Source organism: Vreelandella piezotolerans (assembly GCF_012427705.1).
GTDB lineage: Bacteria > Pseudomonadota > Gammaproteobacteria > Pseudomonadales > Halomonadaceae > Vreelandella > Vreelandella piezotolerans.
In genome coordinates, this window is the sequence record NZ_CP048602.1 from 3,786,146 (window position 1) to 3,897,670 (window position 111,525).

At 56.0% G+C, this 111,525-nt stretch carries 117 protein-coding genes and 5 pseudogenes (2 of these 122 only partly in view); 45 read left to right on the forward strand and 77 right to left on the reverse strand.

What is annotated here, in order from left to right; genetic code table 11:
- Positions 1 to 102, forward strand: the 3' portion of a protein-coding gene (locus tag GYM47_RS17410; RefSeq protein WP_139526104.1) for a TRAP transporter substrate-binding protein. The gene continues 987 nt to the left of window position 1, outside the view; only the last 102 of its 1,089 coding nucleotides appear in the window; its start codon lies off the left edge, out of view; the stop codon is at positions 100 to 102.
- 71 nt (positions 103 to 173) lie between these two features.
- Here GYM47_RS17410 and GYM47_RS17415 read toward each other — a convergent pair whose 3' ends face one another.
- On the reverse strand, positions 174 to 587 hold the full coding sequence (locus GYM47_RS17415) for an acyl-CoA thioesterase (RefSeq protein ID WP_153843569.1): 414 nt from the start codon (positions 585 to 587) through the stop codon (positions 174 to 176).
- A gap of 137 nt (positions 588 to 724) precedes the next feature.
- Here GYM47_RS17415 and GYM47_RS17420 point away from each other — a divergent pair, with 137 nt between their 5' ends.
- The 6 genes from GYM47_RS17420 (at position 725) to cysZ (ending at position 6,674) form a co-directional block, all read left to right on the forward strand.
- Entirely contained in the window at positions 725 to 1,687 is a 963-nt protein-coding gene (locus GYM47_RS17420) for a PstS family phosphate ABC transporter substrate-binding protein (protein ID WP_399466611.1), read from the forward strand.
- 96 nt (positions 1,688 to 1,783) lie between these two features.
- A complete protein-coding gene (locus GYM47_RS17425; protein WP_139526106.1) occupies positions 1,784 to 2,902 on the forward strand; it encodes an ABC transporter permease subunit in 1,119 nt (372 codons plus the stop codon).
- Complete coding sequence (gene pstA / locus GYM47_RS17430; protein ID WP_153843571.1) at positions 2,902 to 4,314, forward strand: phosphate ABC transporter permease PstA; 1,413 nt, start codon at positions 2,902 to 2,904, stop codon at positions 4,312 to 4,314. Before GYM47_RS17425 ends, pstA begins: the two co-directional genes overlap by 1 nt.
- Complete coding sequence (gene pstB / locus GYM47_RS17435) at positions 4,308 to 5,120, forward strand: phosphate ABC transporter ATP-binding protein PstB (RefSeq protein WP_153843572.1); 813 nt, start codon at positions 4,308 to 4,310, stop codon at positions 5,118 to 5,120. The genes pstA and pstB overlap by 7 nt, the downstream gene beginning before the upstream one ends.
- A gap of 30 nt (positions 5,121 to 5,150) precedes the next feature.
- A complete protein-coding gene (gene phoU, locus GYM47_RS17440; protein WP_139526109.1) occupies positions 5,151 to 5,876 on the forward strand; it encodes a phosphate signaling complex protein PhoU in 726 nt (241 codons plus the stop codon).
- 66 nt (positions 5,877 to 5,942) lie between these two features.
- Positions 5,943 to 6,674, forward strand: a complete 732-nt coding sequence (cysZ, locus tag GYM47_RS17445; protein ID WP_139526110.1) for a sulfate transporter CysZ — start codon at positions 5,943 to 5,945, stop codon at positions 6,672 to 6,674.
- Positions 6,675 to 6,745: 71 nt separating this feature from the next.
- Here the strand turns inward: cysZ and GYM47_RS17450 are convergent, their stop codons facing one another.
- The 6 genes from GYM47_RS17450 to GYM47_RS17475 all read right to left on the reverse strand — a co-directional run bounded on the left by GYM47_RS17450 (position 6,746) and on the right by GYM47_RS17475 (position 11,885).
- The gene (locus GYM47_RS17450; protein WP_139526111.1) at positions 6,746 to 7,066 is read right to left on the reverse strand and encodes a hypothetical protein; all 321 of its coding nucleotides are present in this window, start codon (positions 7,064 to 7,066) and stop codon (positions 6,746 to 6,748) included.
- Positions 7,067 to 7,645: 579 nt separating this feature from the next.
- A complete protein-coding gene (locus GYM47_RS17455) occupies positions 7,646 to 7,945 on the reverse strand; it encodes a hypothetical protein (RefSeq protein WP_331250800.1) in 300 nt (99 codons plus the stop codon).
- 357 nt (positions 7,946 to 8,302) lie between these two features.
- Complete coding sequence (phoR, locus tag GYM47_RS17460) at positions 8,303 to 9,595, reverse strand: phosphate regulon sensor histidine kinase PhoR (protein WP_139526112.1); 1,293 nt, start codon at positions 9,593 to 9,595, stop codon at positions 8,303 to 8,305.
- A 2-nt stretch (positions 9,596 to 9,597) separates the two neighbouring features.
- Positions 9,598 to 10,287 carry a phosphate regulon transcriptional regulator PhoB gene (gene phoB / locus GYM47_RS17465; RefSeq protein ID WP_054640735.1) on the reverse strand — a complete coding sequence of 230 codons (690 nt, stop codon included), beginning with the start codon at positions 10,285 to 10,287 and terminating at the stop codon, positions 9,598 to 9,600.
- Between the two features lie 111 nt (positions 10,288 to 10,398).
- Positions 10,399 to 11,289 (reverse strand): 4-hydroxybenzoate octaprenyltransferase, encoded by an 891-nt coding sequence (gene ubiA, locus GYM47_RS17470; RefSeq protein WP_153843599.1) that lies wholly within the window; start codon positions 11,287 to 11,289, stop codon positions 10,399 to 10,401.
- A 38-nt stretch (positions 11,290 to 11,327) separates the two neighbouring features.
- Positions 11,328 to 11,885 carry a chorismate--pyruvate lyase family protein gene (locus tag GYM47_RS17475; RefSeq protein ID WP_231125625.1) on the reverse strand — a complete coding sequence of 186 codons (558 nt, stop codon included), beginning with the start codon at positions 11,883 to 11,885 and terminating at the stop codon, positions 11,328 to 11,330.
- Positions 11,886 to 11,971: 86 nt separating this feature from the next.
- Here GYM47_RS17475 and GYM47_RS17480 point away from each other — a divergent pair, with 86 nt between their 5' ends.
- The 4 genes from GYM47_RS17480 to GYM47_RS17495 all read left to right on the forward strand — a co-directional run bounded on the left by GYM47_RS17480 (position 11,972) and on the right by GYM47_RS17495 (position 14,900).
- Entirely contained in the window at positions 11,972 to 13,168 is a 1,197-nt protein-coding gene (locus GYM47_RS17480) for an NAD(P)/FAD-dependent oxidoreductase (RefSeq protein WP_153843573.1), read from the forward strand.
- A gap of 102 nt (positions 13,169 to 13,270) precedes the next feature.
- Positions 13,271 to 13,543, forward strand: a complete 273-nt coding sequence (locus tag GYM47_RS17485) for an HU family DNA-binding protein (RefSeq protein ID WP_018918476.1) — start codon at positions 13,271 to 13,273, stop codon at positions 13,541 to 13,543.
- On the forward strand, positions 13,543 to 13,899 hold the full coding sequence (locus GYM47_RS17490) for a hypothetical protein (protein WP_044629301.1): 357 nt from the start codon (positions 13,543 to 13,545) through the stop codon (positions 13,897 to 13,899). The genes GYM47_RS17485 and GYM47_RS17490 overlap by 1 nt, the downstream gene beginning before the upstream one ends.
- Positions 13,900 to 13,961: 62 nt before the next feature.
- Positions 13,962 to 14,900, forward strand: a complete 939-nt coding sequence (locus GYM47_RS17495; RefSeq protein WP_153843574.1) for a LysR family transcriptional regulator — start codon at positions 13,962 to 13,964, stop codon at positions 14,898 to 14,900.
- On the opposite strand, the gene GYM47_RS17500 is transcribed toward GYM47_RS17495, so the two are convergent.
- The 5 genes from GYM47_RS17500 to GYM47_RS17520 all read right to left on the reverse strand — a co-directional run bounded on the left by GYM47_RS17500 (position 14,879) and on the right by GYM47_RS17520 (position 19,904).
- Positions 14,879 to 16,429 carry an aldehyde dehydrogenase family protein gene (locus GYM47_RS17500; RefSeq protein WP_153843575.1) on the reverse strand — a complete coding sequence of 517 codons (1,551 nt, stop codon included), beginning with the start codon at positions 16,427 to 16,429 and terminating at the stop codon, positions 14,879 to 14,881. The two genes, GYM47_RS17495 and GYM47_RS17500, sit on opposite strands and share 22 nt — an antisense overlap.
- Positions 16,426 to 17,331 (reverse strand): NAD(P)-dependent oxidoreductase, encoded by a 906-nt coding sequence (locus GYM47_RS17505; RefSeq protein ID WP_139526116.1) that lies wholly within the window; start codon positions 17,329 to 17,331, stop codon positions 16,426 to 16,428. Before GYM47_RS17505 ends, GYM47_RS17500 begins: the two co-directional genes overlap by 4 nt.
- 103 nt (positions 17,332 to 17,434) lie before the next feature.
- Positions 17,435 to 18,592, reverse strand: a complete 1,158-nt coding sequence (locus GYM47_RS17510; protein WP_139526117.1) for a M20 aminoacylase family protein — start codon at positions 18,590 to 18,592, stop codon at positions 17,435 to 17,437.
- Between the two features lie 12 nt (positions 18,593 to 18,604).
- Complete coding sequence (locus GYM47_RS17515; RefSeq protein WP_139526118.1) at positions 18,605 to 19,099, reverse strand: hypothetical protein; 495 nt, start codon at positions 19,097 to 19,099, stop codon at positions 18,605 to 18,607.
- A complete protein-coding gene (locus tag GYM47_RS17520) occupies positions 19,086 to 19,904 on the reverse strand; it encodes a DUF3100 domain-containing protein (RefSeq protein ID WP_139526119.1) in 819 nt (272 codons plus the stop codon). The genes GYM47_RS17515 and GYM47_RS17520 overlap by 14 nt, the downstream gene beginning before the upstream one ends.
- 198 nt (positions 19,905 to 20,102) lie before the next feature.
- Here GYM47_RS17520 and yccS point away from each other — a divergent pair, with 198 nt between their 5' ends.
- Positions 20,103 to 22,310 (forward strand): YccS family putative transporter, encoded by a 2,208-nt coding sequence (gene yccS / locus GYM47_RS17525; RefSeq protein WP_153843576.1) that lies wholly within the window; start codon positions 20,103 to 20,105, stop codon positions 22,308 to 22,310.
- Between the two features lie 39 nt (positions 22,311 to 22,349).
- Here the strand turns inward: yccS and recG are convergent, their stop codons facing one another.
- Positions 22,350 to 24,428, reverse strand: a complete 2,079-nt coding sequence (gene recG, locus GYM47_RS17530; protein WP_153843577.1) for an ATP-dependent DNA helicase RecG — start codon at positions 24,426 to 24,428, stop codon at positions 22,350 to 22,352.
- Positions 24,425 to 25,354 (reverse strand): hydrogen peroxide-inducible genes activator, encoded by a 930-nt coding sequence (locus GYM47_RS17535; RefSeq protein WP_139526122.1) that lies wholly within the window; start codon positions 25,352 to 25,354, stop codon positions 24,425 to 24,427. The genes recG and GYM47_RS17535 overlap by 4 nt, the downstream gene beginning before the upstream one ends.
- A 144-nt stretch (positions 25,355 to 25,498) precedes the next feature.
- On the opposite strand from GYM47_RS17535, the gene GYM47_RS17540 reads away from it, so the two are divergent.
- On the forward strand, positions 25,499 to 26,380 hold the full coding sequence (locus tag GYM47_RS17540; protein WP_139526123.1) for an SDR family oxidoreductase: 882 nt from the start codon (positions 25,499 to 25,501) through the stop codon (positions 26,378 to 26,380).
- 91 nt (positions 26,381 to 26,471) lie between these two features.
- Here the strand turns inward: GYM47_RS17540 and GYM47_RS17545 are convergent, their stop codons facing one another.
- The 4 genes from GYM47_RS17545 to gmk form a co-directional block, all read right to left on the reverse strand.
- Positions 26,472 to 26,861 carry a RidA family protein gene (locus GYM47_RS17545; protein WP_139526124.1) on the reverse strand — a complete coding sequence of 130 codons (390 nt, stop codon included), beginning with the start codon at positions 26,859 to 26,861 and terminating at the stop codon, positions 26,472 to 26,474.
- A 93-nt stretch (positions 26,862 to 26,954) separates the two neighbouring features.
- A complete protein-coding gene (locus GYM47_RS17550) occupies positions 26,955 to 29,087 on the reverse strand; it encodes a RelA/SpoT family protein (protein ID WP_139526125.1) in 2,133 nt (710 codons plus the stop codon).
- A gap of 26 nt (positions 29,088 to 29,113) precedes the next feature.
- Positions 29,114 to 29,374, reverse strand: coding sequence for a DNA-directed RNA polymerase subunit omega (gene rpoZ, locus GYM47_RS17555; RefSeq protein WP_139526126.1), 261 nt, complete (start codon positions 29,372 to 29,374; stop codon positions 29,114 to 29,116).
- An 88-nt stretch (positions 29,375 to 29,462) separates the two neighbouring features.
- A complete protein-coding gene (gene gmk / locus GYM47_RS17560; protein WP_153843578.1) occupies positions 29,463 to 30,095 on the reverse strand; it encodes a guanylate kinase in 633 nt (210 codons plus the stop codon).
- 135 nt (positions 30,096 to 30,230) lie between these two features.
- Between gmk and GYM47_RS17565 the strand changes: the two genes are divergently transcribed.
- On the forward strand, positions 30,231 to 30,926 hold the full coding sequence (locus GYM47_RS17565; protein ID WP_139526128.1) for an extensin-like domain-containing protein: 696 nt from the start codon (positions 30,231 to 30,233) through the stop codon (positions 30,924 to 30,926).
- A 9-nt stretch (positions 30,927 to 30,935) separates the two neighbouring features.
- On the opposite strand, the gene GYM47_RS17570 is transcribed toward GYM47_RS17565, so the two are convergent.
- Positions 30,936 to 31,184: a hypothetical protein gene (locus GYM47_RS17570; protein ID WP_139526129.1), complete on the reverse strand. Its 249-nt coding sequence runs from the start codon at positions 31,182 to 31,184 to the stop codon at positions 30,936 to 30,938.
- A 93-nt stretch (positions 31,185 to 31,277) separates the two neighbouring features.
- Positions 31,278 to 32,489 (reverse strand): MFS transporter, encoded by a 1,212-nt coding sequence (locus tag GYM47_RS17575; protein ID WP_153843579.1) that lies wholly within the window; start codon positions 32,487 to 32,489, stop codon positions 31,278 to 31,280.
- A gap of 207 nt (positions 32,490 to 32,696) precedes the next feature.
- Between GYM47_RS17575 and GYM47_RS17580 the strand changes: the two genes are divergently transcribed.
- Positions 32,697 to 33,308 carry a DNA-3-methyladenine glycosylase family protein gene (locus GYM47_RS17580; RefSeq protein ID WP_153843580.1) on the forward strand — a complete coding sequence of 204 codons (612 nt, stop codon included), beginning with the start codon at positions 32,697 to 32,699 and terminating at the stop codon, positions 33,306 to 33,308.
- 9 nt (positions 33,309 to 33,317) lie between these two features.
- On the opposite strand, the gene GYM47_RS17585 is transcribed toward GYM47_RS17580, so the two are convergent.
- The 6 genes from GYM47_RS17585 to GYM47_RS17610 all read right to left on the reverse strand — a co-directional run bounded on the left by GYM47_RS17585 (position 33,318) and on the right by GYM47_RS17610 (position 40,002).
- The gene (locus GYM47_RS17585) at positions 33,318 to 34,361 is read right to left on the reverse strand and encodes an XdhC family protein (protein WP_153843601.1); all 1,044 of its coding nucleotides are present in this window, start codon (positions 34,359 to 34,361) and stop codon (positions 33,318 to 33,320) included.
- Between the two features lie 2 nt (positions 34,362 to 34,363).
- The gene (locus GYM47_RS17590) at positions 34,364 to 36,697 is read right to left on the reverse strand and encodes a xanthine dehydrogenase family protein molybdopterin-binding subunit (RefSeq protein ID WP_153843581.1); all 2,334 of its coding nucleotides are present in this window, start codon (positions 36,695 to 36,697) and stop codon (positions 34,364 to 34,366) included.
- Positions 36,694 to 37,155, reverse strand: coding sequence for a (2Fe-2S)-binding protein (locus GYM47_RS17595; RefSeq protein WP_139526134.1), 462 nt, complete (start codon positions 37,153 to 37,155; stop codon positions 36,694 to 36,696). Before GYM47_RS17595 ends, GYM47_RS17590 begins: the two co-directional genes overlap by 4 nt.
- A 218-nt stretch (positions 37,156 to 37,373) precedes the next feature.
- Positions 37,374 to 38,249, reverse strand: coding sequence for a pirin family protein (locus GYM47_RS17600; RefSeq protein ID WP_153843582.1), 876 nt, complete (start codon positions 38,247 to 38,249; stop codon positions 37,374 to 37,376).
- A gap of 98 nt (positions 38,250 to 38,347) precedes the next feature.
- Positions 38,348 to 38,923, reverse strand: a complete 576-nt coding sequence (locus GYM47_RS17605; RefSeq protein WP_153843583.1) for a histidine phosphatase family protein — start codon at positions 38,921 to 38,923, stop codon at positions 38,348 to 38,350.
- A 38-nt stretch (positions 38,924 to 38,961) separates the two neighbouring features.
- The gene (locus GYM47_RS17610) at positions 38,962 to 40,002 is read right to left on the reverse strand and encodes a zinc-dependent alcohol dehydrogenase family protein (protein WP_153843584.1); all 1,041 of its coding nucleotides are present in this window, start codon (positions 40,000 to 40,002) and stop codon (positions 38,962 to 38,964) included.
- Positions 40,003 to 40,149: 147 nt separating this feature from the next.
- Here GYM47_RS17610 and GYM47_RS17615 point away from each other — a divergent pair, with 147 nt between their 5' ends.
- Positions 40,150 to 40,629, forward strand: coding sequence for an Lrp/AsnC family transcriptional regulator (locus GYM47_RS17615; protein ID WP_153843585.1), 480 nt, complete (start codon positions 40,150 to 40,152; stop codon positions 40,627 to 40,629).
- A gap of 129 nt (positions 40,630 to 40,758) precedes the next feature.
- A complete protein-coding gene (locus GYM47_RS17620) occupies positions 40,759 to 41,058 on the forward strand; it encodes a helix-turn-helix domain-containing protein (protein ID WP_139526139.1) in 300 nt (99 codons plus the stop codon).
- A 53-nt stretch (positions 41,059 to 41,111) separates the two neighbouring features.
- Here the strand turns inward: GYM47_RS17620 and GYM47_RS17625 are convergent, their stop codons facing one another.
- The 3 genes from GYM47_RS17625 to GYM47_RS17635 form a co-directional block, all read right to left on the reverse strand.
- Positions 41,112 to 41,969 carry a protein NO VEIN domain-containing protein gene (locus tag GYM47_RS17625; RefSeq protein WP_196781570.1) on the reverse strand — a complete coding sequence of 286 codons (858 nt, stop codon included), beginning with the start codon at positions 41,967 to 41,969 and terminating at the stop codon, positions 41,112 to 41,114.
- 527 nt (positions 41,970 to 42,496) lie between these two features.
- Positions 42,497 to 43,801, reverse strand: coding sequence for a Y-family DNA polymerase (locus GYM47_RS17630; protein ID WP_153843586.1), 1,305 nt, complete (start codon positions 43,799 to 43,801; stop codon positions 42,497 to 42,499).
- Positions 43,798 to 44,247: a LexA family protein gene (locus GYM47_RS17635; RefSeq protein ID WP_153843587.1), complete on the reverse strand. Its 450-nt coding sequence runs from the start codon at positions 44,245 to 44,247 to the stop codon at positions 43,798 to 43,800. Before GYM47_RS17635 ends, GYM47_RS17630 begins: the two co-directional genes overlap by 4 nt.
- Positions 44,248 to 44,402: 155 nt before the next feature.
- On the opposite strand from GYM47_RS17635, the gene GYM47_RS17640 reads away from it, so the two are divergent.
- The 6 genes from GYM47_RS17640 (at position 44,403) to radC (ending at position 48,102) form a co-directional block, all read left to right on the forward strand.
- Entirely contained in the window at positions 44,403 to 44,741 is a 339-nt protein-coding gene (locus tag GYM47_RS17640) for a hypothetical protein (RefSeq protein ID WP_153843588.1), read from the forward strand.
- Between the two features lie 98 nt (positions 44,742 to 44,839).
- Positions 44,840 to 45,808: a DUF932 domain-containing protein gene (locus GYM47_RS17645; protein WP_153843589.1), complete on the forward strand. Its 969-nt coding sequence runs from the start codon at positions 44,840 to 44,842 to the stop codon at positions 45,806 to 45,808.
- Between the two features lie 106 nt (positions 45,809 to 45,914).
- On the forward strand, positions 45,915 to 46,085 hold the full coding sequence (locus tag GYM47_RS17650) for a hypothetical protein (protein ID WP_153843590.1): 171 nt from the start codon (positions 45,915 to 45,917) through the stop codon (positions 46,083 to 46,085).
- 29 nt (positions 46,086 to 46,114) lie between these two features.
- Entirely contained in the window at positions 46,115 to 46,864 is a 750-nt protein-coding gene (locus tag GYM47_RS17655; RefSeq protein ID WP_153843591.1) for an ERF family protein, read from the forward strand.
- 38 nt (positions 46,865 to 46,902) lie between these two features.
- The gene (locus tag GYM47_RS17660) at positions 46,903 to 47,514 is read left to right on the forward strand and encodes a lambda exonuclease family protein (protein WP_153843592.1); all 612 of its coding nucleotides are present in this window, start codon (positions 46,903 to 46,905) and stop codon (positions 47,512 to 47,514) included.
- A 90-nt stretch (positions 47,515 to 47,604) separates the two neighbouring features.
- Positions 47,605 to 48,102, forward strand: a complete 498-nt coding sequence (gene radC, locus GYM47_RS17665; RefSeq protein ID WP_153843593.1) for a RadC family protein — start codon at positions 47,605 to 47,607, stop codon at positions 48,100 to 48,102.
- 611 nt (positions 48,103 to 48,713) lie between these two features.
- Here the strand turns inward: radC and GYM47_RS17670 are convergent.
- The 4 genes from GYM47_RS17670 to GYM47_RS17685 form a co-directional block, all read right to left on the reverse strand.
- A complete protein-coding gene (locus tag GYM47_RS17670) occupies positions 48,714 to 48,908 on the reverse strand; it encodes a DUF2933 domain-containing protein (protein WP_016915536.1) in 195 nt (64 codons plus the stop codon).
- The gene (locus tag GYM47_RS17675) at positions 48,905 to 51,412 is read right to left on the reverse strand and encodes a heavy metal translocating P-type ATPase (protein ID WP_153843594.1); all 2,508 of its coding nucleotides are present in this window, start codon (positions 51,410 to 51,412) and stop codon (positions 48,905 to 48,907) included. Before GYM47_RS17675 ends, GYM47_RS17670 begins: the two co-directional genes overlap by 4 nt.
- Positions 51,413 to 51,489: 77 nt before the next feature.
- On the reverse strand, positions 51,490 to 52,137 hold the full coding sequence (locus tag GYM47_RS17680) for a Spy/CpxP family protein refolding chaperone (RefSeq protein WP_023004785.1): 648 nt from the start codon (positions 52,135 to 52,137) through the stop codon (positions 51,490 to 51,492).
- Positions 52,138 to 52,258: 121 nt separating this feature from the next.
- Positions 52,259 to 52,672, reverse strand: coding sequence for an ATPase (locus GYM47_RS17685; RefSeq protein WP_231128595.1), 414 nt, complete (start codon positions 52,670 to 52,672; stop codon positions 52,259 to 52,261).
- On the opposite strand from GYM47_RS17685, the gene GYM47_RS17690 reads away from it, so the two are divergent.
- Positions 52,664 to 53,608 (forward strand): IS5 family transposase, encoded by a 945-nt coding sequence (locus tag GYM47_RS17690; RefSeq protein WP_153844212.1) that lies wholly within the window; start codon positions 52,664 to 52,666, stop codon positions 53,606 to 53,608. The two genes, GYM47_RS17685 and GYM47_RS17690, sit on opposite strands and share 9 nt — an antisense overlap.
- 296 nt (positions 53,609 to 53,904) lie before the next feature.
- Here the strand turns inward: GYM47_RS17690 and GYM47_RS17700 are convergent, their stop codons facing one another.
- From GYM47_RS17700 to cadR, 4 genes are all read right to left on the reverse strand, one after another.
- A complete protein-coding gene (locus GYM47_RS17700) occupies positions 53,905 to 55,242 on the reverse strand; it encodes an APC family permease (RefSeq protein ID WP_008958468.1) in 1,338 nt (445 codons plus the stop codon).
- 220 nt (positions 55,243 to 55,462) lie between these two features.
- A complete protein-coding gene (locus GYM47_RS17705; RefSeq protein ID WP_022522184.1) occupies positions 55,463 to 55,807 on the reverse strand; it encodes a hypothetical protein in 345 nt (114 codons plus the stop codon).
- Positions 55,808 to 55,847: 40 nt separating this feature from the next.
- Positions 55,848 to 56,054, reverse strand: a complete 207-nt coding sequence (locus GYM47_RS17710; protein WP_153844206.1) for a DUF2933 domain-containing protein — start codon at positions 56,052 to 56,054, stop codon at positions 55,848 to 55,850.
- Positions 56,055 to 56,702: 648 nt separating this feature from the next.
- Positions 56,703 to 57,110: a Cd(II)/Pb(II)-responsive transcriptional regulator gene (gene cadR, locus GYM47_RS17715; protein WP_004364961.1), complete on the reverse strand. Its 408-nt coding sequence runs from the start codon at positions 57,108 to 57,110 to the stop codon at positions 56,703 to 56,705.
- A 95-nt stretch (positions 57,111 to 57,205) separates the two neighbouring features.
- Between cadR and GYM47_RS17720 the strand changes: the two genes are divergently transcribed.
- From GYM47_RS17720 to lnt, 3 genes are read left to right on the forward strand one after another with little or no spacing between them, the layout of a single operon-like run.
- The gene (locus GYM47_RS17720; RefSeq protein WP_004574643.1) at positions 57,206 to 58,102 is read left to right on the forward strand and encodes a cation efflux transmembrane domain-containing protein; all 897 of its coding nucleotides are present in this window, start codon (positions 57,206 to 57,208) and stop codon (positions 58,100 to 58,102) included.
- Positions 58,103 to 58,105: 3 nt separating this feature from the next.
- Positions 58,106 to 58,603: a signal peptidase II gene (gene lspA / locus GYM47_RS17725; RefSeq protein WP_008958331.1), complete on the forward strand. Its 498-nt coding sequence runs from the start codon at positions 58,106 to 58,108 to the stop codon at positions 58,601 to 58,603.
- Between the two features lie 4 nt (positions 58,604 to 58,607).
- Positions 58,608 to 60,140, forward strand: a complete 1,533-nt coding sequence (gene lnt, locus GYM47_RS17730; RefSeq protein WP_008958330.1) for an apolipoprotein N-acyltransferase — start codon at positions 58,608 to 58,610, stop codon at positions 60,138 to 60,140.
- A gap of 911 nt (positions 60,141 to 61,051) precedes the next feature.
- Here the strand turns inward: lnt and GYM47_RS17735 are convergent.
- The 7 genes from GYM47_RS17735 to GYM47_RS17765 all read right to left on the reverse strand — a co-directional run bounded on the left by GYM47_RS17735 (position 61,052) and on the right by GYM47_RS17765 (position 64,909).
- A complete protein-coding gene (locus GYM47_RS17735; RefSeq protein WP_231125686.1) occupies positions 61,052 to 61,462 on the reverse strand; it encodes a c-type cytochrome in 411 nt (136 codons plus the stop codon).
- 52 nt (positions 61,463 to 61,514) lie between these two features.
- Positions 61,515 to 62,381, reverse strand: coding sequence for a WD40/YVTN/BNR-like repeat-containing protein (locus tag GYM47_RS17740; RefSeq protein ID WP_008958473.1), 867 nt, complete (start codon positions 62,379 to 62,381; stop codon positions 61,515 to 61,517).
- A gap of 23 nt (positions 62,382 to 62,404) precedes the next feature.
- On the reverse strand, positions 62,405 to 63,148 hold the full coding sequence (locus tag GYM47_RS17745; protein ID WP_044630813.1) for a cytochrome c biogenesis CcdA family protein: 744 nt from the start codon (positions 63,146 to 63,148) through the stop codon (positions 62,405 to 62,407).
- 16 nt (positions 63,149 to 63,164) lie between these two features.
- Positions 63,165 to 63,548 (reverse strand): hypothetical protein, encoded by a 384-nt coding sequence (locus GYM47_RS17750; RefSeq protein ID WP_044630814.1) that lies wholly within the window; start codon positions 63,546 to 63,548, stop codon positions 63,165 to 63,167.
- Between the two features lie 12 nt (positions 63,549 to 63,560).
- Positions 63,561 to 64,109 (reverse strand): TlpA family protein disulfide reductase, encoded by a 549-nt coding sequence (locus GYM47_RS17755; protein ID WP_044630815.1) that lies wholly within the window; start codon positions 64,107 to 64,109, stop codon positions 63,561 to 63,563.
- Between the two features lie 14 nt (positions 64,110 to 64,123).
- The gene (locus GYM47_RS17760; protein ID WP_082051507.1) at positions 64,124 to 64,564 is read right to left on the reverse strand and encodes a DUF411 domain-containing protein; all 441 of its coding nucleotides are present in this window, start codon (positions 64,562 to 64,564) and stop codon (positions 64,124 to 64,126) included.
- Between the two features lie 108 nt (positions 64,565 to 64,672).
- Entirely contained in the window at positions 64,673 to 64,909 is a 237-nt protein-coding gene (locus tag GYM47_RS17765) for a hypothetical protein (RefSeq protein WP_044630872.1), read from the reverse strand.
- Positions 64,910 to 65,153: 244 nt separating this feature from the next.
- Between GYM47_RS17765 and GYM47_RS17770 the strand changes: the two genes are divergently transcribed.
- Positions 65,154 to 65,579, forward strand: a complete 426-nt coding sequence (locus GYM47_RS17770) for a MerR family transcriptional regulator (RefSeq protein ID WP_153844197.1) — start codon at positions 65,154 to 65,156, stop codon at positions 65,577 to 65,579.
- Between the two features lie 68 nt (positions 65,580 to 65,647).
- Here GYM47_RS17770 and GYM47_RS17775 read toward each other — a convergent pair.
- The 4 genes and pseudogenes from GYM47_RS17775 to GYM47_RS17790 all read right to left on the reverse strand — a co-directional run.
- Positions 65,648 to 66,310: pseudogene (locus GYM47_RS17775) on the reverse strand (sulfite exporter TauE/SafE family protein); the annotation flags it as partial.
- Positions 66,311 to 66,853: a protein-disulfide reductase DsbD domain-containing protein gene (locus GYM47_RS17780; protein WP_022522186.1), complete on the reverse strand. Its 543-nt coding sequence runs from the start codon at positions 66,851 to 66,853 to the stop codon at positions 66,311 to 66,313.
- Positions 66,850 to 67,662, reverse strand: coding sequence for a prolipoprotein diacylglyceryl transferase (gene lgt / locus GYM47_RS17785; protein ID WP_022522187.1), 813 nt, complete (start codon positions 67,660 to 67,662; stop codon positions 66,850 to 66,852). The genes GYM47_RS17780 and lgt overlap by 4 nt, the downstream gene beginning before the upstream one ends.
- A gap of 68 nt (positions 67,663 to 67,730) precedes the next feature.
- Positions 67,731 to 68,252: a DsbE family thiol:disulfide interchange protein gene (locus GYM47_RS17790; RefSeq protein WP_168444478.1), complete on the reverse strand. Its 522-nt coding sequence runs from the start codon at positions 68,250 to 68,252 to the stop codon at positions 67,731 to 67,733.
- Here GYM47_RS17790 and GYM47_RS17795 point away from each other — a divergent pair.
- A protein-coding gene (locus tag GYM47_RS17795; protein ID WP_168444466.1) for an IS3 family transposase occupies positions 68,251 to 69,416 on the forward strand; the annotation gives its coding sequence in 2 pieces (ribosomal slippage) (positions 68,251 to 68,512 and positions 68,512 to 69,416; 1,167 coding nt in all). The genes GYM47_RS17790 and GYM47_RS17795 overlap by 2 nt on opposite strands.
- Before the next feature lie 191 nt (positions 69,417 to 69,607).
- On the opposite strand, the gene GYM47_RS17800 is transcribed toward GYM47_RS17795, so the two are convergent.
- The 8 genes and pseudogenes from GYM47_RS17800 to GYM47_RS17830 all read right to left on the reverse strand — a co-directional run.
- Positions 69,608 to 70,285 (reverse strand): TVP38/TMEM64 family protein, encoded by a 678-nt coding sequence (locus GYM47_RS17800; protein ID WP_053856992.1) that lies wholly within the window; start codon positions 70,283 to 70,285, stop codon positions 69,608 to 69,610.
- Between the two features lie 61 nt (positions 70,286 to 70,346).
- Positions 70,347 to 71,243, reverse strand: a complete 897-nt coding sequence (gene dsbG, locus GYM47_RS17805) for a thiol:disulfide interchange protein DsbG (RefSeq protein ID WP_082116859.1) — start codon at positions 71,241 to 71,243, stop codon at positions 70,347 to 70,349.
- The gene (locus GYM47_RS18495) at positions 71,243 to 71,368 is read right to left on the reverse strand and encodes a hypothetical protein (protein WP_258955997.1); all 126 of its coding nucleotides are present in this window, start codon (positions 71,366 to 71,368) and stop codon (positions 71,243 to 71,245) included. The genes dsbG and GYM47_RS18495 overlap by 1 nt, the downstream gene beginning before the upstream one ends.
- Positions 71,369 to 71,401: 33 nt before the next feature.
- Positions 71,402 to 73,876 (reverse strand): heavy metal translocating P-type ATPase, encoded by a 2,475-nt coding sequence (locus GYM47_RS17810; RefSeq protein WP_153844205.1) that lies wholly within the window; start codon positions 73,874 to 73,876, stop codon positions 71,402 to 71,404.
- A gap of 78 nt (positions 73,877 to 73,954) precedes the next feature.
- On the reverse strand, positions 73,955 to 74,362 hold the full coding sequence (locus GYM47_RS17815) for a heavy metal-responsive transcriptional regulator (protein WP_153844204.1): 408 nt from the start codon (positions 74,360 to 74,362) through the stop codon (positions 73,955 to 73,957).
- Between the two features lie 71 nt (positions 74,363 to 74,433).
- Positions 74,434 to 74,697, reverse strand: a pseudogene (locus tag GYM47_RS17820) (thioredoxin domain-containing protein); the annotation flags it as partial.
- A 31-nt stretch (positions 74,698 to 74,728) separates the two neighbouring features.
- Positions 74,729 to 75,894, reverse strand: a protein-coding gene (locus GYM47_RS17825) for an IS3 family transposase (RefSeq protein ID WP_168444466.1) whose coding sequence is annotated in 2 segments (ribosomal slippage) — positions 74,729 to 75,633 and positions 75,633 to 75,894 — 1,167 coding nt in all. Because the reading frame shifts where the segments join, the coding sequence is not laid out codon by codon here.
- Positions 75,895 to 75,953: 59 nt separating this feature from the next.
- Positions 75,954 to 76,328 (reverse strand): annotated as a pseudogene (locus tag GYM47_RS17830) (redoxin domain-containing protein); the annotation flags it as partial.
- A 247-nt stretch (positions 76,329 to 76,575) separates the two neighbouring features.
- Between GYM47_RS17830 and GYM47_RS17835 the strand changes: the two are divergent.
- The 3 genes and pseudogenes from GYM47_RS17835 to GYM47_RS17845 all read left to right on the forward strand — a co-directional run.
- Positions 76,576 to 77,298, forward strand: coding sequence for a cytochrome c biogenesis CcdA family protein (locus GYM47_RS17835; RefSeq protein ID WP_022522193.1), 723 nt, complete (start codon positions 76,576 to 76,578; stop codon positions 77,296 to 77,298).
- 421 nt (positions 77,299 to 77,719) lie between these two features.
- Positions 77,720 to 78,049: a four-helix bundle copper-binding protein gene (locus GYM47_RS18630; protein ID WP_153844207.1), complete on the forward strand. Its 330-nt coding sequence runs from the start codon at positions 77,720 to 77,722 to the stop codon at positions 78,047 to 78,049.
- 233 nt (positions 78,050 to 78,282) lie between these two features.
- A pseudogene (locus GYM47_RS17845) lies at positions 78,283 to 78,501 on the forward strand (transposase); the annotation flags it as partial.
- A gap of 143 nt (positions 78,502 to 78,644) precedes the next feature.
- Here the strand turns inward: GYM47_RS17845 and GYM47_RS17850 are convergent.
- Positions 78,645 to 79,241: a DcaP family trimeric outer membrane transporter gene (locus GYM47_RS17850; protein ID WP_231128596.1), complete on the reverse strand. Its 597-nt coding sequence runs from the start codon at positions 79,239 to 79,241 to the stop codon at positions 78,645 to 78,647.
- 162 nt (positions 79,242 to 79,403) lie between these two features.
- Here GYM47_RS17850 and GYM47_RS17855 point away from each other — a divergent pair.
- Positions 79,404 to 80,569 (forward strand): IS3 family transposase gene (locus GYM47_RS17855; RefSeq protein WP_168444466.1). Its coding sequence is split into 2 segments (ribosomal slippage): positions 79,404 to 79,665 and positions 79,665 to 80,569, totalling 1,167 coding nucleotides; the frame shifts between segments, so codons are not numbered across the junction.
- A gap of 27 nt (positions 80,570 to 80,596) precedes the next feature.
- On the opposite strand, the gene GYM47_RS17860 is transcribed toward GYM47_RS17855, so the two are convergent.
- The 9 genes from GYM47_RS17860 to GYM47_RS17900 form a co-directional block, all read right to left on the reverse strand.
- The gene (locus tag GYM47_RS17860) at positions 80,597 to 81,076 is read right to left on the reverse strand and encodes a DcaP family trimeric outer membrane transporter (protein WP_153843661.1); all 480 of its coding nucleotides are present in this window, start codon (positions 81,074 to 81,076) and stop codon (positions 80,597 to 80,599) included.
- A 166-nt stretch (positions 81,077 to 81,242) separates the two neighbouring features.
- Entirely contained in the window at positions 81,243 to 81,653 is a 411-nt protein-coding gene (locus tag GYM47_RS17865) for a hypothetical protein (RefSeq protein ID WP_153843660.1), read from the reverse strand.
- Between the two features lie 130 nt (positions 81,654 to 81,783).
- Complete coding sequence (locus GYM47_RS17870; protein ID WP_153843659.1) at positions 81,784 to 82,554, reverse strand: copper resistance protein B; 771 nt, start codon at positions 82,552 to 82,554, stop codon at positions 81,784 to 81,786.
- Between the two features lie 9 nt (positions 82,555 to 82,563).
- On the reverse strand, positions 82,564 to 84,420 hold the full coding sequence (locus GYM47_RS17875) for a copper resistance system multicopper oxidase (protein ID WP_168444480.1): 1,857 nt from the start codon (positions 84,418 to 84,420) through the stop codon (positions 82,564 to 82,566).
- Between the two features lie 68 nt (positions 84,421 to 84,488).
- Positions 84,489 to 85,733, reverse strand: coding sequence for a sensor histidine kinase (locus GYM47_RS17880; protein WP_231125634.1), 1,245 nt, complete (start codon positions 85,731 to 85,733; stop codon positions 84,489 to 84,491).
- Positions 85,734 to 85,809: 76 nt separating this feature from the next.
- Positions 85,810 to 86,475 (reverse strand): response regulator transcription factor, encoded by a 666-nt coding sequence (locus tag GYM47_RS17885; protein ID WP_153843656.1) that lies wholly within the window; start codon positions 86,473 to 86,475, stop codon positions 85,810 to 85,812.
- Between the two features lie 14 nt (positions 86,476 to 86,489).
- Positions 86,490 to 87,023 carry a cupredoxin domain-containing protein gene (locus GYM47_RS17890; protein WP_054641625.1) on the reverse strand — a complete coding sequence of 178 codons (534 nt, stop codon included), beginning with the start codon at positions 87,021 to 87,023 and terminating at the stop codon, positions 86,490 to 86,492.
- Positions 87,024 to 87,306: 283 nt separating this feature from the next.
- The gene (locus tag GYM47_RS17895; protein ID WP_231125633.1) at positions 87,307 to 88,050 is read right to left on the reverse strand and encodes a copper resistance D family protein; all 744 of its coding nucleotides are present in this window, start codon (positions 88,048 to 88,050) and stop codon (positions 87,307 to 87,309) included.
- Between the two features lie 165 nt (positions 88,051 to 88,215).
- Positions 88,216 to 88,587, reverse strand: a complete 372-nt coding sequence (locus GYM47_RS17900; protein WP_153843654.1) for a copper resistance CopC family protein — start codon at positions 88,585 to 88,587, stop codon at positions 88,216 to 88,218.
- Between the two features lie 357 nt (positions 88,588 to 88,944).
- Here GYM47_RS17900 and GYM47_RS17905 point away from each other — a divergent pair, with 357 nt between their 5' ends.
- Genes GYM47_RS17905 through GYM47_RS17910 form a run of 3 tightly spaced genes read left to right on the forward strand, consistent with a single transcriptional unit; the run spans position 88,945 to position 90,121 of the window.
- Positions 88,945 to 89,496: a Spy/CpxP family protein refolding chaperone gene (locus GYM47_RS17905; protein WP_153843653.1), complete on the forward strand. Its 552-nt coding sequence runs from the start codon at positions 88,945 to 88,947 to the stop codon at positions 89,494 to 89,496.
- 36 nt (positions 89,497 to 89,532) lie between these two features.
- On the forward strand, positions 89,533 to 89,667 hold the full coding sequence (locus tag GYM47_RS18500; RefSeq protein ID WP_008957443.1) for a hypothetical protein: 135 nt from the start codon (positions 89,533 to 89,535) through the stop codon (positions 89,665 to 89,667).
- A gap of 13 nt (positions 89,668 to 89,680) precedes the next feature.
- Positions 89,681 to 90,121, forward strand: a complete 441-nt coding sequence (locus GYM47_RS17910; protein WP_008957442.1) for a DUF411 domain-containing protein — start codon at positions 89,681 to 89,683, stop codon at positions 90,119 to 90,121.
- A 351-nt stretch (positions 90,122 to 90,472) separates the two neighbouring features.
- On the opposite strand, the gene GYM47_RS17915 is transcribed toward GYM47_RS17910, so the two are convergent.
- Positions 90,473 to 91,291 (reverse strand): MFS transporter, encoded by an 819-nt coding sequence (locus GYM47_RS17915; RefSeq protein ID WP_269202179.1) that lies wholly within the window; start codon positions 91,289 to 91,291, stop codon positions 90,473 to 90,475.
- A gap of 159 nt (positions 91,292 to 91,450) precedes the next feature.
- Between GYM47_RS17915 and cls the strand changes: the two genes are divergently transcribed.
- Positions 91,451 to 92,929, forward strand: a complete 1,479-nt coding sequence (gene cls, locus GYM47_RS17920; RefSeq protein ID WP_050980320.1) for a cardiolipin synthase — start codon at positions 91,451 to 91,453, stop codon at positions 92,927 to 92,929.
- A 550-nt stretch (positions 92,930 to 93,479) separates the two neighbouring features.
- On the opposite strand, the gene nadS is transcribed toward cls, so the two are convergent.
- From nadS to GYM47_RS17945, 4 genes are all read right to left on the reverse strand, one after another.
- Positions 93,480 to 93,764, reverse strand: coding sequence for a NadS family protein (gene nadS / locus GYM47_RS17925; RefSeq protein ID WP_039181156.1), 285 nt, complete (start codon positions 93,762 to 93,764; stop codon positions 93,480 to 93,482).
- 456 nt (positions 93,765 to 94,220) lie between these two features.
- A complete protein-coding gene (locus GYM47_RS18610; RefSeq protein WP_153843652.1) occupies positions 94,221 to 94,931 on the reverse strand; it encodes an inovirus Gp2 family protein in 711 nt (236 codons plus the stop codon).
- 263 nt (positions 94,932 to 95,194) lie between these two features.
- Positions 95,195 to 95,395 (reverse strand): helix-turn-helix transcriptional regulator, encoded by a 201-nt coding sequence (locus GYM47_RS17940; protein WP_153843651.1) that lies wholly within the window; start codon positions 95,393 to 95,395, stop codon positions 95,195 to 95,197.
- Between the two features lie 78 nt (positions 95,396 to 95,473).
- Complete coding sequence (locus GYM47_RS17945) at positions 95,474 to 97,024, reverse strand: helix-turn-helix domain-containing protein (RefSeq protein ID WP_153843650.1); 1,551 nt, start codon at positions 97,022 to 97,024, stop codon at positions 95,474 to 95,476.
- Between the two features lie 320 nt (positions 97,025 to 97,344).
- Here GYM47_RS17945 and GYM47_RS17950 point away from each other — a divergent pair, with 320 nt between their 5' ends.
- Positions 97,345 to 98,040, forward strand: a complete 696-nt coding sequence (locus tag GYM47_RS17950; RefSeq protein ID WP_153843649.1) for a hypothetical protein — start codon at positions 97,345 to 97,347, stop codon at positions 98,038 to 98,040.
- Positions 98,041 to 98,921: 881 nt separating this feature from the next.
- Positions 98,922 to 99,375: pseudogene (locus GYM47_RS18615) on the forward strand (transposase); the annotation flags it as partial.
- Here the strand turns inward: GYM47_RS18615 and GYM47_RS17960 are convergent.
- A complete protein-coding gene (locus tag GYM47_RS17960; RefSeq protein ID WP_153843648.1) occupies positions 99,336 to 100,604 on the reverse strand; it encodes a tyrosine-type recombinase/integrase in 1,269 nt (422 codons plus the stop codon). The pseudogene GYM47_RS18615 and the gene GYM47_RS17960 sit on opposite strands and share 40 nt — an antisense overlap.
- A 249-nt stretch (positions 100,605 to 100,853) precedes the next feature.
- The gene (locus GYM47_RS17965; RefSeq protein WP_153843647.1) at positions 100,854 to 101,732 is read right to left on the reverse strand and encodes a YicC/YloC family endoribonuclease; all 879 of its coding nucleotides are present in this window, start codon (positions 101,730 to 101,732) and stop codon (positions 100,854 to 100,856) included.
- A 116-nt stretch (positions 101,733 to 101,848) separates the two neighbouring features.
- Here GYM47_RS17965 and rph point away from each other — a divergent pair, with 116 nt between their 5' ends.
- A complete protein-coding gene (gene rph, locus GYM47_RS17970) occupies positions 101,849 to 102,586 on the forward strand; it encodes a ribonuclease PH (protein WP_139526141.1) in 738 nt (245 codons plus the stop codon).
- Between the two features lie 69 nt (positions 102,587 to 102,655).
- Here rph and GYM47_RS17975 read toward each other — a convergent pair whose 3' ends face one another.
- Entirely contained in the window at positions 102,656 to 103,423 is a 768-nt protein-coding gene (locus GYM47_RS17975) for an exodeoxyribonuclease III (RefSeq protein ID WP_139526142.1), read from the reverse strand.
- Between the two features lie 151 nt (positions 103,424 to 103,574).
- Here GYM47_RS17975 and pyrE point away from each other — a divergent pair, with 151 nt between their 5' ends.
- Positions 103,575 to 104,240, forward strand: a complete 666-nt coding sequence (gene pyrE / locus GYM47_RS17980) for an orotate phosphoribosyltransferase (RefSeq protein ID WP_153843666.1) — start codon at positions 103,575 to 103,577, stop codon at positions 104,238 to 104,240.
- A 2-nt stretch (positions 104,241 to 104,242) separates the two neighbouring features.
- Here the strand turns inward: pyrE and GYM47_RS17985 are convergent, their stop codons facing one another.
- The gene (locus GYM47_RS17985; protein WP_153843646.1) at positions 104,243 to 104,713 is read right to left on the reverse strand and encodes a tRNA (cytidine(34)-2'-O)-methyltransferase; all 471 of its coding nucleotides are present in this window, start codon (positions 104,711 to 104,713) and stop codon (positions 104,243 to 104,245) included.
- A 108-nt stretch (positions 104,714 to 104,821) separates the two neighbouring features.
- Between GYM47_RS17985 and rep the strand changes: the two genes are divergently transcribed.
- A complete protein-coding gene (gene rep / locus GYM47_RS17990; RefSeq protein ID WP_153843645.1) occupies positions 104,822 to 106,891 on the forward strand; it encodes a DNA helicase Rep in 2,070 nt (689 codons plus the stop codon).
- A 114-nt stretch (positions 106,892 to 107,005) separates the two neighbouring features.
- Here the strand turns inward: rep and GYM47_RS17995 are convergent, their stop codons facing one another.
- Positions 107,006 to 107,833, reverse strand: coding sequence for a c-type cytochrome (locus tag GYM47_RS17995; protein ID WP_058577352.1), 828 nt, complete (start codon positions 107,831 to 107,833; stop codon positions 107,006 to 107,008).
- Between the two features lie 277 nt (positions 107,834 to 108,110).
- Entirely contained in the window at positions 108,111 to 109,007 is an 897-nt protein-coding gene (locus GYM47_RS18000) for a GNAT family N-acetyltransferase (protein ID WP_153843644.1), read from the reverse strand.
- 132 nt (positions 109,008 to 109,139) lie between these two features.
- Between GYM47_RS18000 and GYM47_RS18005 the strand changes: the two genes are divergently transcribed.
- The 3 genes in view from GYM47_RS18005 to GYM47_RS18015 are tightly spaced (each overlapping or abutting the next) and all read left to right on the forward strand, a layout consistent with a single transcriptional unit that may run on beyond the window.
- Positions 109,140 to 109,775 (forward strand): thermostable hemolysin, encoded by a 636-nt coding sequence (locus GYM47_RS18005; protein WP_058577350.1) that lies wholly within the window; start codon positions 109,140 to 109,142, stop codon positions 109,773 to 109,775.
- Positions 109,759 to 111,219 (forward strand): AMP-binding protein, encoded by a 1,461-nt coding sequence (locus tag GYM47_RS18010; RefSeq protein ID WP_153843643.1) that lies wholly within the window; start codon positions 109,759 to 109,761, stop codon positions 111,217 to 111,219. The genes GYM47_RS18005 and GYM47_RS18010 overlap by 17 nt, the downstream gene beginning before the upstream one ends.
- Positions 111,216 to 111,525: the 5' end (the start) of an iron-containing redox enzyme family protein gene (locus GYM47_RS18015; protein ID WP_058577348.1), read on the forward strand. Its footprint extends 383 nt past the window's final position; 310 of the gene's 693 nt are visible here — the first part of the coding sequence; it begins with the start codon at positions 111,216 to 111,218; its stop codon lies beyond the right edge, outside the window. The genes GYM47_RS18010 and GYM47_RS18015 overlap by 4 nt, the downstream gene beginning before the upstream one ends.

A 111,525-nucleotide genomic window follows, 5' to 3' on the forward strand; every position in this document is an offset into this window, starting at 1 on the left:
CGCGTTTACGAGTCCTATTCGGCCTTCCAGGAAGTGGTGCGCCCGTTTAGTGACGTAGGGGAGTACGCCTACCTGAAAAGCCGCGACAATGTCGGTGCTTAACGTATTAGCCAATGTGAAAGGGCGCTTCGGCGCCCTTTTTTGCTATAAGGTCACGCTTACGATGTGACGGACTAGCCATGGACGGCACGGATACGACCGTTATCGTCCAACGCCACCATGACGAAACGCGCTTCGGTGACTTTCTGGCGCTCTTCAATGTGGCGGCCTTGGGGTGGGCGCACCCACACCTCGACATCGATTTTGATCGAGCTATGGCCAATATCCTGCACTTGGGTATAGACACTCACCATGGACCCGACCCGCACCGGGCTCAAAAAATCCATGGCTTCGATGGCGACCGTCGCGGTGCGGCCACCGGCTTCACGCCCGGCAGCCAGCTCCGCCGCTTGGTCCATATGATTCACTAACCAGCCGCCAGGAATATCGCCATAGAGATTGGTATCTTGCCGAGAAGCCAGTAACTTTAAGGTGAGCTGCCCTTTGGGGGCCGGTACGTCGTCCAAGTCGGTATCCAGCGGTGTCATAAGGTGGTCGCTTTGTAAGGTTATTGTTGTAGTGAAACGCTGTAGTAAAACCGGTACTCAAAACCGGCACTACGCAAGTGCATCACGTTGCTGCATCGCAACAGGGTAGCGATAGTTAATCATAAGAGGGGTGATGTTTGAAGGGCAATCGTTGGGCGTGCCATTGCGAGCGGATTCATCGCTGTTGTCGCCGTTGGGTGGCCATGGGCGTGCTGCTCTGCTCCACGGTTGCCTGGGGGCAACCTGCACCGGTGAGCGGCACCTTGGGTGCCGTAGGCTCCGACACCATGGCGGGGCTGATGCTCCGCTGGGGGGAAGCACTCAACCACCGCTACCCGGATATTACGCTGCAGTTTCAAGCAGGTGGCTCTGCCAGTGCACCGACCGCGCTAGTGGCAGGAACGACGCGCTTTGGCCCGATGTCGCGCCCCATGACCGATACCGAGCGTCAACAGTTCATCGAGCGCTACGGCTACCCGCCCCGTGAATTGAGCGTTGCCCGAGATGCCCTACTGCTGGTGGTTCACCGCCACAACCCTCTGGCATCGCTCACCCGCGAGCAAGCCGATGCGATTTTTTCCACCACCTTGGCGTGTGGGGGGCAGCAGCCAATCCGTCGCTGGGAAGAGTTACTGCCTGTGGCGCAGTGGCCCTACGGCAAGATTGCGCTACATGGCCGTAACTTGGCCTCTGGCACCCACGGGCTGTTTCTGGACCGGGCTCTATGCAACGGCCAATTCCGTCGCGATATCAGCGAACACCCTGGCTCGTCGGCGGTGATCGCCGCCGTAGGCGAGTCACCCAATGCCATGGGCTACGCAGGCTATAACCACGTGAATGCGATGGTTCGTGCCCTGCCGCTGATCGACGAGGCCGGCCGCGCTATCCGGCCAACTGTCTCGACGATCCAGGACGGCACTTATCCGTTATCGCGAAACCTCTACCTCTACGTGAATCTGCCGCCAGGGGAGACGCTACCGCCTGCCGAACAGGCGTTCATCGAACTGATCTTCTCCGACGAAGGTCAGCAAATCGTTCGAGCAGCGGGCTTCGTACCGCTGCCCCAAGCGCTGCGACAGCCGCCGCTGCTGGCGCCTTAGATTGTCATTTAAATGTCATAAACATGCCGTAGGGTGAAGAACTTATGCCATGTACGTACTTTTTTGCGACGCTACTCGTTTCTTTATGATGTCGACATGACTCCCCCACGGCTACCTCTTTCGCGTCAGCCGCTGCGCCTCATTCATGACCGTATTGCCACTGGCCTGATTACCGCCGGTGGTATCGGTGTTCTATTGGCCATTCTTGCCATTGGCGTGTTTCTAATATGGGAAACGCTACCGCTGCTGTCGTTTGGCGACACCTTATCTCTCAGCACGTTATCGCCACTGGCATGGGGTACGCTCAAAGCGGCCCTCGCTGCCATGCTGTTCGCGACCCCCATCGCGCTGGGCGCGGCCATGTACTCGGCGCTGTTCATGTCGGCACGGCTACGCAGCCGTATCAAGCCGCTATTGGAACTTATGGAAGCCATTCCCGGCGTGGTCGTGGGCTTCATTGCCGGTTTGCTGCTGGCACCTTGGGTAGAGCGTCATCTCGCCAGTACGCTACTGGTGTTTATATGGCTGCCGCTAAGCGCTGGAGTGGCAGGCTCGCTCTGGTATTTCGCCGGTTCGCGTGTGCGTCGGTGGCTGCCGCTCTCTTGGGCGGGCCTCTGGCTGATGCCTTGGCTCGCCATCATGATCACCTTGGCGCTGTGGTTGGCACCGCTCTTGGAACAGCTCTGGTTCGGCGGCGACCTACGGCTCATGCTCGATCAGCAGTACGGCCTCGATTACGCCACCCGTAACGCGCTGATCGTGGGGATCGCCATGGGGTTTGCGGTGATTCCTAGCATCTACTCGCTGGCCGAGGACGCGCTCGCCGATGTGCCTGCCAGCTTGATGGAGGGCGCTCAAGCACTGGGTGCCAGTCGCTGGCAGGCGCTGTGGAAAGTCGCGCTGCCTACCGCAGGCCCAGGAGTCTTCTCGGCCGTCATCATAGGTGCCGGGCGCGCGGTGGGCGAAACCATGATCGTCTTGATGGCCAGCGGCAATACCGCGCTGCTCAGCGCAAGTCCCTTCGAAGGGTTGCGCTCGCTATCGGCATCGATTGCTATCGAGCTTCCAGAAGCCGCTCCCGGTGGGATGACCTATCACCTACTGATTTTTGCAGCTCTGACGCTGTTTCTCTTTACTTTTTTGGTTAACACCCTTGCTGAGATGGTGCGCCAACGCCTACGTCAGCGCTATCAGCGCATCGGTGGGAGTCGCTAATGCGCTGGCACCGGAAGCCCCCCCGCCTTACGTCCGTGGGCAGCCTGTTGTGGCCTTGGCTATGCGCCGCTAGCGTTGCGCTGTCGCTGCTGATGCTGGCAACACTTCTGACGTTGCTGGCCGCCCGTGGCCTGGGCCACTTTTGGCCTGCCACGCTGGAACAAGTCACTCTGCGCTCTGGGGAGACGGTGATCGGTCAGCCGGTGCGGGAAGCCCCGCTGCCCAACGCAGCAGGGACAGAACGCCTCTACTTTACCGGCAACCGGGATCTTGACGGCGACAGCTGGCGCTGGGTCGCCCTCGGCGATATCGCCGCCGTTGCGGAGCCCAACGACCTCATCCGCTTGGAGCGTGCTCCATGGGGAGACTTCATCGGGCGCCTAGACGTCGTCGAGAGCGCAGGTCAGCGTTTTGAGGGTGAGGCTGCCTGGGCATTCGTTGCACAAGCGCTTAGATTGCCTGACGGACAACGGCCGATCGCACGGCTGCAGCTCACTTCCGCCCAGGGCGACACCGTGAGCCAACCGTTAGCGGGCGTCACTCGATTTCAAGCACCAAACGCCATGTCCTGGAGCCAAAAAGTCGCCGTTTGGTGCAAGCGTATATGGCAATTTCTTAGCGAAGGTCCCCGCTCGGCCAATACCGGCGGCGGCGTGTGGCCCGCCATCTTCGGTACGGTCATGATGGTGATGCTGATGTCGGTCATCGTGACGCCGTTTGGCGTACTGGCCGCCATTTATCTCAATGAAATCGCGCATCAAAACCGCCTGACTCGCTTGGTGCGTATCGGCGTACGCAACCTTGCCGGTGTGCCGTCGATCGTTTACGGAGTGTTTGGCTTGGGCGTTTTCGTTTACGGGATCGGGGGCTCCATCGACAGCTGGTTTTTCGAGGATACGCTGCCTTCCCCCACGTTTGGCACAGGCGGTCTGCTCTGGGCATCGCTGACCCTGGCGCTGCTCACCCTGCCGGTCGTCATCGTGGCCACCGAAGAGGGCCTGGCACGCATTCCCGATGCGCAGCGAGAAGGTGCGGTCGCACTGGGCGCCACCCGCCTGGAAATGCTGGTCCGCGTGGTGCTGCCCATGGCGACCCCGGCCATGCTCACCGGCGTGATTTTGGCCGTGGCCCGAGCCGCTGGCGAAGTCGCCCCGCTGATGCTGGTGGGCGTCGCCAAGCTGGCTCCCCAAATGCCTGTGGATGGCGAGTTTCCCTACTTGCACCTAGAGCGCAAATTCATGCACCTTGGCTATCATTTATTTGATACCGCTTTTCACGGCGAAGATGTCCAGGCCGCCATTCCCCTGGTGTTTGCTACTGCGCTGCTGCTCGTATTGATCGTGCTCGTGCTTAATCTAACTGCCATATTTCTGCGTCATTATTTAAGGCGTCAACGAGGAAACGAATGCTAGCGTTATCGTCCGCCAACCCGCCTCATGCATCGGTGACTCGCTTTACTGCCGAGACCTGCTGTTTGAGCATCAACCAGTTTCACCTCGCCTATGCGGGGAAAACGGCGTTGCGTGACCTAACGCTCGAGGTGCCTCGCCACCGAGTCACCGCTTTCATCGGCCCGTCGGGCTGCGGAAAATCGACGTTACTGCGTGCTATCAATCGGCTGCACGATCTTAACGAGTCGGTGACGCATCGAGGTCAGATTCAGCTGGAGGGTCAGGACATTCACGCCCCACAGATGAACGTCACCGAACTGCGTCGCCGTGTGGGCATGGTGTTTCAGACGCCCAACCCATTCCCAATGTCCATTTATGAAAACGTCGCCTTTGGGCTGCGTTTGCAAGGGCGCATGCCCAAGCGCAAACGCGACGACATCATCGAGTGGGCATTGACGTCCGCGGCTTTGTGGGACGAGGTGAAAGATCGCCTGCATCGCTCGGCGTGGCAGCTATCCGGGGGTCAGCAGCAGCGTTTAGTGATTGCCCGGACGCTCGCCGTACAGCCCGACGTGCTGCTGCTCGACGAGCCCGCCTCGGCGCTGGATCCGATCTCGACGCTGAAAATCGAAGAGCTGATTCGTAACCTGAAATCCCAGCTCACGCTGGTATTAGTGACGCACAATATGCAGCAAGCCGCACGGGTATCCGACTACACGGCTTTTTTGCAGCAAGGTGAACTCGTTGAATACGGGCCAACGGATCAAGTGTTCACCAACCCGCGTTTACAGCGCACCGAAAATTACATCACCGGCCGCATGACCTAGGCCCAACCGACGTTACGTCAGGAGTGCTCAATGGATATTACGAGCGATACCCACAGCCAGCATATCTCTCGCCAGTTCAACCAGGAGCTGGAAGAGCTGAAAACCCACCTGATGGCCATGGGCGGTCTGGTGGAAAAACAGGTGCAAGATGCCGTTCACGCGCTGCTGGAAGGCGACAGCCGTCTCGCCGAAAAAGTGCGTGACAACGACCGCCAGGTCAACGACCTGCAGCTACAGATCGATGACGAATGTACCCGCGTCCTAGCGCGTCGTCAGCCAGCCGCCTCTGACCTGCGCTTGGTACTAGCGGTCATTCGCGCCACGTCGGATCTCGAGCGGATAGGCGACGAAGCCAGCAAAATCGCCCGTAACGCACTTTTGCTGAGTGAGAACAGCAGCAGTATTCGTGGTTTGGTAGAAGTGCGACATATCAGTGAACACGTGCGTAAGATGCTACGCGATGCGCTGACGGCCTTTGCCCGCTTCGATACCGAGCTTGCCATGCAGGTCGTGCGGGAAGACGAGTCCGTGGATGACGAATACGGCAGCGCCATGCGCTCGCTGATGACGTTCATGATGGAAGACTCGCGCTCGATCAGTTCCGTGTTGAGCATCATGTGGGTTCTCCGAGCATTGGAGCGCGTGGGCGACCACGCCAATAATCTGGCGGAGTACGTGGTCTACCTGGTGAAAGGCTTGGATATTCGCCACAGCGACCCCGACACCCTAGATCAGAAGATGCTGAAAAAGCCTTGACCTGACAGGTCATTGCTCCTGCAATACGCCCAGATGACTCATCTGGGCGTTTTTAAAGGAGACAACATGGTGGATGCCATCACGGCGTTGAGCCAAGGCACGCGTTTGGTGTATCAAAAAGGGCTGCGGCGCTACATTTTCCTCCCCATCCTGGTCAACCTCATCGTCTACGCCAGTATGCTCAGCGTCGTATTCCAGGGCTTTTCAGGCTGGTTGGATAGCGCCATGACCATGGTGCCCGGTTGGCTGGAGTGGCTCTCCTGGCTGATTTGGCCGCTCTTTTTCGTTAGCCTGCTGGTGGTGATCTTTTTCACCTTCACCCTCGTGACTCACCTCATTGCCGCACCGTTTTACGGCTTTCTTGCCGCAAAAGTCGAGCGACAAGCCACCGGGCGGGAACCGCTGGACGATCGCGGACTGGCTAAAACGGCCATCGACGCACTGGGGCGCGAGCTGGTCAAGCTGGGCTATATTCTGCCGCGCATGGCGGCGCTGTTCATGCTCAGCTGGATTCCCGGCCTCAACCTACTTGCGCCGCTTTTGTGGGCGCTGTTTTCCGCCTGGGTGATGGCGATCACCTATCTGGATTATCCAATGGATAATAACAAAGTCACGTTTCGTGATATGCGCAGCCGCCTCTCGCGACGCTGGTGGCCCAGCCTTACCTACGGCGGGTTGATCATGCTGGTTACCTGGATTCCCCTTGCCAACCTGTTTTTGATACCCGGCGCCGTCGCAGGAGCAGTGCTCATGTGGGACGGGCATTATCGCGGCACACAGGATGTAGTGAATCCTTGACGTCGCGTCAGTGGGAGGCATAGACACAAAAAACCCCGCCTAGGCGGGGTTTTAGGGATATAGCGCTGAGCTTACCAACGGATACCGTCACCTTCGTCGCGGTTCAGCTCATTGGCGTCATAGCCCGTTTTGCGGGTGGCTGTATCGGTTGAGTCGTTGGCGCTGCTAGACGTAGAGTAATCCAGCGTGTCACCTTCGTCATGGATCAGGTCACTAGTAGAGTACTGGGCCGGACCTGACGTATTGTGCGAACTTGGCTCGATAATATCGTGACCTGCAGAACGGTCTTTATTCAATTCAATGGACGTGTGGGCAAAGGCCATTGGACTTGCAACCAAACCGAATGCAACGCTTAGAACAGCCGTCTTTTTCGCTAACTCGTTAAATAACATCGCTACGTACTCCTTTAACGTGGAGCCAGTCGGCGTAGGCCAGAACCAGAACACATGAGCGCCTACGACTAATGGCTAACTTAACACCTAGTTAGTGCACACAAGATGCCAAATTACATAGAAAATAAAAAATTATTTTATAAACATGTATTTATACAAATTAAATTGCGCGCAATATAATGCAGCAACGTCAAAAATACCTCAAATATATTGTGCAATAATGACACATGCGCCGTGTACGTGGCGCAGAATGACTCACCTTAAGAAAGATTCCGCAGACTTTCATGCAGGCTCGTTCTAAAGAAAACCTTACATACCCTCTGCATATGCCGCAGGCACAAAAAATTAGACCCCGCAGGGCGGGGTCTTAGTCACTCTTACTTGTCAACGATACTGACGTCTGGCTTCCTATCCTTTTGCGGGGTGCCAACCTTGGTATATCCCCTGACCAGCGTATTGATCGTTATCTGATTCTTTCCATGAATCTTTGAGCATCCTTGCTATAGGACATCCTTGCCCCTTAAATGCTCACTCCTAAGCGTAAGAGTTTTTAACAGCTTTGCAAATAAATGTTACAACTTACATGCCGCTATTTTCTTCCGGAAGCTCTTCGGTGCTGTCGTATGTCGCATCCGAGTCATCGCTCATGGAATTCGGCTCCATATCGCTGGCGTTATCGCCTTCGTCATGGGTTAAATCTTGGTTGCCATGATCAGATGTCATTCCAGTATTGCTGGATTGAGATTCTACCGGCTGCTCATCTGGAGAAATATTGTCGGCCGGGTCAGCAGGCTCTTGGGCAAAAGCCAATGGGCTTGCTACCAAACCAAACGTTACACCTAAAATACCAGCTTTCTTGAGTAGTTCCTTGGACATCATATTCCGCCTCCTCGATCGCTGTGAAATACCGCTTTAGTAAGGAAGAGCGACTTCATGTCTTACCAGTTCCTGCGGTAATCTTCCTTACCAGAATTTTTGCATCCGACATGCCAAAATTTCAAAAAAATAGAAAAATACATATAAATACAATAGTTTATAAAAAAATAAAGCCATGCCAAAATAGCTTCAGCCGCGATTTCATAGCGAGTTAATTGGCTACATATGGCACATGCGCGGTGTTTGACCATGCTTACATGCCAATATGACACACTTGTACATAGATTATGCAAATCGACGAATGAGGAAGGATTGAGTGTACGAGGTGAGGCCGGTGAAACAAGTGGCCGAGCGGCGTTTTTAATCGTTGACCACCCGAGTGGCCGGGAATACGCAACGGAACAGTGCCCCTTCACCGGGCAACGACTCCACTTGGAGCTGCGCATCGTGGCGCAGGAGAACGTGTTTTACAATGGCCAGGCCCAGCCCAGTGCCACCGGTGGCGGTGCTGCGGCCCTTATCGACGCGGTAGAAGCGTTCGGTGAGACGCGGGATATGGACCGGATCGATCCCTTCACCGTCGTCGTCCACTTCGATGCAGGCACTGCCATTGGGCAGAGCCGCCCAGCGGAGCGTGATTTGACTTCCCTCCGGCGTATAGCGCACTGCGTTGAATGCCAAGTTGGAGATCGCACTGCGCAGCTCCTGCTCACTGCCGATTAGGCGCGCTTCGCAATCGAGTACGATCTGCACGCTGTGTTGCTGGTGAGACAGCGCCAGCGCATCGCGGCGAATACTCTCCAGCATCGGCCCGACGGCAAGCGGCTGGTGATCTTCTCCCCCTCGATCGATTTCGAGCCTAGAGAGCAGTAGCAGGTCGTTGACCAAGTTCTGCATGCGCTTGGTCTGCTCCTCCATTTGACCGATGCCTTTGCCCAAACGGGGCGGCAGCAGCTCTTTCAAATCGCCATAGGTTTCCAAGTAACCCGACAGCACGGTCAGCGGTGTGCGCAGCTCGTGAGACACGTTGGCTACGAAGTCACGGCGCATCTGTTCGAGGCGATGCAAGCGCGTAATGTCCCGGGCCATGACCAAGCGCTCGTCATCACCATAGAGCGTGATTTGATACTGCAGAATACGCCGCTCATCGATGGGTGAGGTGAGTGTTAGCGGCTCGCCATACTCCCGGGCATTGAAGTAGCTAATGAAGCGTGGGTCGCGCAGCAAGTTGGTAATATGCTGCCCGCGGTCATGGGCGGTTTGCAGGCCCAACATCTCGGTAGCCGCGCTGTTCCACCACTCTAAATCACCATGCCGATCCAGCATCACGACGCTATCACGCATCGCCTCCGAGGATTCCTGAATACGCGCAAGGGTCGCCCGCAGGCGGCTTTGCGTGATGCGTTGGCTCTTTTGATAGCGGTAGAGACGATCGAAAAGCTCACCCCAAAGCCCCGTTGCCGCGGGCGGCTCATCGTGAGGGTGAAGCGTCAGCCATTGGAACAGCGCCTTTAATTGGCGCAAGTGATAAATCAAACAGAATAAGAGGCCAGCGGCGAGCCCCACACCGGGATACCCCACCAGCCACCCCAGGCACATGCCCAATAGCGCCAGCCAGGTAATGCGCCACCATTCACGGCTCCACAGGCGCACGACTACACCCGAGCAGAGAAACGATACCCAGTGCCCCGCACTGTTTGAATCAAATTCTGGTGCGCCTCCCCTAGCGCCTTACGCAACCGGCGAATGTGCACGTCCACCGTGCGCTCCTCTACGTACACGTTGCCGCCCCACACCTGATCGAGAAGCTGGCTACGGGTATAGGCACGCTCTTGGTGGGTCATGAAAAACTGCAGTAATCGATACTCGGTAGGGCCCATCTCTAGCGCCTTGCCATGCGCGCTAACACGATGGCTCACCGGGTCTAACAGCAGCCCATTGATTTCGATGGGATCTTCCACGCCGCGCGGGGTCGCCCGACGCAGAACGGCTTTCAGGCGCGCTACCAGCTCACGGGGCGAAAACGGCTTGGTGATGTAATCGTCGGCGCCCGCTTCCAGACCTTGGATCTTATTATCCTCTTCGCCCTTGGCGGTCAGCATGATGATCGGCAGTTCCGCAGTAGCCTCTTCGCGCTTGAGACGGCGTGCCAATTCGATGCCGCTGGTGCCAGGCATCATCCAGTCCAGCAGCAGCAGGTCGGGCTGATGATCTACGACCATCGCGTGGGCATCCTGGGCGTTATCCGCTTCAAGCACGCGATAGTCAGCCATTTCCAGCGCCACAGCGATCATCTCGCGAATGGGCGCCTCATCATCGACGATCAGTACGGTCTTGGCGGTCATTCCAGGGCCTCACGGTGTGCTAAGAAAGCTCATGTATGCGAAAACGGTTCAATGACATGTCTGTGACGATAACACCATGACTTAATGACAATTCTATGACACCCAGCAATATTAGCCAGCCACGGGCCACTCGCTTAGAGCAATGCCGGTAAAGACCAAGAGCCCCGACCAGTGATTATTCAAAAACGCTTGGAAACAGCGATCACGCTCCCGGTGAACGATCAAACGCTGTTGATGGGCAAAGGTTACCGCCATTCCGACCACACCGAGCCAGAAGAAACCGCCCAGGCTCGCCATCAGCCCCACCCAAATCAACAACGCTAGGGTGGCAAGCTGCAGCAAGCCAATGATGAGACGGTCGGCACTGCCAAACAGCACCGCCGTGGATTTGATGCCGATCTTCAGGTCGTCATCGCGATCGACCATGGCGTACTGGGTATCGTAGGCCACTGTCCATAGCACGTTAGCGCTGAACAGTAGCCACGCCACGAGTGGCACCTCGCCGAGCACGGCGCCAAACGCCATCGGAATCGCCCAGGAGAACGCCGCCCCCAGGACCACTTGGGGAAAGTGGGTATAGCGCTTCATGAAAGGATAAATGAACGCTAGCAGCACACCGCCGAAGGAGAGCAGCACGGTAAACCAATTGGTCAACAGGACCAACACGAAGGCCGCCGCCACCAGCGCCACGAACAGCAGCTGCGCCTCGGTTTCACTAATACGGCCGGTGGCCAGCGGCCGCTGCCGGGTGCGCTTTACATGGCCATCGAAGTGGCGGTCGGCGTAGTCGTTCACCACGCAGCCTGCCGCGCGCATTACGTACACCCCGGCAATGAAGATCAGCAGTACATCGCGGCCCGGCACCCCGTCCGAGGCGATCCACAGCGCCCATAGCGTTGGCCACATCAACAGCCAAGTACCTATCGGCCGGTCCAAGCGCATTAGCTGTAGGAAATCGGTCAGGCGGGCCCACCCGGTTGGGCGCAACAGAGAACGGTCCATGCTCATGCTTACCTCGTCGAAAAAGTCGCTGCGTTAGCCTAGCGCGACGGCAGGCTCAGTGCATCTGTCATGGTGGATAAAAAGTACTCCTGCACCAGCAACGACAGCCCGCCGTGCTCAAAGACGGAGCGCCGCCCCCAAAGGCTACTGGCCGACGATCCCAGCGTCAGCCGGTTGAATGGCGGCGCGGCCGACGTTACTTCCAGCGGCCCGCGCACCAAATCAGGCTTCTGGAATAGCCAGCTGCCTAGCGAACGCTCACCTAAGTTGCCCAACCCTTTGCCCTGCAGGTGGTGAAGCGATGCCACCGAACGCGCCACGACCCACGGCGTTTCATCGATACACAGCGCCACCTCACGCAGCCACGCATAGCGGCGGTGTGCAATGCCCAGGGCAAGGGCTTCATCGCGCTGGGGCAGGCCGATGGTCTGGCGCAACACGCGCACCCGAAATGCGCCCGGCTTACCGGCGGCCATCAGGCGGGCGGTCAACGAATCCGTGGAGGCGACCCACTGCCACCAAGGCGCGCTCATGGCTGGCCGAGCAGCGGCCACCGGCAGCCACTGAGGAAAGAGTGAAAACTCGGGGGCGGTCACCTAGGCCTCCAGGGCAGTCAATTGAGAGTGAGCTAGTGTAACATGGTGGTTTGTAGGCTTTTGTTCCACCGACGTCAGGGGACGGTATGCCCAACTCACACACGACCTCTTCCACGCCCTCTCCTCACTCAACTGCTCTGGCGATCGTCGGAACCGGCATGGCAGGCGTGGGGCTAGCGCGTACCCTGCGACGCCAGGGAGATACACGCACTATCACGCTGATCAGTGCAGACAGCGGCGATGACTACAGCAAGCCCCTGCTTTCCACCGGCTTTGCCAAACGCCTCGGCCCTGACAAGCTCGCCCAGCGCGATGCCAGTGCACTGGCAGACGAACTCAATGCCGAGGTCATTACCCACACCCAAGTGACGCATCTAGATGTGGATAACCAAACGCTACACCTGAGCAGCGGCGCCACGCTTCGTTACGATGACGTGGTGCTGGCCACCGGTGCCGCCCCTCGCAGGCCATTCAGCGTGCCCAGCGCACTGGCGGAGCGCTGCTTTACCGTCAATGACTTAGACGACTACCGGCACCTGCATGAAGCACTCACTCAGCCGAGCCGCGTGGCGATCATTGGGGCCGGGCTCGTTGGCTGTGAATTCGCCAATGACTTGCACGCAGGCGGACACCAACTCACCGTAATCGCGCCGGAGAGCGCCCCACTGCCGCGGCTGCTGCCCGAACCACTGGGTCATGCGCTGGCCAATGCGTTTCACGCGGCAGGCATTCGCCTCGCACTAGGGCGCAGCTTGGACACGCTTTCCCAAGCGGCCGACAACGCCGTAGCTTTGCACTTGGATAACGGCGAGCGGCACGCGGTAGATCTCGTCCTCTTCGCCACCGGCTTGATACCACGCACGGCGTTAGCAGAGGCCGCTGGCCTAACCGTAAGTGCCAGCGGCATTCACGTCGACCGCCACCTCCGCACTCGCCAGCCTAACGTTTATGCCCTGGGTGATGCAGCCTGTATCGACGGTGTGAACGCCATGTATGTCCAGCCGCTGCAAGCCAGCGTTAAAGCGTTGGCGGCGACGCTCACCGGCACGCCTACCGCGGTTCGCTTTGGCGCATGGCCCGTGGTGGTCAAAACGCCGCTACTGCCCATCGTGGCCTACCCCCCAACGCAGCCACCCAAACGCTGGCGAATCGAAGGCGACGGTGACGATTTCACCGCCTTGGCCGAAGATAAAGACGGTCGTTTGATTGGTTTTGCGTTGACAGGCGGCTGTGTGAGAAGGAAAGTGGAGCTTTCCAGAGCCGCCCCCACCCTGCTAGGCTGATTTTCGCCGCGTTCGCGACTAGGCTAAAAAAGCTCCGCCTGCTGGGGTAAGCCGAGCAACCAACAACATTGATGTCTGTTTTTTCACAAGGGAGATTCCTTTATGCGCAAACCTGAACTCGCTGCCGCGATTGCTGAAAGTGCTGACCTGTCCAAAGACAAAGCGGGACAAGTGCTCAACGTCATTCTGGACGAAATCACCAACAGCGTCGCCAAGGGCGAAGACGTCGCCTTGATCGGTTTTGGCACCTTTACCGTTCGCGAGCGCGCTGCCCGCACCGGTAAAAACCCGCAAACCGGCGCACCGCTGCAGATTCCGGCCAGCAAAAACGTGGCATTCAAGCCAGGCAAAGCGCTCAAGGACGCCGTTTCCTAATGAAGCTTTCGCTGACGCTGTGGCTGCTGGGCTTTATGCTCAAGCGAGCCCTGCGCCGCAAGCCGCGCTTTCGTGAGCAGCTCGAGCGCATGCGCGGCCTGGACTGGGGTGTCGCTACGGAAGACTTAAGCACCGCCCGCTACTACCGGATGGCGCCTAACGGCATCACCACCGGCAAGGGGTTGCCCGTCGATCTAGATCTTGAGCTGCGCTTTCGCGATCAAGACGCGGCGCTGCGTATTCTCAAGAAGCCTACCCAGCAGGCGTTTCTGGACGGCATGGTGGCAGGAGACGTCCGCCTCGTCGGCGACTCCTCCGATATGAACAAGCTGCAAAAATTGTTGAAGTATTTGTAGCAAGCTTTGCGGCATGGAACGAACAGTCAAGGGGCAATCCCGCAGAGGTATAACGGCTATCGATGGACATACCTCATCAACGCTTAGTGTACTTCCGCGTTACCCTGGAATCTGGTTCTGTGCGCCGAGCGGCAGCGCGCTTGGATATCGCTCCCTCGGCCGTCAGCAGGCAAATTGCGCTGCTGGAAGAGGCCCTGGGTGCGACGCTCATGGAGCGCCAGCGCGACGGCATCTCACCTACTCCCGTAGGTGAGATGCTGCTTGAGTATTGTGAACGTCGTGGCGCCCTCGATGAAGGATTCATTGCCTCGCTGGAGTCCTATCAGCGCATGGAGACCGGCAAGATATCCCTGACCGTTGGCGAAGGGTTTGTCAGCGACTTGGTGGCTTCTCCTCTGCATGAGTTCACTCAACGCTATGCGGGCATTCAGCTCGACATCCACACGGCGGGTACCTCGGGCATCATCGAGGCGGTGGTGGGCGATCACAGCCACATTGGCTTGATGTTCCATGAGCGTACTCATCCCCAACTTCGTTTCTGGGCCTCCAGCCCGCAGCCGCTGATGGCGATTCTCTCGCCCAGTCATCCCTTGACCTGCCAAGCCACCCCGCTCACGCTAACTCAGCTTAGCGATCAGCCGATGGCCATGTGGGATACCACCCATGGCGTGCGTCAAATGGTCGATCAAGCTTTCCAGCAGGCTCGCATTGCCCCCCGCATGGCGATGAACACCAACTCCATGGTGATTCTGGCGCAATATGTCCGCAGCGGCATGGGCATTACCCTGCTGCCCGCGTTTGCCGTCGCCCACGACCTGGAAGTGGGAACGCTGGTAGCACGCCCCGTCGATCACCCGCTATTTCAGCGCTCTCAGGCCCACATGGTCACCCGTGTAGGGCGCCAACAGCCCAAGGCCAGCATCCTGCTACTGCGCCATCTACAGCGCTGGATGCAAGCCTTCCGCGACCCGGCGTTAGATCAGCCGACGCCACTGCCATAACCAAACGCCACGCTGGCTTCTGGCGCGGTTTCCACCCAGACGCTTTGTGGCACGGTGTATTCGCGTAGGCCATCCAACCCGCTGGAGCGACCAAAACCGCTGTCACCAAAGCCACCGAACGGTGACATCACGCTGATGGCCTTGTAGCTATTGATCCATACCGTGCCAGCACGCAGCTGACCGGCCACACGATGTGCCCGCGCCACGTCCTGGCTCCATACCGCCCCTGCCAAACCAAAGCGGGTGTCGTTCGCCAATCGAATGGCTTCCTCTTTATTGTCAAAGGCCATCGCGACGAGCACTGGCCCAAAGACCTCTTGTTGGGCAATCTCCATATCAGGGGTGACATCCACCAGCACGGTAGGCGCGATAAAATAGCCCTGGGCGTCGTCAGGCAAACCTTCAGGACGTTTGCCACCCGTCAGCACTCTCGCGCCTTGCGCTTCTGCGGCCTCGATCATGCGCGTTACCTGCTCGAATTGACGACGATTCTGCAGCGGCCCCATACGGGTGGCTTCATCGCTGGGCAGGCCCACGTGAATCTGCTCCGCCGCGCGAGCCAAACGCGTAGTGACTTGCTCAAATACCGAACGCTCGATCAACAGGCGCGATCCTGCCACACAGCTTTGGCCCGCCGCCGCAAAGATGGCCGCCTGGGCGCCAGCTACCGCTTCGTCTAACTTGGCATCGGCAAACACGATATTGGCGGATTTACCGCCCAGTTCTAATACGCTGGGCACCAGGCGGCGGGCCCCCGCCTCGGCAATCATCCGTCCACTTTGGGGCGAGCCGACAAATACCAATTTGCCTATGGCGGGATGGTCGGTCAGCGCCGCGCCGGTCGTTTTGCCTAGCCCGTTGACGATATTGATCAACCCCTTAGGTAGCCCACCACGTTCGAGTTGTTTGGCAATCACGACCGAGGTGAAAGGGGTCAGCTCGGAAGGTTTCAGCACCACCCCGTTGCCCGCCGCCATGGCCGGTGCCAGCTGCCAGGCACAGGTGAACATCGGCGCGTTCCAGGGCGTGATCTGCCCCACCACTCCATAGGGCACGTGGCGCACATAGTTAAGATGCGAGGTAGGCACTGGAATGACCTCGCCGTGCTGCTTGTCGCACCAGCCCGCGTAGTATTCGAACATCTCGCGCACTTTGCCTACTTCGGCCCGGCAGTCACGAATGGGCTTACCGGCCACCACGCTTTCTAACTGCGCCAGCGCTTCTTCATGGCCCTCTAGCGCACGTATGGCAGCATTCATGCGCCGCCCACGCTCGCTGGCGGTCAGCGCCATCCATTCGCGTTGCCCCCGCTGCGCCGCTTGTGTCGCCCGCTCAATCAAGCCCGCACCCGCATCGCGGTAGCTGACCAGCGCATCCCCCGTCGCCGGGTTGATCAGCGTGATCTCTTCACCTTCTCCGGCCACCAGATCACCATCGATCCAGTTGCTCAACGGCGTTTTTGCCGCTAACCCAAAGCCGTTTAGGAGTGCGGCAAGCTGGTCGCTGGCGTGTTGGCTAAGTGAATTCATTGGTTACCCTCCGCTTGGCTGGCACGGGCTAAAATCGGCGTGGTGATATGGTTGAAGTCATCGCTATCGGTGGGCTGTTCGGTGTTGTCGTGCCAAGCATCGACAACCATTTGTAGCAGCGGTAAAGGAAGGCCCAACTGCTCAGCCGCCTCCCGCGCCAGGCGCAGGTCTTTACGCATCAATCCCGTGGTAAAGCCAGAGTCGAAGCGCTCGCTCAGCACCCACTCGGGGAAATTCACCTCACTGATAGCGCTACGCCCGGAGCCGCTATTGATGCCTGCCAGACAAGCAGCGGGGTCAACACCGGCTTGGGCGGCCATGGCAACTGCCTCGGCGGTCGTGATCAGGTGCGCCGCACACAGGTAGTTATTGGCCAGTTTCACCACATGGCCGCTGCCTGGGCCACCCACATGGGTGCATTTGGCGGACATCGCCTCCAACATCGGCCTGACCCGTTCAATGGTGGTTTCATCGCCGCCTAGCAGCATGCCTAGCTTGCCGCTGGCCGCCCCTTTGGGGCCGCCGCTGACCGGGGCATCCAGCCAATGAAGCCCTGCGGCCATCACTTTTTCAGCCAATTCACGACTCATGGCAGGGTCACTGGTAGAGGTATCGACAATCACACTGCCCCGAGGCGCCCGCGCGAGTAAACCAGGGGAGGTTTCAAGCACCTCACGCACATGGGCTGAGGTCGGCAGCGATAGAAGGTAGACATCACTGGCTGGTAGGGCATCAGGCGTCACAACATTCAAGCCAAGTGATGCGAGCTTGGTACGCGCGGCGTCAAAGACATCCGTGCCGGTTACAGCAAACCCTGCTGCTTTAAGCGTGAGCGCCATATTGCCGCCCATCTGTCCCAACCCAATCACCGTCAACGATAAAGACCTTGAGGTTTGAGGCATCACAAAACTCCTTACAGTGCAGAAAACGCTGAATGCTGGGTAGACGCTCCCCTACCCAGTGGGCATAAGGAAGCGAATAACGCGAGTTAAACCGTTTGGCTATTTAGACCAAGAGCGCTTTGACCAACTCCACCCAGTAGCGCGTTCCTAGCGGCAATAGCGCATCGTTAAAATCGTAGTGGGGGTTATGCAGCGACGCCGAGTCCTCACCGTTGCCCATCCAGATGTAAGCACCGGGCCGTTCGGCAAGCAGGAACGAGAAATCTTCGGACGCCATGCTAGGTGGCGGGTTACGCAACACATTTTCTTGGCCTAGCAAGCCCGCTAATACCGTTGCGCAGTGCTGGGCATGCGCTGGCGTATTGATCGTGGCGGGGTAGCAACGCTGGTAATCCAGCTCAACGGCTAAACCATGGAAGTCGGCCAAGCTAGCAATCGCCTGTTTGAAACGCGCTTCTAGGCGTTCTTTCAGCGCCATATCGAAACAGCGTAGCGTGCCGCGCAGCGCCACCTGCTCGGGAATCACATTGAACGTGTCTCCCCCGTTGATGCTGGTCACACTCAGCACCGCCGATTTATCCGGTGGCGTTTCACGGCTTATCAGGCCTTGCAGTTGGCTGATCAGTTGGCAACTCGCCAGCACCGTATCAATGCCTAGATGCGGCATCGCTGCATGGCAGCCTTTACCGGTCAATGTCAGGCTGAAAATATCAAACGCGGCCATGACGTCGGTATCGTGCACCGCTGCCACACCAACGGGCAGCCCAGGCCAGTTGTGCAGGCCGTACACCGCGTCCATCGGAAAGCGCTCGAACAGGCCGTCCTCCACCATGGCACGGCCACCGCCTTCGTTCTCTTCGGCGGGTTGGAAGATGAACACCACCCGCCCTTTGAAGTCGGGCTGCTGCTTCAGCGCCCAGGCCGCCCCCAGCAACATCGTGGTATGGCCGTCGTGACCGCAGGCGTGCATCTTGCCCGGCGTCTGCGAGGCGTAGGCAAGCCCGGTCTCTTCACGGATATCCAGGGCATCGATATCGGCCCGAAGGCCGATCGTTTTACCTTCACCCTGCTGACCGTCTAACGCGGCGACCACGCCCGTTCCAGCGATTCCAGTGGTCACTTCAAAGCCCCACTCACCGAGCAGCGCGGCGATACGTGCACTCGTGCGCTGCTCCTCGAACGCCGTTTCCGGATGCTGGTGGAAATCGTGTCGCCAAGCGGTGAGTTCTTTACTATCAGGCAAGGGTATTGACGTCGCCATGTTTTGTATTCCTTAAAGCATCACGTGAGCCACCACCGCCGACCCAATAAAGGTGCCGGTGAAGACGAGAAGGGCCACAATGACCAGCTTCCAGCCGGTCTGCTTGAACATCGAGAATTCACGGTGGGTCAGCGCTAGTCCGGCATACGCCAGTACGGGGGTGACCACCGCCAAGAAATTCACCTCTGCCAACTGCCCAATGATCCAGCCGTTACCCGGAAAGACGGGGAGCGTCGCGATGATACTAATCAGCGAGACCCACGCCACACTAGGCAGATAAAAAGGGCATAGCCGCCCGACCACTAAGCCGATGATGACCATGACATACAAAATTAGCATGCCAGGCAGCGCATCCAACAAAGGCGAGCCGTTGACGATGTTGCTAAACCACGCCGCCACACAGACAGCCGCCAGCACAAGGGCTGTTTTACCTAGCTGCTGTTCGGGGCGCAGCTCTTTTAATGCCTCAGCGTCGAACTGATCGACGGTGCTCTCATGAGTTTTCATGGCGAACCTCCTGACGGGTACCCTTCAAACGCGTAAACATCCACTCGGTGACCGGTAGCGCAATAAAGAGCGATACATACAATCCGGTGGCGTAGGTGAGCAGATTGCTGGCGCCGGCAAAGGCAAGCAGCTCATCTTTGGCGGCAGGGACGGCTTCTGCCAACGCTGCCGAGCATGCCGCTACCATGCTGCCACTGCCGACACCGCAGGCCATGGCCAGCGCGCGGATATCGAGGATATCTAGCGAGGCGATGTAGCCCGCCATCAGGGCAAAGTAGAGCGTACCGAACATAGTACCCACCACGTACACGCCCATAATGCCGATGCCTTCAGGGCTTCTTAGCCCGTAACGGTCTGAAATAATGGCAATGTTGGGTTCGCGGGCAATGGAGTAGGTCGCACCAATCGCTTCCCGGCCCATTTTGAGCACGAGTACCGCAAAGGGCAGCGCGATCAGCATGGTGCCAAGATTCCCCAGCTCTTGAAGAATCAGCGCAGGACCCGCCGCGATAATTTGCTCGATCGCTGGCCCAATGGTGGAGCCAAACTTGGCAATGAACGGCAAAATGGCGATCAGAATGATGGGGCCCGCGGCATGACTCACCGGCTTGGGAATGGCCTTGCCCATTGCTGAAAAGAGATGAGGATTGAAGAGTACGCCAATGATAAACGCGTAGAGGAGTGGTAATAGTAGTAATGTTCCCGGCCCAAGCGGAATCCGAATGATGCCGATCCACTCGGAAAACATCGACGTCAGTATCACCAGAAGATGTAGACGCCAGTCCAGCAGCAGTTTTAGATCCATGGGAGTGATCCTATTTTTTTTAGAGTCACTCCGAGTATCGAAAGGTTACTGTTTCAATCATAGCGTTTTGGTGCACTAATTTTTAGAACACATGGCCGCGATAGCATTAGCGTTGATAGGTCAAGAGCGACATCATCGTTGCGATGCCTCTATACTAACCAAGACTAAAGTCTAACATCACTTGTCACACGAGCCTCTATGCCCCTGACCCATTCCCTGCGCCGCCTTTGGACACTGGACAAGTTCGCTTACAGCCTGCGGGTGTTCATCGCCTTCAGCGGGGCGCTGCTGTTGAGCGGGCTAGCGGGGGATGTGGCACTGGTCATTCCGCTATTTTTGGGCATCATTGCCAGTGCCCTCTCCGAGACCGACGATAGCTGGCAAGGGCGTTTGCAGGCACTGGTAGTGACGCTGCTCTGCTTTGCATCGGCGTCGTTCGTGGTGCAGTGGCTGTTTCCGTGGCCGTGGCTATTTGCGGTCGGCTTGGCGCTCTCTACCTTCACGCTGATCATGCTGGGGGCGATTGGCCAGCGCTACGCGACGATTGCCTCGGGTACGCTGATTCTGTCGATCTACTCCATGATCAATATCGAGCAGCACGGTGGCGTGGATGAAGACGTCGCCTCGCGCCAGCTGCTGCTTTTGGCCGGAGCGGCCTGGTACGGCGCGATTTCCGTGGTGTGGTGTGCACTGTTCTCCCGCCAGCCGGTCAAGCAGAGCATGGCGCGGGTCTACAAAGCCCTGGGGGAGTTCTTGATCTTGAAGTCGGCGCTGTTCGAGCCGGTACGCGGTGTGGATGTCGAAGCTCGCCGCGTGGCATTAGCACGGCAGAACGGCCAAGTGGTGGAGGCGCTCAACCAAGCCAAGGAGATGATTTTTCGCCGCCTGGAGGGCCAGCGCGGCAACCGTAAGCTCAACCGCTACCTGCAAATTTACTTTATCGCCCAGGATATCCACGAACGGGCCAGCTCCACCCACTACCCCTACAGCGCGCTTACTGACGCCTTTTTCCACCACGATGTGCTGTTTCGCTGCCAGCGGCTACTCGACCAGCAGGGCCGCGCCTGCCGCCAGCTGGCCAAATCGCTGCTGCTGAATCGCCCTTTTAGCCACGAGCAGAGCGAGCAGGCGCTAGCCGACCTGCGCGCCTCGATCGATAATCTGAGCGAGCGCGGCAAGCCCGAATGGCGGCCACTGATGCGCCCGTTGAATGCCTTAGCGGACAACCTCACCACGCTCGAGGCGCAGATTGCCAGCGCCCACAACCCGGATACCGACGACGAACGCCGGGATAGCGCGCTCTACGACCGCTCTCCTTCGAGTCTGCAGGAGGCCTGGAAACGGGTGCGGCTCAATATCACGCTAGGCTCGCCTACCTTTCGCCACGCGGTGCGCCTAACCACCGCGCTAGTGGCGGGCTATGGGCTGCTGCAATGGCTCGATCCCCAGCAAGGGTTCTGGATTTTGCTGACCACGCTGTTCGTATGTCGACCTAACTTTGCCACCACGCGGCGCTTTCTCTCCCAGCGGATAGTGGGCACGGTACTCGGGCTGGTGGCAGGCTGGGCCTCCATCAGCCTGTTTCCCCAGCCGCTAATCCAGAGCATGATTGCCGTGGCGGCGGGCGTGTCATTCTTTGCCAATCGTGAAAAGCATTACGTGATCGCCACGGCCTCGATCACCCTGCTGGTGCTGTGCAGTTTCAATCAGGTGGGGGATGGCTTCGACCTTATCTGGCCGCGGCTGTTCGATACGTTGATCGGCTCGCTGATTGCGGGACTGGCGGTATTTTTCATTCTGCCGGACTGGCAGGGCCGCCGCCTCTACCGTGAGGCCGCCAAGGTGCTGACCAACCACCGCCGCTACTTGGACGAAATCGTCCACCAGTACGAAGAGGGCAAGCAGGACGACCTAGCTTACCGCTTGGCACGGCGCAATGCGCACAACGCGGATGCGGCGCTCTCGACCCTGCTCACCAACATGCTCCACGAGCCAGGGCACTACCGGAAGCAGGATGCCGACAACGGGCTGCGCTTTTTGGTGCTCTCCAACACGCTGCTCAGCCACCTCTCCGCGCTAGGTGCCCACCGCCACCGGCTGGCAGAGGATGAAGACGATGCCACCCTCGTGCCGCAGGCCAAGCGGATCAGCGCCTTACTGGAACAGCTAGCGGAACAGCTGGATAAACGCCTACCCGTGGAGCCGCTGACCGCGCCTGCCAACGAGCTGCTGAGCCAGCTAGGTGAGCACGGCGGCAGCGGAGAAGAGAATGCCATCACGCTCTATCGACCCATTCAAAGCCAGCTGCGCCTGATTGCCGAGCAGCTTGGCCCCTTGAGCGATGCCGCCCATCGTTTGACCGATTCGAACGCAGAGTCGCTGCACGCCCTCGATACGGCCACGTGACCCTTGGCCACGCCTCGATGCCACTTCACTACACCGCCATTACACCTGCCCGTAGCGGCCCGCCGCCTCGCCCAGCCAGCGGCGCACCAGCACGGCAGTGACCTCGGTGTTGCCCTGGAGCGCCTGAGCCAGGGCGGTGACCCGCTCTAGCTGGTCGGCATCGCGCTCTAGATCGGCGATTTTCATCTGTGCGAGGCCGGTTTGGCGAGTCCCTAATACCTCGCCAGGGCCGCGGATTTCCAAGTCTTTTTCAGCAATACGGAAGCCGTCGGTGGTTTCCCGCATCACGCCGAGCCGTTCCCGAGAGCTTTTGGAGAGCGGTGGGTGGTACAGCAGCACGCAGAAGCTTTCGGTGCTGCCGCGTCCCACCCGGCCGCGCAGCTGATGAAGCTGGGAAAGCCCCAAACGCTCAGGGTTTTCGATGATCATCAAGCTAGCGTTGGGCACGTCGACTCCCACCTCGATCACCGTGGTCGCCACCAGCAGGTCGAGCTCACCGGCTTTGAAGGCCTCCATCACCTCGGCTTTTTCGGCCGCCTTCATACGCCCATGAATCAGCCCGATGGCCAACTCGGGCAGCGCCTGGGTGAGTTCATCGCGGGTCACTTCAGCGGCCTGGCACTGCAGCGCCTCCGACTCTTCGATCAGCGTACACACCCAATAGGCTTGGCGACCGTCACGGCAGGCGTTGCGAATACGCTCGACCACCTCGGGGCGGCGCTCGTCCGACACCACCACGGTTTTCACCGGCGTGCGTCCCGGCGGCAGCTCGTCGATCACCGAGACGTCCAAGTCCGCATAGGCGCTCATCGCCAGGGTGCGGGGAATCGGCGTGGCGGTCATGATCAGCTGGTGGGGCGTCAGTCCACCGGCTTCGCCCTTTTCCCGCAGGGCAAGGCGCTGGTGAACGCCAAATCGGTGCTGCTCATCGATGATCGCCAGCCCCAGACACTGGAAATGCACGTCGTCTTGAAACAGCGCGTGGGTGCCCACCACCATACGCGCTCGACCGTCGGCAATGGCGGCTTTGGCATCCAGCCGCGCCTTGCCCTTCAGCTTGCCTGCCAACCACGCCACTTCGATGCCCAGCGGCTCGAACCACGCTTTGAAGGCGCGGTAGTGCTGTTCGGCGAGGATCTCCGTGGGCGCCATCATCGCCGCTTGGCAGTTGCCCGCCAGCGCCGAGAGCGCCGCCATGGCCGCCACCACCGTCTTGCCCGACCCAACGTCCCCCTGCACCAGGCGCAGCATGGGCGCGGGGCGGGCCAGGTCGAGGGCTATTTCTTCCAGCACCCGACGCTGGGCACCGGTGAGCGCAAACGGTAGCTGCGCCAGAAAGCGCGTTTGCAGGCTGCGCCCCGACGGTAGCTCCGGTGCGCCGTCGGCCTGGATACGCAGGCGCACTTCCCGCAGGCTCAGTTGATGAGCCAACAGCTCTTCCAACGCCAGGCGCCGCGTGGCGGGGTGGTGGCCATGGGTCAGCTGCTCCAAATCCACGTCCGGCGGCGGCTGGTGCAATAGCTGCAAGCTAGCGTGCAGCCCCGGCAGTTGGAAGCGCTGGCGCAGGGCATTGGGAATCACATCGGGCAGCGTTTCGGGCGCTTGCTCTAAAAGGCGCAGCGCCTGCTGGGTCAGCGCCCGCAGACGGGTTTGGTGCAGCCCCTCGGTGGTGGGGTAAATCGGCGTGTAATACTCCTCCACCGGCGTTTCGCTACCGCCGCTAAGACGGTATTCCGGATGATAGATCTCAAGCCCCGTGGCGCCTGCCCGAGCTTCGCCAAACGCCCGAACGGTCACGCCGGGGCGAAGCTGCTGCTGTTGCGCGGGCGAAAAGTGGAAAAAGCGCAGGCTCAAAATGCCGCTATCGTCGCGCAGACGAATCAGCAGGCTGCGCCGTCGCCCTTTGACGATATCGCTGGCGGTCACTTCCCCCTCGACCACCGCTTCATGGCCTGCGCGGAGCAGGCCAATGGGGGTGAGTCGCGTGCGATCCTGGTAGCGTAGCGGCAAGTGAAACAGCAGATCACTCACGCGCTCCACACCTAGGCGGGCCAGCTTGATGGCCAGCGCCTCGCCTACGCCCTTGAGCGCCGTCACCGGTGCGGACAGCTCACTCATGGGGCTTGCTTCACCTTATGCACAGGCTGCTGGCACTGGCTGATCGCGTTGGCCAATGCATCGATGGCCTTCGGGCGCGGAAAGCTGGCACGCCAGGCAATAGCCACCGTGCGCGAAGGTGCCGGTTCCACGAAGGGGCGGCTAACCAGCATGGCGTTCTCGTACTGGTCGGTGCCGAGCGCCGACTGCGGCAGCACGGTAATCCCGAGTTTGGACGCCACCATATGGCGAATCGTCTCGAGCGAGCCGCCTTCGGCAATCAGGGTATTGTTGGGACTGTTGAGCTTTTGAGTAATCGCAGGGCAAGCTTCGAGGATTTGGTCGCGGAAGCAGTGGCCTTCGCCCAGCAGCAGCAGCCGCTCTTCTAATAGATCCTCTTTATGGATCGCCTCGCGCTCGACCCACGGGTGGCTGGCAGGCATCAACACCTCGAAATGCTCGTCGTAGATCGGCTTGGTGACCACGTCGGTTTCGGTAAACGGTAGGGCCACGATGATCACGTCCAGCTCGCCGCTACGCAGCTTGGCGCGCAGCGTGCCGGTCATGCCCTCTTCGATATACAGCGGCATTTGCGGGGCAGCGCTGGCCAGTGCTGGTACCAAATGGGGGAATAGGTAAGGTCCAATGGTATAAATCGCGCCGATGCGCAGCGGGTTAGCGAGCTGGTCTTTGCCCGCGCTGGCCAGCTCGTAGATCAAACCGCTCTGTTCCAATACGCGCTGGGCCTGGGCAACGATCTTTTCGCCCAAGGGCGTGACTTGCACGGTGGATTTAGAGCGTTCGAACAGCGGAATGTCCAGCTCGTCTTCGAGTTTTTTCACGGCGACCGAGAGCGTCGGCTGGGAAACATGGCAGCGCTCGGCGGCGCGGCCAAAATGGCGCTCTTGGGCAAGGGTTACGATGTAGCGAAGTTCTGTTAAAGTCATAGCAATGCCAGTGGCATCCTCTCGTTGCAGCTCGAGTCATCGTGTTAGCGAGACGGAAAAGGACAGACAAGCCCTATTGAAGATGGCACATCTCATAGGGACTTTGTATCTGATAGGGAATATTTATCAAGAGGGGTGAGCAAGGTGAAACTAACGGTACTGATTATCGGCTGTGGAGACATCGGCGTCACGCTTGGACAAGAGCTGCTAAACGATGGGCATCGCGTGATAGGTGTGCGCCGCCAAGCCAACGCATTAGAGCATACCGGCATCGAGCCGCTATCCCTCGATCTCAACGACCTGGAAGGAGCCGACGCCAGCGCCCTGCCCCAAGCCGACTACGTGATTTACACCGTCAGTGCAGACCGCTTCGAAGAGAGTGCTTACCAAAGCGCCTATCCAGACGGTCTCAAGCGTGTGCTCAGCGTACTGGAGCAGCACGACACACCGCCACGGCGCATCTTCTTCGTCTCCTCTACCAGTGTCTATGGTCAGCAAGAGGGCGAGGTGGTCAACGAGGAGAGCCCCACGGAATCCACTAGTTTCTCCGGCACCCTGATGTGCGAGGCCGAACAGGCGCTGCTCAATCACCCGCTGCCCGGCACCGTGGTGCGCTTCTCCGGTATTTATGGCCCAGGGCGTGATCGTTTGATTCACCAAGTGGCCGAAGGCCGACTGGCCGCCGTCACGCCGGTGATCTACTCCAACCGCATTCATCGGGACGACTGCACCGGCATTCTGGCGCACCTGATCCGCTGCCAGGAGAGCGGCACACCGCTGGCCGACCTTTATCTCGGTAGCGACTGCGAACCGGTGACCATGCACAACGTGATGGCGTGGTTGGCCAAACAGTTGAAGGTGGAGTCCACCGACACCATGCAGTCGCCGCTGCGCCGTCGTGCCAGCAAGCGTTGCGACAACCGCCGTATTCTCGAAACTGGCTACACCTTCCGCTATCCGACCTACAAAGAGGGCTATGCCCAGGTGTTGAAAGAGGGCGGTTTTTTAGAGTTGCAAAAAGCCTAGCGCTCTAGCCGCGAGTCGATTGGAACGCTAGAAAACGCAAAGAGCGAGCCTCATCGGCTCGCTCTTTTTGTATGCGTCGGTGTCACGCCGTTTAGTCGCCGATCACCATCACGGCTTCGGCTTCTACTTGGCTGCCTTTGGGCAGCGCCTTCACGCCGACCGCCGCACGCGCCGGGAACGGCGTGGAAAAGAACTCTTCCATCACCTTGTTGACGATCGCAAAGTTGTCCAGATCGACTAAATAGAGGTTGAGCTTGACGATATCGCCCAGCGACCCAGCGGCTTCTTCACACACGGCCTGCAGGTTGGTAAAGACCTGACGCGCCTGAGCTTCGAAATCGTCCGAGACGATTTCCATGGTGTCTGGGTCGAGCGGAATCTGGCCCGACAGATACACCGTGTTGCCTGCTTTGATGGCCTGGGAATAAGGGCCGATGGCGGCAGGGGCCTTTTCTGTGTTGATAACCGCTTTGTTGCTCATGGGGTGTCCTTCTCCTGTAAAAATGAAACGTTGCTTATTATTGCCATGGCTGACGCCGCCAGCGTGAAACGCCAGCCGTCGACGCATGGGTGTTTAGTTAGCGGTACGGGTAATTTTGCCAACGTTGGGCAGGTTACGGATGCGTTTAATGATGCGGGCGAGGTGGACACGCCCTTTGACCGACAGCGTGAGATTGACGGTGGATAGGCGCGCGTCGCGCTCTTCGATACCAATGCGCTCGATATTGGCATCGGCATCGGTCACCAGTCCCGCCAGCTCGGCCACTAAGCCACGGCGGCTTTCGATTTCGATACGCAGTGCCACCGGGAAGTCTTCGTCGATGTGTTCCGACCACTCCAGCGCAAACAGCTTTTCGGGATCGTTTTTACGCTCGGCGAGATTTTTACACTCGCTGCGGTGTACCACCAGCCCTTTACCGACCGAGAGATGTCCTACCACCGGGTCGCCGGGCAAGGGGTGGCAACAACGGGCAAAGTTGATCACCATGCCTTCGCTGCCGCTGATGACCACGGCCTTGTCGTTGCTGTCAGACAGTGTCTTATCGAAGCTGTCGCCATGGGCGACATCCACCAAGCGACGCGCGACCACGTGCGCCATGCGGTTGCCTAACCCCAACGACTCGAGCAAGGCATCCAGCGACGGTGCGTCCAGCTGCTCGAGCGCCTGCTCGAAGATACTCTCGTCGAGCTCTTCCAGGCTCGTTTCGAACGGTGCCAGCGCCTTGTTGAGCAGTCGACGGCCCAGCATCACCGCCTCCGCCTGCTGCTGATGCTTCAACGCATGGCGAATGGCGGAGCGCGCCTTGGCCGTGGTGACGAAATTCAGCCACGCCAGATTGGGACGCGCGCCGGGGGCAGTAATGATCTCCAGCGTCTGGCCGCTTTCCAGCCGCGTGGAGAGCGGCGCGAGGTGACGGTCGATCCGGCAGGCGATGCAGTTATTGCCGATATCGGTGTGTACGCTGTAGGCGAAGTCGATCACCGTGGCGCCCTGGGGCAGCTCCATGATGTCGCCTTTCGGGGTGAACACGTAGATATCGTCGGGGAACAGGTCGTTCTTGACGTGCTCGATGAACTCCAGCGAATCCCCCGCGTGGCGCTGCATCTCCAAAAGCCCCTTCACCCAGGCGCGGGCGCGAGCGTGGCTACCTTCGGCAATCGGGTGCGCGGTCTGGCCGGCTTTATAGAGCCAGTGGGCAGCGATCCCGTTATTGGCCATGGCTTCCATCTCTCGGGTGCGGATCTGCACTTCGATGGGCATGCCCCGCTGGCCAAACAGCGTAGTGTGCAGGCTTTGATAGCCGTTCGCTTTGGGAATCGCAATGTAGTCTTTGAACCGCCCCGGCACCGGCTTATAAAGGTTGTGCACGACGCCTAGGATTCGATAGCAGCTCGCCACGTCTTCGGTGATGATCCGAAAACCGAAGACATCCATGATCTCGATGAAGGGCTTACGCTGATCGCGCATCTTCTTGTAGATCGAGAGCAGGTGCTTTTGGCGACCAATCACCGTGCCTTTCAGGCCTTCATCGTCGAGGCTCTGCTGCAGAGATGACTGAATTTCCCGCATGGCGCTGCGACGATTGCCCCGCGCACTGGCCACGGCGCGCTTGATACGCTCGGCGCGCATGGGGTGAATCGCCTGGAACGAGAGGTCTTCCAGCTCGACACGAATGGTATTGATACCCAACCGACCCGCAATACGCGCATAGATTTCCAGGGTTTCCCGGGCGATGCGGCGCTTTTTGTCAGGGCGTAACGCGCCCAAGGTGCGCATGTTGTGCAGTCGGTCGGCCAGCTTGACGATGATGACGCGAATATCCCGCGACATCGCCAGCACCATCTTCTGGAAGTTTTCCGCCTGAGCAACGGCTTTGTCTTCGAAGGTGATCTGGGTAAGCTTGGAAACACCGTCGACGAGCTCGGCTACCGGCTTGCCGAACTGGGCCGCCAGGGCTTTTTTGGACACGCCGGTGTCTTCGATCACGTCGTGCAGCATGGCGGCCATCAGGCTTTGATGGTCCATGTGCATGTTGGCGAGAATATTGGCGACCGCCAGCGGATGGGTGACGTAAGGTTCACCCGAGCGGCGGCGCTGGCCATCGTGGGCCTGCTCGGCGTAGTAGAAGGCGCGCTTGACCTGCTGGATCTCGTCCGGGGGTAAGTAGCCGCCGAGTCGATCGGCCAGGTCATCGATGGTGAACATGTACCGCGCCTCTAATCGCTGCCTGCTTAATCGTCGATTTGAGTGCTAGGCGTCATGGCGGGACGCGCGCGCACCGGCGCTTCGACCGGCTCGTCCAGAACGCTGTGATCCACCAGGCCTGCGGCGATTTCGCGCAGCGCCATGACGGTGGGCTTATCGTTTTCCCAGGGCAGTTGAGCATCGCGGGAGCCGCGGGCCAGCTGGCGAGCACGCTGGGTGGAAATCATCACCAGTTTGAAGCGGTTTTCTACATTTTCCAGACAATCTTCAACGGTTACGCGAGCCATGGGGCCTTCCTGTAATGACGACGCCGGGCCGGCGTTGTTGAACAACGTCGCCGACCCAGCGAAAAGAGTGGTGATAGGACCTGATAGATTACTCGACGCTAGGCGCCTGTGACAAGAGTGCATCGAGCAGCGGCGCGTGGCGTTCCTGCATGGTGGCGCGCGTCAAGCGGCGGCTGATCACCAGCGATTGGAGTTCCTGAAGCGCCGTGGTGAAGTCGTCGTTGATGACCAGGTAGTCGTACTCGTCGTAGTGGGACATCTCACTGACTGCATCGCGCATGCGTCGGGCAATCACCGCGTGTTCGTCGGTGCCACGGCTGGAGAGACGTCGCTCCAGCTCGCTACGCGATGGCGGTAGGATGAAGATCGACACGGCAGAAGGCATCTGCTCGCGTACCTGCTGCGCGCCCTGCCAATCGATCTCTAGGATGACGTCTTGCCCCGCGTCTAGCAAGGTTTGGACCGACTGACGCGACGTGCCATAGTAATTGTCGAAGACCTTGGCATACTCGAAGAAGTCGCCGCGGTCGATCATCGCTTCGAAGTCAGGCACTTGGGTAAAGTGGTAATTGACGCCATTGACCTCACCTTCGCGTTTGGCACGCGTGGTATGCGACACCGACACCTGAATACCGTCCAGGCTTTCGATCAGCTCACGAACGAGGCTGGTTTTACCCGCGCCCGACGGGGCAGAAACAATAAACAGCGTACCCTGGGACATGAAGCGCTTCCCTAGTTAGTCAAAATGGTCGTTCGTCATCACGCAGGCTGGCCACTGCCGACGTCATAGGGTGCGCAGTATCGCACACCCATGGCAGGGACTGTAGCGTTTCCAAACAGCCGCAAGGAGGTCAGCATGCGCAGCACATTGTTCATTTTATGCTTGATTGCGCTGGGAGTGGCGCTGCAAAAAGGGATGATCGAGATTCCCCGGCACTGGGCTCCCTGGGCGCCGTTACACGTCGATGACCCTATCACGCCCATTACCCAACTGAAGCTCAAGCGCTTGAACGACGACCGCACCGCCTGCCTCGCAGCGCTCGACACCGTGCCCGAAGGCGAACTGCGCTACACGCCACTGGCCGATTACACCCCTACCGCCAGTTGCCCACTCAGCAATATCGTACGCATGCAACGCAGTAGCGTGCGCTTCAACCAGAGTTTCGTGGCCTCCTGCCCGCTAGCGCTGGCGTGGGTGATGTATGAACGCCATGCGTTGCAGCCTGCCGCACAGGCCATCATGGGTAGCCGGGTCGCCCAAGTGAACCATGTGGGTAGTTTTGCCTGCCGCAACGTGTATGGCCGTGAGACGGGGCGACGCAGCGAGCACGCGACCGCCGAAGCGCTGGATGTGGTGGGGTTTCAGTTCGAGAACGGCCAGCGAATATCGCTCATTAGCGACTGGGACGATACGGGTAACGCGGGAGCGTTTTTGCGAGCCGCGCGAGATGGCGCGTGTGAGACGTTCGGCAACGTACTTGGTCCTGAGTACAACGCCGCGCATGCCGACCACTTTCATCTAGGCATGCGCGGTTTTAGCCTATGCCGCTAGGCAGTTGAGTTATTCGAGGTTGATATCCTCTTCATCGGTGGCTGCCCCCGTGGCGGCACCCACACCACCACCAATGACAGCCCCTTGTGTGACGCTACCACCGGTCACGGCAGCGGCCCCTGCACCCACCGCCGCCCCGACACCGGCACCGCTGGTTGCCCGCTCACCGGTCGTGGAACCACAGCCCGCCAGCCCGATGGTCAGTGCAGCAATGGCGCTCAACGTGACAAGACGCGAAGTATTCACTGAAGTATGCATAGGTCACCTCCTTATGGATTGCACCTTTACACCCTAGGAACGATACGCGCTTTTTGCCACTTTAAATGACATCAGCATTTATTTAGCCATACCTTATTTACAACCATGAGCAACCGTTGGTTGCGCTGACCCCGTGCGCTTCTCCAGCCAGCGCCCCCAGGCAAAAATCACCAGGCCACACAGCGCAAGCCCCGACCCGACCAGTCCCGTGCTCGACCAGCTAAACCCAGCGCTAATCGCCAAGCCCGCCAGCCACGCGCCCAGCGCATTGGCACCGTTGAATGCCGCGTGGTTCATGGAGGCCGCCATGGTTTGGGCATCTTCGGCCACGTCCATCAGCCGCGTTTGCAACGACGGGGCCAGCGCAATGCTGGTGCCGACCAACCCCACGAACAGCAGTCCCGACCACACCTGGTTGGCAGCAAAGTAGAACAGCCCCTGCACCACAGCGCACCACACCAAAATGGTAGGAATGGCCCGCATCAGGTTTTTATCCGCCATGCGCCCGCCCACCAAGTTACCGGCGATGGAGCCCAGGCCAAAGATGACCAACACCAAAGGTCCCAGCGCTTCGCTCATGCCCGCCTGCTGGGTCAGCGTCGGCATGACATAACTGAAGATCGAAAACATACCGCCGCAGCCGATACAGGCAATCGCAATGGTCACCAGCACGCGCTGTTTGACCAGTGCGGAAAGCTCTCGCAACGGGCTGGCGTGAGCATCGACAGGCTGCACAGGCACAAACAGGCGAATCAACAGCGCCGTGAGCAGCGCAATGCCGCCGACCGCCGCAAAGGCGATCTGCCAGCCCAACAGGTTACCCGCCCAGGTGCCCAACGGCGCACCGATTAGGATGGCCACCGTCAGCCCCATCATGACGCGGGCGATGGCGCGCGCCCGTTGATCGACCGGCACCGCGCCGGCGGCCACCAGCGCCGCCACACCAAAATACGCCCCATGGGGCAGCCCTGCTAAAAAGCGCAGCCCGACGAACGACCAAAATCCCGGGGCCATGGCGCTGGCAATGTTGCCCAAAGCAAATACCAACATCAGTGCGATCAGCAGGGCTCGTTTAGGCACCCGCGCGGCCAGTGTCGAGATTAGCGGCGCCCCCACCACGACCCCCAGCGCATAACTGCTGATGGAGTAGCCTACTTGCGGCACGCTCACGGCTAGGTCTTCCGCCACGCGGTTCATCAACCCCATGATGACGAATTCGCTGGTGCCGATGCCGAACCCGCCCAGCGCCAGCACGAACTCCGCCCATCGCGGATGCCGCGCCAGCTCCGTTGATGATGATTGCATACCTCTCTCCCCAGGCGCTGTGTAAAGCGCCTGTTCACTGAAACGATCCTGGTTAACCGCAAATGATGGCAGGATTAGACGAAAGTAGAAATATACGACGCTAAAAAAGTTAGCATGCAAAGGGCAAGGCACTCTGCACTTTCGCGTCATCATCAAAGTAGCAACTGCTAGGATGTTACGATGCTCTATTGATCAAGAGAGGTGGCCATGACTCCCTGTACCCTCGAGCGCGCCATGCAGGCCTTGGCCAGCGCCGATCCCGACATTGCTCGCGCTTACCCCTTGGTCGGTGCGCCCAACCCGCGCCAGCGCAACCCGGGGTTTGCCACCTTCTTTTCGACCATCGTCAGCCAGCAGATCTCCACCGAGGCCGCTCGGGCGATCATGGGCCGGGTGAATACGCTGCTGCCCGAACTGCATGCCAAGGCGGTGATGGACGTAGAAGGCCAAGCACTGCGCGATGCAGGGCTATCGTGGCGTAAGATCGAGTACGCCAAAGGACTGGCAGAGGCGGAGCTTGCGGGTACGTTTAGCGCCGATGGTTTGGCGCATCTCAGCGATGACGAGGCCATTGCCGCGATTACCCAACTGCGTGGGTTTGGCCGCTGGAGCGCGGAGATCTACCTGATGTTCTCGCTCCAGCGCCCCGACATTTTCCCCGCCGACGATCTTGCGTTACGTGTCGCGCTGGGCCGGTTGAAGGGCCTGGAAGAGAAACCTACGCCGACGCAGGCCCGACAGTTGGTAGCGCACTGGTCGCCCTGGCGCAGCGTAGGGTCGCTGTTTTTATGGCACTACTACCGCGGCGAGCCGGTGTAGAAGCAGCGCTTATCGACTTGGGCCTGCGCGTATGGCGTCATCGTCGGCGCCCTCCTCGTAGCCTTGGCTACCCACCGAGACGCGCCCTCGTCGCACGCGAAGAACGTCCGCCATGATCGCCAGGGCGATTTCCGCCGGGGTTTTGCTGCCCAAATCGAGGCCGATGGGCATGTGGATACGCTCGATCTCTGCCTCGCTCAGCCCGCCGGTTCGGCGCAGGCGCGCGGCCCTGGCTCGGGAGGTTTGTCGAGAGCCCATGACGCCAATGTAGCTCGCCGGGGTTTTGACCGCTTCCATCATGGCCAGGTCGTCGATTCGCGGATCGTGGGTCACGGCCACCACGGCGGTCGACGACGTACACATCCCCGGCAGGGCAATGTACTGGGACGGCAATTGGGGAACGAACGTCATCCCCTCGGGCCACTCGACACTGGCCGTGACCTCCTCCCGCGGATCGCATAGCACGACCTGATACCCCAACCGCAGGGCGAAGTGCGCGCACGCGTCGGCCACCGAGGAGTATCCGGCGAGAATGAGTTTGGCCACGGGCCCCACGCGCAGGAGCACGCTCTCCCCATGCGCCTCGTAGCACACACGCGGCCCGCCAGCGCTCGCGGGCGCCAGCGACGCGGCGCCATCGGCCAGGCTGACGCGTCGCAGCAACTCCTGCTCACCGGCCAGCGCCGCGCTGAGCTGTTCGAAGTGCTGAACGTTCGCCGACGTCGCCTCGCGTCGCTCGACCAGCACATCGAGTATGCCGCCACAGGGCAGGCGCACCTGGAGATGGCCATCCCCACTCCCGGGGGCGCCATAGCGCACGATCACGGCGGGCATCGTGTACTCACCGGCCATCACCCGTGCGAGGAAATCCTCCTCGACACACCCGCCGGAGAGCGACCCCACGTGGTCACCGCTGGCGTTGGCCACCATGATGGAGCCCGGCTCCCGTGGGGACGAGCCAAAGGTCGACAGGACCGTGCAGTACCAAACCGTGTCGCCGCCCCTGGCCCACTCAAGGGCCTGCGCGACAACTTGGGCATCCAGACTCTGCATGCTCAAGTACTCAGCTGGTCAGCAACGGGCAATTGCCGGATACGCTTGCCCGTCGCCGTATAGATCGCGTTGCACAAGGCAGGAGCGACCGGCGGCAAGCCGGGCTCGCCGACGCCTCCCATGGCATCACCGGGATTGTCGATGAGATGCACCCTCACGACCTTGGGCGCATCCGGCATGCGGGGTATGAGGTACTTGTCGAAATTGCTCTGCTGGGCGACCCCGTCTTCAAAGGTCACTTCGCTCTTCAGCGCAATACCGATTCCCATCACGCACGCTCCTTCGAGCTGCGAGCGGATCCGCTCGGGGTTCGCCTGCGGGCCGCAATCGAAGGCGATGTCCGCCTGATGGATGATCACGCCGCCCTCGCTGTCGACTTCCACATCGAAGACGATCGCGGTATACGACACGAAGCTATGGTGAAACGCCAGCCCCAATCCACGCCCCTCGGGCATCTCGCGGCCCCAGCCCGCTTGCTCGGTGGCGCGCTCGATGACCCGGCGCAGGCGCGCGGTATCGATGGGATACAGGTCAGGGTTTTCACCGTAATTCCAGCCGTCCCCCAGGGTCAGGTTATCGATTTTGCGGTCGGGGCCGAGCAGCGCCAGCGCGTACTCTTTGTGGTCGCGGCCAGCGGCCACGGCCATTTCATGGGCAAAGCTCTGGATCGCCCAAGCGTGAGGCAGGTTGTAGACGGCGCGAAACCAGCCGATGCGCACATGGGCGGGGGCAGGCGGGTTTTCCAGGCGCACCGAGGGAATGTCGAACGGCATCGTATTCAGGCCCATCCCCAGCTCGAACGCTTGCTTATGCTCAGGGTCCGGGGCAAACAGCGAGGCAATGCTGGGCGACAGGGTGCGGTGGAGCCAGCCCGTGGCGTTACCGTCGGCGTCGAGACTCGCCTCCAGATGGTCCACGGAGACCGCGTGAAAAAAGGCGTGCTGCACGTCGTCTTCACGGGTCCACTGCAGTTTGACCGGCCGGCCCTCGAACGCCTGGGCCACCCAGGCCGCTTCGCTCACGAAGTCCGGCTTGGACTTACGCCCAAAGCCACCACCCAGCAGCGTTTGATGGACGGTCACGTTCTCTAGCTCAAGCCCCAACACACTGGCCACCCCCTCGCGGGCGGCTCTGGGGTGCTGAACCGGCGCCCACGCTTCGGCTTTGCCGTCTTGGACACGCACGATGGCTACCGGGGGTTCCATGGGGGCCTGCGCCATGTGCGGCATATAGTACGTCGCCGCGACGCGCCGGTGGGCGCTACTCAGCGCGGCGTCCACATCGCCGGACTGACGAACCACCTTACCCGGCGACTGCGCCGCCTGCTCCAGCGCTTGCCGGTAAGCTTCTGAACGATAGTCGGCGTTATCGCCCGCGGCGCCGGTATCCCACTCGATGTTCAGCGCCTTGCGCCCCTCGATGGCCGCCCAGGTATTCGAGGCGATCACCGCAATGCCGCCCAGCGGATTGAATGCCGCGGGCTGTGTCGCCGTGTCGATGCGCATCGTTCGTTGAACACCGGGCACCTTGAGCGTTTCGCTGTCGTCGACGCTTTGGATGGTCGCCCCGTACACCGGTGGGCGAGCCACCACGGCGTAGAGCATGTCGTCCAGCGCCACGTCGGCGCCGAAGATCGCTTTACCGCTGACAATATCCTCGCCATCCGATGCCTTGGGCGACGACGACGTCAACTCACCGTTGACCCAGCCGCTCTCCTTGCCGACGAAGCGCAGCTCACTATCGGACTTCAACACCAGATCATTTCTGCTCGGCACGTCCAATTCACGCGCCGCCTCGGCGAGCTCGCCAAAGCCCAGCTCCCGCCCGGTGGCCGGATGGGTCATCTTGTGCAAGTCGGCGTGGACTTCCCAGACCGGCACTTCCCACCGCTGGGCAGCGGCCTGCTGTAGCATGAGTCGTGCCGCAGCCGCAGCGCGGCGAATCGGATCGTACCAGTGGCGCATGCTGCGGGAACCGTCGGTATTTTGGTTACCGTACTTCTCTTGGTCGGCGGGTGCTTGCTGCACGCGCACCTGCTCCCACTGCGCGCCCAGCTCATCGGCCGCCACCATCGCGAGACTGGTGCGAATCCCCTGGCCCATCTCGGCACGATTGTTGATGAACGTCACCAGGCCATCGGTATCGATCTGGATGAACACGTTGGGATCGTCCACCCAGGCACCCGGCATGGCGCCCGCCCCAAACTGCGCCTGTTGATTGGCCATGCTCATGTCCCAGCGAGCCGCCAGCAGCAGCGCCGACATACCGGCGATGCCTTTCAACACGCCCCGACGGCTGACGTTGGCCAGCAGCAATGCATTGCGAGAATCGCTCATGAGTTGGCCTCCTCACCGGCGGCGCGCTCCACCGCCGCCAAAATGCGGTTGTAGGTGCCACAGCGACACAGGTTGCCTGACATGGCGTCGATGATCTCCTGGGATTGCGGCGTCGGGTTGTGCTTGAGCAACCCCGTCGCGTTCATGATCTGGCCACCCTGGCAGTAGCCGCACTGGGCGACCCCTAGGTCCAGCCACGCCTGCTGCACTTTTTGGCCAACGGGGTCGTCCGCCATGGCTTCGATGGTGGTGACTTCACCGGTGACGGCAGAGACCGGCATCACGCAGGAGCGGGTCGCCACCCCATCGATATGCACGGTGCACGCGCCGCACTGGGCAATGCCACAACCGAACTTGGTGCCCTTCATGCCCACGACATCGCGAATCGCCCAAAGTAGGGGCATCGTGTCGGGGATATCGAGTGAATGCGACTGTCCATTGATGGTCAGGTTGATCATTGGTCTCTCCCAGTCCCGGTTATTGTCATTCGTTCACGGCGTTGCAGCGTCACTGCCTTGAGTCTAGCCAGTGAACAAAAATTAACCATTTCGCGCCATGATAGGGAACGAGAACCGCCAAGATTCCGACGAATCATCAAATAAATCGGACGAATAGGCATGAAAACGGTGCGCGACGACGTGTCCGCGCACCGCTCGCTATGCCGCCATGCGGCGACTTACGCGTCTAGCCCGCCAAACTTGCCGTTCTGGTAGTCTTCGACCGCTTGCACGATCTCGTCGCGGGTGGTCATCACGAAGGGGCCGTGGGAGTAGACCGGCTCATCGATCACCTCGCCATGACCAAACAGCAGGCGCGCGTCGCTGGCGGCCTCGATGGTGAGGTGGTCACCGTCGCGGTCGACTTCGATCAAATGGTGCGCTTTGACAGGCTCGCCACCCACCGTCACCTCACCACTCACCACGTATAGAAACACCTGCCGCCCAGGGGCGACGGGAAGCTGCTCACGCGTATCCGCAGGCAGGGCGAGTGTGGACATGAACACGCCGGTCAGCGACTCGATAGGGCCTGACTGCCCCTGCCACTCCCCGGCGATCAGGTTGAGCGTACCGCCGCCCGCCAGTGGAACGGCGGGGATGCCGTCCTCCTGCAGGCCTACGTAGCGGGGCTCGCTCATCTTGAGCCGTGACGGCAAGTTGACCCACAGCTGCAGGATTTCCAGCGGTCCGCCGTCGCGCAGAAATTCCTCTGGGGAAATTTCCGCATGCACGATGCCGCTGCCAGCGGTCATCCACTGCACGCCGCCTGCGTGAATCACGCTCTGGTGCTTGGCGCTATCCGCGTGGGCCAGCGAACCTTCCAAAATGAAGGTGACCGTTTCAAACCCACGGTGCGGGTGCGGCCCAAAGGGCAGCCCCTGATTGTTGGGCGGGTACGTCTGGGGGCCGTGGTGGTTCAAGAACAGAAACGGATCGAGCTGATCCAGCCCCGGCCCCGGCAACGGCCGACGGGTGACCAAATCGCCGATATCGTCCCGACGAGCCGCATGCTGAGCGACCACGCGGCGAACGGATGGGGTATTGGCTGATGACATAACGTCCTCCTTATCGATACGCCCAGCGTAAAACCTCAGTTGATGGATGAGGAGCGAATAATTTACCCCGGTTCATTGAAGGAAATGCACAGAAACCGCTAGCGGCTGGGAACATTCAGCCGCCCCACCACCGTAAAACCCTCCTCTTGGGGGCGCACGACCACCATTTCTCCAGAGCTGACGCCGCCGCCGGTCAGCGCCGTGATATTCACCTGATGCGTGACCAGCAACAGATTCCCCGGCCCCTGCCACCCCGCCATACGTTCACGAGCCGCTTGGGTAATGGCCACCTGATCCCCACGCCCGCGAAAGAACGAATTCAGCCACGGCGCAGACATGACAGGCCCCACCGCCATCAGCTCAGCGGTGTCCAGCGCTCGGCACCACTGGGAGCTGTACACCGCATCGATCGTCACGCCCTGCTCCCGTAACGCCTGCCCCGCTGCCACGGCATGGGCGCGACCTTCGCTGGAGAGGTTGCGCTGGGTCTCGCACGCCTCCAATACGAACCCCGGCGGGTCGCCAATGCCGGGCGCCAGCGAATGGCGCATGAGAATGACCAAACCGCCCTCTTGGAGGGCTTGCCAGGTGGCGGTGTTGGCCTGAGCAGTGAGGGGTACAAGGCAAATCAGGCCCGAAAGCATGTACAGGATAAGAATGCGGAGCGGGGACATGGGCAAACCCTCTGGTGAGAACGAACTCCCCTCTTTTATCAAAATTTCGTGACGACGGTGACTCCCACGCCTTCGAACTTATCCATATTGGTCAACGCCTGCACGGATTCCTCCAACGTAATGCGGCGGCCAATCAGCCGTTCGGGTGCCAGTTTGCCCGACTGGATCATCGCCAACATGGCACCGTAGCGATGCGCCTGCATGCCATGACTGCCCAGAATTTCCAGCTCATTGGCAATCACCTTGCTCATGGGGATGGCAGGCGTGCTGTGATCTGCCAGCATCAACCCTACCTGGACATGCTTGCCGCGCTTGCGCAAATTGCTAATAGAGTTGAAGCAGGTGGTGGGGTGGCCCAGCGCATCCAGCGAGACGTGCGCGCCCCCTTGGGTGATCTCGACCACCGCCTCCACCACGTCGGCCACTTGATTGGCATTCACCGTAGCCACCGCCCCTAGCTGGCGCGCCAAAGCCAACGCCTGCTCGGAAATATCCACCGCCACCACGTTGGCACCGGCTGCGCTGGCGATCATGATCGCCGACAGCCCCACGCCACCACAGCCGTGCACGGCCACCCACTGCCCGGCGGACACGCGGCCCTGGTCTATCACCGCACGAAAAGAGGTCACGAATCGGCAGCCGAGGCTGGCGGCGGTATCGAACGTCAGGGTGTCCGGCAGGGCGACCAGGTTTACGTCGGCGTAGTGAATGCTCACATTCTCGGCAAACGAGCCCCAGTGGGTGAAGCCCGGCTGGAACTGGTGATCGCACACCTGATGGTGACCCGCGTTGCACTCCGGGCAGGTGCCGCAGCCGCCCACGAACGGCACGGTCACACGATCCCCGACCCGCCACTTCGTCACGTCCTTGCCTACCGCTTCCACCACGCCGGACAGCTCATGCCCCGGCACATGGGGAAGCTGGATATCCGGGTCGTGACCCATCCAGCCGTGCCAATCACTGCGGCATACGCCGTTGGCCATCACCTTGACCACCACCCCGTGGGGCGCAGGTGAAGGGTCGGGCACCTGCTGGATGCTGGGCGGGGCGGAAAACTGCTCGAATACCACGGCTTTCATAGGGTTCTCCTGAACGCGTTAGCAGCAAGTTGAGTACGGCCACTATAGCGAGCCCTGCCCGAAATTACGTTTCCTTCTGATGGACATTCCCCGCCATTTTGAAGCACTCTTTCATATAAAGGGGATAAACCAAAAGGAGCTTTCAACATGAGCGAATTGGATAAAAAGGATGCCAAATTGGCCGCGTTGCTCCAAGCCGATGGGCGTGTCTCCAACGCGCAGTTGGCCGAGCATCTTCACCTGAGCGAAGCCACCTGCTGGCGGCGTCACAAACGACTGGAAACGCTCGGCGTGATCGAGGACTATCAAGCTATCCTCAATCGACGCAAAGTCGGTGCCAGCGTTCTGGCCTTTGTGCAAATTACCTGCACCCAACACAGCGAAGCCGCGACGGCAGAGTTCGAGCGCATCATCCAGGCCAGCTCCCGGGTACTGAGCTGCCACAATACCACCGGCGAGGCCGATTTTTTACTGCAAGTGGTGGCCAAAGACCTGGACGACTACAGCCACTTCGTCGAAACGGTGCTGCGCCAGCTGCCTGGGGTGTCGAGCATCCGCTCCAACCTCTCGCTGAGGGAAATGAAAGCGACCAGTCATTTGCCGGTTGAGGAGTTGTTGGGGCTGTGAGCGAGGCAATGGAGAAGAGCGCTGAAAGAAGGTGTATTCAGCAGCCATAAGATGGATATAACCATGTCCATAAATGGCTAAAATAGCCTAAAATGGATATAGTAGTATCCAGATAAAGAAAGTGAGCTTATGCCCCGTGTTCTGTTGTTAGACGATACCGATGTTCAGCAGGCCTTTGCTGCCCACCTACGCAGGTTGCGTGAGCAGGCCAAGCTATCCCGTGCGGCGCTGGCGCAGCGCAGCAACGTGCCCGCCCCCACCATCAAGAAATTCGAAACGACCGGCCAGATATCCTTTCGCCAACTGCTGTTGCTCTGGCAAAGCCTGGATGACCTGGCACGGCTCTATGCGCTGACCCAACCCAATACCCTCGCCGCTAAACAGCCCTCCTCCATCGAAGAGGTGCTCAAAGAGGGTCTAGAAGTTTGAGCAGCGGTTGAACGTCAACGAACTAAGCTGATCGCGTTACTCAACCATCTGGCTCAACGCACTCCCGCGCGGTAGCTATCGGGCTCCAGCCAGAGCTGTTCGTGGAGATCGCCTTTCAGGAAAAATAGTTTCGGGCCCTTACGGAAGTTGAACAGGCGGAACAAATGATAGTGTTCAGAATGGGTGCGCGAACAGTTTAGCTCGTTAGGTGTGATGAAAAACGCGCACTCCTTGGCAAACGCGGTTGTTTTGACTTCGATCAGCCGGTCACGGCCGTCAGGCTCGAAGGAGCGGATATCGAACCCTAATCCATCGCCCTCAGTCACCGCGACGTGCTCTACCCGCTCAGCCAGCTTATCCAGCCCTGCTTGGAGCAGCCGATGCTGCTCAAACCGCATCACTAGGTGCTCACCTGCAAGCCCTAGCTCACGATTGCGGGTTTCCCGAGCCAGGTAGTCGCGTTTTTGCGGCGGGCGGACCGAATAATCAGCATGAAATTCGCGAACGCCTTGTTGCGGTGGTGTCGTTCTAGGAGGTTCGACAATGATACGTTCATCGACGATGCCAACGGTATCCACCACTGGGAGATCAGCAGCCAAACGTGCTGCTCGATCAACGAGCTCGTTGCCTAGCAACAGCTCCTCGACAACGTCAACTAGGCTTTGTTGATAGTTACTACGAGGCTTGTAGCCATCGACATAGGGGCAGTTAGCATCGCGCAACACTGCACTGATATTACAGTGCTTGAACTCAATGGCACCGGCCGAGCGGCCATCAAGCTGTGCCATCAGTGTTCGGTTAAGTGCACGCTTGTTATAACTTTGCCCGCTCAGTTCCGCTACTAACATCTGCCGGTAGGTAGCAACGGTTGCCTCTACCTCCCTTGCACTCCAAGCTATCGCTCGACTCATGTTCATCACTCAATATTCTGAATCTTAATATTGATTTATAAAAAAATATCTTAAAAATCAATTAAATATTACAAAAAAACATAAAAAAAATAATTTCACTACCCAATATACTACCCATTTGGTCTAGAGAAGCTCCCTCCAAGGTCATAGCTGTAGGGCCCTATGTGATTGCCTGCCAGCTTGGCAAATAACCCGGGGCCCTCGGCCTGCCATTTCCTCATCCCCGTGATCGGCGATTGATGATGTAGCACTTTCCACAAGGCAGGGTGACTGATCAGCTAACAGTATCGCTTGTCGCGTATGCTCCAGATTTTCTGCCTAAAGTTAGCGACGAGTCGTCAGCACGTCGCTAATACGGCTGTTGAGGTACTCCACCATGCAATTCATTTGCAACCTAACAGACTTGATCAGTCGGTGATTGATGCAGTGGGCTAGACTCTCCTGATCGCAGGGGCTCTCATCTTAACGAATCTAAAGATAGACTCAAAAGAAATATCATAGCATGGATCTGAGAGCTTCCCTGATGGCTAAGGTGTTCTTAATTTTTTGAATCCAGTCCTTGCTATTAGCAGCTCGCCCCACTGAGTGGTGTAACGCGGCGTTCGTCGCTCGCTTCGCAGTGACCATGCGTTGTTAGAGCGCGCCAAGCCAATTTGCACAGCACCTCTGCCTAGCTCACGGTTAAGCATGTCCATAGTGTTCATCAGTCGTTCGCTACGTTTGTCTTCTTCATCAGTCTGAAGGGTTTCAGTGAGGGTGAGCTGTCGGTTAGCTTTAGGCGATAGATCAAGCAGCATGAGACCCACTTTGTGAAAGGCGTACCCTTTTCGCCAGAGACGACGCAAACCCTGTACCGCAGCGGCGATGATCTCACGACTATCATCAGTGGGCCGATCCAGAGAAATGACCATTCGTTGACGATATTGGGGTAAATCTGTCCGAAACGAGTTTGTGCGGATAAACACCATGACGGCGCTGGTGACGCTTTGCTGCTTACGAAGTTTTTCGCCCGCCCTGGCAGCATGATGCCGTAGCGCCTCCCTTAACTGATGGGGATCGTTGGTAAGCCGCCCAAACGAACGAGACACCATGATCTGTTGTTTAGGCTGGCTCATGTCATCTAGCTGAATGGAGGGTTGCCCCCGCAACTCCCAGACAATGCGCTCCTGCACCACACTAAATTGCCGACGGATATGTTTCGGGTCTGCCTCTCGCAGGTCCCAGGCAGTCTCAATGCCCATGACGCGTAATCGCTCGCTGGTGCGGCGTGCAATGCCCCATAGTTCGGTGACAGGCAACTGCTTCAACAACGCTTTAGTAGGCGCGCCTTCTGCAAGCAACGTGCATACACCTTGGTCTCTATATGCAGGGTGTTTTTTAGCGGCATGATTGGCGACCTTGGCCAACACCCGAGTCGGCGCAAAACCCACTGACACAGGTATACCTGTCCACTGCTTCACCGTATCCCGCAGAGCTTGGCCTCGTTGCTCCAGGGTGTCTACCTCAAATCCCTGAAACCCGACAAAGCTTTCGTCGATGGAGTACACCTCTACATGGGGTGAAAACTCCCCCAGCACCTCAGTTACCCGTTGGGACATGTCACCATACAACGCATAGTTGCTGGATAGCAGGACGGCTTGGCGGCGCACTTCCGGCGTTAACAGGTGCATGGCAGCCCCCATTTCAACGCCCAGCGCTTTTAATTCGTTAGAGCGTGCGACGACGCAACCATCGTTATTGGATAGTACCCCTACGGGACGACCTTCCAGTGACGGGTTGAAGACCCGCTCGCAAGAGACATAGAAATTGTTGCAGTCGATCAGGGCCATCATTGCAGCGTTGCCCCTGGAAAGCTGTGAAGCACATGAGTCACTACGCCCCAGACGTGCGCCTCACGACCATCTAAGGGAATGGGCGGGTAAGCAGGATTACTTGCCCGGAGATAGGTTCGCTGCCCTACTCGCTCAAGGCGCTTTACTGTGAGCTCGCCGTCCACGCAGATCACGATAATACGCCCTGGCAAGGCCTCAAGACTGCGATCCACCACCAGCAAATCCCCATGATGAATTCCATCACCAATCATGGAATCTCCTTCAGAACGTACGAAATACGTTGCAGCAGGCCGTTTCACTACATAACGGTGAAGATCTAGATCGGTATCCAAATGGTCATCTGCAGGCGAGGGAAAGCCTGCGCGCACGGCACAGGAATAGAGCGGCAAGGGCTGCGATACCGTAAAAGCGTCCGCTTGTCCCAGCAATGTTACCGGCAAAGTCATGGGCACCTCCATTAAAAAGCTGTATATAAAAACAGTATCTTTAAAGTACTCACTGAACGCAATACCTCATCGGCGTATCCCACCCAATTTCAGATCTATATCACTCCTGTGCATCTACCCCGTGGAATCGTTTTCCTCTGCATAGGAGCTTCAATATGCCCCCACTTTGTAAGCGTTGTGCATCAACGCGCATGCTGAACCTGGAGACTGCCCAACGTGTGAGCGTAGTAGGCAGCACCTTGATCGGCGGTGCTATTGGCGCATGGCGCGCGACGGCCATCACCGGCCCACTGCCATTGGCGTTGACTCGCTTTCCATTGGCAAAACTGCCTGCCGCCATGATGGGTGCCGTGGCCGGAGGTCAAACCGGCTCACGCATGGCCACCTCGCTGTTTGAACAGTGGCTGCCAGTTGGCAGCGGGACACCGTGGTTATGCTTGTCTTGCGGCTGCACCTACCGCGACGCCTACCCGCCTTTAGCACCTAACGCTTAACCTATCGTTGTTCGCCCTGTGTGGGGCGAATGATCCGCTTATTCACTTTCTCGCGCTGGCCTTTGGTCAGCGCTTTTTTTATGTCTGGAGAATGACTCATGGCACATCTCGTTGAACACATGGCTTACGTTGGCGATACCCCTTGGCATGGCCTGGGGCAACAGCTGTCTCGTCATCAACCGTTAGAGGTCTGGCAGCAACAGGCCGGTATGAACTGGCATATCGAAGAAGCGCCGGTGCGCTTTATCGCCGAAGGAGCTAGCCACCTGGGCAGCATTCACTCATTCCCTGAGCAAAAGGTGCTCTACCGCTCAGATACCAAAGCACCGCTGTCGGTGGTGTCGCAGCGCTATAAGGTGGTGCAGCCCGAGGAGATTTTAGAGTTTTACCGTGACCTGACCGAGTACGCCGGGTATGAGCTAGAAACCGCTGGCGTGCTCAAAGGCGGTCGTAAGTTCTGGGCGCTAGCCCGTAGCGGCTTAAGCACGTCACTCAAAGGTCAGGATGAGGTCAATGACTATTTGCTGTTGGCCACTTCCTGCGATGGCACCCTTGCCACCATGGCCACGCCGACCACGGTGCGGGTGGTGTGCAACAACACGTTGCAAATTGCCGTCGATGGTACGTCACAAGCGGTGAAGGTGCCTCACCGTTCAGAGTTTGATCCGCGTGCCGTGAAGCGTCAGCTTGGCATTTCGGTGTCGCAGTGGAATGACTTCATGTATCGCATGAAAGCCCTAGCCGAGCGGAAAATTGATCACCGTGAAGCCCAACACTACTTCCAGGCGGTGATGTGCGGCGTGGAGACGCCGTTAGACGATCCTTCCAAACTGCCCAACTACCGAGCGCTCAACAAGGTACAGAAGCTCTACCAGGGCGAAGGGCGTGGTGCTCACTTGGTGACCGCAAAGGACACGGCCTGGGGCTTGCTCAATGCCGTGACTGAATACGTTGACCATGAAAAGCGCGCTCGCAGTAACGATACCCGTATGGACTCTGCCTGGTTCGGCCAAGGCGCACAGATGAAGCAGGAGGCGCTCAACACGGCGCTGGCACTGATCAGCTAACCATTAACGCGTGATCACCACGTTACCTTCTGATTTACCTCTCTACCTTCACCCCATAAACGCCCAGCCCTTAACCGGCTGGGCATTTTTTTGTTTGGAGGCCTATATGGCAACGCTACACCACGATCTCGACGTGGCCCTTACCCAGCTCACGGAGCGCCTGCTGACCCAAGACCAAACCCAAGCCACCACCTACGTCATGGCGAAAGGCCAGTTTTACCGCGCGGAGCTTAGGCTCGTGCCGGTCTCCCCCGACCAGTTGCCCAGCGATATCTAACCCCCATACCGTTTTTAAGGAGAGCCGTCATGGCGAACAAGACAAACATGGTCACTCAAGAGGCATCATCTCTCCAGGCGGTGCCGCCTACCTCTTCTTCATCGACCACTGACAGTACCGCCATTATCCAAGTGATCGAGCGCGCGGCGCTTAACCCTGACGTCGATATCGACAAAATGGAGCGCCTGCTGGAAATGCAGGAACGGGTAATGGATCGTCAAGCCATGATGGCCTACAGCGCTGCTATGGCAGGGATGCAGACAGAGTTGCCCAGCATTGAAGAGCGTGGCCAAACCAACAACGGTTGCTATGCCACGCTGGAAGACATTGTCGATACCGTACGGCCCATCCTACAAAAGCACGGCTTCGCAGTGAGCTTCCGTATTCAGACACAGGAACGCGGCATTCAAGTGACGGGCGTGCTGATGCACAAGGACGGTCACCGTGAAGAGACCAGCATGCTATTACCTGCGGACATGAGCGGTAACAAAAACGCGGTCCAAGCCTTTGGATCGTCCACCAGCTACGGCAAGCGCTACGTACTGTGCGCCTTGCTCAACATCACCACTCGCGGGCAAGACGATAACGGTCAGACCAGCACACGTGCAGCCGTGAAGAGGGTTACAGCTTTTCAAGCGGGGCAGATTCAGCGTTTGATCAGCCAATGCCCAGCCACAACCCAAGAGTGGTTCAGCGGCAAATACGGCACTGCAGTTCAGGTGCCTCAGGCAGATTTCGACAAGCTCCGTGCATCCCTCACCAAGCGAGCCGTGAAATAGCGGCGCAGCCTGCTCACTCACCGCCTACAGGAGGCGTTATGAAGATACTCACCATGCCACAAGGCTCTCCTGAGTGGCTGGCGGCGCGTCTTGGGCGCGTCACCATGTCAGAACTCAAGGCACTGCTGGTGAACGGCAAAGGCCCCGGTGGGTTGGGTACCGGAGCCATTACCTACATGCACCAGTTGATCGGCGAGCGTATGACCGGCGAGCTGGCCGAGCCGTTTCAAGGCAATGCCCACACCAAGCGGGGCCAGGAGCTAGAGAGCGTCGCCCGCTCGCTGTATCGCGATATGACCGGCGCACCGAAGCCTAAAGAAGTGGGCCTGATCCTTAACCACAACGTAGGCTACTCACCGGATAGCTTGATTGGGACAAACGGCCTGCTGGAGATCAAAACCAAGCTGCCCAAGTTTCAGATCGAGGTACTGCTCAGTGGGGAAATACCCGACGAACACGTGCCCCAATGCCAGGGAGGGCTCTGGGTCAGTGAACGGGAATGGATCGATTTTGTGAGCTACTGGCCGGGTATGCCGCTGTTTGTGAAACGTGCCTACCGAGACGAGGCTCTGATCCGCACGATTGCCGAGCGGGTTGAGGTCTTTCATGAAGAGATGGAGCGACGCATCAGCCAAGTGATGGCAGCGTGACTTACCCACTGAATCACAACACTTACTCACTACTAACGACATAGATGCCGGGGTCACCACCCCGACATCTTTATTTTTTTGGAGGTCATTATGCCCCATAGCAAGCTCAAAGCCGGTGAAGTGGCGGGCACCTACTTAGTCACGTCACCTGTCACGGAAACTGACATCATCGCCATGGCCAAGCGGTTCGCACGCCGCAAGCTCGCCAAAGGCCGCAAGATTACTCAGCCTTCGCAGGCATTTGAGCACCTGCAGCTGTTGCTGCAGGACTATGAGTACGAAGTCTTCAGCGTGTTGTTTCTCGACAGCCAACACCGTGTTATCCGCTTTGAAGAGCTGTTTCGCGGAACCATTGATTCAGCCAGCGTGTACCCACGAGAGGTACTAAAGGCGGCACTCGCCTACAACGCCGCCGCAGTCATCCTCGTTCATAACCACCCCAGCGGTGATCCTGAGCCTAGCGATGCGGATCGGCGTATCACTGAGCGCCTGAAGGAAGCCTTGGAGCTAATGGATATCAAGGTGATTGATCACGTAGTGGTGGCGAGCGAAGGGTGCCAGTCATTTGCGGAGTTGGGGTATTTGTAGTGATACGGGAGGTAAAGCAAGAGCTGCCCAATGTGGTAGCTCTCAAAAAAGCTTCTTTTTTTGGCTGAAACAGATGCTATTGGTATCAAGGCTCTTGAGTATAAAGTGCGTTAATTGTTTAACGATGTATGACAGTCATGAAGCCCCTAGCACTCTAGAGAGCACTAGGGGCTAGTCCGTTAAAGGGCCTTCACTAACTCGCCATAATCTCCGTCCACGCGCAAGACAATGGTCACATCGTTGTCATTGCGGTTACGGAAGAACCAGCCATGATTGCCAGGAGGAACAGAGCGAGAAACCTGAATATTTTGGCGATCATGATTTAGTAACTGGCCGGTTGCTTGCTAGCTTATGCCCATGCAGTTTGGGTAGTAGGGCAATGGTTATTTCCTTCTTGTTAAATTAAGTATTTGTTTTTATTTGTTTTTATTTTTTCTATCTATATTCAAATCCAGGATATTGAGTAGTACCTATGCTAGTCCAGCAAAATCTATATATTTAAATAGCAGGTGGTCACTACTTGGCCACCTGTCTCTTTAAGGAAGACTGAAGCTAGTACTGGCTATATTTGATGCCGAAGACATCGATTTCATGAACGCAATGACGCTGGCTCACTTCTCATCCTTATTTCTTTGATGATGACCGAAATGGCGATGCATGAGGAAATGCATGCCAAGACAGAGTGTCAGGGGAAGCAACAGCCAGGCCCCAGTGCCCAGTGACTGGCCGCGCCACATTAGAAAGAACATGGCCACGCCCATAATTACTAAGCAAGCAGTCATCATCCAGTGGTGAATGCGGTTCATTTGGCGTCTCCTTGTGGGTTGTTTGTGGCGAAGCGCCGCTTGAGTAGCAGCGAGTTGCCAATGACGGAGAGAGAGCTTGCGGTCATGGCGATGACGCCGATCATCGGGTGCAGCAGACCAATCGCGGCGATGGGAATGGCTGCCACGTTATAAGCGCTGGCCCAGATCAGGTTTTGGACGATTTTGCCGAAGGTGGCGCGAGATAGGTGCATGGCATCCACCACGGCGGTCAGTTCGCCGCGCACCAGGGTCACATCGGCGGCCTCAATGGCCACATCTGCCCCCGCGCCGATGGCTATGCCAACGTTGGCTTGCTTCAACGCCGCGGCATCATTGATGCCATCGCCGACCATGGCCACGTGGTTGCCATGTTTCTCCTGAAGTTTACGGATGGCATCGACCTTACCTTCCGGCAACACCCCGGCCTGAACCTCGTCGATGCCCACCTCGTCTGCTACGGCACGGGCGGCGCGCTCGTTGTCGCCGGTGATCATCACCACGTGCAGGCCCAGGTCATGCATGCCGCGGATGGCCTCTACGGATTTTTCCTTGAGGGTATCGGCCACTGCCACCAGGCCCAGGGCCTGACCGTCGGCGGCGACGATCACAACGGTGCGCCCCTTGCCCTCGAGCTCTGCCATGGCGTCATCAAGAGCCTCAAGGCCTGTCACGCCTTCCTCTTCCAGCAGTCGACGATTGCCGATCAGCACGGTTTCATCGCCCACCTTGCCCGAGACGCCCCGCGCTCCGGTGGAGCGAAAATCGCTGACTTCACCGGGCTTCACATCGCGTTCCTTAGCACCATCCACGATGGCCCGGGCGATGGGGTGCTCCGAGGCGTTCTCCACGCTCGCGGCGAGGGTCAGCAGGCGCGTTTCCTCGACTCCTTCGGCGGTGACGGCATCGGTGAGCTTCGGCTCGCCGCGGGTAATGGTGCCGGTCTTGTCGAGCACCATCACTTTGACGTCCTTGAAGGTCTGGATCGCTTCGCCGGAGCGGATCAGGATGCCACGCTCGGCACCGATGCCGGAGCCGACCATCAGCGCGGTGGGGGTGGCTAGGCCGAGGGCGCAGGGACAGGCGATGACAAGCACGGCGACGGCGGCAATCAGGGCTAGCGTTGGTGTGCTGGCATCTGGATTCACCCAAGGCAGGAAGGTCGCGCCCCAGTCCAGAATCGGCCGCAGGACGTCTGGAAACAGCGCCCATGCAATCAGGCTAGCCAGTGAAATAGCCAGTACCGCTGGCACGAAGCGGCCGGTCATACGGTCGGCGAATTCTTGGATTGGCACCCGTGAGCCCTGAGCCTGGTCGATCAGACGCACCACTTGGGAGAGAAAAGTATCGGCGCCGACGCGGGTCGCCTTGACCCGCAATCGGCCCTCCTTGTTGATGGTGGCGCCGATCACGCTGTCGCCGGTGCTCTTGTAGACCGGTATCGACTCGCCGGTGGCGATGGACTCGTCGAGATGGCTCTCGCCCTCGACCACCTCGCCGTCGGTGGGGATCTTGTCGCCGGGGCGCACGACCATGATGTCGCCCGGGGCCAGCTCCTTCACCGCCACCTCGACTTCCTCGCCATCGCGCTCGACGCGTGCTGTCTTGGCACCCAGGGTCATTAGGCGGCGGATGGCCTGGGAGGCGCGTCCCTTGGCGAGTGCCTCCAGGTAACGGCCCAGCAGGTGGAAGGTCATGATGGTGGCGGCCATCTCGATGAATGAGGTCATGGGGTAGACGAAGCCGACTAGGCCGATCAAGTAGGGCGGCAGGCTGCCCATGGAGATCAGCACGTCCATGTTGAAGGTGCCGTTCTTCAGCGAGCGCCAGGTCGACTTGTGGGTGGCGATACCGCCATAGAGAAACACCACCGGGAAGGCCAGCACGGCGATGATGGCCAGGTAGCCGGGAATCGGCTGCCAGAACATGTGCGGCATCATCAGCAGCATGATCAGGGTGGTGGGTACCGCAGCGATGATCAGCCGCTTGCGGGCCTGGGAAAGATAGGCCTCCTCGATCTCGGCGTCGCTGTCAGCATCCTCCGCCTCGTCGGCCTGCACGGCGGCCACCTCATAGCCGGCCCCTTCCACGGCGCGCTTGAGCGCATCGCCATCGGGGCCATCGGCGGCAATACTCACAGAGACGCGATGGCTGGCGATATTGGTGTCGATTGATTCGATACCCTCGAGCCGCTCCAGGGTACTGCGGATGATGCCGGCGCAGTGGTCCGAGCCCATGCCGGGAACGGTCAGGCGGACCTGTTGCATGCCGGTACCACCACTGACGGCGGCCACGTCATAGCCGGCGCCTTCGACGGCTTCCTTCAAGGTGTCGCCGTCGGGCCCGCCTGCTTCGATGGTCACGCTGACATGGTGGTTGGCGATATTGGTCTGGATCTCGCCCACGCCATCGAGGCGTTCCAGCGTCTTGCGCACGATGCCGGCACAGTGGTCACTGCCCATGCCGGGGACCGTCAGGGTGATCGTGTTGGGGGGTGAATCGCTCATCGCTTGTCTCCTGCGGGCGTTGCCGAGTGGACGGCCAACAATGGCCGTCCTGTTGCCTGAGTCTGTGACACTCCCGGTCAGTGATGGGCCTCGTGGTCCTCGGGGTCGACGTCACTCTCAGGGGTGGCCTGCTGAAGCTGCTGGCGTTGCTCGTCGGTGAGCAGGTCGTTCATGGTATTTTCCAGACGCACCCTCTCGGCCATCATCTCGCCGTGAAGCTCGGCCATCCGACCGTGCAGGGCCTGGACCTCCTCAGGATCGGGGCGCTCGCCGCGCATCTCCGCCATCAGGTCCTCGCGTAGGTTCATCAGGCGGCCCATGCGCTCGAACTGGGCGGGGCGATGCTCCTGCATCAGCGCGCGCATCTCGTCGTGCTGCTCCGGGTCGAGCACCTCCCGCATCATGCCCATGCCGGCGCCTCCCATCATCGGGCAGGTCATCATCCCGCCACCCATCATGCCTTTCATCATGCCGGGCCCCATGCCGCCCTGGCCGCCACTCATCATTCCCCCCATCATGCCGGGCCCCATGTCGCCCTGGCCGCCGCCCATCATTCCGCCCATCATGTCAGGGCCCATGCCGCCTTGGCCGCCGCTGCCGCCCGTCATGCCGCTACCCTGATTGGGCTGATTGGTCGGCATGCTCTGGGCGAGAGCGATGCCGCTACCACTGGCACCGAGTGCCAGGGCGAGTCCGAGAGCGAGAGTATGCTTGCGAATTTCCATGATCCTTCTCCTAGCGAGCTGTTGGGCCCATTCAGGCCCTTTGCTGACATTATTCGGCTACGTGCTGCACAGAGGTCAATCCCATGTAACAGTGACTTTCACCTTTGTCTCGTTATGGTCTTCAGACATCGTTCATTCTCCCCGTTTGGCGAACAAGGCGCATGGCTTCGTGCTCTTCAAGTGCTAAAAGGGAATCTAAGAGCTCTTTAGCCTCAGGAATTTCCGCTTTGCCAACGAGGGTTCGATAAAGGTTTATCGTTTGTTCATGGAAATCAAAAACCTCTCGGCAAATGTCGTCAACACTTAGCGTGGAATAGGGCGCATCGCAGGTACGATGCGTACGGATAGGTTTATGCTCCAAATAGTCATAAACGTAGGTTTTTAATGCTTTCGCGTCAGTAGTCTGTTCAAAACGCGCCACAACGCGCTGCATTTCCGCTTCCTGTGCAGCTAAGGAAGCTCTGAAAAAGTCACTGCCATCAGTGATAATACGGCTATCGTCAACTGCATAGGTTTCAGTGCTGCCATGGATCAAATCACCTTCTCCGAAGCCGAGTACCAGAACAAGAAGAGAAAGACTCGCCGCGAACTCTTTCTGGAGCGGATGGACAAGCTGATCCCCTGGACGCAGCTGGAGAAGAAGATAGCCCGTTATTACCCCAAGGGCGAGAGCGGGCGGCCTCCGTATCCGTTGTCTGCCATGCTCCGCGTCCATTGCATGCAGTTGTTTTACAACCTGAGCGATCCGGCCATGGAAGACGCCCTCTACGAGATCGAGTCCATGCGCCAATTCGCCGGTTTGAAACTAGACCGATTGCCGGACGAAACCACGATTCTCAAGTTTCGCCATTTTCTGGAACATCACGGCCTTGGCAAGGTGCTGTTCCAGGAAGTGAACAACCACCTAGAGAAAAATGGCCTGATGCTGCGCGAAGGGAGCATTGTCGATGCCACTATCATCTCTGCGCCTAGTTCCACCAAAAACAAAAAAGGCGAGCGCGATCCGGAAATGCACCAGACTAAAAAAGGTAGCTCTTGGCACTTTGGCATGAAAATGCATATAGGTGTCGACGATAAGCTTGGGTTGATTCACAGCATCGAGACCACGGCTGCCAATGTCCATGACATTGTGCCTGCCGATAAGCTCCTTCACGGTGAAGAGCAACGCGTCTTCGGTGATGCCGGTTACCTGGGTATTCAAAAACGCGACGAGCACAAGCACCGCAACGATATCTCTTGGTATATTGCCAAACGGCCTGGCACACGCAAGAAGCTAGATGCCAGGCGACAGAAAGTCGAAAACATCAAAGCCAGTATCCGTGCCAAGGTGGAGCACCCCTTTCGGTACATCAAACAAGTTTTTGGTTATGGCAAGGCTCGCTATCGTGGACTGGCCAAAAACACTCAGCGCCTGCACTTGCTGGCGGCGTTCAGCAACCTGCTGATCAGTGAGAAATACCTATGGGAATAGGGCGATTGCGCTCCTTTCCCGCTCAATGAGCGGGAAAGGAGCAAAAATACACAAAGAAAGGGAGAAGAGTGTCTGAATTTTCGATTTTTTGTCGGCTCAAGTAAGCGTTGATGAATATCGGCAGTTATTCAGACCTTCCCTAAGTAATTGAGCAACATGCGAGCGCGCTCTTCTTCGTGTATATCGGCGCAATGAGCAAGGCAAGCTGCAAGATGCTCGTGTAACTGACGGGTCCAATCGATCAATTCACCAAAGGTTCTAACGTCCATTTGGTACCTCCTATAACGCTATTAACGTTAATGAGTGTGAGAGTGCTCGCTATCGTTTGAAGCGTCGCGTTTGGATAGGAAAATCCATTCGCCGAGTAAAAGAGTAGCCATTACTACGCCAGCAACGATGAGCACCATGGGGTCCGAGATGGCTTTTACCCATAAAAAGCCTATTAACACGACAGCATCTAGTAGTATGGCAATGCTAGGAATAACAGGATTAGCCCCCACTCTGTCCTTGAGATGACGAAGCACACCCCAGTGGATGGCCATATCCATGATCAGGTAGAAAATGATGCCTAATGCTGCGATGCGGCTCAGGTCAAAAAAAGCGGTGAGCACTAAGCCAAATACGATGGTGTACACCAGTGTATGCTTTTGTACACTGCCGGGCATGTGGAAATGGCGGTGAGGAACCAGCTTCATTTCTGTCAGCATGGCGAGCATGCGTGAAACGGCAAAGACGCTGGCGATGATACCGCCCGCCGTTGCCAACATGGCGAGAATGACGGTAAACGCAACTGCCGCTTCACCCAGTGCGGGACGGGCAGCGGCGGCCAGGGAGTAGTCTTGGGTTTCGATAATTTCAGGCAAAGATAGGTTGCTGGCAACGGCAAAACCGACAAGGGCATAGATCACCACGCATAGCGCAATCGAGATCGTGATAGCTTTGCCAAGATTCCGCTTAGGATCTTTAAGCTCCGAACCACTATTGGTAATCGTCGTGAAGCCTTTAAATGCCAGTATGCCGAGCGCCGTAGCACCTAAAAAGCCCGTTATCGTAGGCGTAGGTGCATCGTTGCCAGCACCCATTTCGATGGAGTCGGCAATAAACACGCCGACAATACCAAACACTATAATGCCACCTATTTTGATAAATCCGAGCACCGAGGCGACGGTCTCGATCAAGCGGTTGGCGGATAAATTGATCAAAAAGGCTATTAGCAGTAAACCAACCCCGAGTAGGGGCACAAATAGTGAACGATCCCCCAGGTCAAACAACTCAAGCGTGTAGGAACCAAACGTTCTCGCCAAAAAACTCTGTGCGATCACCATGGAAAAATACATCAGGAGGGCATGAAAGGCGGTGGGAAGCGTCGGGCCATACGCTTTCTGTAAATACATGCCAATCCCACCTGCTGATGGGAAGGTATTGGACATTTTAACGTAAGAATAAGCGCTGAAAGAGACAATGACGGCAGCGGCCAGAAAGGCTAGAGGAAATAGCCGACCAGTCATTTCGGCCATTTGGCCGGTTAGCGCAAAAATACCGGCCCCAATCATCACGCCGGTGCCTAATGCAACGGCACCGACCAACGAAAGACTGTTTTCTTTATATTGTGGCGTTCTATCCTGCCCAACCATGAAAGCGACTCCTTGTATTAACGGCAACCACAGCAGCAATAACTGCCAAGGACTCCTGTGCGGTGTTTTTTGATGCTATATAAATTAAATATAGAACCTATGTGCAGCCACATGGCAAATGACTAACGGAAGGTCTGATTTTGCGAGGCCACAGGCAAGCAGCTCTTACCCTAAACTAGCTAGTCTTGCTCCTGGTTGTGTCATGTAGCCGTTATGACTATTAATGACAGCTCCAAGGTTCCTGTTTAGCGTTGTCTTTAACGTTCTGATCGACGAAACGGTAATACTCCTTCTTAAAGCGGTTCCACCGATCAGCGCTGACCTGTATGTCATGGAGCTTGAGAATTTTTTCAACGTCATCGATGCAGAGCCTCAGCGCATCGTAAGCAAGGCTGATATTTCGGTTTTTCTCGTTGTAGACCACCTTATCCATTCCATAGAGTCGGTCGATATCTGACAGCGCTTCTTCAATGCGTTTGGATTTACTAGGCTTGATTTTTAAATTCCGAGTCACCAGTGTGTTTTTGGAAACACCCAAGCGGTGCTCTTGTTGTGTCGTTTTCATGGTCTTTCTCCCAGGCGCGTACATGTATATATAGAGTGGTTCAGTCCTTGTCTATTTTGTTCTTATGACCGCCGTGGTGTTTATGCATGAAAATATGCATCAGTGGGCATGCTGCCAAAAAGAGGAAAGGTAAGAACTGAAATAGGTGGAGACGGTGCTCGGTTCCAATCAGGTATCCCGCCCAAATGACAAACCCAGCAAGTGGCACCCACAACATCAGCAAACGACTACTTGTACTGTTACTCATAATCACCTCAGTAACTCGCCCAAAGAGCCAACAGCAGTTAAGGCCGTTGGTTTGGGAAAAATCAAATAAATAATCCCAATAACAGCATGGATGATTTGTCTGAACGCAACCTGAACAGCATCGGAGGGAAATATGATCCTGATCAAGCGCCTCGCAAAAAGTAGGCGATAATTACCCAAGCGGTATCCATAGCCTCATTCCCATCATCATTAGGTTTTCGGTGAGCGATACAAAGCTTAATGGGTATTACTGTTGCCGACACAGGCGCACTTGAGCTCACGTTTATCGAGGTATATCGCTTTAAAGACAGAACCTGTCACACGGTGCCAACGAATAGCGCCAGTGGCGCAGCCAGCCAGATAAGCGTATCGGCCAGCAATTAGTAGCTTCGGAAGTATCTAGGCGTGAAGGTAAACGTAACTGAAGGGGACTTGGCGCTGGGCGTGCAGGTCATAGTTGAGAAACATGGCGCTAAAGCTCGCTACGCCCTGCAGCTTTTGCAGACCCGGGGGTATGATCGCTGTGGCTACGGCATACTCTAGCACGCGTGCAGTGAATATTGGGTATACGGATTTAATGGTTGATCTTACCTTTGCATGAGAGTGAGACAGACCGGCATCTCATCGGATTATCTGGTTGATGCTTCACCTACTGCTGGTGCATGTTTCCTTCGCTAATTCCAGCAAGAACCCCACACGCCTCAACTTCCCGGTCATCGTTGCAACTCGCTCTCAGTGAAACGAGTTGTTTCTCAAGCGCTTGCAGAGCGGTTATCTGCGACCGCACATGAGAGATGTGATCATCGAGCAAGGCGTTGACGGCGGTACAAGGCTGATGAGGGTCGTCCTGATAGCTCTGTAGTTCGTGAATCTCAGCCAGTGACAGGCCCAGGATTCTGCAGCGACGGATGAAGGCCAGCCCCTCACCATGCTTCTCGGTATAGACACGGTAACCGTTGTCCTGCCGATCAGGCGGCGGCAACAAGCCCTGCTGTTCATAGAAGCGGATCGTCTGTGTTTCGACCCCTACCAACTGCGCCAACTGACCAATGCGCATCAGCCTCCTCCCCAACGGATTCTTTACTCTATTGACCTTATAGTAGCTTTATAGTTTTAAATGGTACCACAACATTGTTCAAGTGGAGTCGTATCATGAGCAAATCCTGTGGTGGCGCCTGTGGCGGTGATGCAACGTCCGCAGCGGATACCGATATACAGGCCTCCTCCGAGGCGCCAGGGAGATGGGTCAGTGTTTATGCCGTGCCGAAAATGGACTGTCCATCAGAAGAACGAATGATTCGCCTAGCCCTGAACGGCTTTGAGGAGATTCGGGCGCTGTCCTTCGACTTGTCGAACCGCCGGCTGAAGGTCGTGCATGACGGCGAGGTCGAGCCCGTCACCTCGAAACTGAAGACCTTGGGGCTAGGCGCCTCGCTTCAGGAAACCGTCGCTGCAAATCCGGAGACCATCAAGGCCGCCGAGTTTTCGGCAGCTTCTGCTAAGCAAGAATCCGGGACCCTGCGCTGGTTGCTCGGCATCAATGCACTTCTGTTCGTGGTGGAAATGACAGCCGGTCTGATCGCCCAGTCCACCGGCCTGATTGGAGAATCCCTGGACAATTTTGCCGATGCGGCGGTGTACGGGCTTGCCCTTTATGCGGTTGGACATAGCGTGAAAATGCAGGTACGTGCCGCGCATCTTGCTGGTGTACTGCAACTGATCTTGGCTGTGGGCGTGCTCGTAGAGGTGGTGAGACGCTTTGTATTCGGTAGTGAGCCTGAATCGCTGGTGATGATGGCTATCGCATTCGTCGCATTGATTGCCAATACCAGTTGTCTGCTGCTCATATCCAAACATCGGGAAGGCGGGGCGCACATGAAGGCAAGCTGGATATTCTCGGCCAACGACGTGGTGATCAACCTGGGGGTCATCACCGCCGGCGCCTTGGTCGCGTGGACCGGTTCCAATTATCCGGATCTGATTATCGGCACCATCGCGGGGGGCATTGTACTTAACGGTGCCAGACGCATTTTGGCGTTGAAGGGTTAAATAATGCTCATTATTGGCAAAAAGCTCTCGCCGTATGCCCTATTGTCCATATCGGGCCTGCTGGCAGCGTCTGATCAGGCTGTAAAGTGGCTGGTGCAGCAATCAATGGCCTATGGCGAGTATGTTTCGGTGACCCCGTTCTTTAACTGGGTGCACCTATGGAACACCGGTGCCGCATTCAGTCTTTTTGCGAATGGTGGAGGCTGGCAGCGCTACTTTTTTATCGGAATCGCGGTAGTGGTCTCGATTTTTCTGATCAAGCTGATCCTTGAAAATCGTCATAAAGGAGAAGCCATCGCTTACAGTCTTATCCTCGGTGGCGCCATGGGCAACCTGATTGACCGGGTCTTTCGCGGCTATGTTGTGGATTCCTTTGATTTCTATTGGCGAGACTGGCATTGGCCGGCCTTCAACCTGGCTGATATCGCGTTATTGGCAGGTGTCGTGGTATACGCAGTGGCGCTATGGCGTGAGCGGCCTACATTTAAGCGCACTGAGTAACGCTATGGATGTGGTCGATAAAGATAAAGAATATACGTTTTTTGCTGGGCGACGCTCACCAATAGTCGATTGCGTTGTAGCGCTCGCCGCTGGGGTACTGACTACCTTGAGTGCCGCCCCTTTTTCCCTATGGTGGCTTGGCCCAGTGAGCGTGGCACTGGTCTATTGGAGAATAGCGTCGCTAACGCCCGCCATGGCCACCCTGCGAGGGTGGTGTTATGGGGTAGGCCTGTTCGGTTCAGGCACGTCGTGGGTCTTCGTTGCTATTCACGATTTCGGTGGCACCGGGGCCTTGGTGGCGATGTTCCTCACCACGCTATTTGTTAGCGTCCTGGCGCTCTTCTTTGCAGTCCCCTTTGGGCTCTATCGACGCATCACGGGGCCACGGTTCGCCTTTCTTAGCTTTGCCGGTATGTGGGTGGTGAGCGAATGGCTACGCACCTGGTTGCTCACCGGCTTTCCCTGGTTATTGCTGGGCACCTCTCAGATAGATTCTCCACTAGCCCCATGGGCGCCCGTTGGTGGTGTGTACTTGCTGTCACTCATGACCGCGCTGACAGGTACGTTAGGGGTAGAGGTACTGCGTCGCCGCTGGATTTTCCTCGTCCCAATGGCCGCCCTGTGGATCGTTCCATTCCTATTGCCCGCCCAATGGACAACCCCGGCTGGCAAGCCCATCCAGGTGGCATTGTTGCAAGGGAATCTTGATCAGCGCATTAAGTGGACTGCCCAAGGGCAGCGCGAAGCGATCAGTATCTACACGACGATGACACGGGTGCAAGCAAGGGATATCGACCTCATCGTTTGGCCTGAGGCAGCCCTTCCCATGCTTGAGCAGGAAGCACAGCAAATACTGGAACAAGTAGCGTCCGACCTGGGGCCTGACACCGCCTTGTTGACCGGCATTTTGCAACGCGACAGTGAAGGGCGCTCTTATAACAGCGTCATAGGGCTAAATGATGTGCAAGGCGAATACCAAAAAGCGCACTTAGTGCCCTTTGGCGAGTATTTGCCATTCCAAAGCCTCCTCGCTGACACCCTTGCTTTTTTCGACTTGCCAACACCCCGGCTGACCCCTGGTTCAGACGTACAGGCTCCGTTACACGTGGCTGGAACCACCATTGGCAATGCTATCTGTTACGAGATCATTTTCGCCGACCATGTCGCCCAACAGGCGCGTAATGCCGAGCTGCTATTAACGGTTTCCAACGACACGTGGTTTGGGCGTTCCATTGGCCCACACCAACATCTTCAAATGGCGCGTCTACGTGCCCTTGAAAATGGTCGTCACCTACTTCGAGCTACCAGTAATGGCGTGACGGCCATCATCGATTCACAAGGTCACGTCACAGCCCGTGCCCCACAGTTTGAACAGGCCAGTTTAACTGGCGAGGTGACCCCGATGCAGGGCCTAACTCCTTTCACACGCACCGGTAGTGGCCCCGCTTGGATACTCGCTGCCTTACTGACGCTGCTCGGGTTAAAACTGAACTTATCTCGATCAAAAAACGACGCATTAGATGAAAAAGGAACCTAGCGATGCTCCTGGCAAATCAAGATAGGTTGGGAAGGCGGTCAGCCGCTGTTTCAAGCCTTTCCGCCGCTTGGAGAAGAAGAGCACAGTATGACCGCACTCACAGAGACCATGACACGCCTTAACCTGAATATTATGCACTGAACCTCCCAACTGGCAGAAAAATCGATGAGTAACGCAGTGGCAAAAATTGCCAGCACAGGGCGATAGGTGGTCGCATTAGGGTCTGAAACGCTAACTCCCAGGTGCTCATGAAGCTCTTCATAGCCGCCAATACGTTCATAGCCCAGATATCCCTGGGAAATCGTATCGACATGTTCCTGCTCTGTAAACGCGTCAATCTCTTATCGCGAAGTCAGCAGGTTTACGTTCACCTAAGGCCCATGTGCACGAGCAGGTCAACGATCTACAAGCCAAACGGACATATGTACTCTCCTGTTTGCAACCATAAGCGCGAGCGCTGGAGTGGGTCGTTGTCACCGTTATGAACCTCTTAGTTGTTTATTAACACTATATTGCTTACCTAACATAATAATCTAACTCCCTTCCACAGCCTTCAGATCAAATATGTGGCGCGACGAAAACTTTATTGTGAAGTGAGCCAGTCGATCTTACTAAGCCTGAAGGCGCCTCAGTCGTTAGGTAATAAGTTTATTTTATATGAAATTTGTTAACTTCCATGTCTCAACATAAACATTTGAGATTCGCTAAAGTGTATATTTATTCGCTGACAATGCGAAGTTGGTTTTCTAAGTAAGGGCTAGCATTCGCCGGGAGCAGGTTTGTCGGAGTTAAAAGGACCAAGAGGTTGTTTTCTACTTAATAACACAAGTGGGCGGTTGAGACGGTAGCTAACAGTGTGGTGACCCATAAGGTGACTAAGAAAATTTGTTATAGGGCATAGACACTATTATTTACTCTGGGGGTATTCCAGTTTGTATTGGAAAGGGGTTCTCAATACTTTCGTCTGCTTGGTGACGCCTTTGCTCTTGTGTCCATAATGTCTTGAGATAATTCACCACATCTCGTATCTCGCTGGGAGCCAAAACTTCCTGATACGCTGGCATCGTTAGCCTATCGGTTTTATTCCAGGGGTCGCGCCAACCCTCGGCAATAATTCGGTAGAGCATGGCATCAGAGTGTTTCCAGGTATGGCCCTCTGGCCCATGTGGTGGAGCAGGTAACTCGCCTAGAGCATTTTGCTCTTCCCAGTTGGGCATGCCTTCACCTTGTGTACCGTGGCAACTAGCACAGTATTGTCGGTAAACTCTTTTTCCGTCTTCCAGCTGAGGAGTATCGCTTGAAAAAGGACGGTCCTCAGCCATGGCGTGCCCCACAACCATTAGCGTCAGCCATGAGGCAGTGAAAAAACAGTGCTTACGCATCGGGATAAGTCCAGGATTGGCCTTCGTCTTCACTGTGTAGAAGTTCCCCTTTCTGGTTTAAACCATAGAGAGTGTCTTTGGCGGAGAGTGTGAGTGCAACGAGCTCTGTGCCGTCACCAGCTACTTGTTGCCACTCTTGACCACCCGTTTCACTACGCCATAGTCCTTGCTGTGTAACCACATAGACTCGCTTTGGGTTGCCAAGGCTATAAGCCACATCATAGACGCTGCCAGCATCAAGTGCTCCGGTCGGTCTCCAACCGCAAAAGCAGTCCATCGATAGACGCACCGCATCGTCCGATACCCCGTAGAGCCAGCCGGTCTGCATGCTGCCTTCCATGTCAGAGTGGACGAGTCGGTTAATCTTTTGTGAAGGACCACTGTCCATTTTTTTCCAGGTGGTGCCAGCATCCTCGCTTTGGTAGATGCCGTCTTCTTCAATTACCGCATAAAGTGTTTCGTTCTGACGGCGATGTACAGCTAGCGCAGTAACCTCTCGGCTAGGTAGGTTAGCGCTAAGCTCTTGCCAGGTTTCTCCATTGTCGGTGCTACGCTGCACCCCGATTGAGGGGCCTGCGATATAGAGCGCTTGCGGATCAGTGGAGGGGACCGATACCGCGCGCAACTGGCCTTCATTCACGTCTTCGGGCAAGGGAATCGCATTCCAGGTCATGCCTTCATCGGCACGCTGGAATAGTTGGTTAGCCTCAATTTTAAACAGTCGTTTGCCTGTTACGTCATATTGCAGTGCAAGCAACCCTTCTTCAGTTGCCAAGGCCGTAATGGCGCTGCCAAAGCTGACTGCGGCCAAGCCTGTCAGTAAGAAGACACGTAAAAAACGACTCACGATCATGTGCATTTCAATATTTCCTTAAATAACGATTAGCCGATAACACCTAGGGCAGGGAAAGTACGCAATAACCAATATGACAGCTCGGATAGTTTGCCTGTGATCATTAAGCTACCCATCAGGATCATGATCAACCCAGCCGCTATATGTATGAAATGCCCCCAGCGACGCAGGAATTTCTGGTGCTTTATGAAGCGATCAAGTGAAAGGGCACTCAGCATGAAGGGCACACCCAGACCCAAAGAATAAACGCCGAGCAACGCCATGCCGCTCCAGGCGTTGGCCGTGGAAGCGCTGACGGTAAGAATGGCACCTAGAATCGGGCCAATGCAGGGGGTCCAGCCAAATGCAAACGCTAAACCAAGCAGATAAGCCGCACTGCGGCTTCCGCCGACGTCCTTCAGTCGACCCATAAACCGCCATTCTTGATGAAACCAGCGCCATGGCATGAGCCCGGTCATGAAGGCACCAAACAGTATAACGATAAGGCCACCGACTAGGTTTGCTTCTTGGCGATACACCAATAGCAGACGACCAATGGCGGTGGAGCTGGCTCCCAGCAACAAAAAAACGGTTGAAAAACCGAGCACGAACCATATCGACTGGGTTAACACCCGGAGTCGCTCTCGTCTATCCGCCTTCTGTAATTGTCCGAGCGAGCGGCCGGTCATGAAAGAAAGATAGCCAGGCACAAGTGGCAAAACACAGGGTGAAATGAACGAGATCAGGCCTGCCAGAAAGGCAGTGACCAGTCCTATATTGGCTACTTCAAGCATTACCCTTTACCCATGGCTAGGCTTGGAAATTTGATGAGGAATGCTTGATTGACTCGTTTTGATCTACTATTTGGCGAGTGGTGGACGCTGTGCCAGCATTCACTTCTGAAGCGTCTTCTACCCGAGCCTGAACATTGTTAGCGTCGCTTTGCTCGGTCGCTTCACCTTTTTTGTCTTTGCACTTCATCATGCATAGGCCTAATCCGCACATAATGAGACATGGCAATAGGCTCAATAGTATAGGCGCGATGCCCAGCAAAACCAGGTTATCCCAGCCAAAAGCAAGGCCGCCAGCCACTGCCACGCCACCCAGCAACATCAGGCCGCGTGGCCCTGTCAACAGGCCTTGTAGCCCCGATTTTTGTTTGTTCTGTTGGGTTTTGTCGTCACAACAACTCATGGTGCTACCTCATTATCTGGTTGCAATCATTTCGGCAAGAAAGTCGATCATGTCTTGAGTGTTCCACTCGGCTTCCCCCACGAGGCGCCCAATTTCTTTGCCTTGGCGGTCAAGTAGCAGCGTCGTGGGAATACCTACGGCCCCAAGATCTGCACTGGCCATCCCGGTTTTATCTATATAGGGAGCCAGATGTTCAATGCCTATCTCTTGATAAAATTCATTAACAATCTCGACCCCCTTACGGTCGATCGATAAGGCGACCACTTCAAAGTCATCGCTGCCAAGCTCAGCTTGCAGGGCATCTAAAGTGGGCATTTCCTCTCGGCAAGGCCCACACCATGTTGCCCAGATGTTGAGTAGAATCAGTTTCCCTTCAAAGTCAGCCAGTGTTAAAGGGGTACCGCCACTATCCTCGAAACTGATTTGTGCCACGTCGTTGGGGGTGGCCCAGAGAAGAAACCCTTGTGGCCCTGAGCTTTCTGACGGGGCGGCCATGGCAAGGGAGGTGGCCGTCATCAGAAATACGGCTACGAGATGTCCTGCCAGGATGGGTAGTTTCATCGCCACACTACCCCTTAGTGAGTCGCGTAAATGTCGGGGCTATCGGTCGGTTGCGAGGCTATGACATAGACCTCCAGCGGGCCGCGTTTTTCTCCCGACATGCCCGGTGAACCAAGCGGCATTCCCGGCACACTCAGCCCTATGATAGAGGGCTTTGCATCAAGCACTTGGGTCACGCTCTCAACAGGCACATGCCCTTCGAAGAGATAGTCTTCTACGACCGTGGTATGGCAGCCATGCAGTTCTTCAGGGACGTTATACTCGGCTTTCATTTCAACGAGGTCATGGGTGTCGACCGTCTCCACGTCGAAGCCGTTTTGTTCCAAATACTTGGCATATTCGGCACAACACCCGCAATTGGGATTTTTGTAGAGGGTCGCTGATATATCAGCCGCCAATCCCGATACGGGAAAAGCCAGTAAAGACGTAACGGCTAGCGCTTTCCAATGTTTCATATGTTGAGTGTCCGGTGAGATAACAGTGAGGAAGGTCTAAGCGACGCTACCCGCATAAGTGAAAAGGTTGCTTGCGTACAACGTACAAGCAACCCTATCCGAGCCGCTTTAAGCGTCATCGTTCTCATGCTGCATGTTTTCCATCATGGCGTTACATTTTTCCATCATGGACTTCATATCGCCCATCATGTCGTGCATACCACCTGCTTGCATCATATTGCTATGCATGTCATTGCCCTCCATCGGCTTCTGCTGATTCTCTTCTTGGGCAAGAAGCGAGCTAGCTCCGAAGCTACTGGCAGCAACAATGGCGGTAAACAGGATCGCAGTATTACGTTTACGCATGACACTCTCCTTTGTGTGTGAATCACTCTGCCAAACGAGCTGAGGGTAGGACGTGATGAAGGTTTTTAACCTGTGGCAGAGCAGCTTTTGTAAGATATCCTTAAAGCAGACTTCAAGGTCAAGGCCTCATTTTAAATTTCGATGTACAACCGAAAGGTTTGCCATAAGCGCCCGTTGAAGACTTGACCTTTGGGCAGCCTGGCGGTTGTAAGCTGGCTACGAGTAAACAAATGAGGGTAAGCCAATGCGAGTCTCCGAGCTGGCTCAGACGGGAGGGGTAACGGCAGAAACGGTACGTCACTATACAAGGGAAGGGTTGTTGCAACCGCACCGCGACCCGCGCAACGGTTATCAACTCTACGATATAGAGTCCTTGGGGCGCCTACGTTTTATCGACTGCCTGCGTTCGCTGGGCGTTAGTCTTCCAGAGATCAAACAAATATTATCTTGGGCGGATCAAGGCACCGTAGAGTTTAATGAACCAGTACCACTCGCCACTCAAAGGCGACGTCTTCACTTGCGGACCCAAGAACTCCAGGTGATAGCGCGATGGTTAGATAACATGAACCAAGACAAGATGACTGAAAGCTTCAGGCTGAAGGAACTAATCGAATCGCTTGGGACAGGTAAATTAGTTTTCGAGGCTAATGATTCGGGAAGTAATCATTAGTGATGCTGCGAAGTCATGGCACTGTGCGTATCCACCATCCCTATCATGGATTGCAGATGCCAGAGTTACCAGACGGCAAACGTAATAATCAGCAGCGCTGCTAGCGTACGAGTCGCGGGGCTACGTATCCATATTGAGACACGGCGCGCTGCCACTCCGGTCGCTAGGACGGCAGGCAAGGTGCCGAGCCCAAAGGCCCCCATCATCGCGGCGGCACGCAATGGCTCGGCTACGGCCAGACTCCAGGCCAGCATCGAATAGATTAGCCCACAAGGCATCCAACCCCATAGCGAGCCAAGTGCGAACGCTTGGGGCACTTTTACAACAGGCATCAAGCGACGTCCTATTGGTTCGATGCGGCGCCACAGAACGCGCCCTAGTGCCTCGATACGTAGCAAGCCCTTCCACCAGTTGGCGATATACAGTGTCATTAGTATCAACATGACCGCCGCCAGGATACGCAACACCAGGGCGAAGCTGTCCAGTGCATGGTTGAGCACGGAACCGAGCAGGGCCACCAAGGCACCAGCGATCATGTAGCTGCTGATACGGCCTAAATTATAGCCGAGCAACAGAGCTGCTAAACGGCTAGGTTGTCGCATGCTGGGGGGCACAGCAAAGGTCAGGGCACTCATGATGCCGCCACACATGCCGATACAGTGCGCGCCTCCCAGCAAGCCGAAGACGAAGGCCGCCGCCATCGGCGGCAGGCTCAGGTCGGCGGGATTCATTTAAGGAGCGCCTTTGGTGCTATCCGCCGTACCAAGGGAGGGGCTGGTGGCGAAGGTCGCCGGAGGGGAGCCGTACGGTGAGATAAGTTCGACCTGTTCGGGTGGATAGCAAAGTCCTTGATCGGAACAGCCCTGAAAGGTCACCACGACGGCCAACGGTCCGATCACGGTCTCGCTCGCCTCGATGGGCGCACTCACCAACACCTGATTGTAGAAAACATTAATGTCCCCCAAAGATGCGTGCGACATTGGCTCACCAGGTGGCAAAGCCAGCTCTCCGAAATTGATACTTCGAGAGAGACTCTCAATCGCAAACTGATGCCGATGAAGGTAATAGTCTTCGGCGACGGTGAAACCGACATAAACCCGATCATCGTCTCGCCAAGCGGTGGTTCGGAAGGCTTCTGTAGCCGGTAGAAAGTCACGTTGCGTCGAACGGTTAAAAGGGGAGCTTTTGTCACCAACCCCAAATATCTCTTCACGTGCCGCTACCGGTGTGACTATAAAGAGTGCCACCATTAGAAAAGCGAAGACTTGTTTCATGAGTTTAACGCCGCCTTTGGCTTATCCACTGGCTGACGTCTGGACCAAGCGACCAGAGCAAAACCCGCTATGAGCATCGGTAGTGTCAACAGCTGCCCCATGGTCAACCAGCCAAAAGCGATGAATCCCAACTGAGGGTCTGGGAGGCGCACGAACTCCACGATGAAGCGAAAGGCTCCGTACAGAAGCAGGAACAACCCAGAGATGAGGCCTCGCTGACGCGGTCGGCGCGATAGCCACCACAGCACGGCAAACAACACGACACCTTCAAGGGCAAACTCGTAGAGAGCCGAAGGATGGCGTGGCTCTGGGCCCAGCTCCATCATGGATGGAAACACCATTGCCCAAGGTACATCACTAACTCTTCCCGGTAACTCGTGATTGATGAAGTTACCGAGGCGACCCGCTCCCAGGCCGATCGGGACTAACGGAGCAATGAAGTCAGTCAGTTGAATAAAAGCCAGTTGATGTTTGCGAGCAAACAGCCAGGCAGCCACTAATACACCGGCAAGGCCGCCATGAAAGCTCATGCCTCCTTCCCAGATTTTTAATAACCAAAGGGGGTTTGCTTGCAGTTGTTCGAGCCCGTAAAACAGCGCATAGCCAAGACGGCCGCCAACGATGATGCCGATGGCGCCGTAGAAGATCAGGTCGCCCATATCATCGTGGCTTAGGCCGAGTCGGTGGGCTCGATGCCGACCCAACCACCAAGCAGCGACTAGCCCGATGACATACATTAAGCCATACCAGTGGATCTGAAGAGGGCCTATGGCGATGGCGATCGGATCAATTTGAGGGTATTGCAACATATACCTTCCTTAACTTAGCGTTACAGATGGAGTCATTAATAAAAAAATAATGCGTTTTCATAACCGTTTTATCGTTTCCACTTCTCGACTTCTTGGATGACTCGCTCAACATCTTCAGACGTTATGTAACCTGTATGTTTGTAACGAATAGTGCCTTCGGTATCGACCAGATAGCTTTCTGGGGCGCCATACACACCTAGCTCAAAACCTAGGTTACCCTCTGGATCAAAGATGTTGACTTCAAAAGGGTTCCCGAACTCGTCAAGAAACTCGAGCCCCTTTGCCTGGGTATCCTTGTAGTTGATGCCAACCAAGCGGACGCCTCGCGCGGCTAAATCCAATAACTGCGGCATTTCATGTTTGCAAGTCGGACACCACTCTCCCCACACATTGACTAATGTCACCTTTCCTTTAAAAAGAGATTCATCAACGAGCCTTGAGGGGTCTTCCAGCGTTGTCAGGCTGAATGGCGGAAACGGCTGAGCTAACAAGGGTGAATCTCTGGCGCTAGGATCCATTGATAAGCCCTGATCCTGCCCAGTAACAGTGGACACCTCAAAAATGTAATACGCTACGCTGAGGTGAACCATGGCAAGATCGACAACATCAATGAAGAAAAAATCCTATACCCGTTACTCAGATACCTACCGTCAAGAAGCGTTAGCACTCGCTGATCGCATTGGCGTTGCAGCAGCGGCTCGTGAACTGGGAATACACGCGAGTCAGCTCTATCAATGGCGCTCTAAAGCACAGCTGCAGCAAGACACATCTGAACGAGAGCGGTCGTTAGCAGAAGAAAACGCTCGCTTGAAGCGCCAATTAGCCGAAGCAAATGAAGAGCTGGCCATCACAAAAAAAGCCGCGGTGTACTTTGCGAAGAGCCTGAAGTGAAGTACGCCTTTATCCATCGTCATCGTCAGGCTTTCAGCGTTCAACGGATGTGCCATGTTGTTGGGGTCGCTCGAAGCGGCTACTACGCTTGGCGGCAACGCGAGGGTGCATCGTCTCCAAAACGCAGCCAGCAGGCCATTCTCGATCAGCGTGTGGCTGAGGCTTTTCACCAGCGTAAAGGCCGCTCAGGCGCCCCGAGATTAGCTCTAGACCTGCAAGATGATGGCATGCCGATCAACCGTAAGACGGTGGCTGCCAGCTTACAGCGTCAAGGCTTGCGCGCTAAAGCAGCCCGCAAGTTTAAGGCCACCACGAACTCTCGGCATTCGCTGCCAGTGGCGCCGAATCTACTAGAGCAAAACTTCATGGCATCAGCCCCCAATCAAAAGTGGGCAGGTGACATCACCTATTTAGCGACGGGCGAAGGCTGGCTTTACCTAGCCGTGCTCATTGATCTTTACTCTCGGAAAGTGGTCGGTTGGGCAATGAGTGAGCGTATGACAGCCGATCTTGTCTGTGACGCGCTTCAGATGGCGCTATGGAAACGGAAAATGCCCAAAGGCGTGATAGTTCACTCTGACCGAGGTAGTCAGTACTGTTCCACGCTTTACCAATCGCTGCTTACCCGTCATGAGCTTAGGTGCAGCATGAGCGCTAAAGGCAACTGCTATGATAACGCGTGTGCCGAAAGCTTCTTTCACAGTCTCAAGGTGGAAGCGATCCACGGAGAGCCATTTAAAGCGCGGGATACGATGAAGCGCCAGGTGTTTGAATACATCGAACTGGACTACAACAAGCAACGGCGGCACAGTGCTATTGGGATGATTAGCCCAGAGGCATTTGAAGCCCGAATGATCGCTTAAACCAGTGTCCACTGTTGCTGGGTAAGATCACCCTGATAAAAGAAAAAGCTCAAACCAAAAAAGCCCAATAGGGGTAAAAATAGCAATGTCCGAAATTTCACGTGTACGTCTCACAGGTAGTAGCGGGTAAGTGCCTGCTGAGCATTGTTAATGCTTACGAAAGTTGATTTAGAGCACTCGGTTGCTATCGGTCATGGCTGTCGAGCCCATAAGCGTTTCGCCAGCAGAGGCAGCAATGTAATGCCACTGATGAGAATCAGCGCGATTGTGAGGCCACGGGAGTCGGCCGTAATCAGCACTTCGCCGAACATGACGATTAGATACGCCGTGGGGATCACGCCGGCCAGTGTGGCGATCAAAAAGCGCCAGAAAGACAGGGGGGTGATACCTGCCGCATAGCTGACGGCATCAAACGAAAGGAAGGGCACCAATCGGGATGCAAAAACGATGAGCATCAAGCCTGTCTGAGAGCGCTCCTTTCCCAGCCAGTTGAGGATGGGCCGCGTACGCGGCCAGCGTTGCATCACTTCATAGCCGAGCAAACGAGCAATGCAGAAAGCGAGCAGAGCACCGGCTTCGGCACCGATAACGACATAGATCGTCCCCCAAACTGGGCCGTAAAGCGCACCAGCCACCATCGCAATTGGGCCACTGGGAATCGGGCTCATGACAATGGCCGCCATCATCATAAAGATGATGGCCAACGGCCCCCAGACGCCCAGCCTATCAAGCCACTCACGCAAGGCCTGCTTGTCGGTCAAGACCGACAAGGCGCCGGTCTCCATCAGAATCCAATAAAGGGCCGCCAAGCCCATCAATAGAGTGAGCCCCAAAAAGAGCGTTTGCTTTACGCTAAGCTTGGTTGCCATGTGCATCTCAGTGGTCGTGATTGGGGAGACTCGCATCTCAGCCCTGTACCGTTATGGTGTATCATTCAACGCCCAATATTTCGCGAAACTGGTCGGTCGACACTGCGCCATTGATACGCTGAACTTTCCCGGCTTCATCACGGTAGTAGCTGGTTGGCGTTCCCGTAGCACCGGCCTCACGCATGATCTGGGCGTGATTTCTAAGAAGCGCTTGACTCTCCTCCGACGGCTCCACCGGCCTTATGCCGCCATTGCGAAATTCCAGTTCATGAGTTTCGAGAGCACTGGCCGGATTGTCGGATTCAAGGATTGCAGCAGCTTTGCGAAGACTGTCCTCTGATAGCACACCGACCAGCACGTGACGAAGCTGTAACACGCCTTGCTCAATGAGCGGGCGCGAATTTTTCCAGAGTGCATTGCAGTAGGGGCAGTTGGGGTCTGTTAGTGTGTACACAATATGCGAAGCATCATCATTCCCCTCCGAGATAAAACGAGTGTTTTCAAACGCACTCCAGGTAGCTTCCAGCATGGGGTCCAGCACCAGAGCCTGAAGCTGGCTTTCCATAACGGCATTGCCCTGCGGGTCGATTAACGTACCAATGACGGCGTAGTCGGAAGAGGAGGAGATATAAGCTGCCATAGGCTCATTATCATAAGACAAGGCATAGCCTTGGAGACCGTCAGGCGCTTCGAAGCTGCCATGGAAGGTGAACCCTTGATCCACCAATGCGGTAATCGATTTGGGCAAGGGAGACTCAGTATTCGTGGCACTGCTGGCCTGACGACTCTCAGTGGCATCAGTACTTGCTTCCTGCGCCAACGCAGGCAACGTTATAAGACCTAACAGACCTGCAGCAGCTAGGCAATAAGTGATAGGTAGGATATATCTCATGGATGCTCTCTTTATTAGTTTCTGATCTACCCAAGGGGGACGATTGTATTCGGTTGCCAGCTTCATCACTTCTTATTAAAAAACAGGTATTTGATGAGCGCAGCAACACCAAGCCCCAGCGCAATAATCAACAAGATCGCTATTAGGCCCATCCCTGCCATACCCCACATGCAGCTTTCACTTCCCATCATTTTGAATTCCTCGTTAACACGACATTGTTTGGTTTAGGCGCGATGAACAGCATCGTTTGGACGTGGTGTGGCATTGCCGGTATCCGATGTGAAACGGCGTAGCCGCAACGAGTTAGTCAGCACAAAAACACTGGAAATGCTCATGGCCGCCGCCGCCAGCATGGGGCTGAGCAATACGCCGATGAACGGATAGAGCACGCCCGCCGCCACGGGGATCAACGCTACGTTGTAGCCATAGGCCCAAACGAAATTGCCGATAATGGTCCGGTGGGTACGCTTGGAGAGCGCCGTGGCATTGACGATGCCTCGCAAATCGCCACTCATCAGCACCACATCGCCGGACTCGATGGCAATATCGGTGCCAGTGCCGATCGCAATGCCCACGTCGGCCTGGGCCAAAGCGGGCGCATCATTGATCCCGTCCCCCACAAAAGCGACGCGCTTGCCCTCCGCCTGGAGACGCCGGATCTCTGCCGCTTTCTGGTCGGACAGTACCTCAGCGAGAATCTGCTGGATGCCAACCTGTCGGGCGATAGCATCGGCAGTGGCACGGTTATCGCCGGTGAGCATGGCCACTTCCAGCCCTTGCGCTTTGAGTGCTGCGATAGCGTCGGCAGAGCCCTCCTTGAGGGGATCCGCCACCGCGATGACTGCAGCAAGCTGACCGTCTACCGCGGCATAGAGCGGGCTCTTGGCGTTCTCGGCCAACACCTTGGCGCGTGTTTCTGCCTGGCCGAGGTCGATTTCCAGCCGACGCATGTAACGATCAGCCCCTACATGTACCAAGTGGCCGTCGACCTCGGCTTCAATGCCGTAGCCTGGCTCGGCACTAAAGCGACTGACAGGGGGTAATTCCAGCCCACGGGTCTTGGCGCCCTGCACAATAGCCTCAGCGATGGGGTGCTCGCTTTGAGCTTCCACCGCCGCGACCAGTCGCAGCACGTCGTTTTCATGACCGTTAATAGCTTCGAAATCAGTCAGTTCGGGACGTCCTTGGGTCAAAGTGCCGGTCTTGTCCAGCACCACCGTATTCATCTTGGCCAGCGTCTCAAGCGCCGCCCCTTTGCGAAATAGCACCCCCATCTCGGCCCCTTTCCCGGTACTGACCATGATGGCCGTTGGGGTGGCCAGGCCCATCGCACATGGGCAGGCAATTAGCAGCACGCTAACGGTAGTGACAAAGGCAAAGGACAAGGACGGCGCCGGTCCGAAAGCGAACCAGAGTGCAAAGGTCATCGTGGCGATAGCGATGACTACGGGAACAAATACACCAGCAACCTTGTCGGCCAACTGCTGGATGGGGGGCTTCTCCGCTTGGGCCGTTTCCACCATCTTGACGATCTGCGACAAGACAGTGTCGGCACCGACTCGCGTGGCCCGAAAGGTAAGTGCACCGTTCTTGTTGATAGTGCCACCGACGACTTCGGAATCCTTCTGTTTGACGACCGGCACTGGCTCACCGCTGATCATCGACTCATCAACGTAGGAGTGGCCCTCCTCAACGATGCCATCTACTGGAACACGCTCCCCTGGGCGAACCAAAATACGATCGCCCGTGACGACGGCGTCGATAGGCAGCTCGACGGTTTCATCTTCGCGGATGACGCGGGCAGTTTTCGCCTGTAATTGCAGAAGCTTCTTGATAGCCTCGGAGGTGCGGCCCTTGGCAATGTGTTCAAAATAGCGACCGAGCAGAATTAGCGTCACGATGACCGCCGCCGCTTCGAAATAGCTCACGGCGGTTCCGACGGGGAAGAGCGCGGGCATTAGCAGGGCGGCGACCGAATAAAAATAGGCAGCGCTCGATCCGATCATAACGAGGCTATTCATGCCAGGATTAAAATGCCGGAGTTCGGCGAAGCCAGTACGATAGAAGCGTGCCCCGGCATAGAACTGCACCGGTGTGGCCAACAACCACTCAACGCCCATCCAGCCGCGATGCGGCATTAGACTCGTTAACAGCGCGTCAAAAGTGGGAATCATTTTCCCCATGGCGATGATGACTACCGGAATCGTAAATATTGCCGCGAGCACGACTCGACGGCGAAGCTCGGCTCTTTCCCGATCCTCGCTGTCCGTTGGTGGCGGCGTATCGGTATCCTGCGGTTCATAGCCTGCTTCGCGGATGGCATGCTGAATACGCGTTAACGAAACGGCTCCTGGCAGGAAACGAACGAAGGCCTTCTGGGTAGCAAGGTTAACACTCACTTCCACCATGCCGGGCAGCTTCGTTAGCGTTCGCTCTATCCGAGAGACACAAGATCCGCAACTCATGCCGGTAACAGGAATCTCGATACTTTCCACTACCGGTTGATAGCCCGCTGTTTCAATGGCGTCGAGTAGGCTAGTGGTCGTGGTAACTGCTTCGACCTGGATAGCCGCCTTCTGGGTGGCGAGGTTCACTTGAGCGTTGATCACGCCTGGCTGCTGGCTGAGTGCACGTTCCACACGTCCAACACAGGAAGCACAGGACATACCACGAATCTCGATATCGACGTTTTGCGCCATAATGAAGATCTCCTGTTATTTATTGACGACCCGATATGCGAGCTTGATTCCCCATGTTCGCTGTCGAGAAAGTGCTGATCATTCAGCCTGCTCAGCGATAGCTTCAACAATCGGGCAGCCTTCCTGCATAGGCCCTTCGCCTGCACACTCGCTCAGTGTTTTCGATAATACGGCTTCAATCCGCGTGAGGTGTTTGATCTGCTCGCGCACCTTGTGCAGCTTCTCCCCGGCGATGCGTTTAGCTTGCGCCCGGTCGCCATTAGCATCCTGAAGCATTAGCAGCTCCCGAATCTCTTGCAGCGTGAAGCCCCACTGCTTGGCATGGACGATAAACTGCAACCGATCCACAACTTCCAGTGGGTAACGCCGATAGTTGGCATCGGTCCTCCTCGGAGGAGGCATAAGTTTCTCTTTTTCGTAGAATCGAATCGCCTGGCTAGCGACCCCGCTTCGTTCGGCAAGCTCGCCGATACTTAGTGTTTGCATAGCGTTACCTCACGACATTATTAATCTAAGCTTCTGGCAGCCTGACTCAACGAATCTACCGGTCGGGGCTCCTATTGCTCCGGTTGGCGCACGACCCTAAGGTAGGGCGTCTTGGTGTTCCAGCCTTCGGGAAAGTGTTGCCTAGCGTCATCATTCGATAGCGATGGCGAGATGATGACATCGTCACCGTTTTGCCAGTCAACTGGGGTGGCCACTTTGTGCTTGTCAGTTAGCTGAAGCGAATCGAGAACCCGCAGTATCTCGTCGACATTACGTCCTGTGCTGGGTGGATACGTCAAAGTGAGACGAATTTTCTTGTCAGAATCGATGATGAAGTGATCTTACCCAGCAACAGTGGACACTGGTTTAAGCGATCATTCGGGCTTCAAATGCCTCTGGGCTAATCATCCCAATAGCACTGTGCCGCCGTTGCTTGTTGTAGTCCAGTTCGATGTATTCAAACACCTGGCGCTTCATCGTATCCCGCGCTTTAAATGGCTCTCCGTGGATCGCTTCCACCTTGAGACTGTGAAAGAAGCTTTCGGCACACGCGTTATCATAGCAGTTGCCTTTAGCGCTCATGCTGCACCTAAGCTCATGACGGGTAAGCAGCGATTGGTAAAGCGTGGAACAGTACTGACTACCTCGGTCAGAGTGAACTATCACGCCTTTGGGCATTTTCCGTTTCCATAGCGCCATCTGAAGCGCGTCACAGACAAGATCGGCTGTCATACGCTCACTCATTGCCCAACCGACCACTTTCCGAGAGTAAAGATCAATGAGCACGGCTAGGTAAAGCCAGCCTTCGCCCGTCGCTAAATAGGTGATGTCACCTGCCCACTTTTGATTGGGGGCTGATGCCATGAAGTTTTGCTCTAGTAGATTCGGCGCCACTGGCAGCGAATGCCGAGAGTTCGTGGTGGCCTTAAACTTGCGGGCTGCTTTAGCGCGCAAGCCTTGACGCTGTAAGCTGGCAGCCACCGTCTTACGGTTGATCGGCATGCCATCATCTTGCAGGTCTAGAGCTAATCTCGGGGCGCCTGAGCGGCCTTTACGCTGGTGAAAAGCCTCAGCCACACGCTGATCGAGAATGGCCTGCTGGCTGCGTTTTGGAGACGATGCACCCTCGCGTTGCCGCCAAGCGTAGTAGCCGCTTCGAGCGACCCCAACAACATGGCACATCCGTTGAACGCTGAAAGCCTGACGATGACGATGGATAAAGGCGTACTTCACTTCAGGCTCTTCGCAAAGTACACCGCGGCTTTTTTTGTGATGGCCAGCTCTTCATTTGCTTCGGCTAATTGGCGCTTCAAGCGAGCGTTTTCTTCTGCTAACGACCGCTCTCGTTCAGATGTGTCTTGCTGCAGCTGTGCTTTAGAGCGCCATTGATAGAGCTGACTCGCGTGTATTCCCAGTTCACGAGCCGCTGCTGCAACGCCAATGCGATCAGCGAGTGCTAACGCTTCTTGACGGTAGGTATCTGAGTAACGGGTATAGGATTTTTTCTTCATTGATGTTGTCGATCTTGCCATGGTTCACCTCAGCGTAGCGTATTACATTTTTGAGGTGTCCACTGTTACTGGGCAGGATCAAAGACCGTACGCACCGTCAGTTTGGGGTCGGCTTTGGGATGGATCATTCCATAAAGCTTCGCTACCACCTGATCTTCGTCAGCCAGCAAGGGGTAGTTCAGGGCCGTGCCCTGAGTCTGTTCAATATCCCCCAGCCAGTCGTGGTGAGAGCTGAGGGGATCCACCGAAACCCCAACCAGTTTGGCACCCCGCTTGGTGAATTCGTTCTTTCGCTTGGCAAACGCGCCCAGTTCTGTGGTGCATACTGGCGTAAAATCAGCGGGGTGCGAGAACAGAACCGCCCAGCTGTCGTCAAGCCATTGGTGAAAGTTGACCGTGCCTTGTGTGGATTCGATCGTGAAGTTTGGTGCTGTCTCGCCCAGTTGTAGCGCCATGGAAATGTCCTCATGTCATTCATTGAGTAGCCACCATAACTTTGAAGTCAACTTTAAGGTCAAGCCTGATGTGTAATATTTGCAATTCGATAGGAGACAAATAATTTGTCAATAAAGGTTGACCTTAAAGCAGCTGTAAGCCTTAAAATTCTTACGGCGTTAAAATGGATATGATAGGAGGTAGCACCATGGGATTGGTATCAATACCCTTGTTGGCCGTCTCCATAACTTAAGTTGCGATAACACATTGGAATCTCTCTCTTCCATCGGCTTGGTCGGCGCCTTTATCGGCGGATTGGTCTCCTTCTTCTCGCCCTGCACGCTGCCCCTGTTACCGGCCTACCTGTCGGTGGTCACAGGCGGTAGTGCCGGTAAAGCCGACAGGCGGTTAGAGGCATTGACCCTCAGTGCCTTCTTCGTCTTCGGCTTCAGCATCGTGTTCATCCTACTCGGGCTCGGCGCCAGTAGTATCGGGCAACTGATGCGAGGGTATCGCCAAGAATTCAACTGGGTTGCCGGCTCGGCGGTGATCGTGCTGGGCCTCTTCATGACCGGCGTGTTCCGATTGCCGCTTTTCCAGCGTACCTTTCAGTTCACCCCCAATGTCCAGGGTGGCTCTCCGCTTTCGGCTACTGTGTTCGGGGTATCTTTTGCCATCGGCTGGACGCCCTGTATCGGCCCCATCCTGGGCGCCATCTTGATGGCCACGTCCAATGCTGCTAGTGCCCAGGCTGGAATGATATATCTCAGTGCCTACTCGGCTGGCCTAGCGCTACCTTTTCTTGCCAGCACTTTACTGATTAACCGATTCGCTCTGCATCGGCAAAGCCTAGGAAGGTGGAGCGCCTATGCTCGCCCCGTGGCGGGCACGGTTGTGATCCTGATGGGCATCGCCATCGTCTCGGGTACCATGACGCGGCTTTCCAGTATCATGGTCGACCTTTTTCCCTCCCTGGCGACCCTGGGGTAGCCAGGCCGTCAGAGAAGTAGATATTAATTTTCATACTGACTCCTTAGGAAGCTTATTAGGCTGAGCTAGTCTCCTAAAAGGAGATTATTTTTTATAAAGCTTAGAACTTGATTCCTCTCATTATTAATTTAGTTTTCTCACCTACTTACTTTAATTAGGGGCTTCGTGGCGAGCTAACTTCCAGGCGCAGCGAATGCTGCAGTATTTTTTGAAAAACATTTACTATAGTAGGCCTTCCTGAATCTTAACTGAATAATTAAAAATTATTGGCAAGTAGCGCACAGCTACCTTTTTAACTTTATATTTCGTGAGTAGTTACCTGATTACCTTTCCTTGATTTTTCTTTTAGGTTGTTCTAGCTTTATTATGCCAAGCAAGAGCTATGGTGAATAAAATCTGATTTAATAAATGGAGAATCGAGATGGATTTTGGAAAATATGAGAATTGCATTGAAGCTTGTCACGTATGTGCAGCGTATTGTGACAAGTGTGCAACTGAGTGCCTAAAAGAAGACGACGTAAAAATGATGGCGGAATGTATTCGCCTTAACATGCAATGTGCTCAAATTTGCCGGTTAGCCGCTTCATTCATGGCACAAGAAAGCGAGTTTGCGCACGAGATCTGCCGTCTATGTGCCGACATTTGTAAAAAGTGTGGTGATGAGTGTGCAAAACATGATGCAACCCATTGTCAAGAGTGTGCTCAATCTTGTCATCGCTGCGCTGAAGAATGTGCCGCAATGGCCAGCTAAGCTTCAAACCAGCCGGGGCAAGCGCTCCGGCTCGACGTGAACTTCTATGGAGAAATTCATTTGCTTTAACTCAGGCTTTCAAATTATTGAGGTAATTATTTTGAAATAAACTCTAGTAGAAGCAAGCCTACTGCGAGCCTCTTTTAAGGAAACACTGCATAAATACGACCGTTGCTGCCTAAGTGCCACCGGCAGGGCAAAATACAGTTTTCCACTACCCGCCAGAGTTCTCGATGAAACAGATCTCGTTTGCTCAGGCTGAGCACCAGAACAATAAGAAGGTCACCCGCCGGGAACGGTTCCTGGGACAGATGTTGCGGATCTACTTCCTTCAGCAATGGTATGCACTGGTCGACGAAGCGCTTGAAGATGCCATCTATGACAGCCAGGCCATGCGCGACTTCATCTGTATCGATTTGGTCATCAAAAGTGTTCCCGACGCGACTGATCTTTCTTATTCAGTTTAGTGACAGTGGTATTGTGGGTCGCCTGTTCGATCAGGCCCCACATGAAGTGACGAAGAACCATAAAAAAGCTTGGGCATACGCCCAAGCAATCGATCAAAACAGCTTCTCTGCTATGCTACTAACTCACCCTAGAAACTATACTGGGCAGCCACCATCACACGGCTCGCATCTTCTTCACGGCCATCGGCCAACTCCGTTTCGAAATAGCCGTACTCAATTCCGTACATCAAGCGTTCGTTGGGAGTCCATATCAGATTAAGAAATGTATTCTTGTTCTTTCTACCTGCATTCCCACCTACGGTAGGGTCGCCCAATTCGACATCGGTATAGCCATGGGACGCGTTCAGTGAATACTGTGGTGATATTTGATAAGAAAGACCAAGGGCTCCGCCATCGCCAGATAGCGTTTGCAGCTTACCGTTGGTATCGACGTAGGCATCGGCACCGTTGAAGTAATCGCCAGACAGATAGAGGTAACTGTTCGCCCCCTCGCTGGCGTTCACGATCGCTCTCAAGGTCACCGGTCCGGCATGGTAGGCACCTGCGGCGAAGGCCCCATAGCCCATTTCCGTATCCTTTTCGCTTCCGGTATCGTACTTCAGCTGCCGGGCGATGCCGGCGATTGAGTAGGAAAAGTCACCCATACTATCTTCATAGCGCAGGCTCAACGCGGGCATCGATGATACGGCATCGTCATTATCCGGTAGCAAATCATCTTCTGGCACTGAGCCATCTATATTCTCAGCCAATTGAGCTTGAGGGTCTTCCGCGGCTATCGAGAATCCTCCCATGGTGTAGCGCAACTGGGCTAGGCGCGACCCATAGCCTGATCCTGCCCAGTAACAGTGGACACCTCAAAAATGTAATACGCTACGCTGAGGTGAACCATGGCAAGATCGACAACATCAATGAAGAAAAAATCCTATACCCGTTACTCAGATACCTACCGTCAAGAAGCGTTAGCACTCGCTGATCGCATTGGCGTTGCAGCAGCGGCTCGTGAACTGGGAATACACGCGAGTCAGCTCTATCAATGGCGCTCTAAAGCACAGCTGCAGCAAGACACATCTGAACGAGAGCGGTCGTTAGCAGAAGAAAACGCTCGCTTGAAGCGCCAATTAGCCGAAGCAAATGAAGAGCTGGCCATCACAAAAAAAGCCGCGGTGTACTTTGCGAAGAGCCTGAAGTGAAGTACGCCTTTATCCATCGTCATCGTCAGGCTTTCAGCGTTCAACGGATGTGCCATGTTGTTGGGGTCGCTCGAAGCGGCTACTACGCTTGGCGGCAACGCGAGGGTGCATCGTCTCCAAAACGCAGCCAGCAGGCCATTCTCGATCAGCGTGTGGCTGAGGCTTTTCACCAGCGTAAAGGCCGCTCAGGCGCCCCGAGATTAGCTCTAGACCTGCAAGATGATGGCATGCCGATCAACCGTAAGACGGTGGCTGCCAGCTTACAGCGTCAAGGCTTGCGCGCTAAAGCAGCCCGCAAGTTTAAGGCCACCACGAACTCTCGGCATTCGCTGCCAGTGGCGCCGAATCTACTAGAGCAAAACTTCATGGCATCAGCCCCCAATCAAAAGTGGGCAGGTGACATCACCTATTTAGCGACGGGCGAAGGCTGGCTTTACCTAGCCGTGCTCATTGATCTTTACTCTCGGAAAGTGGTCGGTTGGGCAATGAGTGAGCGTATGACAGCCGATCTTGTCTGTGACGCGCTTCAGATGGCGCTATGGAAACGGAAAATGCCCAAAGGCGTGATAGTTCACTCTGACCGAGGTAGTCAGTACTGTTCCACGCTTTACCAATCGCTGCTTACCCGTCATGAGCTTAGGTGCAGCATGAGCGCTAAAGGCAACTGCTATGATAACGCGTGTGCCGAAAGCTTCTTTCACAGTCTCAAGGTGGAAGCGATCCACGGAGAGCCATTTAAAGCGCGGGATACGATGAAGCGCCAGGTGTTTGAATACATCGAACTGGACTACAACAAGCAACGGCGGCACAGTGCTATTGGGATGATTAGCCCAGAGGCATTTGAAGCCCGAATGATCGCTTAAACCAGTGTCCACTGTTGCTGGGTAAGATCAGCCATTGCTTCCCGCCGTGCCGAGGAAATCCAGTGTGGGCGTGGCGGCGACGAAGGTGGTGTAATTCGACCAGGTTTGCCCTGCCAGAATGCCATTCCAGGACCCATAGGCATGCCGTAGTCTGAAGCGCGTATTATCATCGTTGTAGGACCAGAAATCCCCTTCGATAACGGTGTCTAGCGTGCCCCCCTCGACAGGCGTACTGGTCCGAAAGCCGATACGGCTTTGTGTCGCGGTGACTTGAAACTGATCCCCGACACCCCTCTCATCTTCCGATCCTGCGACTTCAGCAAAGTAACCTTCGTTAGCTGATCCGGCATCCCGATCGAAGTTGTAAGCCATGTTCAGCCTGGCGTAGCCATAAAGCCCCACGGTGGTCTCTCCCACTTGGGTTTCCAGGGCCGAAACATACGTCGAGCCGATTGCCAAGGCCATAACCGTCATGCTGACCAAGGGAATCTTCTTGTTATTCCACATGATGACACCTCTTTATGAATTGTCTTGTTTTTACGCCGATTGCGGCACTATAAAGTTAGCGAAAACTCCTGAATTAAAGCTGAATTTGTTTGCCGAGATACTAGTTTTTCATAAAAAAGGTCAGCTCATGGCTGACCTTCTTAATTCATGTCAAGACTAAAGGATATCAATAGGCGACATGTAGTTCATAATAACGGTTATCATCACTGCCTCCCCTTGATCTTCCTGTTACCTCAAGCTGATAATTACCCGGTTGCAGCTGACGAACAAGTTCGAAGTGCCCCCGTGGGCTGGAAGCTTCTGCTACCTGCTGTCCCGCCTCATTATAAAGAACAGCTGAAATGCGGTTGCCAGTGCTGGTAAATCCTGGAAAGTGCTCACTTGCTATCTTCAGCGTAGTCGCTTGTTGAATGTTGATATTGAAACGCTTTGATTGGCCTTGGGCCAGCAATTGTGTAGAAGAGACACCTCTTTCAAGGAGAGGCAGGTCTTGGGTGGTCGTGCCAAAGTTAGCCAATGCTGGCGTTGAAAAAATGCTAGCGACAAGCGCTCCAAAGAGAATTGATTTAACTTTCATGATAACTACTCCAGTGGTTGGTTACATGGTTATATTAGCTGTGATTTTTGAAATGAAGCTGAATTTAGTGGTTTATTAGCAAAAAAAAACGCCACCTTTCGGTGGCGCAAGTTATAGAGTGCTTAACGATTTAAAACATTAACCTGACACCTGCCACCACGCCGGTATCTTCGGTATTATTCCCGCCAGCACGAGAAAGGTCAGCGGTATCGCCATACTCTTTTACCCAGTAAGCGCCCACGTAAGGCGCAAAGCGTCTGGTCACTTCGTAGCCCAGGCGCATGCCGACACGCACTGAGTTAAGGCCCTCACCCACACCAAACTCCTCAACTTCACTGGCGGCCACGGCAATTTCGGTGCGCGGCTGTAGGTAGAGCCGCTGAGTCAGGCGCAGATCGTATTCGCCTTCAAAACTGGCGGCCACGTCGCCATCTTCACTCACTTGTAATGCCACGTCGGTTTCAATGCCGTAGGGCATTACGCCTTGCAGGCCGACAACCCCATAGGTGCGTTCAGCGTGATCATCTGAGAAAACACCGCCTTGATAACCGATCCCCCCCTGTAACTCCCAAAAATCAGCCACTAAACGACTATAGAGTAGTTCCAAAGACTCAAACTCAGCATCTTCGCCGTCGCCCTGGACATTTTCGCCTTCTGACTTTAGGTAAATGCGGTTGATATCGCCGCCGTACCAGCCTTGAAAGTCCCATACCACGGCTTCTGGGCCTTTATCAGGCACGCTATATTCGAGCCGATCAAACAGTGCCATACCCATATTATGTTCCTCAGTGGGCGCTGGCCAACTGTCTGGTGCCGCATAGCCATCTTCGGCTTGAGCGGTCGTGGCGGCGGCCATGCCAAGGGCGGCGCTGGCGAGGGTTAAGTAGCGCTTAATTTTCATACTGCCTCCTTAAGAAACTTGAACAACGCGGAACATGCCAGCATCCATGTGATAGAGAAGGTGGCAGTGGAACGCCCAACTGCCCTCTGCATCTGCGGTGATCAACGCAGATACGCGCTCACCGGGCTTCACATTTAGGGTGTGTTTGCGTGGTATCAATTCCCCTTGGCCGTTTTCTAGCTCCATCCACATACCGTGGAGGTGAATAGGATGCTCCATCATGGTGTCGTTAATCAGAATTAGGCGCAGCCGCTCATCTTTCTCAAAATGAATAGGGCCGGTCACTTCGCTAAACTTCTTACCGTCGAACGACCACATATAACGCTCCATATTGCCGGTCAGGTGCAGCTCAAGCTCACGGCCTGGCTCACGGCGATCAGGCCATGGTGTGAACGCTTTGAGATCCCGGTAAACCAATACGCGTCGTTCGTCAGGATCAATGCCGATTCCCGCCTGGTTATAGCGAGAGCCCGGCTGAGCTTCACCGGCGAGAAGCAAACCATTTGCGCCTATTTTGGCCTGCTCGGCTGCCATCCCCCCCATAGTAGAGTGATCCATGCCTTGCATGTTGGACATACCGGAGTGATCCATCCCAGCCATGCTGGAATGATCCATCCCCGACATGTTGGACATGCCAGAGTGATCCATCCCCGACATGTTGGACATGCCAGAGTGATCCATCCCCGCCATGTTGGAGTGATCCATACCGCCCATACCGTGGGCACCCATGGCTTCCATGCCGCGGTCGGCAATTTGGCGGCGCTTGGGAATCTCCGCCTGCATGCCTTCACGCGGGGCTAGCGTGGCGCGAGCGTAGCCACTCCGATCCATGGCTTCGGCGAAGATGGTATAGGCTCGATCATCTTCTGGTGAAACAAGCACATCGTACGTTTCCGCCACGCCAATACGGAACTCATCAACAGGCACGGGTTGCACTGGCTGGCCATCGGCGGCCACCACGGTCATCTTCAGGCCAGGTATACGGACATCGAAGTATGACATGGCCGAACCGTTAATCACGCGTAGCCGTACCCGCTCACCGGCCTTGAACAGCGCGTTCCAGTTTTCCTGGGGGGAGTGGCCGTTGAGCAGGTAGGTATAAGTGCTGCCGGTGACATCGGCGATATCCCGCGAGCTCATACGCATTTGGGCCCACATACCGCGCATCTCGGCGGTTTGTGAGAAACCCTTTTCGCGTACATCGGCGAAAAAATCAGCAATCGTGCGCTCTTGGAAGTTGTAATAGCCTTCCATGGTTTTCAGATTACGGAACACCGACATCGGTTCTTCAAAGGTCCAGTCGGTGAGCAGTAACACATGCTCACGGTCGTAACGGATAGGCTCGCGCTCGGCGGCGTCGATAATCAGCGGCCCCGCATGGCCTAGCTGTTCCTGCAGACCTGAGTGGCTGTGGTACCAGTAGGTGCCGTTCTGCCTGACAGGGAAACGATAGGTAAAAGTTTCACCAGGGGCGATACCGGCAAAACTGACACCAGGCACACCATCCATTTCCGGCGGTAGAATAAGACCATGCCAGTGGATGGAGGTGGACTCGTCCAGCAGGTTGGTGACACGCAGTACGGCGTCTTGACCTTCTTTCAAACGAATCAGCGGGCCAGGACTGGTACCGTTAATGGTAATTGGTTGGGCTTCTTGTCCGTCAATAGGCAACGATTCACGGCGGATCGCCAGCGATACCTCGGGTCCTTCTTCAACGCCCTGCGCGTAGACATTGCTGCGGCCCCAGGGGTTTGCCCAGGCGGGGGTTAATCCCATTGCCGCAGCGGAACCTATTCCTAGGGCAGCGCCGCCTTTTAGGACCTGCCGGCGAGAAAGCGGGTGAGAAATGATGCTTGAGCGTGCCATGTGTAACTCCCATCAATGATGAATGGCACCATCTTGATGGAAGAAGCTGAATCAAAGCTGAATAGTGATTAATTAATCACTTCAACTGCAAGAGGCAACGTAACCGTAACGCGCAGTCCACCCAGTGGACTACGCTCAAAGCGCGAGTGCCCTGAGTAGCGGGCAATTAACTGCGCAAGAATCGACAGGCCTAAGCCGTAGCCGGGACGGCGTTCATCCAATCGTGTGCCACGCTCTCCCAAGCGCGAAAGATCTTCTTCTGCAACGCCGAAACCGTCATCATCAGTGGTGAGCGTGAGTGTGGTAGTGGAGACGGCAATATCGCAATTAATGCACCTATTCGACCATTTGCCAGCGTTATCGAGCACGATGCCTAATATTTCAGAAAAGTCGTGAGCCTCAATAGGCACTTGGTCTTTCTCGTGTGCCGAGTGGGTAAGGTTGAAAATGCGCTCAGGGTAAAGACTACGGAACATCTCGATGAGCCGTGAACTATCTCGCGTGACGTTCGCCATTCGACCCGCGTTAGGCCCTGCAATACGCGAACGACGCAGCTCTGCAGCTAACTGAGCGTTAATATCTTCAATACGACTGAGCAGTTTATGCCGTCGGTTTTCATCAATGGGCCGATTGCCGCGCAGTACTTGGGTAATTGCTGCCAGCGGGGTTTTTAATGCGTGTGATAGGTTGGCGACCGATTCTCGCGAGCGCTTCAGACGAAGATCAATGTCGTCCATGAACCAGTTCAACTGGTCGACTAATTCATCTAGCTCCGAAGGGGCTACTAATGACAAGCGATCACGTTTGCCTGATCGCAATGCTTCAAGTTGTTGGCGCAGTTGCCAGAGTGGTATGAGTCCACGGTTAACCGCTAGCATGTTGAGTATGATGAGCATCCCTAAAAGCACGGCGGCGATCCCACCGACCCACCAGTGTAAAGTTGCAAGCCCTGCTTCTACTTGGGAAAAATCCTCGCCCACCAATAGCACACCCTGCGTGCCCTGCCACTCAAAATGGCGGCGATAGACGAGCATGTGCTGTGTTCCGCGATTCACATCTATTAGGGCATCGCCGCTCTCATCTAGCAACGGAGCCAGCTGTTGCTGCCATTGCGGGTCAGAAGCGTTGACCGAGCCATTGAAACGGAGTACGTAGAGATGATGAAAGACTTGATAGCCTTGGCTAACCGAGTCGAGCGCAGTCGGTACAGCCGTTTGGTCTTGCTCTAGCTGCGCGACCGCGTGGTTTGCTTCACGTTGTAAGCGTTCACCTAAAAAATCCCTTGCCAGGCTCTGTAAAAAGATCCCGTGCAATAGCCACGTGGTGACCACCACCAGTAGCGCGACGCCGCCTAACCATGCGAGTAGCCGAATGCGTAAACTGCGTCTATCAATGTGAAGCAAAGAAATACCCCTGACCACGTCGCGTTTGAATGACTGATTTACCGAGATAACGGCGCAGACGAGCGATGTAGACTTCCACCAAGTTAGGTGCGGCAGCGTCCTGATCCAAGGCGTAGAGCTGCTCTAGTAGCTGATCTTTCGAGTGAATACGGTCTGGATGAAGCATTAAGTAGCGCAGTAACCGAAACTCGGTCGCTGTGAGCGAACGCCACGTTTCACCTTCTAAGCACACTCGTTGACCCGCTTCATCCAACGAAATGCCGTTAAGCGTGATCACTTGAGATAACTGACCAGACTGCCTGCGTAGCAAGGCCTTCAGCCGGGCCATCAGTTCGGCTTCGTGGAAGGGCTTGGTAAGATAGTCATCGGCCCCCGTCTCAAGACCGACAACTTTATCTTCCCAGGTATCGCGGGCCGTCAGGATCAAAATAGGCGTGTCGCGTTTTTGCCTGCGCCACTGGGCGAGCAGATCCAGCCCTGAGCCGTCGGGCAAACCGACATCTAAGATCGCCAGTTCATAATGCTCGGTTGCCATCAGCGACTTGGCCGCTTTCAATGAGGCGGCCAAATCAACCAGGTAACCGTTGTCTTTGAGACTCTCTGCCAAGCTTTCCGCTAGCAAGTCATCATCTTCAAGTAGCAACAGTTTCATGGATATACGTCAGATTAGAGAGAAAAATTGCCGTACATGCCGGATTCATAATGACCAGGAATGTTACAGGCATACTCTAGCTCGTTAACATTGTCAGGGACACTCCATAATAAAGTCCCGGTTTCACCAGGCGCAATGGTGACACCTGCCATACTCATATTGGCCATATCGTGACCATCGCCGTTTGACATATTGGACATATCGTGGCCTTCACCGTGTGCCATATTCGACATGTCATGGCCTCCGCCATTGGCCATGTTTAGCATCATCTGGCGATGTTCTTCTTGGGCTTCTTTGCTACCAATCACAAATTCATGCTCTAAATTGCCGGTGTTGGTGATTTCAAATTTAACCACCTCCCCAGCCGCCAGTTCTAGCTCTTCAGGGTCGAACCACATATCGCCAGCCTCAAGGCTGATCGTGCGGTCAACGTCAGCCTCGGTTAGGCCATTGTCACCACTGCCTTGGCCGGGCGAAGCCCATGCCGCACTCGTTATCAAACTGAGTGAAAGGGCAAACAAAGACGTTGTTAAGGAGATGTTGCGCATGGTCATTTACCTCAGAGGTTATTGTCACTTGTTCTTTATACGGCGTTAACCTGAAACGAGCCTGAACCTAACGTAAAAATATGGCCTGCTACCCAAAAGCATTTCTAACATGATGATGGATCCTGCCCCCCCTGATTAGAGTCAACGCTGCAGCAATGACTTTTCGTCTTGTTGGTGCAATTGCCTATGGCAGCCTCCGCCTAAACCTCAGCGTAAGGCCCATAAGAAGGAGACCGTTAATTTCGAGCTCTGGAACGGCTCAACAAGGTGGTTGACCTGTTAGTCACCCATTCGGTGATGACACTCTTGTCAGCACTGCCGTGATCAACAAGATAACCGCGACCAGCACCATCTCCAGTGCAATACTTCTCTGTAACCGTCCTGGGGCTGTTGCGTCGCCGCTCTCAAAGGCCGGCACAAGCCGCCACTTGTTCGCGGCAGCAAATAACAGTAGCGCCGCCACAATCAATACCTTGCCGATCAAGAACTGTCCATATGCCGTGGTGAGCAGGGGTGTGAGACCGCCTGTTAGCAGCGTGGCCAAAGTGACGCCCGCCAGTACCAACACGCCAACTCCGCCCATGGCGATTTTCCCGAAACGGGTCAGAATGTGGGCGGTATTGTCCTGGTTGTGACCCCGTCCAACTAAATGGAACAGCGGCCAAAGCGAGGCCACCCAAAATGCTGCCGCCATCAGGTGAACGATCAGCAAGCCAGCCAGAACGAGGCGTGGGGTGTTTACTGTATGCCCCACCTGCACGAATGCCAGCATCACCAATAAAACGCCTACTAGGCTCACGCTGTTGGCTGTTTTCGAGTGCGCTAAGTTATTAAGCTGAATCGCCTGAACCAGCAGCAAGCCAGCTACCGCCAGCATTAGCCGGCCCCCGGACGCACCCTCAAACACGATTCCGAGCAGCATTGGGTTGGTTGCAGCAGATATATTGCCGCCCCCAAGGTAACCAGCTTCTAAAGGCCACTGGAACAGAATCAGAATGACCCCCGCCCAGGCAGCAAAGACGCCCATGCGGGCGACGCGCCTCCGGTCGTGATCAGGGAGTCGGGGAAACGCTAGACGAAACAACACGGCCCCCGTCGCGACTAGGGCACTAAGGTAAACCCCAGCCGCCACGAGAATCATCGCGACGGTCCAGACGTCGAGGCTATTTACGGAGAACCACCAGGCCACGGGTCAGGGCTCGACCGAGAAGTTAAAACCGTCGGACATCATGTGCCCGTCATCCGATAGGCCACGCCAGCGCACCTGGTAATCCCCAGCCGAAAGAGTGTCACTGGGCTTTACGAAGTAGCGATCGACCTGTTCACTGCCTGGCTGACCATCAAGAGGAACGTGGCCGTCCGGGCCTGCCACTTCAAACTGGGTGATGCGCATCATGCCACCAAACTCGATGCCAATCTCTGCTGGGGAATCCTGAATGGTGACGCCATCCTTAGGCGAAGTGCTTGCGGCCCCTTCATGGGCCAGCACTGGGATTGCTAGCGACAGCAACAGCGTTGCTAAGGAAGCGTGAATGATAGGGAGCGAACTCGTCTTCTTTTGCATACCGTATCCTTATGTTTTTCAGGGTTGAATGGATATTGTTACTTCATCGCGGAGGCGCTAAAACTGATTCGGTTGAGCCTTCTTACATCGTTCATTTTCCCTGTTTGGCGAACAAGGCGCATGGCGTCGTATGAATCTTCAAAGAAATGTGTAGGTGTTATAGCGTGCCAACCTGAAGCAGGGCTGAAAATGGCGGAAAAAATGATCTGTGACAACACTTAGGTATTGGGATCGGTTTCTCCTTTACCTTTGGGCCACCTATAGGTTGTAGGCTTATAACGAAAGCTAACTCCGCCTTCTTCCATTTTTAATGGATAAGGCGATGTCTCGACCAGCAACATGATAAGAGGAAATATCATGGTTAAGCACAAGATGATCTTTGTCATTGGTCTGGCTGCAAGCCTCAGTGTCCCCAGCAGCGCCATCTTCGCTCAAGGTATGAGCCAAGGCGCCCAAGGTCAGGGCAATATGATGGACGGCCAAGTCGGTATGGGTTCGGGCATGATGATGGGCAGTCAAGAAGGCATGTACCCAGGAATGATGATGGGAGGGCAAAGCGGGATGATGCCTTGTCCAATGATGGAAGGCATGGGGAGTATGTTCGGCATTGGCGGTATGCTCGACGAGCAGCAGATGAGTACCATGCGTGAGATGCGCCAAGAACACCGCGCGGCCCAGCTTGAGCGGATGGGCGAATTGATGAACCTGCGCGACGACATGATGCAAACCATGCAGACTGAACGCCCTGAACCAGAGGAAATAAAGGCGCTGCATGCTCAAATGGCCAACCTTCATGGCGATATGATGGCTGATAACGTGCGCATGCATAATCAGATGCAGGACTTACTGACCGATGAGCAGCGTGAACAGATGAGAGGAAGCATGCCCAGCCACCATGGCCCGCAATAAGCCTTGGCGATTGCCTCTTTTTTTAGGAGTGATGGCATGATGAACGCGGAATGTTTTGCTTTTATGGGGTCAATGGGGTGGCTAGGCTGGTTGATGCCCCTGGCCATGCTGTTATTAATTGGCTTGGCGATCGCTTCGCTGGCAAAATACCTCTTCAGTCGTTCACGCTAAGGAGTTGAAAATAATGCAACATATGAGCACCAAGCTTTTACTCTCTGGTTCCATGCTGCTTGGGGCGGTCTCCGCCCAGGCGGCGTTACCGCCAGAGGCAACATTGTATAAAAACCCCCAGTGCGGCTGCTGTGACGCTTATGCACGCCATCTTGAAGAGCTCGGCGTAGAAGTGACGATTATTGACGATGTAGAGCTGGGTGATATTAAGCAGCAGGCAGGCGTGCCCTATGGCCTGGGTTCATGCCATACCATTGAGATGGGCGAGTATTGGATCGAAGGCCACGTTCCAATGGAAGCCGTGCAGGCGCTGTTTGAGGAACAACCCGATATTGACGGTATCGGTTTGGCGGGTATGCCCATTGGCACACCGGGTATGCCGGGGCCACAAGAAAGCCCTTACAATGTGTACACGTTTACAGGCCAGGAAGATGAGCCATTTATGACCCTTTAGTAGGGTGATAAAAGCTCGCCTGCTGTCTGCACGCCGTTCTAACGGACTCTTGTAGTACAGCAGGCGCATTCAAGTCATACATTACTAAAACGAAAGCGCTGTATTAAACTTAGGATTTACTTTGCTAGTGCGTTACGGGTCGATTCGTTACGGTAAGCTAAAAATAAGATTGCGTCGTTTTCTTTACACCTACACATTGCCACACTAGCAAGCCTGTTAAAGCTTACTTTGCGCAAAAACCTCCTATTAATATTACGCCTTAATAAAAGGTGAGCATGTTGTATACCCGCGTTAGTAAGATTGGCAGTTCGCATCCCACGTTTATTTCCCAAGCCCGCGTCCTTACTCGTTTTACGATGGCCAATGGGAATGGTGGTCATCGATAACAAAGACGTGCCCATGTGAGCCTGGGGAATGATGGTGGGAATGGCGATGAGGTTCCGGCCCCTCCCATCCCTCATGTTCGTGCTGATGATGTTCATCGTGGTAGTGCAGGTGGGTGTGACTTTGGGCAGCGTGCTCGTGCTCAAGAGCCATCGGGTCATGTGCGTGCCAGATAAGGGCCGCGAGCCCCGTTGCCGCCAGGGCCACCGTTCCCAGCAAAGCGAACGTACCCGTCAGTCCCAGGTTCACTCCCAGCCAGCCTGCCAACGGATAGGTGACTAGCCAACAGCTGTGTGACAACGAGAACTGGGCAGCAAACAGCGCTGGACGCTCCTCCGGCTGGCATGAACGTTTGAGCAGGCGCCCGGTGGGGGTCATGACCAACGAGGCCCCAGCGCCCAGCAGTAACCATAGCCCGACAAGCCCCGCAAACGATGGGCCCAGCCAGCCCAGGTAGAGGCTGAGTGCCATCATAACGCCACCCAGCAGCATGACTGGCCGCTCGGACACCCGTTCCAGCACCTTGGGCAGCAGTAAGGCTATTAGCATGGAGCCCCCGCCTGCGGCGGCAAAGGCCAGTGCGACTTCTTTCTCGCCCAAATTCAACACCGAGCGTACGAGTACCACCGTGTTGACGATCTGCATGGTCCCGGCGGCTGAAACAGCCAGGTTCAACGCCAGTAGCCCGCGCAACCGGGGCGTCTTCAGGTAAATCCGCATACCATGAGTAACGCGACGCCAGACGCCGGGGGCTTCCTCTAGGGGGTGAGACGCAGGCAGGATCACCGATATAACCAGGGCGGCAGAGATTTTCCAGAGTGGGGTGTCTGGGCCCAATTGGTTTCGGTTCTGGTTTGTAGGGCTCGTGAGTATTGTCTTTACCGTTCAGGTTGCGGCAATGATAAAACTGATTTTACAGCGAAGAAAAGGTGGTTTAGGGGGAGCATGAGCGATGAAAGGGAAAAGCCGGGGGCAGTAACGCTGCCCTCCAGGCGACGTCGATTCTGGCGTCGTTTACTGCTCGTGGTGGGAGTTGCTCATCTGGTTGGGTTTGTGTCGTCACTGGATGCGATGATGTCGAGCCGTACCTCTCAGGGAGCTGTGGCCTGGATCGTTTCACTAAACACATTGCCCTATGTGGCGGTGCCAGCCTACTGGGTGTTCGGCCGCACGAAATTCCAGGGCTATGTCTCTGCACGACGCGACGAGAACTCGGTGTTGGGGCAGGCGCTTGCTGAAAAACTGGCCGAGCTGCGGGCTCATGGGGTTTCGGATGAACACGCTGACAAGCATCTGGTGGGTGTCGAACAGCTGGCCAAGCTGCCGTTTCTAGGTGGCAACCGGGTGGAACTGCTGATCGACGGTGAGCAGACCTTCGAGAGCTTGTTTGCCGGTATTGATGCTGCTGAGCGCTATCTGCTTGTGCAGTTTTATATCGTTCGGGCTGATGCAGTGGGATTGGCGCTGCAGGCACGGCTGATTGAGAAGGCTAGGCAGGGCGTGGAGGTCTTCTTTCTATACGATGAAATTGGAAGTTATGCGTTGCCGAGCCACTATCTCCAGACGCTGGAAGAGGCGGGTGTTCGAGTACATCGCTTTCATTCTACGCGGGGGACAGGTAATCGCTTCCAGCTCAACTTTCGCAACCATCGCAAGATAATGGTGGCCGATGGGGAAAGAGCTTGGGTCGGTGGATTCAATGTTGGCGATGAATACTTGGAAGGCCACCCACGAATTGGCCCGTGGCGTGATACCCACCTAATGATTGAGGGGCCTGCGGCCTTGGCGCTGCAGCTGGTGTTTCTTGAAGATTGGCACTGGGCGACTGAGGAAATCCCCGAGCTTCCCTGGTCACCGCTAATTCCAAGCGGCCATGGTACACCGGTGCTCATTCTTCCGAGTGGGCCCGCAGACCGATTTGAGACGGCTAGTCTGATGATTCAACAGGCAATTCACGCCGCGCAAGAGCGTATCTGGATATCCAGTCCCTACTTTGTGCCAGATGAGGGGGTGCTGGCGATGCTTAAACTAGCCTCGTTAAGCGGAGTAGAGGTGAAAATCCTGATTCCCGAACGTCCAGATAACCTTCTAACCTACTTTGCGGCCTATGCCTTTCTCGATTCGCTTCTCGAGGCGGGGGTCGAGGTCTATCGCTACGAGGGGGGCTTCTTACATGGCAAAGCCTTTTTGGTTGACGAAATCGGTGCGGCAGTGGGTACCGTTAACCTCGACAACCGCTCCTTTCGACTCAACTTCGAGGTGACGGCGATGGTGATGGACGCCGACTTTGCCGCCGAGGTTGATGCGATGTTCAAGGCGGATTTCGCGCGGGCACGGCAGATGCAGCCAGAAGAGATCAGCGATAAGCCGCTTTGGCATCGGGTGGCGGCTCGAGCGGCCTATTTGTTTGCGCCGGTCTTATGAGTGTGCTTGATCACTCTATTGCCCGCTGGCCTGTGATTTTGCATTCAAGTCTTCGCTTTGGAGTTTCAGGCCATGATGAAAGCCCCTCGTGCAATACTCAATCCAGATAGTAAACTTCAGGCAACCTCTCGGTTTTAAGCTGAAATAAAATGAACAGTTGAAGAAAAGGTAATGCGATTCACCGAGTTGGCTCGGGCTGGTGTGGTAACTGTACGCCATTAAACTCGTTAGGGTCTGGTACAACCGTAACGAGATCTGTGCAACGGCTGTTGACTCTGTGACGAGCAGGCTATTGGACGCCTCCGATTCGTTGACTGCGCAGATTCCCTAGGAGAGGGTCTTAGTTAATGAAGAAGATATTGTTGCGCAGACCAAGACAACCTTACGGTGGTTGACAGTAGTATGTAGCTGGCTGAACAAGGCCATTGTATTCGCATGCGGATTCAAGGGCTTCAGGTGATGGCGCAATTTTTCCGGGAGTGCGCGTCTAAGAATGCGCTTTTCACACTCACGTCAAATTACCATTATTCTTATGTCAGGAAAGTAGGTGTTAGTGTGAAGCAATTTCATTGAAAAAGTCTGGGTTATTCCGAATCGTCGCCAGTACCTTAGCGGCTAGCCCCGTAGGATTATTACGTTTGCCTTCCCAGCTTTTGATCGTATCCACGCTGGTTCCCATTGCGCTGGCAAATTCCGCCTGAGAAACATTGAGCTTGGTACGAATGGCTTTTACATCGGCTACTTCATGGCGTGCTGTGCGGCTAGCCTCAGTGTTGCCCTGATTAATCTCAACGGCTTCCTGCAGCGATGTTTGGAGTTCGTCAAAAATGCTCATCCAGAAACTTCCTCCTTTAATTGGTGGGTCAGTGTTTTCAATGCGGCCTTTTCAGCAAGTGTTATGTTGTCCTTCATGTTCTTAGGGTAGGCCAATATCACAGATATATGGTCGCCGCCTGGTTGTCATCTGGCTGCTAACAGGATGAAAGACATGTGAGTAATGTAATCCCTGGAAAAGATAACGTATTGATAATTCTTGGTTTCCGCATTGCAGGCGCGATCCCAAAGTTTGTTTGGTTGCACTCATAATCCCTTGCTCACAGGTTAAAGTCCTACTGGGGTTTCCAGCTGTTGCAGCGTAACGGTGTGGCTCATTGATGATTCCATGTATGGCAGTAACCGTGGGCATGGCTGATACATCGCCCCAACAAAATAGTGAACCGAGTTTAGCGGTGTGGGGGCATGGGGGCAAAGCGCTGCTTAGCAGCCTTGCTCAATGATCGTAACGAGGCTTTCAGTGGCGACTGGTGCCAAACGCTCGTACACCTAGCCCATACTGCTTTGTATTCGCTTTGCAGAGATACGAAGCGCGTGTGAAAGCCTGCTCAAAGCTAGTCAGGTCACCTCGGTCGATCCAGTAGTACGGGTTATCAGGTATGTGTACCCATGGCTCTTGAGGGTTCCAAGTGATTCCCAGCGCGCTGTACCAAGCACGTGACACACGGCTGATAAGGTTCTCGTTTTGAGAGCCTGCCTTACCTGGCATGTGATACGCGTCACGATTCAGTAGGAAGAAGAAGTGATAGTGCGGCTTGCCGTTAAGGCCAATCTCCCGACACCACACGTAGCGCACCTTAGTGTCAGGCACCCAGCCAGCTTGGCGTTTACTCTCACGATCATGTTTGATAATCGCTTTAAAGGAAGCGATGAACCTTGCGATAAGGCCTTTGTGATCCTCCGGCCTCATCCGGTCACTTATCGTTGTAGGAATGACAGGATCGACTCTGAAGGCTAGCACGCGAGGGTAGTCAGCGAGAGCCTTGTGCATTGTATTGTAAAGGGCCTGAAGGTATTCATCGGCCATTGGGAGGTGTTTCACTTGGAGAGCAAGCCCGTTGAAGGTAGGAGCAGCGTTCAAGCACAAATTAGCGTTTGATGGGTGTCGTTGAAGCATTTTAATTACCTCGATAGTGAGATCGACCCATGCCTTCGGAGGCATGAGCATGTATGTCAGGCACGACGAAGCCTCCAGCGGAGGCTGGATTCATTGAGACGGATACGTGTGGATGGCTACCTTTACGCTCGCTACTCAGGTACGGGGCTTGATGCCCCTTCCATTACCCTTTGATTTAACTAATTGATTTAAATAATAATAATTAAACAAGGTTCTTGGGAATGGGTAGTGACCGATAGGTACTGATGGTTGCTGGTGGGAGTGAGTCGCCGTTAGCGAATAATCACTCTTCAATTAAATGAGGAAAGGTTGAGTTACTTCAGCACTACTTGATCTCTGCGCTCGATGCTTTCGCAGATCCAGGCTTCCACCTCGCGCTCGACCCAGGCAACAGCCCGAGTGCCCAGCTTGATGGGCTGAGGGAACTGCCCAAGGTTGATGTACTTGTAGACCGTCGATCTAGCCAGCCCGGTGCGATCCATGACGTCTTTGATGCGGATGAGTCGGTTGCTCATGACGAACTCCTGTTATTCGTTCATGAGATGAGGCTGGTGAGTATTTTTTAATTGGAGAGTGACTTTGGCTACTGGTGGTCATGCGTCGCTCGGCTCTTGAGCGTCAGACTCTGTGCCATCATCTGGCTCATCATTGATAGCTGAAAGGCAATCCTGATGATGTGTTTGCCAATAGGTTTTTAGATCCTCGCTGACAGGGCTGCGGGATATAGTGGTCGTTGGCTCTTTACCGGCATCTTCGGAACGCAGGCCATAGCTACGTAGTTGAAACGCGGGTAAGGTCGAGCCGTTAGGTGAATTGGGAAAAACAGGCACAAGCATGTAGGTCATTGATTCGTCGTCTCCGTGTCCATTACGGATGATGTCACGCTGAAGCTGTTTGGCTAGGTGATGTGACAGGGCATAAAACAGTAGCGCCAAGGGGTGATAAGAGAATTGTTCTGTTATTGGTTCTACTGTGGGAGGCTTATCGTCCAAGGCCTTTGTATAGTTGTCTGCTTTTTCAGACGCCCATTCTGACTCCTGCTCAGGTTTCGTTTCGATCACATATTCAGGCGTTATGCCTAAACGACGAGCAGTCGCCACTATAACGTCATGTTGTGGCTGTTCAGGCCCGGAACAACCTTCTTTCAATTCATTCCAGGAGGAAGTTAGCAGACGACAAGTATCGATATGAACACTGGTAAGTAACCAGTTTGCATCCTCCACATCGTAGCGCTTAAGAAGTTCTTCAACGCCACCTTCTAGATAACGTGTGCTTGGCAGCATTGATAGCGCCAGGTCAAAAACCATTTTGATTTCGTTGTATCTCTCTTGGTATTTTTTAGCCTCGCGATAAGGATCATGCTCTCGTTTTGATTCATCCTTAGTATCGTCTGACACGGTACTATCAGAACCCTTGTTGGCATTGTACTCCTTCAACAATGCTTCGATTTGCAAGCTGCATACCCCTGCAGTCATCACTGCATCCACTATTCCACCGACTAACTCCGTTCTTTTTATTTCACCTTTTGTTGATTCCGTTACCTCGGGTTTGGTGCTTGAAGGCGGCGACACAATTGTAATGGGCGTTCTTGTGTGTTTTCCAAATGAGGGGTGGGCTAAATCAAGCAGATAAATAGAGGTTTTGCGTTTTTTAGCTTGGTGTGAGTATCGCCCTGGCTCATGGTGAGCAACGATACCTAAATCGACCAATTTCTTCAGTTGCCTATCTATGCGGGAGCGTGACATCCCAGTGAGGTGACGTATTGTTGATATTCCAAGGCTGGTTATTACACCTGGCGTATCAGCATGAGCTAGCAACACCATTAATAGCCACCGGTTAGGCAAGGTCAACCTTGAACGGCGGCGACGTCCATCTCTTACCAGATCCTTATTTTTATTTTCAGCAGATAGTAGGGTCGTTTTGGTAAGTGTGGCTATTTCTTCTACGTGGTGCGTAGAAGACAACGGATACTTCTGTAGTTCTTTCACAAACTTTGCTGATAAACGATAACGTGCCGCTGGCCGTCCTGGTCCTTTAATAGGTAGGCGCTCAATCTCAATAAACTGGTTTTGCCTTTCTCCGTGTTTTTTTATGAGACAACTCCAGGCTCGACGGCCTTGCGCATACGTCATGCCTAGGCTCATGAAGAGATCCTTCAAAGTGCCATCAAAGCTCTGGTCAGCGCCTATCACAGACGCCCACTGCATCAGTAGCCATCGTTCTTCGGGCGTTAGGCGAGCGTTCTTGTAGGTCAGAATGGATGTGTGCATAGCATGCAGCTTACGGCATTCTACAAAAAATAAAAATCCGATTTCACGGACTTTTATCGATTCATTTTTTTACGTTGTTCTATTACATTGTAATTAACCATTGAAACCGTACATTGCATGTGTACAATGTATTTGACATGTGACAGCCGACTCAAAAAAATTAGATATATCTAATTCACTAGTGGAAATTGTTCATGACTCAACCTTTCGATTGGATCGTAACTCGTGATCCTGCTCAGCTGGAGTGGATAGCTAGTTACTTGGCGCGTAAGATTTTCAAAGGTTCTACGGCGTTCATTTCGGTAAAACCGCCTGCTGAGTACGGTTATGTTGAGATGGCTAAAAGCTTGAAGAAGCTTCCTGATGAAGCTGAATATCGAGAAGCCAGCAGGCAAATGAAAGGAGCCTGGAATACGTACCAATACCGTAAGAAGAATGGCAACCCAGTCTCTCTTCAAATCCCAGAGAAAAAAATAAAGCAACTAAAGCTTTTAGCGAAAAAGCGTAAACAGTCTCAAGCACAAACACTCAGCGATCTTATTAACGAGGCGCTGGGAAAAAAGAATTTTATAGCTAAAGAAACCAGCAATTTAAGCGATTCGTTTTTAGATATAGCACAACAATATATACATCAAAGTGACGTGGATAGTTTGATCGATGAATTGATGAACGAAATCAACCACCGCTGTAGCCTTGAAGTACTGAAGAACGGAGGAGATCCATCTAAAGACTTTAACCTACGCACCATTTATTTTAAATTAGTCAGAGAACGCGTTACAGAGCTAGCAACTACAATCTCTATCATGCAGTCTCCTGACGGCTCTATAAACCCTGAAACACTTGAAAAAGCCTTAGAAAAAGGTTGTAAATATGGCTTTTACTACTACTAAAAAACGCCAATCATTAAAACTTTAAGATGGCAACCTGAAATTCAGCAATATCGTCACACTTAACACTTACATCAACCTAAACATAAAGACTGCCTATTTCGTGAAATTCCACAGAGCAAACACAGTTCGGCTTATTACAACTTGATTAACGGAGGGCTCTTATTAACGTGATGAGCACGTACCAGACAAGGCAAAATTAACAAAAATCGCAGTTCAAGAAGTGTAAATAAAAGTTTTAATTCTATTTTAACGAATCATGGTCAAACTCAATATTTAGCTAGAGGTTTCAGAGAAAAAACCAAGCTCTTTAACCTCTATGGAGAATACAAAAGCCCTTACTAAGACCACCTTATCGCTCACTTTAAAAATGCAAACACACGCTCCTGGTGGTATCAAAAATAACACTAAAGTCCGCACGATGGCCTAGAACGTCATTGGCGATTCACAATTAATTCGATTTCCTATTTAGCGTTGGTTGAGGCTATTGGCTGGGTTAGTGATAATCCACTGCTGAGTCCCATGAAAACCATAGCAATCAAAGCAATAACATCAATACTGTGAAAAAGGTGAAGCCATTAAATTCCAAAAGTATTTTAGATTACCCTTGAACTATTGAAGTGCCCCTTCGTAGCTGCACAGGTTATAGTGCAGCCATCAGGAGGACGTTATAAACCAACCCAGCTTGATCAATACTGAGCTGGTCAGCCAAGTAAAACTAGCCTTGGAGCACTCTCCTACATACGGCTATCGCCGTCTGGAGTGTGAACCGCAAGCCTATACAGCACATCTTTCGACTGAAGGTTTGGCAGGTACGCAAGCGGCCTCAAGACTTTCGGTCTTGAGCCAGGAGCCTACCGTCAGCTTCCTCAAGGACGGATGAGCGTTGGGCAACCGACTTGTCACACTATGGTGTAGTAAGGATAGGTAGCCTAACGGTCATCATTGACTGCTGTACACGTGAGATCCTCGGCTGGCGGTTATCGGTCAACGGCAGTAGCAAGACGGCTGAGGCGGCGTTGGAAGAAGCGCTGATCTATCGTCTGGGAGCGCTGGGGCGTGTTCACTCATCTCTGGCACTGCGCTCTGACAACGGTCTGGTGTTCAGCAATCGGCACTACACGAGCACCGTCAGGGCCTATGGACTGAATCAGGAGTATACAACGCCCTACACACCAGAGCAGAACGGCCTAGTGGAAGGCTTCTTTCGCTCCTTGAAAGAGGAGTGTATTTGGGTACACCGATTTGAATCGCTGGGTCCAGTATTACAACGAAGAACGGCCACATCAGTCATTAGGCTATGTGGCACCCAGAGCACACCCAGCATTAGCAGCGTAGGGTGTGCAGGAACTTGGTAGCATTACAGAATTAACTAAATTTGCTACTTTTATCAAAGCACGCTTTCGTTCCTCATAATAATCATACCGATCATAGACGCCTTCAACACCTTTCAGCTTATGATTCAAACAGCGCTCAGCCACATGGCTAGGTACGCCGGTCTCAGCCAACAGACTGCGGCAAGTGCGCCTAAGGTCATGCACCGTAAACTCGGGTAAATCACCCATTCTATTTTCAGGTTGCTGCTTCTTGCCTGGTTCTTTACCAAATAGCTTAGCAATGGCGCGATTGAGTGTATCCCTGCCCATATGGGGCTGCTTACTGCTACGACGGCTAGGAAATACGTAAGGTGAACCACAAGCACGGATGTGAAGCTCCTCTAACCACTCGACTGCTTGTGGTGGCAAAGGAATCGCCATTCCCACACCCGATTTGCTGCGCTCTCCGGGTAAGTTCCATTTCGCATTGTTCAAGTCAAATTCTGACCACGTGGCTTCAGTGAGCTCTGTTTTACGCACTCCAAGCACAACAAGCAGTGCGCATGCGAGATAGTTGTCACGCGTAAAGCTAGTGCGATTTTCTCTGAAAACCTCAAAGGCAAACCTGAGCTCTTCAACGCTAAGTGCTCTATCACGGCTTTTCTCGACCCCGCCCGCATCGTTGACGTTGAAAGCAGACGCAGGGTTATAGGTCAAAAACCCTAGCTTGATGCCATGGTTAAATAGCTGTTTTAAGTACATCAAGGCGTCATTTGCAACGGTTGGGCGACCGCTGTTAGTTACCCTTCTGATAATGGTACGCACATCCATAGGGGTAACGCTAGCCAGCGTTAGCGAACCGATGGCAGGAGCAATATCCTTTTCAAAGACGCGTTTAGGGATGTTGGGATGCTTGAGTCGCTTCTCGAGCTCCTGATACCAATCGTCAAACAGATCCTGCACCGTGCTAATGGTTATTTTTTCTTCACGTACGCGCTCTACAAGAGGGTCTGTACCGCTACGAATGGCTTTCTGAGTCTCAACCACTTGCTCACGAGCTTCGAGCAAGGAGAGTTCAGAGCATTTACCCAGTGTCATACCGCGACGCTTACCCGCGAAGGTGTAGCGGCACATCCAATAGGCCGCTCCTGACTTCGGAATCATCAAGTACAAACCGTTGCCATCACCGTAGCGCCCAGGCTTGGCTTCTCTGATCAATGATTGAATTTTCTTGGCAGTAAAACTCCCCATCGCTCTTCTCCCCCCCTCCGCCAACGTCTAAAACCATATATTTATTTATATTTCAAATACTTATATTAATATTGGGTAGCAAAACCTCAGAAATACGCCCATCTGGTGGATAGCATGGCATTTTACTACCCACTTTACTACCCACTTGGCGGTGGATTAAGCGGGATTTCGGTGGACGAGCATAGACACTAATTTTATTAAAAATATATAAAACAGTATTTTATAGAATTAAAAAAACGACCATAGGCATCACTCAATATTCTGAATCTGCTCCCGCATCTGCTCGATCAACACCTTCAGCTCCACCGCGCAGCGGGTGGTCTCTGCCACCACGGATTTCGATGAGAGCGTATTCGCTTCGCGGTTGAGCTCCTGCATCAGGAAGTCCAAGCGGCGGCCTTTGGGGCCTTTTTGGGCGAGCTGGTGGCGCACTTCGTCGATATGCGCGGTGAGGCGGTCCAGCTCTTCGTCCACGTCGGCTTTTTGGGCGACCAGCACCAGCTCGGCTTCCAGGCGCTGGGGGTCGAGTTCGGTCTTGGCGACTTCTAAACGCTCCAGCAGTTGGGCGCGTTGGCGCTCCAGAATCTGCGGCAGCAGGCTGCGTACGGTGGCCACTTGCTCGCTGACGGCGTCCAGGCGGGTGGTGATCATCTCGGCGAGCTTGTCGCCTTCGCGGGCGCGGGCGTCGATCAGCTCATCCAAGGCTTGGTCAAACAGCGCGTTGGCGGCGGCTTTGATGGCGTCTTGGTCGAGGTGCTGGGTTTCCATTACGCCGGGCTGATTGAGCAGCGCTAGCGTGGTGGGCGGCACGGCGCTGGGCACCTGCTGCTGAATGGCGACCAGGGCATCGGCTATCTCTTTTAGGCGCTGGGCGTTCACGGCCGGTGCTTGGGCGGTATCAGCGCTCTCAAAGCGTACGCTGCACTCTACCTTGCCACGCGCCAGGCGCGTGCGCAGTGCTTCGCGCAGCACCGGCTCTAGATCCCGCAGGCTTTCGTGTAGGCGAAAGTGCGGTTCCAGGTAGCGCTGGTTCACCGAGCGAATCTCGACCTGCAGGGTGCCAAACGGGGCGGCCTGCTCGGTGCGGGCGAAAGCGGTCATGCTATGTACGTGGCGGGAAGCGGCCATAAGTGAGCATCCTATCCATCAATGTGATTCCGGACAGTCTAACCGATAGGCCCATCCACGCACGCTCAGACGTGTACAATAGAGGGCTTTCCACTTTTAACATGATGTGAGGTGCTATGCGTCCTGATGTTGTTCGCCCCAGCGGTCGCGAGGCCGACCAGCTCCGTGAGATTCGCTTGACCCGTGACTACACCCGCCATGCGGAAGGCTCCGTGCTGGTGGAGTTTGGCGATACCAAGGTGCTGTGCAACGCGAGCGTGGAAGCGGGCGTGCCGCGCTGGCTGCGCGGTAAGAATCAGGGCTGGATTACCGCCGAGTACGGCATGCTACCCCGCGCCACCCACTCCCGCAGCGGCCGCGAAGCGACCCGCGGCAAACAGGGTGGCCGCACGCTGGAGATTCAACGGCTGATTGGCCGCAGCCTGCGCGCGGCGGTGAATTTGAAGAAACTGGGCGAATTCACCATTACAGTGGATTGCGATGTCATCCAAGCCGATGGTGGCACGCGTACGGCGGCGATTACCGGTGGCTGCGTGGCGCTGGTGGACGCGATTCGCTATCTGCAGCGGGAGAAGAAGATCAAAGGCGACCCCTTCAAGCAGCTGGTCAGCGCGATCTCGGTGGGTATTTACAAGGGCGTGCCGGTGCTGGACCTGGACTATCCCGAAGACAGCAAGGCCGACACCGACCTGAACGTGGTGATGACTGAAGACGCTGAGCTGATCGAAGTGCAAGGCACGGCGGAAGCGGGCGCGTTCAGCCGTAAAGAGCTGAATGCCATGCTGGACCTAGCCGAAAAAGCCGGTAATGAGCTGCGCGAGAAGCAGCGTGAAGCACTGGGCATTCGACCTTGAGCGAGCCAAACGCAACAGGCCAGCGGTAAGCTGGCCTGTTGGCGGTGCGACGCGGGAAGTAGCTAACGCTTAAAGCGCTAGATCGTACTCGACGATCAGCGGTGCGAACTCGGAGAAGGTCGCATCGTAATCGATCCACGCGTCGACCACGTGACGACGGAAGTTGGGGCCGACCAGCTGGTAGTCGATCCGCCAGCCCTCTTGGCGATCACGAGGCACGTCTTGGTCAAGCTTGGGCCACCAGGTGTATTCGCCAGCGTCGCGATTGATTTCGCGGAAGGTGTCGATAAAGCCGGTGGGGCCAAGCACCTGGTCCATCCAGGCACGCTCTTCCGGGCGGAAACCGGAGGTGAGTTGGTTGTCCGACCAGTTGGCCAAATCGACGGTTTTGTGGGCAATGTGCCAGGTGCCGCAGATGATGTATTCGCGGCGCTTGCGCGACATCTTCGTCAGGTACTCTTGGTACTGCTCCATGAACGCCTGTTTGGCTTTTTGGTCGCTGCCATCAGGCATCAGGAAGGTGGCAATACTGAAGCGGTCGTAGTCCGCCTGCAGAAAGCGCCCTTCGTGATCGCACTGAGGGAATCCCAGGCCGTACATGATGGCTTTAGGAATTTTGCGGCAATAGAGTGCCACGCCGGCGAAACCATCCTCCTCGGCATCCAGGAAGTAGCCTTCATAGCCTTCCGGATAGAGGATATGGTCACCCAGTTCGAAACTTTTCGCCTTGATGTTCTGCACGCAGACCACGTCGGCATCCTGCTGAGCCAGCCAGTCCAGGAAGCCACGGTCGACGGCATCACGTATACCATTGACATTGATGCTGGCAATTTTCATAAATCGTCCCTTTTGCGTCGCTGCTGTATGATACCCGACGTTTAGACGTTTGGGTAAATAGACAAACCAAATCTTGCTATTTAGCCCCGTTTTATTGTTGCGTTTGACTTACATTCTTATCGACCACCCCTACCGACAAGAGAACACCGCCGTGGCCACCACTCTACAACCCTACCAACGCGATTTCATTGCCTTCGCTATTGAGCAGGGCGTGCTCAAGTTTGGCGAGTTCACGCTGAAGTCGGGGCGAGTAAGCCCTTACTTTTTCAACGCCGGGCTGTTCCAAACGGGCCGCGCGCTGGCCAAGCTGGGCCGCTTTTACGCCCAGGCGATCGTCGATAGCGGTTTACGAACGGACGTACTGTTTGGCCCGGCCTACAAGGGCATTCCGCTGGCGGCGGTCACCGCGGCGGCCCTGGCCGACCACCATGACCGCGACATGCCCTACGCGTTCAACCGCAAAGAGGCCAAGACCCACGGCGAAGGCGGCAACATCGTAGGGGCTCCGCTGGCCGGTGATATCTTGATCATCGATGACGTGATCACCGCAGGGACCGCCATCTGTGAAGTGATGAGTCTGATCGAGCAAAGCGGCGCGCGGGCAGGCGGGGTGATCATCGCCCTCGACCGACAGGAGCGCGGCCAGGGGGAACAGAGCGCCATTCAAGAAGTGCAGGCGCAGTACGGCATGCCGGTGGTCAGCATCGTCACCCTCGAACAAGTGCTCACGTATTTGGAAGAGCACGCAGGCGGCGAGATGCTCGCCTACGCTGATGCGGTACGCGCTTACCGCGACCAGTACGGTATTGCCGGGTAAAGCTAGATCGCGAGGGCGCCAGCGTAATTCTGCTGGCGCCACGCCTCATAACTCACCACCGCTACCGCGTTGGAGAGATTCAAACTACGGTTATTGGGCTGCATGGGAATACGCAGTTTATGCTCGGCAGGCAGCATGGCGTGCACCTCAGGGGAAAGCCCGGCGGTTTCCGAACCAAATAGCAGCACATCCCCCGGTGCGAAGTTGGCATCGCTGTGGGCGCGGGTGCCCTTGGTGGTAATCGCCCAGATGGTGCGCCCCTGCATGGCGGTGTAAAACGCCGTAAAATCCGCGTGTCGGGTCACGTTGGCGAGGTCGCGGTAGTCTAATCCCGCGCGGCGCAGCTTTTTCTCTTCGAGATCGAAGCCTAGCGGCTCGATCAAATGGAGTCGGCAGCCGTTGTTCGCCACCAGGCGCATAATGTTGCCCGTATTGGGAGCCATCCGCGGCTCGAATAGCGCTACTTCAAACATCACCACCTGCCTATGAGTTACCTGCTGTATTTGCCCGCTGCGCCTTCGTCAGCGCCGCTGATTGTAATGGAAATCGCTCCGAAACACTTGTAGAGGTCACCCTACGCCATGACGCCCCAACCGCCAAAGAGCATTCTTAGCCGTATCAAAGGGCTCAACCCACGCCAGCAAGAGGCGGTGCGCTACATCGATGGCCCCTGCCTGGTGTTGGCGGGCGCGGGGTCGGGCAAAACCAGCGTGATCACCACCAAGATTGCCTACCTCGTGCAAGAGTGCGGCATGAGCGCCCGCAAAATCGCGGCGGTGACCTTTACCAACAAGGCCGCCCGAGAGATGAAAGAGCGGGTGGGCCAAATGCTGAAAGGCAAAGAGGGCCACGGGCTGACGGTCTCGACCTTCCACAACCTGGGGCTCAACATCATTCGCGGCGAGCTGAAGACGCTGGGCTACAAGCCGGGCTTTTCACTCTTCGACCCGGAAGACGCCAAGGCGCTGCTGCGCGACTTGATGAATAAAGACGCTCAGGTCGATGCCGAGCAGATCAACGCCGTGCAGGCCAAGATTTCCCAGTGGAAGAACGACTTGGTACTGCCGGGGGAGGCGCTCTCGTTCGCGGCGGACGATGACGAGCACTTCGCCGCGCGGGTGTACGAAGCCTACGTTCGCCACCTGAAAGCCTACAACGCGGTGGATTTCGACGACCTGATCCTGCTCCCGGTGGTGCTTCTACAGCGCGACCCCGAGGCGCTGGCCCGCTGGCGGCGTAAAATCCACTACATGCTGGTGGATGAGTACCAGGACACCAACGTCTCCCAGTACCTGCTGGTGAAACTGCTGATGGCGGAACGGGCCACCTTTACCGTGGTGGGCGACGACGACCAGTCGATTTACGCCTGGCGGGGCGCGCGGCCGGAGAATCTGGTCACGCTAGGGGAGGATTTTCCCCGTTTGAAGGTCATCAAGCTGGAGCAGAACTACCGCTCTACCGGCACGATACTGCGTGCCGCCAACACGCTGATTGCCAACAACCCCCACGTCTACGATAAAACCCTGTGGTCGGACATGGGCGACGGCGCGCCGATTCGAGTGGTGGTGAACCGCCATGAAGAGGCCGAAGCCGAGCGGGTGGCCAGCGAGATGCTCACCCGGCGCATCAAAGAGAACGCCGAGTGGCGCGATTTTGCGGTGCTTTACCGGGGCAACTTCCAGGCGCGGCTGCTGGAGCTGAAGCTGCAGCACTATCAAATCCCCTACAAGCTCTCCGGCGGTACGTCGTTTTTCTCCCGCAACGAGATCAAAGACGCCATGGCATACCTGCGGCTTTTGATCAACCCCGCCGACGACAACGCCTTTTTGCGCATCGTCAACGTGCCCCGGCGGGAAATTGGCCCCGGCACGCTGGAAAAGCTCGCTAACTATGCCACCGAGCGCTCGATCTCGCTATTTGCCGCCTGCCACGAACTTGGGCTCGAGCAAACGCTGCCCACCCGCGCCGTGGAGCGGCTCTCGCGCTTTACCCACTTCATCGACGGCGTACGCAAACGGATGGACCAGGGCGATGCGATTGCCGCCATCCGCGATATGCTGCGGGATATGGATTACGAAGCATGGCTCTATCAAAACGCCAGCGCGCCCACCATCGCCGAGCGTCGCATGGCCAACGTGTGGATCTTGATCGACCAACTGGAAAAATCGCTGGACCGCGACCCGGAAGACGCCACAGCTTCCACCGAGACAGAAACCGACGGCGTGGAAGCGGCTATCTCCCGCCTGGTGCTGCGCGACATTCTCGAACAGCAAGCAGAAGAGGATGACTCGGACCGCGTGCAGCTCCTCACCATGCACGCCTCGAAAGGGTTGGAGTTTCCGCACGTGTATTTGATGGGTTTGGAAGAGGATCTACTGCCCCACCGCAACGCCATCGAGATGGATACCGTGGAGGAGGAGCGCCGCTTGGCCTACGTGGGTATTACCCGCGCCCGGCGCACGCTAACGCTCACGCTGGCCCGCCAGCGCAAGGCGTATGGCGAGCTGATGGACTGCCAGCCCAGCCGCTTTTTGGATGAGCTGCCCGCGGATGATTTGGAGTGGGAGGGCCGCGCCGATAAAGAGGACCCGGAGAAGAAGCAGGCACGCGGTAAAGATGCCATTGCCGGATTGCGTTCGCTGCTGGGATGAGCGTACGAAGCAAAGGGCGCACATAAAAATATCCACAGGGGGTTTTGAATGCCCACCTGTGGATATCTTATAAAGAATGATGCCCCCACCCTACGGTTAGGGTGAGGTATCCACTTACTGTACTTGCGAGACCATGTAGTCGACGACGGCCATGATCTCTTCATCGGACGCGCTGCTGCCACCGCGCGGCGGCATCACGCCCTTACCGTTGAAAACACTTTGGTAGAGTGCGTCGGTACCCTGCTCAAGGCGCGGGCCCCAGGCTTCCGCATCACCGATGGCGGGGGCACCCGCCACACCAGCGGCGTGACACGCTGCGCAGCCAATGCTGGCGTAGAGGGCTTCACCGTCTAAGCCGCTATCACCACCGGCTGCCTCGGCATCACTGGCGGCAGTGGCTTCCTCAGCGGGCGCTTCAGTGGCTGCTTCGTTAGCCGCCATGTCGTCGCTCGCGCCTTCGTCGGCGGCTTCTGCTGTTGCTTCTGCACCGCCACCCAGTTCAGGGACTTCCATCACGGGAGAGACCAAGTGAGCAACAGCGGCTTCCATCTCTTCGTCAGAGAGGTTGGGGTTGCCGCCACGGGCAGGCATCGCGCCAATACCGTTGATGGCGTGGTCTAGCAGGGTGTCAAAGCCTTGCTCGGTGCGCTCGGCCCAGGCCGCTTCATCGCCACGTACCGGGGCACCGGCTGCGCCCGTTTCGTGGCACGCCATACAGACGTTGTTGTAAATACCGGCACCGTCAATTTCACCACCACCGCCACTGCTGGCCGCGGCCGGTGCTGCGGCCGTACCACAGTCTTGGCCTTGAAGGCAGAGTTGTCCTACCGGCGCTAGGCGCTCAGCGATTGCGTCACGCGCTGCATCTTGGGCATAAGCACCGGATGTGCCTGCCATGACGCCGAGGGCCGCCAGCCCGCTCATGATCAGCTTAGATTTCACTCTCACCACCTCTTGAGTTTTATGTAATAAACGCGTTGCGCTTCAAAACGAGTGCGTCCGTTTTTGCTTATGCTGACTACCTAGCGCTTGGAGACACCGCTCTTGCCGAAGTGCGGCCATGCCACTGTCGATGAACGCTGCCACCGGGACACCGAAACGCCAAGACATACGTATAGAGTTAGTATACCGAGAACATAAAGGGTAAGAAAATGCTACTAAGCGCGGCAATTCAACCCACGGTAATGGTGCTCATTCGTTGCGACCGCTGAAGACGACTTCAATACCACCCTAACAGGCGCTCGCGCCCCCGTAGTTCGAAGCCTGTGTGGTCATATACACGCCGTGCGGGTGTGTTTTGCGCATCGACCGTTAAGCTCAGGCTCTGCGCCCCAGCCTCGGCGGCCAACGTTTGCGCATGGCCGATGATGGCTCTCCCCAGCCCTTGGCCCCGCCATTCGGGCACCAGCCCCATCAGTTGCAGGCTCCAGTGCGAGGAAGAGGTGCCCAGTAACAATACCCCCACCTCTCGCTGCTGGTACGTCAACCCAAACCAATGCGATGGTTGAGACGACCCCGCCTGAGCCTGAAACCCCGCCAGCAAAGTCGTCACGGGCAGTGCATCGCGCAGCGCTGGGCAATCCAACGACGCTTCCCCCACCCGCGCCAACAGAGCATGCTGCTCAGCCAGAGGAAACATCGTGAACGGACGTAACCCCAGCGATGGCTGGGGAGCAACGGAAGTTTGGCATGTCCATACCCGATGCTCCAGCGTGGCCATGGCCCGCATTCCGCCATGAACCAGCGTTCTTTCCCATGCGTCCCACGGCGCGGGTAGTACCACGTGGCACAACGCGATGGGCTCGCGCCTTATCCACTCTCGTAGGGCGTTTAACAAGGGCAGCGCGGCATCGACGTGCTTGGGCAACCATAGCTGCGCCGTTTGGCTCGACAGCGGCTGCACCCAAGCAGCCGCGAGAATATGCTCGCCCGTCATGGCCACCCATAGGCCTCGCCAATCGGCCGAGCGGGCCGTGGTCAGGGCGTGCTGCAAATCCGCCTGCTGGGTAGCATTATGAACAGCTGCCAAATGCAGCAGCGCCTCGCGACGTCGATGCTCGGGGCAAGGTATTACCTGATGGCCGCTGGCGTGCTGGCTCTGCGCGTCATTCGTCACCGTGTACTTCCTTGGTTTGTAGACCTTTGAGATAGATCACCCTACGAAAGAGTAGTAGGCCTTTTCGAGCCGCTTAAGTTTTCGTTAAGTAAGCTCAGCGAGAGTGTCGGGAAATACGATGGAGATCGCCCGATGACTCATCTACGTGCACTGCCTCTAACGCCGTTATGCTGGCGAGAAGCACTCAGTGATCAGGAACACGCACGGCTAAAGCACCTGATACGAGCGCGTTTTGCTCAGCAACATCAGGCCACGATTCAGCACTTTTTACCGCGCCTGTTCGGGCTGTGGCAGGCCGAGCAGCCTCATGCCGCGGTGGGCGTACGCGTCGCCGACGGTGAACCGCTTTTTTTAGAACGCTACTTGAATGCCCGCGCCGAGCACGTGCTCGACGAACGCTTCGGTAGCGCTCCGCACCGCCAGGATATCGCTGAGATCGGCAATTTAGCCAGCCTGCGCCCTGGCTTGCAGCGCCCACTATTTCTCCATTTAGCCCACCAGCTTGCCGCAGAAGGCATCGCTTGGCTGCTGTTCACGGCCACCCCAGAAGTCGCCAACGGCCTGCGTCGGTTAGGCTTCGAGCCTCAACCGATCACCCCAGCCGACCCGACCCGCCTGGGGGATGAGCTTCCGCTGTGGGGACGCTATTACGCGCATCACCCGTGGGTGATGGCGGGCGACTTACAGCGCGCCATGCGCACGTTTCAGGCCTCTGGTATGCCATCGAACCTTACTTGGCAGGAGGTGGCCCATGCCCGCTCAGCCTAACGCCTTACTGGCACGTATCGAACGCTATGCGTCCCGCGCGTCTCAACGAATCGCACTGACCGACGGACGTCTGGCGCTCTCGTACGCGGACGTGCTCGAGCAGATCGGTCGCCGCCGCCAGCGGCTGCGCGACGTTGACGCACGGCGGGTCGCCCTGGCGCTGGATAACGGCTTGGAGTGGGCACTATGGGACTTGGCGCTGATGATGGAAGCGTGCGTAGCCGTGCCCATTCCCGAGTTTTTCAGCGACCAGCAGCGCCGCCACATCGTACAGCAAGCCGGTCTCGATAGCTGGATTGGCCACGGCGGCGCCCCCTACGGCTTTGAACCCAGCGACGACGCTGCCATCCAGCGACGTCACGTCGAACATCCCCCCGCGTTACAGACAGGCACCACACGCATCACGTTTACCTCGGGCACTAGCGGCGCGCCTAAAGGGGTGTGCTTGGATAATCAGGCGCTACTGGCCGTCACGGAAAGCCTTGCCAGCGTCGTGGCACCGCTCGATATCCGTCGTCATCTCGCACTGCTGCCACTCTCTACGCTGTTGGAAAACATCGGTGGCCTTTACCTACCGCTGTGGTTAGGGGCCTGTAGCGTACTGCCCGGCATGGTAGAACTCGGTTGGCAGGGTGCTAGCGGTTTTCAAGCTCCCCTCGCCCTCGAGGCAATCGACCGTTACCAGCCCAATAGCCTGATCGCCGTTCCACAGCTGCTACAGGCACTGGTGGATGAAGCCCCCAAGGCGCCCCGTAGCCTCTGCTTTGTGGCGGTGGGCGGGGCGACGGTGGCACCGACCCTGCTGGCCAATGCCCAGCAAAGCGGCTGGCCGGTGTACGAAGGCTACGGTTTATCGGAGTGTACGTCGGTGGTGTGCCTGAACCGGCCTGGCGAACCGAACTGCGGCGTCGGCCGCCCGTTGCCACACGCGCAGGTTCGGCTGGATGACAGCGGCCAACTACTCGTGCGCGGCGCCCTGATGCTGGGCTATCTCGGTGAAGCGCCCAATGGCGAGTGGTATGCCACTGGCGATATCGGTCAGTGGCACGGCGATGCGATTTTGCTCGACGGCCGCCAACGGGAGGTGTTCATCACCGCTTACGGGCGCAACGTCAATCCGCAGTGGGTCGAGGGTGAGCTCTGCACGCAGCCCGTCATTGCACAGGCCATGGTCTACGGCGAAGCATTGCCCGCTAACCGTGCGCTGATCGTCCCCGCCTCTGCCCGCATCACCGATGCCGATATTAGCGCAGCCATAGAGGCTGCCAATCGAGCGCTGCCCGACTATGCCCAGGTGCATGCCTGGCAGCGTGCCGCCCCTTTTACTCCGCACAACCAGCAACTGACAGCCAATGGCCGACTGCGCCGCGACACGCTTTTGGCAGCCTATGGCCATTGGCTTCAGAGCGCCCCACACACCCTCAAAGAAGGAGCAACACCATGACCGCTTACCAACAGCTGCAAGACGCCACCCAAGAAGCACGTCATTGGCTACTGACGACGCCCATCGTCAATCGCGCCTTGGCGGGTAACGTCACACGAGAGGAGTATCTTGCGTTTCTCGGCCAGGCGTATCACCACGTGCGCTTCACCGTACCACTGATGATGGCCTGCGGTGCACGACTGCCTGACCATCTGAACTGGCTACGTACTGCGCTGGTCGAGTACATCGAAGAGGAGAACGGCCACGAGCAGTGGATTCTGGACGATATCCGCGCCGCTGGCGGTAACGCGGACGCCGCCGCAGCGG

Bases quoted from the DNA above. Each gene is read 5' to 3' on its own strand.
- cadR (WP_004364961.1), bottom strand. From the start codon at position 57,110: ATGCGCATTGGTCAGTTGGCGCAGTTGGTAGGGGTCGAAACACAGACG.
- GYM47_RS17455 (WP_331250800.1), bottom strand. From the start codon at position 7,945: ATGATGTCCAAGGAACTACTCAAGAAAGCTGGTATTTTAGGTGTAACG.
- GYM47_RS17585 (WP_153843601.1), bottom strand. From the start codon at position 34,361: ATGCAGAGTCTGGATGCCCAAGTTGTCGCGCAGGCCCTTGAGTGGGCC.
- GYM47_RS17510 (WP_139526117.1), bottom strand. From the start codon at position 18,592: ATGGCGACGTCAATACCCTTGCCTGATAGTAAAGAACTCACCGCTTGG.
- GYM47_RS17770 (WP_153844197.1), top strand. From the start codon at position 65,154: ATGCGAGTCTCCGAGCTGGCTCAGACGGGAGGGGTAACGGCAGAAACG.
- GYM47_RS18610 (WP_153843652.1), bottom strand. From the start codon at position 94,931: ATGCTCATGCCTCCGAAGGCATGGGTCGATCTCACTATCGAGGTAATT.
- ubiA (WP_153843599.1), bottom strand. From the start codon at position 11,289: ATGGACCGTTCTCTGTTGCGCCCAACCGGGTGGGCCCGCCTGACCGAT.
- cysZ (WP_139526110.1), top strand. From the start codon at position 5,943: ATGGTGGATGCCATCACGGCGTTGAGCCAAGGCACGCGTTTGGTGTAT.
- GYM47_RS17720 (WP_004574643.1), top strand. From the start codon at position 57,206: ATGAGCAAATCCTGTGGTGGCGCCTGTGGCGGTGATGCAACGTCCGCA.
- GYM47_RS17490 (WP_044629301.1), top strand. From the start codon at position 13,543: ATGAAGCTTTCGCTGACGCTGTGGCTGCTGGGCTTTATGCTCAAGCGA.
- GYM47_RS17425 (WP_139526106.1), top strand. From the start codon at position 1,784: ATGACTCCCCCACGGCTACCTCTTTCGCGTCAGCCGCTGCGCCTCATT.
- GYM47_RS18010 (WP_153843643.1), top strand. From the start codon at position 109,759: ATGCCCGCTCAGCCTAACGCCTTACTGGCACGTATCGAACGCTATGCG.
- GYM47_RS17885 (WP_153843656.1), bottom strand. From the start codon at position 86,475: ATGAAACTGTTGCTACTTGAAGATGATGACTTGCTAGCGGAAAGCTTG.
- GYM47_RS17870 (WP_153843659.1), bottom strand. From the start codon at position 82,554: ATGAAAATTAAGCGCTACTTAACCCTCGCCAGCGCCGCCCTTGGCATG.
- GYM47_RS17520 (WP_139526119.1), bottom strand. From the start codon at position 19,904: ATGGATCTAAAACTGCTGCTGGACTGGCGTCTACATCTTCTGGTGATA.
- GYM47_RS17570 (WP_139526129.1), bottom strand. From the start codon at position 31,184: ATGCATACTTCAGTGAATACTTCGCGTCTTGTCACGTTGAGCGCCATT.
- GYM47_RS17815 (WP_153844204.1), bottom strand. From the start codon at position 74,362: ATGCAAACACTAAGTATCGGCGAGCTTGCCGAACGAAGCGGGGTCGCT.
- GYM47_RS17900 (WP_153843654.1), bottom strand. From the start codon at position 88,587: ATGCAAAAGAAGACGAGTTCGCTCCCTATCATTCACGCTTCCTTAGCA.
- GYM47_RS17680 (WP_023004785.1), bottom strand. From the start codon at position 52,137: ATGGAAATTCGCAAGCATACTCTCGCTCTCGGACTCGCCCTGGCACTC.
- cls (WP_050980320.1), top strand. From the start codon at position 91,451: ATGAGCGATGAAAGGGAAAAGCCGGGGGCAGTAACGCTGCCCTCCAGG.
- GYM47_RS18495 (WP_258955997.1), bottom strand. From the start codon at position 71,368: ATGATGGGAAGTGAAAGCTGCATGTGGGGTATGGCAGGGATGGGCCTA.
- GYM47_RS17735 (WP_231125686.1), bottom strand. From the start codon at position 61,462: ATGGCTGAGGACCGTCCTTTTTCAAGCGATACTCCTCAGCTGGAAGAC.
- GYM47_RS17985 (WP_153843646.1), bottom strand. From the start codon at position 104,713: ATGTTTGAAGTAGCGCTATTCGAGCCGCGGATGGCTCCCAATACGGGC.
- GYM47_RS17595 (WP_139526134.1), bottom strand. From the start codon at position 37,155: ATGATCAACCTGACCATCAATGGACAGTCGCATTCACTCGATATCCCC.
- GYM47_RS17575 (WP_153843579.1), bottom strand. From the start codon at position 32,489: ATGCAATCATCATCAACGGAGCTGGCGCGGCATCCGCGATGGGCGGAG.
- GYM47_RS18500 (WP_008957443.1), top strand. From the start codon at position 89,533: ATGATGAACGCGGAATGTTTTGCTTTTATGGGGTCAATGGGGTGGCTA.
- rph (WP_139526141.1), top strand. From the start codon at position 101,849: ATGCGTCCTGATGTTGTTCGCCCCAGCGGTCGCGAGGCCGACCAGCTC.
- pstB (WP_153843572.1), top strand. From the start codon at position 4,308: ATGCTAGCGTTATCGTCCGCCAACCCGCCTCATGCATCGGTGACTCGC.
- GYM47_RS17550 (WP_139526125.1), bottom strand. From the start codon at position 29,087: ATGTTCACCATCGATGACCTGGCCGATCGACTCGGCGGCTACTTACCC.
- phoB (WP_054640735.1), bottom strand. From the start codon at position 10,287: ATGACCGCCAAGACCGTACTGATCGTCGATGATGAGGCGCCCATTCGC.
- GYM47_RS17960 (WP_153843648.1), bottom strand. From the start codon at position 100,604: ATGGGGAGTTTTACTGCCAAGAAAATTCAATCATTGATCAGAGAAGCC.
- GYM47_RS17580 (WP_153843580.1), top strand. From the start codon at position 32,697: ATGACTCCCTGTACCCTCGAGCGCGCCATGCAGGCCTTGGCCAGCGCC.
- GYM47_RS17500 (WP_153843575.1), bottom strand. From the start codon at position 16,429: ATGAATTCACTTAGCCAACACGCCAGCGACCAGCTTGCCGCACTCCTA.
- GYM47_RS17610 (WP_153843584.1), bottom strand. From the start codon at position 40,002: ATGAAAGCCGTGGTATTCGAGCAGTTTTCCGCCCCGCCCAGCATCCAG.
- GYM47_RS17415 (WP_153843569.1), bottom strand. From the start codon at position 587: ATGACACCGCTGGATACCGACTTGGACGACGTACCGGCCCCCAAAGGG.
- GYM47_RS17615 (WP_153843585.1), top strand. From the start codon at position 40,150: ATGAGCGAATTGGATAAAAAGGATGCCAAATTGGCCGCGTTGCTCCAA.
- GYM47_RS18630 (WP_153844207.1), top strand. From the start codon at position 77,720: ATGGATTTTGGAAAATATGAGAATTGCATTGAAGCTTGTCACGTATGT.
- GYM47_RS17905 (WP_153843653.1), top strand. From the start codon at position 88,945: ATGGTTAAGCACAAGATGATCTTTGTCATTGGTCTGGCTGCAAGCCTC.
- GYM47_RS17745 (WP_044630813.1), bottom strand. From the start codon at position 63,148: ATGCTTGAAGTAGCCAATATAGGACTGGTCACTGCCTTTCTGGCAGGC.
- GYM47_RS17645 (WP_153843589.1), top strand. From the start codon at position 44,840: ATGGCACATCTCGTTGAACACATGGCTTACGTTGGCGATACCCCTTGG.
- GYM47_RS17780 (WP_022522186.1), bottom strand. From the start codon at position 66,853: ATGAAACAAGTCTTCGCTTTTCTAATGGTGGCACTCTTTATAGTCACA.
- GYM47_RS17620 (WP_139526139.1), top strand. From the start codon at position 40,759: ATGCCCCGTGTTCTGTTGTTAGACGATACCGATGTTCAGCAGGCCTTT.
- GYM47_RS17495 (WP_153843574.1), top strand. From the start codon at position 13,962: ATGGACATACCTCATCAACGCTTAGTGTACTTCCGCGTTACCCTGGAA.
- GYM47_RS17965 (WP_153843647.1), bottom strand. From the start codon at position 101,732: ATGGCCGCTTCCCGCCACGTACATAGCATGACCGCTTTCGCCCGCACC.
- GYM47_RS17910 (WP_008957442.1), top strand. From the start codon at position 89,681: ATGCAACATATGAGCACCAAGCTTTTACTCTCTGGTTCCATGCTGCTT.
- GYM47_RS17480 (WP_153843573.1), top strand. From the start codon at position 11,972: ATGCCCAACTCACACACGACCTCTTCCACGCCCTCTCCTCACTCAACT.
- GYM47_RS17635 (WP_153843587.1), bottom strand. From the start codon at position 44,247: ATGACTTTGCCGGTAACATTGCTGGGACAAGCGGACGCTTTTACGGTA.
- recG (WP_153843577.1), bottom strand. From the start codon at position 24,428: ATGAGTGAGCTGTCCGCACCGGTGACGGCGCTCAAGGGCGTAGGCGAG.
- GYM47_RS17590 (WP_153843581.1), bottom strand. From the start codon at position 36,697: ATGAGCGATTCTCGCAATGCATTGCTGCTGGCCAACGTCAGCCGTCGG.
- GYM47_RS17765 (WP_044630872.1), bottom strand. From the start codon at position 64,909: ATGCGTAAACGTAATACTGCGATCCTGTTTACCGCCATTGTTGCTGCC.
- radC (WP_153843593.1), top strand. From the start codon at position 47,605: ATGCCCCATAGCAAGCTCAAAGCCGGTGAAGTGGCGGGCACCTACTTA.
- GYM47_RS17950 (WP_153843649.1), top strand. From the start codon at position 97,345: ATGACTCAACCTTTCGATTGGATCGTAACTCGTGATCCTGCTCAGCTG.
- GYM47_RS17690 (WP_153844212.1), top strand. From the start codon at position 52,664: ATGGATCAAATCACCTTCTCCGAAGCCGAGTACCAGAACAAGAAGAGA.
- GYM47_RS17710 (WP_153844206.1), bottom strand. From the start codon at position 56,054: ATGAGTAACAGTACAAGTAGTCGTTTGCTGATGTTGTGGGTGCCACTT.
- GYM47_RS18005 (WP_058577350.1), top strand. From the start codon at position 109,140: ATGACTCATCTACGTGCACTGCCTCTAACGCCGTTATGCTGGCGAGAA.
- GYM47_RS17975 (WP_139526142.1), bottom strand. From the start codon at position 103,423: ATGAAAATTGCCAGCATCAATGTCAATGGTATACGTGATGCCGTCGAC.
- GYM47_RS17675 (WP_153843594.1), bottom strand. From the start codon at position 51,412: ATGAGCGATTCACCCCCCAACACGATCACCCTGACGGTCCCCGGCATG.
- GYM47_RS17790 (WP_168444478.1), bottom strand. From the start codon at position 68,252: ATGGTTCACCTCAGCGTAGCGTATTACATTTTTGAGGTGTCCACTGTT.
- lgt (WP_022522187.1), bottom strand. From the start codon at position 67,662: ATGTTGCAATACCCTCAAATTGATCCGATCGCCATCGCCATAGGCCCT.
- GYM47_RS17545 (WP_139526124.1), bottom strand. From the start codon at position 26,861: ATGAGCAACAAAGCGGTTATCAACACAGAAAAGGCCCCTGCCGCCATC.
- GYM47_RS17450 (WP_139526111.1), bottom strand. From the start codon at position 7,066: ATGTTATTTAACGAGTTAGCGAAAAAGACGGCTGTTCTAAGCGTTGCA.
- GYM47_RS17600 (WP_153843582.1), bottom strand. From the start codon at position 38,249: ATGTCATCAGCCAATACCCCATCCGTTCGCCGCGTGGTCGCTCAGCAT.
- GYM47_RS17485 (WP_018918476.1), top strand. From the start codon at position 13,271: ATGCGCAAACCTGAACTCGCTGCCGCGATTGCTGAAAGTGCTGACCTG.
- GYM47_RS17750 (WP_044630814.1), bottom strand. From the start codon at position 63,548: ATGAGTTGTTGTGACGACAAAACCCAACAGAACAAACAAAAATCGGGG.
- rep (WP_153843645.1), top strand. From the start codon at position 104,822: ATGACGCCCCAACCGCCAAAGAGCATTCTTAGCCGTATCAAAGGGCTC.
- GYM47_RS17810 (WP_153844205.1), bottom strand. From the start codon at position 73,876: ATGGCGCAAAACGTCGATATCGAGATTCGTGGTATGTCCTGTGCTTCC.
- GYM47_RS17605 (WP_153843583.1), bottom strand. From the start codon at position 38,923: ATGTCCCCGCTCCGCATTCTTATCCTGTACATGCTTTCGGGCCTGATT.
- nadS (WP_039181156.1), bottom strand. From the start codon at position 93,764: ATGAGCATTTTTGACGAACTCCAAACATCGCTGCAGGAAGCCGTTGAG.
- lspA (WP_008958331.1), top strand. From the start codon at position 58,106: ATGCTCATTATTGGCAAAAAGCTCTCGCCGTATGCCCTATTGTCCATA.
- GYM47_RS17875 (WP_168444480.1), bottom strand. From the start codon at position 84,420: ATGGCACGCTCAAGCATCATTTCTCACCCGCTTTCTCGCCGGCAGGTC.
- GYM47_RS17670 (WP_016915536.1), bottom strand. From the start codon at position 48,908: ATGAACCGCATTCACCACTGGATGATGACTGCTTGCTTAGTAATTATG.
- GYM47_RS17505 (WP_139526116.1), bottom strand. From the start codon at position 17,331: ATGCCTCAAACCTCAAGGTCTTTATCGTTGACGGTGATTGGGTTGGGA.
- gmk (WP_153843578.1), bottom strand. From the start codon at position 30,095: ATGTCCCAGGGTACGCTGTTTATTGTTTCTGCCCCGTCGGGCGCGGGT.
- GYM47_RS17895 (WP_231125633.1), bottom strand. From the start codon at position 88,050: ATGGGCGTCTTTGCTGCCTGGGCGGGGGTCATTCTGATTCTGTTCCAG.
- GYM47_RS17865 (WP_153843660.1), bottom strand. From the start codon at position 81,653: ATGAAAGTTAAATCAATTCTCTTTGGAGCGCTTGTCGCTAGCATTTTT.
- GYM47_RS17630 (WP_153843586.1), bottom strand. From the start codon at position 43,801: ATGATGGCCCTGATCGACTGCAACAATTTCTATGTCTCTTGCGAGCGG.
- GYM47_RS17565 (WP_139526128.1), top strand. From the start codon at position 30,231: ATGCGCAGCACATTGTTCATTTTATGCTTGATTGCGCTGGGAGTGGCG.
- dsbG (WP_082116859.1), bottom strand. From the start codon at position 71,243: ATGAAGCTGGCAACCGAATACAATCGTCCCCCTTGGGTAGATCAGAAA.
- phoU (WP_139526109.1), top strand. From the start codon at position 5,151: ATGGATATTACGAGCGATACCCACAGCCAGCATATCTCTCGCCAGTTC.
- GYM47_RS17945 (WP_153843650.1), bottom strand. From the start codon at position 97,024: ATGAGCCTAGGCATGACGTATGCGCAAGGCCGTCGAGCCTGGAGTTGT.
- GYM47_RS17705 (WP_022522184.1), bottom strand. From the start codon at position 55,807: ATGAAAACGACACAACAAGAGCACCGCTTGGGTGTTTCCAAAAACACA.
- GYM47_RS17755 (WP_044630815.1), bottom strand. From the start codon at position 64,109: ATGAAACTACCCATCCTGGCAGGACATCTCGTAGCCGTATTTCTGATG.
- GYM47_RS17515 (WP_139526118.1), bottom strand. From the start codon at position 19,099: ATGAAAACTCATGAGAGCACCGTCGATCAGTTCGACGCTGAGGCATTA.
- GYM47_RS17640 (WP_153843588.1), top strand. From the start codon at position 44,403: ATGCCCCCACTTTGTAAGCGTTGTGCATCAACGCGCATGCTGAACCTG.
- GYM47_RS17740 (WP_008958473.1), bottom strand. From the start codon at position 62,381: ATGCACATGATCGTGAGTCGTTTTTTACGTGTCTTCTTACTGACAGGC.
- lnt (WP_008958330.1), top strand. From the start codon at position 58,608: ATGGATGTGGTCGATAAAGATAAAGAATATACGTTTTTTGCTGGGCGA.
- rpoZ (WP_139526126.1), bottom strand. From the start codon at position 29,374: ATGGCTCGCGTAACCGTTGAAGATTGTCTGGAAAATGTAGAAAACCGC.
- GYM47_RS17890 (WP_054641625.1), bottom strand. From the start codon at position 87,023: ATGCGCAACATCTCCTTAACAACGTCTTTGTTTGCCCTTTCACTCAGT.
- GYM47_RS17800 (WP_053856992.1), bottom strand. From the start codon at position 70,285: ATGGCAACCAAGCTTAGCGTAAAGCAAACGCTCTTTTTGGGGCTCACT.
- pstA (WP_153843571.1), top strand. From the start codon at position 2,902: ATGCGCTGGCACCGGAAGCCCCCCCGCCTTACGTCCGTGGGCAGCCTG.
- GYM47_RS17940 (WP_153843651.1), bottom strand. From the start codon at position 95,395: ATGAGCAACCGACTCATCCGCATCAAAGACGTCATGGATCGCACCGGG.
- GYM47_RS17760 (WP_082051507.1), bottom strand. From the start codon at position 64,564: ATGAAACATTGGAAAGCGCTAGCCGTTACGTCTTTACTGGCTTTTCCC.
- GYM47_RS17860 (WP_153843661.1), bottom strand. From the start codon at position 81,076: ATGTGGAATAACAAGAAGATTCCCTTGGTCAGCATGACGGTTATGGCC.
- GYM47_RS17655 (WP_153843591.1), top strand. From the start codon at position 46,115: ATGGCGAACAAGACAAACATGGTCACTCAAGAGGCATCATCTCTCCAG.
- GYM47_RS17700 (WP_008958468.1), bottom strand. From the start codon at position 55,242: ATGGTTGGGCAGGATAGAACGCCACAATATAAAGAAAACAGTCTTTCG.
- yccS (WP_153843576.1), top strand. From the start codon at position 20,103: ATGCCCCTGACCCATTCCCTGCGCCGCCTTTGGACACTGGACAAGTTC.
- GYM47_RS17650 (WP_153843590.1), top strand. From the start codon at position 45,915: ATGGCAACGCTACACCACGATCTCGACGTGGCCCTTACCCAGCTCACG.
- GYM47_RS17535 (WP_139526122.1), bottom strand. From the start codon at position 25,354: ATGACTTTAACAGAACTTCGCTACATCGTAACCCTTGCCCAAGAGCGC.
- GYM47_RS17660 (WP_153843592.1), top strand. From the start codon at position 46,903: ATGAAGATACTCACCATGCCACAAGGCTCTCCTGAGTGGCTGGCGGCG.
- GYM47_RS17625 (WP_196781570.1), bottom strand. From the start codon at position 41,969: ATGAGTCGAGCGATAGCTTGGAGTGCAAGGGAGGTAGAGGCAACCGTT.